Annotated in this window: 99 protein-coding genes and 1 tRNA gene (2 of these 100 only partly in view); 61 read left to right on the forward strand and 39 right to left on the reverse strand. The window is 45.1% G+C overall.

The window, feature by feature from the left end; translation table 11 throughout:
• From infC to ACO0KZ_RS08575, 7 genes are all read left to right on the forward strand, one after another.
• On the forward strand, positions 1-482 hold the 3' portion of the coding sequence (gene infC / locus ACO0KZ_RS08545; protein ID WP_314860632.1) for a translation initiation factor IF-3. The gene continues 55 nt to the left of window position 1, outside the view; 482 of the gene's 537 nt are visible here — the last part of the coding sequence; its start codon lies beyond the left edge, outside the window; the stop codon is at positions 480-482.
• 200 nt (positions 483-682) lie between these two features.
• Entirely contained in the window at positions 683-880 is a 198-nt protein-coding gene (gene rpmI / locus ACO0KZ_RS08550) for a 50S ribosomal protein L35 (RefSeq protein WP_038493025.1), read from the forward strand.
• A 28-nt stretch (positions 881-908) separates the two neighbouring features.
• Positions 909-1,268 carry a 50S ribosomal protein L20 gene (gene rplT / locus ACO0KZ_RS08555; RefSeq protein WP_422994705.1) on the forward strand — a complete coding sequence of 120 codons (360 nt, stop codon included), beginning with the start codon at positions 909-911 and terminating at the stop codon, positions 1,266-1,268.
• Between the two features lie 333 nt (positions 1,269-1,601).
• A complete protein-coding gene (gene pheS / locus ACO0KZ_RS08560; protein WP_422994707.1) occupies positions 1,602-2,618 on the forward strand; it encodes a phenylalanine--tRNA ligase subunit alpha in 1,017 nt (338 codons plus the stop codon).
• Between the two features lie 216 nt (positions 2,619-2,834).
• Positions 2,835-5,261: a phenylalanine--tRNA ligase subunit beta gene (gene pheT / locus ACO0KZ_RS08565; RefSeq protein ID WP_422994709.1), complete on the forward strand. Its 2,427-nt coding sequence runs from the start codon at positions 2,835-2,837 to the stop codon at positions 5,259-5,261.
• 208 nt (positions 5,262-5,469) lie between these two features.
• Positions 5,470-5,892 carry an integration host factor subunit alpha gene (locus tag ACO0KZ_RS08570; RefSeq protein ID WP_422994867.1) on the forward strand — a complete coding sequence of 141 codons (423 nt, stop codon included), beginning with the start codon at positions 5,470-5,472 and terminating at the stop codon, positions 5,890-5,892.
• Positions 5,893-5,912: 20 nt separating this feature from the next.
• Positions 5,913-6,293: a MerR family transcriptional regulator gene (locus ACO0KZ_RS08575; RefSeq protein WP_422994711.1), complete on the forward strand. Its 381-nt coding sequence runs from the start codon at positions 5,913-5,915 to the stop codon at positions 6,291-6,293.
• A 116-nt stretch (positions 6,294-6,409) separates the two neighbouring features.
• Here ACO0KZ_RS08575 and ACO0KZ_RS08580 read toward each other — a convergent pair whose 3' ends face one another.
• Positions 6,410-7,870 carry a hypothetical protein gene (locus ACO0KZ_RS08580; protein ID WP_422994713.1) on the reverse strand — a complete coding sequence of 487 codons (1,461 nt, stop codon included), beginning with the start codon at positions 7,868-7,870 and terminating at the stop codon, positions 6,410-6,412.
• A 41-nt stretch (positions 7,871-7,911) separates the two neighbouring features.
• Positions 7,912-9,282 carry an SPFH domain-containing protein gene (locus tag ACO0KZ_RS08585; protein WP_422994715.1) on the reverse strand — a complete coding sequence of 457 codons (1,371 nt, stop codon included), beginning with the start codon at positions 9,280-9,282 and terminating at the stop codon, positions 7,912-7,914.
• Between the two features lie 259 nt (positions 9,283-9,541).
• Between ACO0KZ_RS08585 and ACO0KZ_RS08590 the strand changes: the two genes are divergently transcribed.
• Positions 9,542-10,291, forward strand: a complete 750-nt coding sequence (locus tag ACO0KZ_RS08590; RefSeq protein ID WP_422994717.1) for a response regulator transcription factor — start codon at positions 9,542-9,544, stop codon at positions 10,289-10,291.
• A gap of 73 nt (positions 10,292-10,364) precedes the next feature.
• A complete protein-coding gene (locus ACO0KZ_RS08595) occupies positions 10,365-12,488 on the forward strand; it encodes a sensor histidine kinase (protein WP_422994719.1) in 2,124 nt (707 codons plus the stop codon).
• A gap of 6 nt (positions 12,489-12,494) precedes the next feature.
• Here ACO0KZ_RS08595 and ACO0KZ_RS08600 read toward each other — a convergent pair whose 3' ends face one another.
• The 14 genes from ACO0KZ_RS08600 to fliF all read right to left on the reverse strand — a co-directional run bounded on the left by ACO0KZ_RS08600 (position 12,495) and on the right by fliF (position 25,964).
• Complete coding sequence (locus tag ACO0KZ_RS08600; RefSeq protein WP_422994721.1) at positions 12,495-14,078, reverse strand: NAD(P)H-hydrate dehydratase; 1,584 nt, start codon at positions 14,076-14,078, stop codon at positions 12,495-12,497.
• Positions 14,079-14,216: 138 nt separating this feature from the next.
• Positions 14,217-14,987, reverse strand: coding sequence for a flagellar biosynthetic protein FliR (gene fliR, locus ACO0KZ_RS08605; RefSeq protein ID WP_422994723.1), 771 nt, complete (start codon positions 14,985-14,987; stop codon positions 14,217-14,219).
• Between the two features lie 11 nt (positions 14,988-14,998).
• Positions 14,999-15,268, reverse strand: a complete 270-nt coding sequence (gene fliQ / locus ACO0KZ_RS08610; RefSeq protein WP_422994725.1) for a flagellar biosynthesis protein FliQ — start codon at positions 15,266-15,268, stop codon at positions 14,999-15,001.
• Between the two features lie 10 nt (positions 15,269-15,278).
• A complete protein-coding gene (fliP, locus tag ACO0KZ_RS08615; protein ID WP_422994727.1) occupies positions 15,279-16,064 on the reverse strand; it encodes a flagellar type III secretion system pore protein FliP in 786 nt (261 codons plus the stop codon).
• Between the two features lie 6 nt (positions 16,065-16,070).
• Positions 16,071-16,520 (reverse strand): flagellar biosynthetic protein FliO, encoded by a 450-nt coding sequence (gene fliO, locus ACO0KZ_RS08620; protein ID WP_422994729.1) that lies wholly within the window; start codon positions 16,518-16,520, stop codon positions 16,071-16,073.
• Positions 16,521-16,531: 11 nt separating this feature from the next.
• On the reverse strand, positions 16,532-16,975 hold the full coding sequence (fliN, locus tag ACO0KZ_RS08625; RefSeq protein ID WP_422994731.1) for a flagellar motor switch protein FliN: 444 nt from the start codon (positions 16,973-16,975) through the stop codon (positions 16,532-16,534).
• Positions 16,968-17,981: a flagellar motor switch protein FliM gene (gene fliM, locus ACO0KZ_RS08630; RefSeq protein ID WP_422994733.1), complete on the reverse strand. Its 1,014-nt coding sequence runs from the start codon at positions 17,979-17,981 to the stop codon at positions 16,968-16,970. Before fliM ends, fliN begins: the two co-directional genes overlap by 8 nt.
• Positions 17,982-17,985: 4 nt before the next feature.
• Positions 17,986-18,480: a flagellar basal body-associated protein FliL gene (gene fliL, locus ACO0KZ_RS08635; RefSeq protein WP_422994735.1), complete on the reverse strand. Its 495-nt coding sequence runs from the start codon at positions 18,478-18,480 to the stop codon at positions 17,986-17,988.
• Positions 18,481-18,949: 469 nt separating this feature from the next.
• The gene (locus ACO0KZ_RS08640) at positions 18,950-20,653 is read right to left on the reverse strand and encodes a flagellar hook-length control protein FliK (RefSeq protein ID WP_422994737.1); all 1,704 of its coding nucleotides are present in this window, start codon (positions 20,651-20,653) and stop codon (positions 18,950-18,952) included.
• 69 nt (positions 20,654-20,722) lie between these two features.
• Positions 20,723-21,160 carry a flagellar export protein FliJ gene (fliJ, locus tag ACO0KZ_RS08645; protein ID WP_422994739.1) on the reverse strand — a complete coding sequence of 146 codons (438 nt, stop codon included), beginning with the start codon at positions 21,158-21,160 and terminating at the stop codon, positions 20,723-20,725.
• Between the two features lie 43 nt (positions 21,161-21,203).
• Entirely contained in the window at positions 21,204-22,595 is a 1,392-nt protein-coding gene (gene fliI, locus ACO0KZ_RS08650) for a flagellar protein export ATPase FliI (RefSeq protein ID WP_422994741.1), read from the reverse strand.
• A gap of 34 nt (positions 22,596-22,629) precedes the next feature.
• Positions 22,630-23,295, reverse strand: coding sequence for a flagellar assembly protein FliH (locus tag ACO0KZ_RS08655; RefSeq protein ID WP_422994743.1), 666 nt, complete (start codon positions 23,293-23,295; stop codon positions 22,630-22,632).
• Positions 23,288-24,283, reverse strand: a complete 996-nt coding sequence (gene fliG / locus ACO0KZ_RS08660; RefSeq protein ID WP_422994745.1) for a flagellar motor switch protein FliG — start codon at positions 24,281-24,283, stop codon at positions 23,288-23,290. The genes ACO0KZ_RS08655 and fliG overlap by 8 nt, the downstream gene beginning before the upstream one ends.
• Positions 24,276-25,964: a flagellar basal-body MS-ring/collar protein FliF gene (gene fliF / locus ACO0KZ_RS08665; protein WP_422994747.1), complete on the reverse strand. Its 1,689-nt coding sequence runs from the start codon at positions 25,962-25,964 to the stop codon at positions 24,276-24,278. Before fliF ends, fliG begins: the two co-directional genes overlap by 8 nt.
• Before the next feature lie 271 nt (positions 25,965-26,235).
• On the opposite strand from fliF, the gene fliE reads away from it, so the two are divergent.
• Positions 26,236-26,511, forward strand: a complete 276-nt coding sequence (fliE, locus tag ACO0KZ_RS08670; protein ID WP_422994868.1) for a flagellar hook-basal body complex protein FliE — start codon at positions 26,236-26,238, stop codon at positions 26,509-26,511.
• An 81-nt stretch (positions 26,512-26,592) separates the two neighbouring features.
• Here the strand turns inward: fliE and ACO0KZ_RS08675 are convergent, their stop codons facing one another.
• From ACO0KZ_RS08675 to ACO0KZ_RS08710, 8 genes are all read right to left on the reverse strand, one after another.
• Positions 26,593-27,354: a flagellar brake protein gene (locus tag ACO0KZ_RS08675; RefSeq protein ID WP_422994749.1), complete on the reverse strand. Its 762-nt coding sequence runs from the start codon at positions 27,352-27,354 to the stop codon at positions 26,593-26,595.
• Positions 27,355-27,401: 47 nt separating this feature from the next.
• A complete protein-coding gene (locus tag ACO0KZ_RS08680; protein WP_422994869.1) occupies positions 27,402-27,680 on the reverse strand; it encodes an EscU/YscU/HrcU family type III secretion system export apparatus switch protein in 279 nt (92 codons plus the stop codon).
• On the reverse strand, positions 27,667-29,055 hold the full coding sequence (locus tag ACO0KZ_RS08685) for a flagellar hook-length control protein FliK (RefSeq protein ID WP_422994751.1): 1,389 nt from the start codon (positions 29,053-29,055) through the stop codon (positions 27,667-27,669). The genes ACO0KZ_RS08680 and ACO0KZ_RS08685 overlap by 14 nt, the downstream gene beginning before the upstream one ends.
• A gap of 3 nt (positions 29,056-29,058) precedes the next feature.
• The gene (locus tag ACO0KZ_RS08690; RefSeq protein ID WP_422994753.1) at positions 29,059-29,394 is read right to left on the reverse strand and encodes a flagellar protein FliT; all 336 of its coding nucleotides are present in this window, start codon (positions 29,392-29,394) and stop codon (positions 29,059-29,061) included.
• 3 nt (positions 29,395-29,397) lie between these two features.
• Complete coding sequence (gene fliS / locus ACO0KZ_RS08695) at positions 29,398-29,871, reverse strand: flagellar export chaperone FliS (RefSeq protein WP_422994755.1); 474 nt, start codon at positions 29,869-29,871, stop codon at positions 29,398-29,400.
• A 14-nt stretch (positions 29,872-29,885) separates the two neighbouring features.
• Complete coding sequence (gene fliD, locus ACO0KZ_RS08700; RefSeq protein WP_422994757.1) at positions 29,886-31,901, reverse strand: flagellar filament capping protein FliD; 2,016 nt, start codon at positions 31,899-31,901, stop codon at positions 29,886-29,888.
• Between the two features lie 145 nt (positions 31,902-32,046).
• Positions 32,047-32,421 (reverse strand): flagellar protein FlaG, encoded by a 375-nt coding sequence (locus ACO0KZ_RS08705; RefSeq protein ID WP_422994759.1) that lies wholly within the window; start codon positions 32,419-32,421, stop codon positions 32,047-32,049.
• Between the two features lie 92 nt (positions 32,422-32,513).
• Positions 32,514-34,001: a flagellin gene (locus tag ACO0KZ_RS08710; protein WP_422994761.1), complete on the reverse strand. Its 1,488-nt coding sequence runs from the start codon at positions 33,999-34,001 to the stop codon at positions 32,514-32,516.
• Positions 34,002-34,327: 326 nt separating this feature from the next.
• Between ACO0KZ_RS08710 and ACO0KZ_RS08715 the strand changes: the two genes are divergently transcribed.
• The 8 genes from ACO0KZ_RS08715 to ACO0KZ_RS08750 are packed head-to-tail and all read left to right on the forward strand — an operon-like array spanning position 34,328 to position 42,697.
• Positions 34,328-36,535 (forward strand): tetratricopeptide repeat protein, encoded by a 2,208-nt coding sequence (locus ACO0KZ_RS08715; RefSeq protein WP_422994763.1) that lies wholly within the window; start codon positions 34,328-34,330, stop codon positions 36,533-36,535.
• The gene (gene rfbF, locus ACO0KZ_RS08720; protein ID WP_422994765.1) at positions 36,532-37,302 is read left to right on the forward strand and encodes a glucose-1-phosphate cytidylyltransferase; all 771 of its coding nucleotides are present in this window, start codon (positions 36,532-36,534) and stop codon (positions 37,300-37,302) included. The genes ACO0KZ_RS08715 and rfbF overlap by 4 nt, the downstream gene beginning before the upstream one ends.
• A gap of 55 nt (positions 37,303-37,357) precedes the next feature.
• The gene (rfbG, locus tag ACO0KZ_RS08725; RefSeq protein ID WP_422994767.1) at positions 37,358-38,425 is read left to right on the forward strand and encodes a CDP-glucose 4,6-dehydratase; all 1,068 of its coding nucleotides are present in this window, start codon (positions 37,358-37,360) and stop codon (positions 38,423-38,425) included.
• Complete coding sequence (locus tag ACO0KZ_RS08730) at positions 38,415-38,987, forward strand: dTDP-4-dehydrorhamnose 3,5-epimerase family protein (RefSeq protein ID WP_422994870.1); 573 nt, start codon at positions 38,415-38,417, stop codon at positions 38,985-38,987. The genes rfbG and ACO0KZ_RS08730 overlap by 11 nt, the downstream gene beginning before the upstream one ends.
• The gene (locus ACO0KZ_RS08735) at positions 38,977-40,233 is read left to right on the forward strand and encodes a methyltransferase domain-containing protein (RefSeq protein ID WP_422994769.1); all 1,257 of its coding nucleotides are present in this window, start codon (positions 38,977-38,979) and stop codon (positions 40,231-40,233) included. The genes ACO0KZ_RS08730 and ACO0KZ_RS08735 overlap by 11 nt, the downstream gene beginning before the upstream one ends.
• A gap of 37 nt (positions 40,234-40,270) precedes the next feature.
• Positions 40,271-41,401 carry a DegT/DnrJ/EryC1/StrS family aminotransferase gene (locus ACO0KZ_RS08740; protein ID WP_422994770.1) on the forward strand — a complete coding sequence of 377 codons (1,131 nt, stop codon included), beginning with the start codon at positions 40,271-40,273 and terminating at the stop codon, positions 41,399-41,401.
• Positions 41,398-42,045: a GNAT family N-acetyltransferase gene (locus ACO0KZ_RS08745; protein ID WP_422994771.1), complete on the forward strand. Its 648-nt coding sequence runs from the start codon at positions 41,398-41,400 to the stop codon at positions 42,043-42,045. Before ACO0KZ_RS08740 ends, ACO0KZ_RS08745 begins: the two co-directional genes overlap by 4 nt.
• 34 nt (positions 42,046-42,079) lie before the next feature.
• On the forward strand, positions 42,080-42,697 hold the full coding sequence (locus ACO0KZ_RS08750) for a hypothetical protein (RefSeq protein ID WP_422994871.1): 618 nt from the start codon (positions 42,080-42,082) through the stop codon (positions 42,695-42,697).
• Between the two features lie 175 nt (positions 42,698-42,872).
• Here the strand turns inward: ACO0KZ_RS08750 and ACO0KZ_RS08755 are convergent, their stop codons facing one another.
• Positions 42,873-43,781, reverse strand: a complete 909-nt coding sequence (locus ACO0KZ_RS08755; protein ID WP_422994772.1) for a LysR family transcriptional regulator — start codon at positions 43,779-43,781, stop codon at positions 42,873-42,875.
• 431 nt (positions 43,782-44,212) lie between these two features.
• Between ACO0KZ_RS08755 and aceB the strand changes: the two genes are divergently transcribed.
• Together aceB and ACO0KZ_RS08765 are read left to right on the forward strand one after the other, a co-directional pair.
• Positions 44,213-45,799, forward strand: coding sequence for a malate synthase A (gene aceB / locus ACO0KZ_RS08760; protein ID WP_422994773.1), 1,587 nt, complete (start codon positions 44,213-44,215; stop codon positions 45,797-45,799).
• A gap of 278 nt (positions 45,800-46,077) precedes the next feature.
• Positions 46,078-47,820, forward strand: a complete 1,743-nt coding sequence (locus ACO0KZ_RS08765) for a DUF4214 domain-containing protein (protein ID WP_422994774.1) — start codon at positions 46,078-46,080, stop codon at positions 47,818-47,820.
• A gap of 84 nt (positions 47,821-47,904) precedes the next feature.
• Here the strand turns inward: ACO0KZ_RS08765 and ACO0KZ_RS08770 are convergent, their stop codons facing one another.
• Together ACO0KZ_RS08770 and argA are read right to left on the reverse strand one after the other, a co-directional pair.
• Positions 47,905-48,177: an oxidative damage protection protein gene (locus ACO0KZ_RS08770; protein WP_314861109.1), complete on the reverse strand. Its 273-nt coding sequence runs from the start codon at positions 48,175-48,177 to the stop codon at positions 47,905-47,907.
• An 86-nt stretch (positions 48,178-48,263) separates the two neighbouring features.
• Positions 48,264-49,574, reverse strand: coding sequence for an amino-acid N-acetyltransferase (gene argA / locus ACO0KZ_RS08775; protein ID WP_422994775.1), 1,311 nt, complete (start codon positions 49,572-49,574; stop codon positions 48,264-48,266).
• A gap of 24 nt (positions 49,575-49,598) precedes the next feature.
• On the opposite strand from argA, the gene hrpA reads away from it, so the two are divergent.
• Both hrpA and ACO0KZ_RS08785 read left to right on the forward strand, forming a co-directional pair.
• Positions 49,599-53,753, forward strand: coding sequence for an ATP-dependent RNA helicase HrpA (gene hrpA / locus ACO0KZ_RS08780; protein WP_422994776.1), 4,155 nt, complete (start codon positions 49,599-49,601; stop codon positions 53,751-53,753).
• A gap of 2,500 nt (positions 53,754-56,253) precedes the next feature.
• Positions 56,254-57,939 carry an MFS transporter gene (locus ACO0KZ_RS08785; protein ID WP_422994777.1) on the forward strand — a complete coding sequence of 562 codons (1,686 nt, stop codon included), beginning with the start codon at positions 56,254-56,256 and terminating at the stop codon, positions 57,937-57,939.
• Positions 57,940-58,135: 196 nt separating this feature from the next.
• Here the strand turns inward: ACO0KZ_RS08785 and ACO0KZ_RS08790 are convergent, their stop codons facing one another.
• Positions 58,136-58,816, reverse strand: coding sequence for a response regulator (locus tag ACO0KZ_RS08790; protein ID WP_422994778.1), 681 nt, complete (start codon positions 58,814-58,816; stop codon positions 58,136-58,138).
• 397 nt (positions 58,817-59,213) lie between these two features.
• On the opposite strand from ACO0KZ_RS08790, the gene acs reads away from it, so the two are divergent.
• From acs to ACO0KZ_RS08820, 6 genes are all read left to right on the forward strand, one after another.
• The gene (gene acs, locus ACO0KZ_RS08795; protein WP_422994779.1) at positions 59,214-61,196 is read left to right on the forward strand and encodes an acetate--CoA ligase; all 1,983 of its coding nucleotides are present in this window, start codon (positions 59,214-59,216) and stop codon (positions 61,194-61,196) included.
• Positions 61,197-61,242: 46 nt separating this feature from the next.
• Positions 61,243-61,443, forward strand: coding sequence for a hypothetical protein (locus ACO0KZ_RS08800; protein WP_422994780.1), 201 nt, complete (start codon positions 61,243-61,245; stop codon positions 61,441-61,443).
• Position 61,444: 1 nt separating this feature from the next.
• Positions 61,445-64,240, forward strand: coding sequence for an ATP-binding protein (locus ACO0KZ_RS08805; RefSeq protein WP_422994781.1), 2,796 nt, complete (start codon positions 61,445-61,447; stop codon positions 64,238-64,240).
• Positions 64,237-64,614: a response regulator transcription factor gene (locus ACO0KZ_RS08810; RefSeq protein WP_422994782.1), complete on the forward strand. Its 378-nt coding sequence runs from the start codon at positions 64,237-64,239 to the stop codon at positions 64,612-64,614. The genes ACO0KZ_RS08805 and ACO0KZ_RS08810 overlap by 4 nt, the downstream gene beginning before the upstream one ends.
• 417 nt (positions 64,615-65,031) lie before the next feature.
• Positions 65,032-65,181: a hypothetical protein gene (locus ACO0KZ_RS08815; RefSeq protein ID WP_422994783.1), complete on the forward strand. Its 150-nt coding sequence runs from the start codon at positions 65,032-65,034 to the stop codon at positions 65,179-65,181.
• 128 nt (positions 65,182-65,309) lie between these two features.
• The gene (locus tag ACO0KZ_RS08820) at positions 65,310-66,260 is read left to right on the forward strand and encodes a hypothetical protein (RefSeq protein ID WP_422994784.1); all 951 of its coding nucleotides are present in this window, start codon (positions 65,310-65,312) and stop codon (positions 66,258-66,260) included.
• A gap of 43 nt (positions 66,261-66,303) precedes the next feature.
• Here the strand turns inward: ACO0KZ_RS08820 and ACO0KZ_RS08825 are convergent, their stop codons facing one another.
• The 3 genes from ACO0KZ_RS08825 to ACO0KZ_RS08835 form a co-directional block, all read right to left on the reverse strand.
• Complete coding sequence (locus ACO0KZ_RS08825; RefSeq protein WP_422994785.1) at positions 66,304-66,867, reverse strand: DUF6882 domain-containing protein; 564 nt, start codon at positions 66,865-66,867, stop codon at positions 66,304-66,306.
• A gap of 270 nt (positions 66,868-67,137) precedes the next feature.
• Entirely contained in the window at positions 67,138-68,352 is a 1,215-nt protein-coding gene (locus ACO0KZ_RS08830; RefSeq protein ID WP_422994786.1) for a DUF5009 domain-containing protein, read from the reverse strand.
• Positions 68,353-68,532: 180 nt separating this feature from the next.
• Positions 68,533-69,111, reverse strand: coding sequence for an SAM-dependent methyltransferase (locus ACO0KZ_RS08835; RefSeq protein ID WP_422994787.1), 579 nt, complete (start codon positions 69,109-69,111; stop codon positions 68,533-68,535).
• A gap of 191 nt (positions 69,112-69,302) precedes the next feature.
• On the opposite strand from ACO0KZ_RS08835, the gene ACO0KZ_RS08840 reads away from it, so the two are divergent.
• Entirely contained in the window at positions 69,303-69,947 is a 645-nt protein-coding gene (locus tag ACO0KZ_RS08840) for a glycoside hydrolase family 19 protein (protein WP_422994788.1), read from the forward strand.
• 30 nt (positions 69,948-69,977) lie between these two features.
• On the opposite strand, the gene hpnE is transcribed toward ACO0KZ_RS08840, so the two are convergent.
• Together hpnE and hpnD are read right to left on the reverse strand one after the other, a co-directional pair.
• Positions 69,978-71,339, reverse strand: coding sequence for a hydroxysqualene dehydroxylase HpnE (gene hpnE / locus ACO0KZ_RS08845; protein WP_422994789.1), 1,362 nt, complete (start codon positions 71,337-71,339; stop codon positions 69,978-69,980).
• Positions 71,332-72,165 carry a presqualene diphosphate synthase HpnD gene (hpnD, locus tag ACO0KZ_RS08850; protein WP_422994790.1) on the reverse strand — a complete coding sequence of 278 codons (834 nt, stop codon included), beginning with the start codon at positions 72,163-72,165 and terminating at the stop codon, positions 71,332-71,334. The genes hpnE and hpnD overlap by 8 nt, the downstream gene beginning before the upstream one ends.
• A 51-nt stretch (positions 72,166-72,216) precedes the next feature.
• Here hpnD and ACO0KZ_RS08855 point away from each other — a divergent pair, with 51 nt between their 5' ends.
• Entirely contained in the window at positions 72,217-73,263 is a 1,047-nt protein-coding gene (locus tag ACO0KZ_RS08855; RefSeq protein ID WP_422994791.1) for a hypothetical protein, read from the forward strand.
• Between the two features lie 123 nt (positions 73,264-73,386).
• Here the strand turns inward: ACO0KZ_RS08855 and ACO0KZ_RS08860 are convergent, their stop codons facing one another.
• Together ACO0KZ_RS08860 and hpnC are read right to left on the reverse strand one after the other, a co-directional pair.
• Complete coding sequence (locus ACO0KZ_RS08860; RefSeq protein ID WP_422994792.1) at positions 73,387-74,091, reverse strand: M24 family metallopeptidase; 705 nt, start codon at positions 74,089-74,091, stop codon at positions 73,387-73,389.
• A gap of 66 nt (positions 74,092-74,157) precedes the next feature.
• Positions 74,158-74,976, reverse strand: coding sequence for a squalene synthase HpnC (hpnC, locus tag ACO0KZ_RS08865; protein WP_422994793.1), 819 nt, complete (start codon positions 74,974-74,976; stop codon positions 74,158-74,160).
• 408 nt (positions 74,977-75,384) lie between these two features.
• Between hpnC and ACO0KZ_RS08870 the strand changes: the two genes are divergently transcribed.
• The 7 genes from ACO0KZ_RS08870 (at position 75,385) to lon (ending at position 86,226) form a co-directional block, all read left to right on the forward strand.
• Positions 75,385-76,572, forward strand: a complete 1,188-nt coding sequence (locus ACO0KZ_RS08870) for an efflux RND transporter periplasmic adaptor subunit (RefSeq protein WP_422994794.1) — start codon at positions 75,385-75,387, stop codon at positions 76,570-76,572.
• Positions 76,569-79,694: an efflux RND transporter permease subunit gene (locus ACO0KZ_RS08875; protein ID WP_422994795.1), complete on the forward strand. Its 3,126-nt coding sequence runs from the start codon at positions 76,569-76,571 to the stop codon at positions 79,692-79,694. The genes ACO0KZ_RS08870 and ACO0KZ_RS08875 overlap by 4 nt, the downstream gene beginning before the upstream one ends.
• 299 nt (positions 79,695-79,993) lie before the next feature.
• Positions 79,994-80,080, forward strand: a tRNA-Leu gene (locus ACO0KZ_RS08880).
• A gap of 27 nt (positions 80,081-80,107) precedes the next feature.
• On the forward strand, positions 80,108-81,451 hold the full coding sequence (gene tig / locus ACO0KZ_RS08885) for a trigger factor (protein ID WP_422994796.1): 1,344 nt from the start codon (positions 80,108-80,110) through the stop codon (positions 81,449-81,451).
• Positions 81,452-81,464: 13 nt separating this feature from the next.
• Positions 81,465-82,091 (forward strand): ATP-dependent Clp endopeptidase proteolytic subunit ClpP, encoded by a 627-nt coding sequence (gene clpP, locus ACO0KZ_RS08890; protein WP_422994797.1) that lies wholly within the window; start codon positions 81,465-81,467, stop codon positions 82,089-82,091.
• Positions 82,092-82,288: 197 nt separating this feature from the next.
• Positions 82,289-83,554, forward strand: a complete 1,266-nt coding sequence (clpX, locus tag ACO0KZ_RS08895; protein WP_422994798.1) for an ATP-dependent Clp protease ATP-binding subunit ClpX — start codon at positions 82,289-82,291, stop codon at positions 83,552-83,554.
• Between the two features lie 263 nt (positions 83,555-83,817).
• Entirely contained in the window at positions 83,818-86,226 is a 2,409-nt protein-coding gene (lon, locus tag ACO0KZ_RS08900) for an endopeptidase La (protein ID WP_422994799.1), read from the forward strand.
• A gap of 159 nt (positions 86,227-86,385) precedes the next feature.
• Here the strand turns inward: lon and lexA are convergent, their stop codons facing one another.
• Entirely contained in the window at positions 86,386-87,039 is a 654-nt protein-coding gene (gene lexA, locus ACO0KZ_RS08905; RefSeq protein WP_422994800.1) for a transcriptional repressor LexA, read from the reverse strand.
• A 312-nt stretch (positions 87,040-87,351) separates the two neighbouring features.
• Here lexA and rpsF point away from each other — a divergent pair, with 312 nt between their 5' ends.
• From rpsF to ACO0KZ_RS08940, 7 genes are all read left to right on the forward strand, one after another.
• The gene (gene rpsF / locus ACO0KZ_RS08910; protein WP_395011227.1) at positions 87,352-87,720 is read left to right on the forward strand and encodes a 30S ribosomal protein S6; all 369 of its coding nucleotides are present in this window, start codon (positions 87,352-87,354) and stop codon (positions 87,718-87,720) included.
• Positions 87,721-87,762: 42 nt separating this feature from the next.
• Entirely contained in the window at positions 87,763-88,077 is a 315-nt protein-coding gene (gene priB / locus ACO0KZ_RS08915; RefSeq protein ID WP_422994801.1) for a primosomal replication protein N, read from the forward strand.
• Between the two features lie 9 nt (positions 88,078-88,086).
• Positions 88,087-88,371 carry a 30S ribosomal protein S18 gene (gene rpsR, locus ACO0KZ_RS08920; protein ID WP_186889822.1) on the forward strand — a complete coding sequence of 95 codons (285 nt, stop codon included), beginning with the start codon at positions 88,087-88,089 and terminating at the stop codon, positions 88,369-88,371.
• Between the two features lie 26 nt (positions 88,372-88,397).
• Positions 88,398-88,850: a 50S ribosomal protein L9 gene (gene rplI, locus ACO0KZ_RS08925; protein ID WP_422994802.1), complete on the forward strand. Its 453-nt coding sequence runs from the start codon at positions 88,398-88,400 to the stop codon at positions 88,848-88,850.
• A 234-nt stretch (positions 88,851-89,084) separates the two neighbouring features.
• The gene (locus ACO0KZ_RS08930) at positions 89,085-90,473 is read left to right on the forward strand and encodes a replicative DNA helicase (RefSeq protein WP_422994803.1); all 1,389 of its coding nucleotides are present in this window, start codon (positions 89,085-89,087) and stop codon (positions 90,471-90,473) included.
• A gap of 131 nt (positions 90,474-90,604) precedes the next feature.
• On the forward strand, positions 90,605-91,231 hold the full coding sequence (locus tag ACO0KZ_RS08935) for a DUF47 domain-containing protein (protein ID WP_422994804.1): 627 nt from the start codon (positions 90,605-90,607) through the stop codon (positions 91,229-91,231).
• 71 nt (positions 91,232-91,302) lie between these two features.
• Positions 91,303-92,304, forward strand: coding sequence for an inorganic phosphate transporter (locus ACO0KZ_RS08940; RefSeq protein ID WP_422994805.1), 1,002 nt, complete (start codon positions 91,303-91,305; stop codon positions 92,302-92,304).
• Positions 92,305-92,495: 191 nt separating this feature from the next.
• Here the strand turns inward: ACO0KZ_RS08940 and ACO0KZ_RS08945 are convergent, their stop codons facing one another.
• From ACO0KZ_RS08945 to ACO0KZ_RS08955, 3 genes are all read right to left on the reverse strand, one after another.
• A complete protein-coding gene (locus ACO0KZ_RS08945; protein WP_422994806.1) occupies positions 92,496-93,254 on the reverse strand; it encodes a LytR/AlgR family response regulator transcription factor in 759 nt (252 codons plus the stop codon).
• 70 nt (positions 93,255-93,324) lie between these two features.
• On the reverse strand, positions 93,325-94,662 hold the full coding sequence (locus ACO0KZ_RS08950; RefSeq protein WP_422994807.1) for a sensor histidine kinase: 1,338 nt from the start codon (positions 94,660-94,662) through the stop codon (positions 93,325-93,327).
• A gap of 324 nt (positions 94,663-94,986) precedes the next feature.
• Positions 94,987-97,227 (reverse strand): bifunctional diguanylate cyclase/phosphodiesterase, encoded by a 2,241-nt coding sequence (locus ACO0KZ_RS08955; protein WP_422994808.1) that lies wholly within the window; start codon positions 97,225-97,227, stop codon positions 94,987-94,989.
• A gap of 250 nt (positions 97,228-97,477) precedes the next feature.
• Here ACO0KZ_RS08955 and aroC point away from each other — a divergent pair, with 250 nt between their 5' ends.
• From aroC to uvrC, 17 genes are all read left to right on the forward strand, one after another.
• Positions 97,478-98,569, forward strand: a complete 1,092-nt coding sequence (aroC, locus tag ACO0KZ_RS08960; RefSeq protein ID WP_422994809.1) for a chorismate synthase — start codon at positions 97,478-97,480, stop codon at positions 98,567-98,569.
• A 303-nt stretch (positions 98,570-98,872) separates the two neighbouring features.
• Positions 98,873-100,276 carry a 3-isopropylmalate dehydratase large subunit gene (gene leuC, locus ACO0KZ_RS08965; protein WP_422994810.1) on the forward strand — a complete coding sequence of 468 codons (1,404 nt, stop codon included), beginning with the start codon at positions 98,873-98,875 and terminating at the stop codon, positions 100,274-100,276.
• 21 nt (positions 100,277-100,297) lie between these two features.
• A complete protein-coding gene (locus ACO0KZ_RS08970) occupies positions 100,298-100,429 on the forward strand; it encodes an entericidin A/B family lipoprotein (protein WP_422994811.1) in 132 nt (43 codons plus the stop codon).
• Positions 100,430-100,431: 2 nt separating this feature from the next.
• Positions 100,432-101,079, forward strand: coding sequence for a 3-isopropylmalate dehydratase small subunit (gene leuD / locus ACO0KZ_RS08975; protein ID WP_422994812.1), 648 nt, complete (start codon positions 100,432-100,434; stop codon positions 101,077-101,079).
• 46 nt (positions 101,080-101,125) lie between these two features.
• The gene (gene leuB / locus ACO0KZ_RS08980) at positions 101,126-102,196 is read left to right on the forward strand and encodes a 3-isopropylmalate dehydrogenase (RefSeq protein WP_422994813.1); all 1,071 of its coding nucleotides are present in this window, start codon (positions 101,126-101,128) and stop codon (positions 102,194-102,196) included.
• 43 nt (positions 102,197-102,239) lie between these two features.
• Positions 102,240-103,367 (forward strand): aspartate-semialdehyde dehydrogenase, encoded by a 1,128-nt coding sequence (asd, locus tag ACO0KZ_RS08985; RefSeq protein ID WP_422994872.1) that lies wholly within the window; start codon positions 102,240-102,242, stop codon positions 103,365-103,367.
• Positions 103,368-103,648: 281 nt separating this feature from the next.
• On the forward strand, positions 103,649-106,483 hold the full coding sequence (locus ACO0KZ_RS08990; protein ID WP_422994814.1) for a FimV/HubP family polar landmark protein: 2,835 nt from the start codon (positions 103,649-103,651) through the stop codon (positions 106,481-106,483).
• Positions 106,484-106,560: 77 nt separating this feature from the next.
• Complete coding sequence (gene truA, locus ACO0KZ_RS08995) at positions 106,561-107,376, forward strand: tRNA pseudouridine(38-40) synthase TruA (RefSeq protein WP_422994815.1); 816 nt, start codon at positions 106,561-106,563, stop codon at positions 107,374-107,376.
• Between the two features lie 212 nt (positions 107,377-107,588).
• Positions 107,589-109,382, forward strand: a complete 1,794-nt coding sequence (gene lepA / locus ACO0KZ_RS09000; RefSeq protein WP_422994816.1) for a translation elongation factor 4 — start codon at positions 107,589-107,591, stop codon at positions 109,380-109,382.
• A complete protein-coding gene (lepB, locus tag ACO0KZ_RS09005; protein ID WP_422994817.1) occupies positions 109,379-110,275 on the forward strand; it encodes a signal peptidase I in 897 nt (298 codons plus the stop codon). Before lepA ends, lepB begins: the two co-directional genes overlap by 4 nt.
• Before the next feature lie 13 nt (positions 110,276-110,288).
• Positions 110,289-110,684, forward strand: a complete 396-nt coding sequence (locus tag ACO0KZ_RS09010) for a DUF4845 domain-containing protein (RefSeq protein WP_422994818.1) — start codon at positions 110,289-110,291, stop codon at positions 110,682-110,684.
• Positions 110,685-110,715: 31 nt separating this feature from the next.
• Positions 110,716-111,582, forward strand: a complete 867-nt coding sequence (gene rnc / locus ACO0KZ_RS09015) for a ribonuclease III (protein ID WP_422994819.1) — start codon at positions 110,716-110,718, stop codon at positions 111,580-111,582.
• A gap of 1 nt (position 111,583) precedes the next feature.
• On the forward strand, positions 111,584-112,486 hold the full coding sequence (gene era, locus ACO0KZ_RS09020; RefSeq protein WP_422994820.1) for a GTPase Era: 903 nt from the start codon (positions 111,584-111,586) through the stop codon (positions 112,484-112,486).
• Positions 112,487-112,620: 134 nt separating this feature from the next.
• Positions 112,621-113,376 (forward strand): DNA repair protein RecO, encoded by a 756-nt coding sequence (recO, locus tag ACO0KZ_RS09025; protein ID WP_422994873.1) that lies wholly within the window; start codon positions 112,621-112,623, stop codon positions 113,374-113,376.
• Positions 113,373-114,131, forward strand: a complete 759-nt coding sequence (gene pdxJ, locus ACO0KZ_RS09030) for a pyridoxine 5'-phosphate synthase (RefSeq protein ID WP_422994821.1) — start codon at positions 113,373-113,375, stop codon at positions 114,129-114,131. The genes recO and pdxJ overlap by 4 nt, the downstream gene beginning before the upstream one ends.
• Complete coding sequence (gene acpS / locus ACO0KZ_RS09035; RefSeq protein ID WP_422994822.1) at positions 114,128-114,553, forward strand: holo-ACP synthase; 426 nt, start codon at positions 114,128-114,130, stop codon at positions 114,551-114,553. The genes pdxJ and acpS overlap by 4 nt, the downstream gene beginning before the upstream one ends.
• Positions 114,546-115,343: the start of an excinuclease ABC subunit UvrC gene (gene uvrC / locus ACO0KZ_RS09040; protein ID WP_422994823.1), read on the forward strand. 1,083 nt of this gene lie beyond the right edge of the window; the window shows 798 of its 1,881 coding nt (coding positions 1-798); it begins with the start codon at positions 114,546-114,548; the stop codon falls past the right edge of the window. Before acpS ends, uvrC begins: the two co-directional genes overlap by 8 nt.

The raw sequence follows: 115,343 nt of genomic DNA on the forward strand, positions 1-115,343 counted from the left end.
CAGCGATAGAAGTACGTTTGTCCGGCGTTGAGAACGAGCCTTTAGGCATTGTTAAATTAAGTGAAGCATTTCGCTTAGCCGAAGAGGCCGAAGTAGATTTGGTGGAAATCGCGCCAACCGCGCAGCCGCCTGTTTGCCGATTGATGGATTACGGCAAATTTAAGTATCAAGAGCAGAAGAAGGCACATGAGGCCAAACTGAAGCAAAAAGTTGTTTTGGTCAAGGAAGTGAAATTCCGTCCAGGTACAGATGATGGCGATTACAACATTAAGTTACGTAATCTGACTAGATTCTTGGATGACGGTGATAAAACTAAAATTACTTTGCGTTTCCGTGGTCGTGAAATGGCTCACCAAGAAATTGGTATGCGTATGCTTGAAAAGCTGAAACTTGATCTTGAGCCTTACGGTCAGGTTGAACAGTTTCCTAAGATGGAAGGACGCCAAATGGTTATGATCCTTTCACCGAAGAAGAAAAAATAATTTGTAGGGTGGGTTACAACCCACCATTCAAACGAAAAGAATTTGTAGTGAAAGCGATTCGCAAGAATAGTGATTACAACAAAGGGTTTTGAACTCGATTTCAAGCCCAAGCTAAGTGAGAAGTAGGCATCCAAGAGTAACGTTATTGTTGCCACCTACCATCATATAAAAGGAGCTGTCGTAAAAGACAGAATGGTATTATGCCTAAAATGAAAACAAAGAGCTCTGCAAAGAAGCGCTTTCGTGTACGCCCAGGTGGAACTGTTAAGAGTGGTCACGCTTTCAAGCGTCACATCTTGACGAAGAAAACCACTAAAAACAAACGCCAATTGCGCGGCACCCGTAACATCAACGCGTCTGACGTAACATCAGTCATGCGCATGATGCCAACAGCTTAACCTCTACTCACTATTTTAAGGAGTTATCATGCCTAGAGTAAAACGTGGGGTTACCGCTCGTGCCCGTCATAAGAAAGTTCTCGATTTAGCCAAAGGCTATCGTGGTCGTCGTAGTAAGGTATTCCGTATTGCTAAGCAAGCAGTTATGCGCGCTGGTCAGTATGCATACCGTGACCGTCGTAACAAGAAACGTGTATTCCGCGCATTGTGGATTACTCGTATCAATGCGGCATCCCGTCAGCATGGTTTGACTTACAGCGTGTTCATGAACGGCTTGAAAAAAGCGAACATTGAACTCGACCGTAAAGTGTTGGCCGATATGGCTGTGATGGACAAGCCAGCATTTACTGCGATTGTTAATCAAGTAAAAACGACTTTGGCTGCTTAATTAGTCATAGTCTGTAGATTCGCCTAGTGCGAAGCTACAATATGAGCGGGGCAGAGGTTCAATCCTGTGCCCCGTTTGTTTTTCTGAAGGGCTTATACAAAATGATGTCGTGATGTAGACGGAATTATTTTGTGTGAGTCTTTGAATGCGGTATTCAAGCTGTACACATAAAAAAGCTTGAGCCGCAGAGGCGCAGAGTACGCAGAGAAAAACTTTCCTTTCTCTGCGTACTCTGCGCCTATGCGGTTAGTTCTTTTGTCTTGTGTGAAGATATTGTATTTAGTTGTAGAGACTCGTAATTTTCTATCATCCACACGAAGTGGGAAAAATCGCATGAATCCCTTAGATCAAATCGTAACCCAAGCCATCGCTGATTTTGCTGCAGCGCCTGATGCTGCCGCCTTAGAAAACGCGAAAGCTTTATATCTTGGTAAATCCGGCCAAATTACTGAGCAAATGAAAAGCCTAGGCAAGCTCGCGCCTGATGAACGTAAAGTTCAGGGTGCCGTGATTAATGTCGCCAAAGAAAAAATTGAAAATGCATTGACAGCACGTCGCGATGGCCTGGCTAATGCGCAAATGGAAGCACGTTTAAACGCTGAAGCGATCGATGTGACGTTGCCAGGACGTGGCCGTGGCATGGGTGGTATTCATCCTGTGATGCGTACGTGGCAGCGCGTAGAGGAAATATTCCGTTCGATTGGCTTTGACGTGGCTGATGGCCCGGAAATTGAAAACGACTGGACCAATTTTACCGCCTTGAATAGCCCAGAAAATCATCCTGCACGTTCTATGCAAGATACTTTTTATGTTGAAGGTAACGATACCTCCGGTAAGCCTTTGCTGCTACGTACGCATACCAGTCCTATGCAGGTGCGTTATGCTCGCATGAACAAACCACCGATTAAAGTGATCGCACCAGGTCGCACTTATCGTGTCGATAGCGATGCAACGCATTCACCGATGTTTCATCAAGTTGAAGGTTTGTGGATCGCAGAAGACATTAGCTTCGCGGATCTCAAAGGTGTGTATTTGAATTTCGTCAAAGCCTTCTTTGAGACCGATGATTTGCAAGTACGTTTCCGTCCGTCGTATTTCCCATTTACCGAACCATCAGCTGAAATCGACATCGCCTTTGGCAGCGGCCCTTTAAAAGGTCGCTGGTTAGAGATATCCGGCTCAGGTCAGGTACATCCATCCGTCATTAAGAACATGGGACTCGATCCTGAACAATATATTGGTTTTGCATTTGGCTCTGGTTTAGAACGTTTGACGATGCTGCGTTATGGCGTTAGCGATTTGCGTTTGTTCTACGAAGGCGATTTACGATTCTTGAAACAGTTTAATTAGACTGAGAATAAGCTGGATAATTGAATTAAAACCCCTCAATGCCGATACGCAGAGGCGCTGAGGTGCACAGAGAAATTCAAATGCGACGTAAAGATTTTCTCAAGTTTTTCTCTGCGTCTTAGCGCCTCAGCGTTGAGAGGTTTTCGGTTTCGATGTAGTCTCTTTTTTTGATTTATTCCGTACTGCGAAGTACACCATCAACATCACGGTTGAATTATGCAATTTTCTGAAAACTGGTTACGTACCATGGTTGATCCGAACATGACTTCGGATGAGTTGTCTCACTTATTGACGATGGCAGGTTTGGAAGTAGAAGAAGTGGAGCCGGTTGCTCCACCGTTCAGCAATGTGGTTGTCGCTGAGATTCGCGAGATCGCTAAGCACCCTGATGCAGATCGCCTGAATGTGTGTCAGGTTGATGTTGGTACTGGGACGTTGTTGAATATCGTCTGCGGCGCACCGAACGTCCGCGTTGGTATGAAAGTGCCATGTGCAACGGCTGGTGCAGTGTTGCCACCAGGTGCTGATGGCAAGCCATTCTTGATCAAGGTAGGTAAGTTACGTGGCGTTGAGTCGCAAGGCATGTTGTGCTCGGCACGCGAATTGAAATTATCCGAAGATCACGGTGGTCTGATGGATTTGCCAGCTGATGCACAAGTCGGTCAGAATTTCCGCGATTATTATCAGTTAAATGATTTGAAATTCACGATCAAGTTGACGCCAAACAAAGCTGATTGCTTGTCCGTTCTCGGTGTGGCACGAGAAGTGTCAGCATTGACAGGTACGTCTATGCATTTGCCAGAGGCGCATATTGTGCCGGTGGCTTTGACTGAAAAACTGCCAGTGAAAATCAGTGCGCCAGATTTGTGTGGCCGCTTTGTTGGTCGTGTAATACGTGGCGTGAATGCAAAAGCGCCGACACCGGATTGGATGAAACAACGTCTTGAGCGCAGTGGTCAGCGACCAATCTCTGCATTGGTTGATATTTCTAATTATGTGATGTTGGAATTAGGTCGTCCTAGCCATGTATTTGATCTCGATAAAATTCATGGCGGCCTCGATGTGCGTTGGGGTAAAGCTGGTGAGTCTTTAAAACTCTTAAATGGCAACACGGTTGCGGTTGATGAGTGGGTTGGTGTGATTGCAGATCATCAAGAAATTGAATCTTTGGCTGGTATCATGGGCGGCGATTCAACTGCCGTGACTTTAGATACAGAAAATATCTATTTAGAATCCGCTTTCTGGTGGCCGCAGGCAATTCAAGGTCGTGCCCGCAAATATAATTTCTCTACCGATGCAGCGCACCGCTATGAACGTGGTGTCGACTTCGAATCTATCGTTGAACACGTGGAGCGCATCACGGCATTGATTGTGGAAATTTGTGGCGGCACCGAGCACGTCAAAGTCGGCCCTGTTGATGATCACGTGGTGAACTTACCGAAACGCCTACCAGTAAAATTGCGTACTGCACGTGCCAATAAAGTGATTGGCGTAGATTTTACTGATGCGCAAATCGCTGATATCTTTACACGTCTTGGTTTACATTTCACGCAAGAACCAGGCTTGTTTTCAGTTACACCACCGTCCTATCGTTTCGATATCGAAATCGAAGAAGATTTGATCGAAGAAGTGGTGCGCGTGTATGGTTTTGAAAATATCCCGTCCTTGCCGCCAGTCGCACCAAACGCGATGTTAATTGCGCCGGAAAATACCCGCTCCGCATTTACTTTGCGTCGTCAAATTGCCGACTTAGATTATCAAGAAGTCGTTAATTACAGTTTCGTGGAAGAGGTTTGGGAAAAAGATTTCTGTGGTAACGAAAATCCTATCAAACTGCAAAATCCAATTGCCAGTCAAATGAGTGTTATGCGTACCAGTCTGATTGCAAGTTTGGTAGCAAACACACGTTACAACCTGAATCGCAAACTAAATCGTGTGCGAATTTTTGAATTGGCAGCGGTATATTTGCGCGACGAGGCTGTGACTGATGGGGCATTAACTGTTGCCGGATACGATCAGCCTAAACGTTTGGCTGCGTTAGCCTATGGACCAGTTGCTGCAGAGCAGTGGGGACAAGCGACACGTAATGTTGACTTCTTTGACTTGAAGTCAGACTTGGAGAATTTATTTGCACCAAAGGTGCTGCGTTTCAATAAAATTGACCATCCCGCTTTACATCCAGGACGTTCTGCGCAAGTCGAGTGCGATGGTAAAGTCATTGGTCTGATAGGTGAGTTGCATCCACGATTACAACAGAAATATGATTTGCCTTTAGCGCCTATCTTATTTGAAGTCGAGGCATCTGCATTGCAGGCCCTTAATTTGCCGACACATCGTGAAATTTCTAAGTTCCAAGCGGTTACACGTGATTTAGCTTTGGTTGTGAAACAAACCGTTTCCACTCAAGATTTGATCGACGTTTTCCATGCGGAAATAAACAAAGCAGAATCTTGTAAAATCGTGCAAGACCTTGTTTTATTTGATGAATATCGTGGCAAAGGTTTGGAAAATGATGAGAAAAGTCTTGCTTTCCGCTTTAGCTTGCAAGATACTCAGAATACCTTACAAGATGAAACAGTCGAGTTGGCGATGGCAGCTTTGGTTGCCGCTGCGACCGCCGGTGTTTCAGCGAGACTTCGTTAAATTCATTGCTTTTTTTGACGCCCTGAATGCCAATTCATCATGGCAAGTAGGGGCGTCAACGCATTTCAGTGAATCGAGAAGCTAGAGGTCTGATGCGCTATTCGTAGCGTCGAGCAAAATGAATAGAGACGGCGGCGCGCCTAGCGCACTCTACGAAAAGAAATAGACACCCTTCAAGAATAACTGGGTAAAGAATAGGTAAATAATGATGAACGACGTAAATTCTGCAGATCTTCAAACGCTGTTGGATGAAGATTTAAAACGCGCCATGAATGAAGCGCAGGCGCGTTCTAAGGCAGAAAAAGATTTGCCGACTTTAACCAAGGCAGAGCTCGCAGAACTGTTATTCGAACAAGTGGGTTTGAATAAGCGCGAAGCGAAAGATATGGTTGAAACCTTCTTTGGTGAGATTCGTGATGCTTTGGAGCGGGGGGCTGAAGTTAAACTTTCCGGCTTCGGTAATTTTCAGTTGCGCGACAAGCCACAACGCCCTGGACGTAATCCAAAAACCGGGGAAGAAATTCCGATCACCGCGCGTCGTGTAGTCACTTTCCATGCTAGCCAAAAGTTAAAAAGCATGGTTGATGATCTGCATTCTTTTAGCCAGTTTAACGGTATTAACGCTGCGTAATTTTCTCCTATGTTTGCCTTATGAGTGACGTCACAATGGAAAACCTCGTGTTGCCTCCTATTCCCGCCAAACGCTATTTCACGATAGGTGAAGTCAGCGATTTATGTGGTGTGAAACCGCATGTATTGCGCTATTGGGAGCAAGAATTTGCCCAGCTTAAACCAGTAAAAAGACGTGGGAATCGTCGTTATTATCAGCATCATGAAGTGCTGCTGATCCGCCGTATTCGCGAGTTGCTTTATGAGCAGGGTTTTACTATCAATGGTGCGCGGAATAAACTTAATAACCAAGTCGCGCATGACGAAGTGAAAGTTGAAGCTAGCGATAATAAAATTGAGACTGCGAATTTCGCGCAGATTCGTAGCGAACTACAGGCTTTGTTGGGTCTTTTGAAGTTATAGCGAATTCTAATGTACGTTGCGCTGAGCAAAGCGAAGCCCAACTTATATTCGAAGCTCTAACATCGCCAGGCTTGATTTCGGTCAGCACCAACTTACATATAATCAACCTCAAAGCATCACCGCAAACTCACCGTCTGATGTTTCCACATTGGATCCTGCCATTTGTAAAAGACATTCAACGAGGCAGGCTGGTCCGCACCGTTTTCAGTTTGTAGTGTCTCCATATTCACGACTTCAAAGCGGCGTTTAAATACGCCATCTACTTTAGCTTCTCGGGCTACTAACATTTTGTTGGTAGCAGGCACCCAACCGGCAAATTCTACATAACCTAAATTAGGATCAGTATTGGCGGGTGGTAAAACGTCGATTACCCAACCTGTATTTGTTTGATGGAATAGCCAAAGTTCACGCCAGGTGTCCATGGGTTGCACTGCCAGTGTTAGTGCCGTGTTGTGCGGGTTGGTACGCGCCGAGGCTTGCCACACCACACTATATGTACAGCGTGTAGCAAGCGGGGTTTTGATGTCGTGCTTATTTTCACGCTTAGTGTCAATCAAGTGCACGCAGGTTTCCCCAGCATCACCCGGGCTGGTGATGATTTGTAGATTGCTTATTGTATTGACTGCCAACTCCGCAGCCCAGCGCGCTGTACCTACGCGCACACCCGCATCGGCATAACTCTGCTTATCTTCGTCAGTTATTTCTTCTTTATTCACCGACGCAAGTTCTAATAAGGCGCGATTACCAGCGGCTTGCACGTCTTCTTTTTTGCGACTACGTTGGTAGGCAATACTGGACCACACGCTGGCTTTGCGCATCTTGATGCGGTTTTTGAGGAGCTCACTCAGATTGTTGGTGTCGACGCGATCTAGGACCTCGGCGCGCCAGTTATCGATGGCGAATTTCTCCAGTGGGCGTGTGGCGGGATCGATGCATTCTGCTCGGGTCAACGCTAAAGCTGCACGAGCTTTTTGTTCACTACTGGCATTCATGGCGAGTACGCGGCGAAAGGCCTCGCCGTCATAACATAATTGAATCCGGCCTTCGCGTTCGAAACTCTTAAACTGTACACCGTAATAGCTAGCAACTTCCAGATGTGCGGCGATCGTTGTTTCAATTTGCTTTGCAGGTTTCGTAGTGGATCCCAATTGGCTTTGCAAATTGGTCGAGCGTCGTGCCAAGCGTTCCGCCATGCTACCCAATGCGTCAAAGGCTTCAGCCCCGATCTGCTTAGCAGGTGCGGCTTTTAAATAGGCAGCGGTGTAACTGATGCCAAGTGCCTCGGCACCAGGTGTATCGCGTAGGAATCGGATCACCGCAAAGCTATCGGGCGCATCGTCGGGATCCAACGGTACTAGCCGTACTTGACTCGCTTTGATGAAACCTGCGCGTTCACGTCTATGGTCATACACTTGCAAGTAGTCCATGCGCTCGCCTCGAATTTCCAAACTATCGCCTTGCCATAAAACGACTTGTTGCTGCGCGCTGTCTTTGGGAGCTGCGCGCAGCGCCGCCTGATCTTGAGTGACGATAGCGATTAGGCTGGAGGCAGCTGCCGCGGTAATGCTTGATAACATGATTTTCCTCTATGGTACGAAATGCTGATTTTGAACGGAGCTTAGTTATTCTCGGTATTGTTTTCAGTTTGACTAGCTTCCTTGTTGGTCGCAGTATTTGTCAATCCATTGTTTTGCGTTTTGCCAGTTCCGAGCAAGGCTGATCCAATAAAACTACCATCAGCAGGAGGTGGGGCAATGATGACGGAGATCTTGTCTGAGAGTTTATCCGCCATGGTTTTTTGAATCAGCAAAGGGTGCTTGGACAATAAGGCACCATCGCGTTCCAATTGCGCGCTGGAGACCTTGCCGACTAACTCCTGACGATAGGCGTCAGCATCTGCTAACTTACGACGTGAATCGGCTTCACCTGCGGCTTCGATCACACGCGATTGTGCATTTCCTTCTGAAGTTTTGATCATAGATATTTTTGCTGCTTCAGCTTCTAATTGTCTTTGTTCGATTTGTTTTTGCTTAAACGGCAAAACGTGTTTCATTGCCTCTTCTTGCGCCTTAGCCGCAATCACCTGTTCATTGCCCGCTGCTTCCGCGGCTTTTTCGCGACGTATCTTCTCTGCATCAGATTCCAGTGCGGTTTGCTTCACTTGTTTTTCTTTGAGTTCTAAGGTGTAATGCATTTTTTCGCTTTCTAGTTCTTCCGCTAACAGTTTTTCCATGCCACGTTTGTAATCAGCTGGAAGATCAATTTTGCCTATCATCACTGCATGTAAAAGAATGCCGTCGTTGGCTAATTTAGGCTTCAATTCGGCTTCTATAATTTGTTGAATCTCTGCACGTTTAGTGGAAAAAATTTCTTTCACTGTGTACCGGGTGAAGGCTTTGTACATTACGCCTTGCACCATGGGCTCGACAATGTCTACATTGATATTGTCAGGTAAGCCTTTGCCTGTGCTGGTCAATTTGCTAGGGTCAATGGCATAACGTACAGTGAGATCAACGCCCAGCGATAAACCTTCGATGGACTGAAACGGTGCTTCGTTTTCTGCGCTGGTTTTGTTGGGGCGGTATAGCTGATCTTGTAACGAGTATTTGCGTAATTGATAGATGCCAGGGATGACGATGACACTGCCTTCGCGAAATTGCGCAACATTTCCCGTGAATAAATTAGAACGAACACCAACTTGACCGCGGCTAATAGTTTGAATTGGGGGATGGGTATACACCGCATAGACGAACGCACCTAAGGCGCCGAAAACAGCGACTTTTTTTACGCTAGCTTTACTTATCCATGGCGCTTTAACCTGAAATTCAGAGGGATAGTCACTTTGGTATTCCGTATCCGCATCGCTGTTGGGTGGAGAGACTGTTCCAATATCGGATTGAGATGATGTGCGCGCAGTAAAACCGGATGTAAACACAGAGGATAATGTGGAACGTATTGCGTTGACGATGGATTTAAGACGATTTGCCATGTTGCCTCCTGAAATTAAATGTTGGTTTAGGGTCAGAGTTCGCTCGCATATTTTTATGCGTTTCCCTAAGACGTATCTTGCTTTGTCAGGTGCGGAGGATTCAATGCTGTTTTGCGGGAGCTATCGTCACTGCTAAGTCGTATTTGCTAATAAAACGGAATATCCATGCTAGCTTGTGAAGAAAAACTCACGGGACAGCACTGACTTTTTGTGAGAAAACAGGGATACTGGATGCACATAAAGTAGGAGGGAGTGTTTTGTGTCGAATCTAGTCAAAGTTGCTGTCATTGAAGACGATCTGCCAACTAGTAATCAATTCAAAGCTTGGATAGAAGCTGCGAAGCCAGGAATACAAATCGATCAATGGTTTAATCGTGATGACGCTGAAGCGGCGATTGCACGTGAGTATTACGATCTGGTGGTTTTAGATATTGAACTGGGACGTGAGCGGCATGCGGGTGTCGCTATTATTAAGGCGATCAATAAGAATATAGGTAAGGATGGCGACGGTCAGGCAACACCAGTTTTAGTGGTCTCGGCTATGCCCGCGACCATTTATCGTAGCATCATGAAAGCATTAGATGCCTGGGATTATTTACAGAAAGCGACATTCGAAGAGGCCGATTTTATTGAGACTTTTCTTGATATGCTGCGCGCGGTAAAAGAGCGTCGCCAGCAAAGAATATCAAGTAGTCAGAAGAAAGAGGAGAAGCCACCGGTCATCGATTCTTTAAGTATGGATCCTTTACGGCAACGCACCCCGACTTGGCGTGGGCAACGCATTAACTTACCTTTAACGGCGCAGCGCATACTCGCCGTGATGTTTGAAAAACGTGGTCAGGTTGTGTCGTATGATGATTTATACGAAGTCGTCAAGAGCGGTCGTAATCGTGACAATATTCGTAAGCATGTGAGTACGATACGCGATGCTTTTCGTGAAATCGATCCAGCATTTGAAGGCATAGAAAATGTCCCTATGCGCGGCTTTCGTTGGGTGGCAAGTACCTAGCATGTCGTTCAATGAGTGTCGGAAAAATGCCCTTGAGACATTAGGTTTTTAGTAAAAATCCAGAATATTCCTCATGAAAAAAATCCTGCTTTCCTCGTATCGCTTACGTTTACTTTTTCGCGGTATATTTTTGTTGCTAGGCGTGGCAACAATTGGATTGGCGCTTTCGGTGTTGCAGCAGGAAAAACAACTCAGTTACAACAATTATCAAGCCAACTTTAATAAGACCCGCAATCAAATTACTGCAACTTTACGTCATCCTGCCGGACAGTTGGCTTTGCTCAATCCACGTAGCGCGGTTGAAGATAAGGGATCAGTAAAGGATGTAAATGCTTTGCATCCTTTGCTCTTGCCATTTTCTGCACTTGATTTTGATGATCAAAGTAAGGTTCAGCAAGCGATTACGATGTCGGGCTGTCTGGTGCAGTACGGTGAGCATGGATCCTTGTGTGTCGGCATTGGAAATAATCCTTGGGCGGGTGGTTTTATTTATGTGGCCGGCAGTTTTAATAGCGCAGCTTTAGTCTCGCGTCCCCGTGGACAAATGGTGCGGGATGAAGCTCATCGAATACGCGTCAGTGTCTCTTTGCGTGGTGAACACTATCAATGGATAGCACCGTTTGAAGAAGAATCTAGCAGCAAAGCGAATGTTGGTATGCGTGGTCGTTGGGTAGGATTTGTCGAAAGCGACATCACAAAGCCTAATCAGCGTCCGGTGCGTGATTTTCGTGGTTGGGCCTGGCAGAAAGCGATTTGTAATGATGCCGATAAGGACACCGCTCATTTAGTTGGTTCAGAAAACTTAAATCTAGACAAGAATCCAAAATGCCTGCGCAACACGTTTTTTTCCTTGCGCCTTCCCATCGCCATATTGCAGGAAGCATTGTTTGAAAAAAAACGTCCAGTGTGGCCGCCACAAGATTTGGATCAAATCCAGGTTGCACTAAGTGTGTTGGCGCCAGGGGGTGAAATAGCGCTATTGGATAGCAGAAGCGTGCCGACCGCCACACCATTTTCTTTGCGTGATTTAAATACCATCTTGTTGCCAGGCGAGAGCTTAACGATACGCAAAGCCTCCGATAAAAAGGATGTTATTCAGTTACTAGGTGAAGTTGAACAAGAAGAAGGCTCATGGAACCTATTGACCCGTTTAATCAGGCGCTTGCCGGTTGATGAGTACGATACACCTTTAGTTGGTAATGATTTGATTAGCACGGCTTTGGATAATTATGAAATTAATTTGAAAGGTGACGTGCGTAGCATTAGTAAAAGCTTGAGTGTGGTTGCGACGCGTGTATCCTGGTTCGTGGGCGGTATGTTACTTGCCTTGTTATTGGCATGGTTATTGATAGAAATTAATATCATTCGGCGCATTACTTTATTGACTAAACGTGCAGCGACTTTGTCACGCACTATGAAAGACGCTGGTGAGCTTGATCAATTGGACGTGAGTGACTTACGCAGCCCTGATGAATTAGGTGTGTTGGCGAGTGCGCTGCATGATCTGTTAAGACGTGTTAAGGAAGACGTCGAGCGCGAAACTATACGGACTGAGCAAGAAAAGCAGATGTGGCATGCGGTAGGTCATGAGATTATGTCGCCCCTGCAGTCTCTAATGGTTTTGCATCAGTCACCGGATGATCAAAGTCATCGTTATATCAGTCGTATGCAACAAGCGATCAAAGTTTTATACGGCAGCGCAACACCTAGCGAGGCTTTTCAGACTACGGTATTGCAGCTGGAAGAAATCGATATTGTCGAGTTCTTAGTACATGTAGCACGTAATGCGACGTGTATTGGTGTCGACCAAGTTGAGTTCGTAGCGCCCATCGGACGTCATAAGAATATAAAAGTAAAAGCCGATGAATATTCTTTGGAGGACGTCGTTACGCATATTTTGAAAAATGCCGATCGTTATCGCCCCATTGGAAGCGTGATCAGTATCCGGATGGCGGTTGATGAACTTAGTGTCAGTATCAGCATCCATAATCGTGGCTCGCACATTCCGGACACCATGTTAGAGAAAATATTTGAGTACGGTGTGTCAGATCAATTGGAATCCGGGGCAAACGGCAATCGTGGTCAGGGCTTGTTTGTGGCGCAAACGTATATGGCAAAAATGGGCGGCACCATTAAAGCGCAAAACGTGGAAGGGGGGGTGGATTTTGTACTAACTTTAATGTTAGGTATGAGTTAAACCAAACTAGTTGTGGTTTGGATAGACAAGTTGGTTTAATGCCGTTCGTATCGCAGGAATTATCTCGCTTGCACTCAAACCAATTGGACCCAAGCCATTTTTTACGCAATCGTCAGCGGCTAGGCCATGGATAAAAGTAGCGAGACGTGCAACGTCAAGCGCATTTAATCCTTGTGCCAATAAGGTACCGCAGACACCAGCTAAGACGTCGCCAGTACCAGCTGTCGCCAAGGCAGGATTGCCGCTGCTATTGATGGTGATATGTTCTTGGTCGGCGATGACACTACCTGCACCTTTTAGAACGACAGTCGCTTGAAATTTTTTCGCCAAGGTTTGTGCAGCCTGGCAACGATCATTTTGAACATCGGTCGCGCTGCAATTCAACAAACGTGCCGCTTCTAAAGGGTGGGGCGTGATGATGGTATGCCATGATTGAAGTGATCTGTCACGACACAATTGCGCCAGATCTGCATGCTTTGAAAGCAAGTTTAATGCGTCTGCATCGATGACTATGGTGGGTGTTTGTACCAAGCCTAGTCGTAAAATTGCTATAGCTTTTTGTGAGTCACCCAGACCCGGACCAATGACTAGGTTCTTAGCTGAAAAATCACTAGACTCTGCGAGCCTGCACATGAGTTCAGGGTGGGAAAAATCTATCCCACTAAAGGCCTCAACAAATTCTACGTGTACACGTCCAGCGCCAGTATATAAAGCGGCGCGTCCTGCTAGCAACGGTGCTCCTTGCATGCCGGCGCCGCCGCCAACGACGATGACGTCGCCATAGCTACCTTTGTTACTGTCCTGTTTGCGCGGTTTAACTAAGGTTGAAAGTTCAGCGCGGGTCGACAAGCGCGCGTAGGGCGCGGGATAGAGATGCTTTTCGACGCCTAGATCGTCGACGCGGACGACGCCTGCATAGTCTTTTCCTTGAGCCGTATGTAGTCCAGGCTTGTTGCCAATGAACGTAATTGTGTGGCTGGCGATGAGTGCGATACCCACAGCGCCTGAACCTATGATTTGCCCTGTGTTCGCATTCAAACCGCTAGGCACATCTAAGGCCAATACAGGGCACTGGCTGATTTGATGAACTTGTTTGTTAATGGCTTCAATGAGAGATGCAATTTCTCCTGTGATTGGGCGGTTTAAGCCTATGCCGAACAATCCGTCGACAATTAGAATGTATTGCTTAGGATCGAATTTTTGGATTTCGTCGAGCTGTAACCAACGACAATTCCTTGACTTTGCTCGGTGCAAGCTCAATTTAGCATCGTCGGAATAATCCTCAATGGAGCCGCAAACAAGAACGTGAATTTGAAGTTGATTGGCCTGATCTAAGCGTGCTAATTGATATGCGACTTCGAAAGCATCACCACCATTATCTCCTGGTCCCGCCAGAATGCAGATCGCTCTGTGGCTGTCTATGTTACTTAATCTTGGACTTTTAGCGTGTGCTTCATCTATGAGTTGAGCGGCTAATTTTGCAGCTGCTGCACCAGCCGCCTGCATCAAATTTCCTGGCGCTAATGCGGTTTTTGCGCTTTGTTCAAGCTGACGTATTTGCGAAATTTGATACAGCAAGTGAGCTTGCATGGTGTGAGGTTCGAGAGTAAGTTAAAGTGATTTTAGCTTGATATTGCTTAATTCTATTGTGCAAGTTGACGAAACGCCTAAATTCGAACAATTACTTAGCTATTGCTTGATAGTCCGCAAGTAACGATGAAAGTCATGTCACCCAAGAGAAGACAGCGTATCAATTAAGTGTTGAAACATGTTTTCTATAGGCTGTAACAGGTGTGGCAGAATCAAACTCAACATCAAGAAGCCAACGCCGATTGTCACTGGAAAACCAATACCAAAGATGTTTAACTGAGGCGCCGCACGCGTTAGGATTCCCAACGCAATATTCGTGATCAGTAAAGCGGCGACGATTGGCAGAGAGATTAAGAGACCAATTTTGAAGATTTCTTCGCCCCAAATCGCTAGCTTTTGAAAACTAAATCCCATCGTCAAAGAGGTGGAAATAGGAATACTCTTAAAACTAGTGATGATCGTCTCGAAAAGAACCAAATGCACATTCAATGAAAGAAATACTAAAGTTGTGATGATAACTAGAAATTGGCTAATAGCAGATGAGCGCCCTCTGGTTTGTGGATCAAAAAAGGTCGCAAATCCCAGACCCATAGTAAGGCCCGCTACCTCGCCCGCCATCTCTATACCTGCGAATACAATGCGTACCATGAAACCCATTGCCATGCCAATAATGAACTGTTGCAAGACAACCATAATGCCGGTAATCGACAGCATGTCTACACCTTGGATCGGATCTATCGTTGGTGCGACGATCATCGCTAAGAATACACCGAGCGCGATTTTTACTTGGACTGGGACACCATTATTTCCGAAAGGTGGTGCGATAGCGATGAAGCCTAGAATGCGTGTGAGTGGCCACAGGAATGCTGCAATCAGACTGATTAACTCATTACTGTTGATGGAAATCATAAGGACTTTTTTCAGCCAGCCATCGTAGCAATACCGGTGAATACTTCACGCATATAATCACCTAATACCGACAACATCCAAGGACCAGCAATGATTAGTGTCACGAAGATACCCACCAACTTAGGAATGAAAGATAGGGTTGTTTCATTAATTTGTGTTGCCGCTTGAAAAATACTAACGATCAAACCAACCCCTAGCGCAACTAAGAGTAGTGGCGCTGAAATCATCAAGGTGATTTCCATGGCGTGCCTGCCCATGGTCATTACGCTATCGGGTGTCATTTTTTGTCCTTTAATAGAAACTGCGTGCCAGCGAGCCAATCAACAACTGCCAACCATCAACTAAGACAAATAGCATAAGCTTAAATGGTAGCGACACGATAGAAGGTGAAACCATCATCATACCCATCGCCATTAAGACGCTCGCGACTACCATATCGATAATCAAAAATGGTATGAAGATCGCAAAACTAATTTGAAATGCGGTCTTCAATTCACTGGTTATAAAAGCCGGAATCAAGACCCTTAATGGTATATCTTCAGGACCTTGTAAAGCTGGCGTATTCGATAAACGCACGTACAACGCAATATCCGATTCACGTGTTTGCTTTAGCATGAAAGTTTTGAGCGGCTCTACACCTTTCTCCATCGCTTTTTGCATAGTGATTTCATTTTTTGAGAAGGGTAGGTAGGCATCTTCATAAATCTTATCAAATGCGGGCCCCATCACAAACAAGGTCAGAAATAGGGATAGCCCAACCAGAACTTGGTTAGGCGGTGCCGATTGCGTACCTAAAGCTTGGCGCAATAAGGAGAGGACGATGATGATGCGGGTGAAGCTGGTCATCATCAGCAAGGCCGCTGGAATAAATGCCAACGATGTTAGAAAAATTAAAGTCTGAATACTCAGTGAATAATTTTGGCCGCCACCCGAAGCTGGCGACGTTGTTATAGCGGGTAAGCCACCGCTTTGCGCCAGAGCGACATCGGGAACGCACAGGATAAAAATAAGGATAGGCAATGCGATCGGTACGAGCGCATTGGCGAAATGAGAGGTGAGGGAGCGCAAGGTTTTCATGATGCTTTAGGTTTCAGGTGTATTGCGCTTGTCTAAGGTCTTTTTGAGCCAGTGAGAAAATTGATTTTCTGGATTGGGATTTGCGTGTGCCGGGTCTGCTGTAGCAATCTCTTGTTTTGGCATACTGCTAAGGGTATTGATTTGTTGTGCGGTGACGCCTAACACTAACCACTGATCACCAACTTCTACCACCATAATTCGTTCACGATTACCTATGCTCAGTCCACCAACAACTTTCATAGGCACTTTATTCATACTGTTGATCGGACCTATGCGTTTAAATAGCCAAGCGATCAACAACATTAAACCAATCACTGCTACCAGAGCTAAAAATATTTGCAGCAAACCTGTGGTTGGCGACACGCTTGTCTGTCCCTTCGTTTGCGCCAATGCCGAGCTACTTAAGAGCCCAAATAGTGAACCGAGTAACAGGCAAGATCTGGCGTGTAATTGCATAGGATACTGCTTCACTTGTTCAGCTTACGAATACGTTCGGCTGGCGTCACAATATCTGTTAAACGTATACCAAATTTGTCATTCACCACGACCACCTCGCCTTGGGCAATTAAGCAACCGTTGACGAGTACGTCCATAGGCTCACCCGCTAAACCATCGAGTTCAACCACAGAGCCCTGCGCTAATTGCAAGAGGTTTTTAATGGCGATTTTAGTACGTCCCAGTTCAACAGTTAATTGAACTGGGATATCGAGAATGAAATCGATATCGTTAGACGTTTGTGCTTGAGGACCTTTACCAAATTCTTGAAAAGCCCCTGTAGAAAGTGCGGTAGGAGGGGGTGGGGCTGCAGCGGCAGCTGCGGCGCGTGCGGCTGCCTCCGCATCGGCTTTCTCTTGCTCAGCAATGGCGGCGCCCCAATCATCCTCGTTGATGGTGTCGTTATTGTCATCCATTGGTCTCTCCATTTAGTGATTCGTGTGCTATATCGTTGACGCTAGAGCCTAGCATTTTGTCAACTCTAAGTGCGTACTGCCCATTAAAGACGCCATATTTACATTCCATAACGGGTGTTCCGTCTACTTTCGCTGAAACGATTTCAGGTACAGCAATGGGTATGATGTCGCCTACTTTCATATTTAAGATATCGCCAAGATTGATCCTTGCTGTGCCAAGATCAGCGACTATCTCTACTTCTGCAATTTGAATCTGTTGGGTCATTAGGCGTACCCAGCGCTTGTCGATTTCTAGAGTTTCACCTTGCAGACTACTGGTTAGCAAATCGCGTATTGGCTCTATCATGGAGTAAGGCATGCACATGTGCATCTCACCACTTACCGGCCCAAGTTCTATCGTAAACGTGGTGGAAACCACCACTTCATTTGGTGTCGCGATATTGGCGAACTGGGTGTTCATTTCGGAACGAATATACTCAAATTGAACGGGATAGACGGGTTCCCAAGATTTAGCGTAGGTTTCGTAAATTATCTCGAGTATTTTTTGAATAATCCTTTGTTCCGTCTGTGTAAAGTCTCGACCTTCAACACGGGTGTGAAAACGCCCATCGCCACCGAATAAGTTGTCGACCAGGAGAAAAACTAATCCCGGATCTAAAACAATTAACGATGTGCCACGCAGTGGCTTCATGTGAGTTAAATTGAGATTGGTGGGAACAACCAGATTTCGGATAAATTCACTGTACTTCGATACCTTCACGGTACCAACCGACACCTCAGCGCTGCGGCGTAAAAAATTAAATAAGCCTATGCGCAAAAGGCGGGCAAATCGTTCGTTGATAATTTCCAACGTCGGCATACGACCACGAACAATACGTTCTTGGGTTGCCAAATTATAGGGGCGGACACCCGAGGTGTCTTCAAGTGACTCTGCGTCATCTTGATCACCCGTCACGCCCTTTAGTAGGGCATCGACTTCTTCCTGTGAAAGAAAATTATCGGACACGATTTTATTGGATTACAAATGAAGTAAAAAACACACCGCTGACTTTTTGTGGATCGCCTTTTGGTGTGAAGGGTAAGTTAACCTGTTCGGTAATTTCCTTAATCAACTTGTCTTTTCCTTCAGGCGTTAAAAGCTCGCCAGCATCTTTGCTCGATAGGAGCATGATTAAACGACTTTTCACCTGGGGTGTATTCGATTTGATTAAATTGGACTGAGCCTCATCTGGGATTTGTAGTGTCATTTGTACTTGCAAATACTTTTCACCAGTGTCCGATTGCAAATTGACGACGAAAGGCTCTAGAGGAAGAAAAACAGGTGCTTTTGCAACTTCTTCTTTATGCTCTTTTTCTTTGGTGTTTTTTTTGCCTGACAACATAAATACTGCGCCACCGCCGATTGCGCCAAGCAACAGCACTGCCACACCTATTATGATAAATAGCTTCTTTTTTGATTTTCCTGCTGGCGCATCTGCTGCTGGTTTTTCGGGGGCTTTTGACATAGTTGGCTTTCACCACTTCATAAATATTGTTACGTTTGAAAAAATTATCCACTAAGTCAGTGAATCGCTATCTGAAAAAAAGAGTGGCATTTCGGGCTTTACTCTCGATTTTTGCTTCTTATAGAGATAAACATCTAGCTTTTTGATGTGCAACAAGAGGGCGCATGACGGTACTGAAAACGACAAATTTTAAGGTGGCCCCATGTTTCACAAAAGAATGGTTTCTCTGGGATTGATTATAGTATTGTTTTCAACTATCGGGTTTGTCTTGAAGGGGGCTACGTTGCAAACGATGTTGTCTGTACTTAAGATTTTGAATCGATAAGTGGCCAGTTGGCTCGAATTTGCAAAAGACGAAGCAAGTTGGATTAAAAAAATGCAACTTGCTTCGAGATTTAGCAACTCTAATACTACTCAAGCCCAGGTTTCAATTCAATGATTGATCTCTAAGCTTTGGCATAGGCTATCACTATACAAACGTGTCTACTAATCCTTTTGGATGGGATTGACTATTGTTCATCGCAGCAATCGGTGTTGAATCCTGTGCATTGGTAGAGAACCCTTGTTTTTGATTGTTACCGTTGCTTCTGTTGTTGCTATCAGGTGTGAATGCATTGCCCGAAGGAGTTGATTGTGCAGCGACTGAAAACCCGGAAAGTGACATACCTGCATTGTCCATCATTTCGCGCAATTTGGGAGCTGCCGCTTCGATTGCTTCACGCACGTCTAGGTGGGATGAAACGAAACTAGCGTCGACTTGGCTGTCGCTGATACTTAAAACGATTTGCACCGGACCAAGATCGGGAGGATTGAGCGTGAGTTGAGCACTTTGTTCTCCACCAGCAACCATCCAGACGATTTTTTGACCGATTGCCTGATCCCACGCTTTGGTACCAACTTTAGGCCCGATGAAATTCGACGCCGATGAAATACTATTTGCTTCTACCGCGGCTTGAATGGGCGGCGATGCTGGCATTGACTCAGCTCTAGGCGGTTCGATGATTTGAAGGTTTTGTGTACTTTCTCTATTTGGCTCAAGCTTATTTTTCCGCGTTTCTTGAACCTGAGCTTTTAGATCAACCGAAAATTGATCAGAGGCACTGCGTTCATTTGAATTTAGACTTATTCGGCTTTCTTCAGGCAACTGATTCGAAAGCTGTTCAGCGCCCTTGGTTTTGATTGTTGTATTGTTCAATGAACTGTTAATGACCACTGATGGAGGCGCACTATTTGCCTTTGGCTCCACCGCTTTTAAATTCATCGATAGTTGTTCTGAGTTTACTACCGGTATGGTGTTGACGACATCTTTGACATCCTGTTGAACTTTGTTGTCGTTGCTTTGCTGTTTATTGATATCGCCGCTAATTTTATCGAATCTTGGGTTCGAGTTTGCTAGCACCGAGTCGGCATCTGTACCGTCCGTGAGCTCATGTCCAGATGTCAAATTTGTAGATTCGTTGAGGTCAACTTTTTGTTTTTGTTCCGATGCGATTGGCTTGACCGCTAAATCTGAATCGGCGTTCAAGACCGAGCGGGTATCGGTTGTCGGTTTCAATGATTTTGCCAGACTCTCCGTAGGTTTTTTGTCCAACATCGTTACTTTAGTATTGCTGTTTGTTGGTGTTGAGCTAACTGCTATTGATGTATCTTTTGGCGCGGAAGGTGGCAATGCTGCGCCGTCCTTGAGATTGTCTATCGAAGTGTTAAGATAGTCTGACGGAACTTCGAGCATGTCCAATGAAAGCTTGTCTGACGAAACGTCGAACTTGTCTGGCGAGGCACTGGCGCTGTTATCCACGTTCTTAGCGATGTCGGGAAGCGTAAAAGCACTGATATCGCCAACAAAATTGATTAAGTTATTTGTTTCATCTGAAATCGCTAGACTTGCATTGTCGACTTCGTCGGATTCGCTATTAGCCGTGGAAGTTTTGTTCTCGTTTGATGGAACATCCTTATTGGCAACCATGCTTCTTTGGCTGGCTGCTGATTCAGTCGCTGGATTATTGGTCGACTGTTTAGTCGTATTTGTAGGGGCTTTTTTTACTTTGTTGGCGACTTCGTTTTTGAGTATTTGATTGAAGTTGCTATTCGATTTTAATTCAGCCGAAGTTTGTCCGCCTTTAGTCGCTGTATAGCTCGGCAAAACTTGTGAAACTGTTGATGTGTTTGGCATTTTTGACACCTATAAAATCGGAAGTATGTTCAGTTTTTCGTTGATCGTCATTGGTATCTTTTTTTTAAATCACTTCTTGTAAAAAAGGGTACGGGTTGCACGTTCATCGGTTTGTTTCTGATCGCGTTTATTTTCTTTCTTGAGCTCTGTAGCGATGTTTCTATTTATCAAGGTTTTGTAGGAAAGGCGTTTTTTCTCACATTCTTGCCAGAATTTTTTCGCAATCTCGACTCTGTATTCGGCATCTATAATTAATTTCTTTTGGCCTTCAATCGCTTGGTCTAATTTGCCGATAAAACCTTGGAAATTGGCATACTGTGAAACCGTTAATCCGCGCTGTGCATTGTTTTGTAGCCTGGCTTCATAATCTGCACGGTATTGCGTCAGTAGACCTAATTGCTGGGTTGCTTCATCTTTCGCCTTTATGCTTCGTCCTAGATTTTTGGCAGCATTTTCCACGTCATTTTCTGCTAATTCAATCAAGGTGCTTAGCGCCGATCCAGCCATAATGCTCTCATCACTTTCTCATTTTACGTATCGGGCCAATATTTTAAGCGTCGAAAAGCGAGGAAAGTCCCTCTAAGCTTTGCGATATGGATGACTTTTCCGTGATTTCTTGTTGCAAAAATGCTTGAATTCGACCGTACTTCCGTATCGCTTCATCCAATACCGGGTCTGCGCCGGCCGAGTAGGCTCCTACGTTGATTAAGTCTCGGCTACGTTCATAGCGTGAATATAGCTGTTTTAGCTTTCTGGATAAGGCTTGGTGTTCTGGCGAGGTAATGCCATGCATCGCGCGGCTGATCGATTGTTCAATATCAATTGCTGGATAATGTCCACTTTCTGCCAGAGTTCGATTGAGAACGATATGGCCATCCAAAATCGCTCTTGCAGCATCCGCAATCGGATCTTGCTGATCATCACCTTCAGTCAAAACAGTATAAAAAGCAGTAATAGAGCCACCACCAAGTCGACCATTCCCAGCGCGCTCAACCAAAATTGGCAGCTTGGCAAAAACTGATGGTGGATAGCCTTTGGTTGCTGGGGGTTCGCCAATGGCCAGTGCAATTTCACGCTGTGCCATCGCATACCGTGTTAAGGAGTCCATGATCAGCAAAACATTTTTATCCTGGTCACGGAAGTATTCCGCAATAGTCGTTGCATAAGCTGCACCTTGCAGTCGCATCAATGGCGGGGCATCAGCAGGTGCCGCGACCACAACCGAGCGTGCTAAGCCTTCTTCGCCCAAAATTTCTTCGATAAATTCTTTGACCTCACGTCCCCGTTCACCGATCAAACCGACAACGATGACATCAGCCGTGGTGTATCTCGCCATCATGCCCAACAATACGCTTTTACCAACGCCAGAGCCCGCGAATAAACCGAGGCGTTGGCCACGCCCTACGGTCAGCATACTATTTATTGCACGTATGCCCACGTCAAGTTTTTCTTTGATTGGAGCTCGTGCTAGCGGGTTGTAAATACGCGCGCCCAAGGCAGCAGTCGCTGTGTTACCTAACGGACCCAAAGTATCCAGTGGACGCCCATTTGCGTCTAACACGCGACCAAGCAGTTCATAACCGACTGGAAGTCGCTTGGTTCTATCATTATTGCGTCGCTGTGGATGATTTGGATCATGATCTGCAGGTGGCGTCACGGGCACAACTGCGGCGCCAGGTACTACACCGTCGAGATCACTTTGCGGCATCAAAAATAAGCGGTCACCATCAAACCCCACGACTTCGGCTTCAATTTTTATGTCATTCGGAAGATGAATGATGCAGGCACTGCCAACAGGCAATTTGATACCAACCGCCTCCATTATCAAACCAGTAACTTTGACAATGCGACCAGAAATGCTTTCAGCCTGCATGTGGGAAATCAGTTTTACACTGTTCGCCAATTGGTCTTTCCAGTGTTGTGGTGATAGAGGGGCGTTCATTTCAGTCTGCCTTTGATTGCGCTAATTGAGCTGCTTACCGACTTGGATGCAAGTCAAGCAACGCCTGAGTCAGGCGCGACCAGCGTGTTTCGAAACTGGCATCGAGCAGATTTTGCGCCGTTTCAATTCTGCAGCCGCCACGTGTCATAAGATGGTCAGGTAACAGACGCCATGCATCACGTTCTAGGCTATCACCCATTTGATCTTTTACCATCTGTAAATCTTCTGGATTAAGGAAGATCTGTGCTGGTTGCTGTATAGAGGGCAGGGTTGCGATAGCCTCTTTGACTATATCTGCAATAGCTTCGGGGAATTGTTCGAAACGATATTTAGTCATGGCACTAGCCAGTTCAAGTGCCAACTTGATCAGATCATGGCCTATCGTGTTTTGCGCATTCAAAAGCTGTTCTTCAAAAGCATTTTTTAAGTCGCCCAACTGGCTAGTTACCAGTATCGTTTGTTTTTGCATCTCTATTTTGCCAGCCTCTTGACCTTCTTGATAACCGATAGCGTAGGCTTCTTTATAGGCATCTGCATAGGCTTCATTTTTTGCTTGTTCTTTGATAGCAGAGATATCGGCAAGGGTAATTTGTTCTTGCTCCGCCATTTTCTCTAAATGCGTAGGACGAACATCACCAAAAGACGGCATTTCCCAGCGTTGAAATGCTGTCTGCAATTCTTTTGGAAGCGCATTAGACATAGGCGTCTTCCCCTTTTGCGCCCAACATAATCTGTCCATCGTCGGCTAAGCGTCGAACAATTAAAAGTATCTGTTTTTGTTGTGCTTCTACTTCTGACAACCGTACTGGTCCCTTCGACTCTAGGTCCTCCCGCATCATTTCCGCTGCACGTTGCGACATATTTTTGAATATCTTTTCACGCATGTCTGCATTGGCACCTTTTAGCGCAATAATCAATGAGTCCGATTGTACTTCGCGCAGTAATAATTGAATTCCACGATCGTCAATTTCGAGAATGTTGTCGAATACGAACATTTCATCCATGATTTTCTCGGCCATATCGCCATCATATTTGCGTAGATTCTCCATGATGGAGGCTTCGTTTTCACCACTCATAAAATTGAGGATTTCTGCTGCTGCACGAACGCCACCGATGGATTTTTTCTTCAGGCTTTCATTTCCTGTCAGTAGTTTGGTTAACACATCATTGAGTTCACGCAAGGCGGTTGGTTGAATACCATCTAGTGTCGCGATTCTCAGGACGGCATCATTACGCAAACGCTCGCTAAAATTATTGAGCACTTCACTCGCTTGGTCACTTTCCAGATGAACCAGGATAGTGGCAATAATTTGCGGGTGTTCGTTCTTAATAAGTTCGGCAACCGATGCGGAGTCCATCCATTTCAGACTCTCGATACCACTCGCATCTTTGCCACCTAAAATGCGGTTGAGTAGCGAGGATGCCTTGTCGTCGCCCAGTGCCTTGGTTAATACATTACGAATGTATTCGTCAGAATCAAGTCCCACTGAGGAACTCAAATCTGCCTGAGATTTAAATTCCTCAAGTACCTTGGCAATTGATTCATGCGGAATAGCACCTATGGTCGCCATGGCAGCGCCAATCTTTTGTACTTCTCTAGGGCCGAGGTGCTTCATCACTTCGGCCGCAGCATCTTCACCTAATGCAAGCATTAAGGTGGCTGCTTTTTGTATCCCGTCGTCACTCATTGCTTACCCATGTTTTAATCACGTTTGCGACAATTTTAGGATCGCTGGCGGCTAATTGCTTTGCCATGTCCATGTTTATTTCGTAACTGGACAATTGTTGTCTGCCGTTTGCGTCTATAGCTTTATTATTCAATTCAACAATCGCAGCTTCCTCTTCTTCTGCTCTGGCTGCGGCTTCTTGCTCTTCTTGTTCTTTCTCTTTACGCAGGGATTTCGGATCTTTACCAGTAAGTTTGTTGAGTGTCGGCTTCAAATATCCGAAAAATAAGTAGAGTAACAGTAAAGCACCCACAAGGTATTTTCCCACTTCTTTTGCCGTTTGTATTACGTCAGGCTGTTTCCAGAGTGGAATATCTTCAGCTTTAATTTTTTCTGGCGTTGCAAACGGGCTATTTACTACGTTTAAAGTATCGCCACGTTCTTTGTTGTAACCCATTGCTTCGCGAACCAAGTCGGTAATCTGACTTTTTTCTATTTCAGTTAGGGCACGTGTAACAGTTTTTCCTGATTTATCTGTTTCTGTTTTGTAGTTGACCACAACTGCAACTGACAAACGTTTTAGTCCACCCATGGCTTGTTGAGTGTAGCGTATCGTTTTATCGACTTCAAAATTGAGTGTCGACTCTTTTTGCGTCAAGCCTGTGTTTGCTGCAGCTGCCGTTTGGGCATTCTGATCGGCTGCGGCTGTGATCGGTGCCGTTGCAGGCACTGGAGGTTGGTTGCTCAATGCACCAGGGATACCAGAAGCGTTGGCTGGTTTTCCATAGCTTTCGCTGGTTTGTTGACTGCGAATGGTGCTCGCTTCCGGTGGTGCGTTAGGTCGATAGGTCTCGGCTGCTTGTTCACTGCGCGAAAAATCGATGTCGGCTGTCGCTTCGGCGCGGACATTTTGTGGCCCTACGATAGGCGAAATAATTGATTCAATTTTCTTGACGATGTTTGATTGAAATTCCTGTACATATTTTAATTGGGATGGGTCCAGATTATTGTTACTTGTCTGTTTACTTGTATCCGATAATAAGTTGCCATTTTGATCGACGATAGTGACATTCTTCGCTGGTAGTTCTGGAATGCTGCTAGCAACCAAGTGGATGATGGCACTCACTTGCTGTTGATCTAACATTCGACCTGGATAGAGGTTTAGTAGCACTGACGCAGTAGGCTTTTGTTGTTCGCGCACAAAAACTGAGGCTTTGGGAATTGCTAAATGTACCCGCGCAGTCTGAACTGCAGAGACAGCTTGAATCGAGCGTGCCAGTTCGCCTTCGAGCGCACGTTGGAAGTTCACTTGTTCTAAGAATTGAGAGATGCCAAGTTTTTGGTTTTCCATCAATTCGAATCCCACGTTGCCGCCTTTTGGTAAACCTTGGGAAGCGAGCTTCAGACGAGCATCATGCACTTGATTCGCGGGAACCAAGATTGCGCCGCCGCCATCTGAATATTTGTAAGGAATATTGAGTTGCTGGAGCGATGCGACAATGGCGCCTCCGTCTTTATCATTGAAGTTAGAAAAAAGCACGCGATAGTCTGGTGCCTGACTCCATAACCAGACGCCCACCATTATTGCAATGGTAATCGCGGCACCGACCGACAAGAGAATTGTTCTAACGGCCGGGGTTTGCGGGATTCCGAATACGACTGGTACCGGCGCTTCTAAAGTCGCGTCATTTGCGGTTGCCATTTTCGCCCCCGTTATCGTCTTGTTCTAAATCATGTTGCAGCATTTTGTTTCCCTGTGAAGGTTTTTTCCTTACTAGCAATTGTGCGACTTTTCGAAATTTTCAATTGCAAGAGAAACGGCCGTTTCACCCGCCTTCTTGAGCTTACGCTTACCGTCATCGATGCTACTCTAAGCATATCTGAAAAAACGGAGAGCTCAAGTGAATGTCGGTGGAATAGATAAAAGTAGAATCGACGCGATGGTTGCGCAACTGAAAGCGGCTGCAGCAAAAATGGAAGGTGGCACTGGCAATACAGTATCACCAATTAGTCCAGGTGCGCCAAAATTAGATTTTGCTGACGCTTTGAAGTCATCACTTGATCAAGTGAGTGCTGCGCAAAGCGCCTCTCAAGAGATGGGCAAAAAATTTGCTCTTGGTGATGATAGCGTGAACATGTCAGATATGATGATTTCTATGCAAAAAGCCAGTATCTCATTTCAAACTACGATTCAAGTACGAAATAAACTGGTGTCTGCATACCACGATATTATGAATATGCAAATTTAGCTTTATGCTGCGAGGTGCTTTCGAGTGATTTAACTCGAAATTCATTAGATATTTAATGCCTTACTGTTCTTGGTAAATTAACTAGCTAATACCGGTTAACTTTGCATTCCGTTCGCGTTCTAATTTCATAATGTAGCGTTGAACAGAAGCCAGTGTCTTGCTAGATAAATTCAAAAATGCGCAACCTATACGACGTGTAGTTTTGCCATTTAATAGCGTCAACTCTTGCGAGTTGCGTATCTGTAGTTCCATTTGAATTAAGCCAATGCCCGGAATGTCCATCTCACAATCGGGATAGCTGGTTCCAGCCGCGATATCGATCAATCGGCCATCATCCAAGATGGCGATGCCGCCGCAACTGATATCGACCAAAGAAAATTTATGTTTTTGTATGCCCGAATCAACTTCAACTGCGATAACACATTTGATGGGGGTTGAAACTGGGGTATTGATTCTATAGTTTTCGCGGCGCTGCAAGCGTATCACACTTGTTGGTACGGGCATTTGTAAGGCAGGTTTTCCTTCAAACGAGATAACTTTGACGTTGGAAGACGCAAATTGAATGCTGATGCGATCAAGTAAACCATCAAAAAAAACAGCTGGTGCTGCAATAATTCGTTGATTTGCTTCGGCGCTTGGTGTGCTATCAACAATGATGTTGTTGTTTTTGTCGTCAATTTCCAGCACCGAAGTAATAAATGCTTCGTTACCACTGTTGATCATCATGCTAATCAATTGTGATTTATCCCTGAAACCTTTCAGTATTGAGAGAATCTCTCTTTTTGATTCAACTTGATATGGACTTTGATTCTCAGTTCCCAAGGACGGATGCGTTGCTTGCATAGTGCTTTATTCTGTAATAATTATAAGTAGGGAGGGGCAGAGATCGCTTATTTTGTTTTTATCTCTGTTTCTATATAGTATAGCCAAGCGAGCAGTTCTGCAACAACTGCGTAGAGTGCCGGTGGAATGTTGTCGTCTAAGTCCACTTTCATCAATAGACTGACTAATTCTTTTGACTGGTGAATAAACACACCATGTTCATTGGCTCTAGCGATGATCTCTTCAGCGATCAAGCCTTTACCTTTGGCCACCACTTTCGGAGCCCCATCTTCTGGGCTGTAAGTTAACGCAACAGCAGTTGAAATAAGGTGCTCAGAGTTGTTCATCATGTTGCACCGTGAATGACTGGATATGAGTTCCGTTATTTTCTATCGATTGCTGCAAAGTGCTGTATTGAGTTTTCAAGATTGACATTGTGCTCTTGTCGCTACTCTTGATGTTAAGCTGAAGTTGATTTGAATGTAAATTGATGGTCATCGCCACGACACCTAAATTGGGTAGCTCGACGCGTAAATAGCTTTGCCAGTCAGATTTTTCTTGTTGTTTTTCGTGTCCGTGCTCAGTCGATTTTTGTGTCGACTTTTCTATCGTAAGTTGTACAGGCATTTGCGGCGCGAGCATACCTGTCCAGAGTAATTTTTGTTGCTCAAGCACATCGAGTTGTTGATGAATCAATTGTGCGAGAGCGGCATGATTGCCGTCTTCCTTGTTGGTTAATACTGAGCTGTCTACATTCGCAGCGATCTGAGACTGTGGTTCTGTCTGCAACTCCAACTTACTGCGTTGGCCGATTGACCACTCTGCCACATGCGATTCGTAAAAGAGACCGCTATTTTGTACGCTTTGATGTAGATTGCTTTCGATTTGCTTAGCCAATTGTGGCATAGGAAGCTTTTCCGCTATGTCGTTGACCAGGGGAGTGCTCCCTTTGATGCTTAATTTTTCGCCGGGTTTGCTTGTTTCCAGAATCAACTTATTGATTAATTGGCCAGTGTTACTGAGTTCCGTTTTTGAACTGGTTTCGCCAGTTGTTGGGGACGTGTAATCTGCGGCGAAGTGGTTTTCGGGGCCGATTGTTGTTTCTGATAATTTGACTGAATTGCTGGTGCGGTTAGGCGATAGAGTGTTGGTGAAATTAGCCTGTGTTTGTTCTAGATGTACTGGATTGCTGGTTTGGGTAGGCGGTAAATTGTTGGTGAAACTAGCTTGTGTTAATACTGGCTTACTCTGATCTGAAGGGGAGTTTGTTGCTTGGCGGTTTGTGCTTGTTGTCTGGGTGCGTACCTCGGAACTTGAGAGAAACTCAGTTTCAAAGGGCTGATTTTCTGGAACCAAATTACGCGATACAGGATCATTCGCTCTGAATTTTTGGGGTGTGTCGAGCAGAGTGACTTGGCTTTGTCCATTCAATAAAAACACGGGACGAGGCGTAAGGTGTAACAATGTTAATGACAGTTTTTCGCCAACTTGCGTATTGCTTGGCAAGCTCAAGCGCATTGGGGTTCCATCTACTTTCGCCACAAAACTTCCATCGCTTAGTTTTGCAAGCACTTCCCCTTGAATATGTTTGCCTATCCCATCTTGGCTCAATCTTTGTATGACGTCCTGTTTGATCGCCTCTATTGATCTTAAAGCAGTCGGTCCTTCTACAGCTGTGGTGATCAATAGATTGGGATCTAAGCGGGGGAAAATTGTTGACATGCATTATCCCATTTGATTGGCACCATAGCTTTGTGAAAGTTTACGGGTCGTGCTAGAGCTTTTCATTAAGTTAGCTAAATTTTGCATCCATGGTTCGGTAATATCTCGAATCGCACGATCATCAGCCAGAATTCGTTTAATGATAGATACCTTCTTCGCTTTCAAATCAGCAGGTAATTCACTTGGCCCCTCAAATTCTCTTAGTGTACTCACATGCGTACTGCAGTCACCTTCCAATTGAGCTAATAATTCCCAATCATTCGATTGCGCAGCGACCAGCATTTCTGCAGTGATGTGAGCAACTTTTTCATACACGTTTAACAATTCTAAACTATTCATGGTTCAAGCCTCAAAGAGATTCGCGCGACGTGGGGCGAGTGGGTCAAGCTGGGGTAGTGGCGCTTCAATGTTGGGTCTGTTGCTATCTGGGGCAATGGCTTCCCATGACGCTTTGAGATCGCGTAACAAGCCCTGAACTTCAGTGAGTCCTTCCACTTGATTATTGATATTTGCTTGAAGTAGACGGTTAGTCATGTATTCATACAAAGCATCTAAACTCGCTGCAATCTCACCACCAGCTTTTTTGTCGAGGCTGGCGCGCAAGCCATTTTCAATGATAGCGATCGCCTTCGAAATGGAATGGCCTTTGGCGGGGATGTCGCTATTTTTCATGTGCTGAATCGCATTGTTTAATGCAACGATAGCACCGTCATAAAGCATAACGATCAGCTTATGCGGGCTGGCAGAGATAACGCCGGTTTCAATACCAACTTTTGCGTAGGCATTAGCGCCATGTGAGTTAGAAGAGCCAAACATATATGAATCCTTAATTATTTGGTGTTACTACCAGTTAAAGCTGAAAGTTGCTGTGTCAGGAATGAACTTGTGTTATTCAAGCCACTTACGATTCTATCTAATGCGGTAAATTGAGCTCGGTAGCGTGCTTCAGTATCGATCAATCGACTGTTGAGTATGTCTCTTTGTTTGCCAATGTCTTTTATAGAGCGGTTGACACCATCAGTGGTACTGGCAATACTGCCGCCACTCCCAGTGATCGTACCGAATAGGGTATTCAATTGACTCGCATAACCTTTAGAAAAATGAACGGTGCCTCGATCTCCAGTTGCGCCGCCCGCAACGAGAACTTTCAAGCCATCCGCCGCAGAACCCGCATTGCCAGTTAAAAACTGTCCCGCACCTGTCGTAGCAATGCCATTAAAAGTTCCGGTAACATTTGTTCCAGGAGTGCCGCTAAAAATCGTTCCCGCGAGCGTTGATATGCTGGTTCCAGTACCGTTAGCCAGAGTAATATTGGATGTGCTGCCAAAGCTATTTGAAGTTAACTTTAGAAAGCCGCCACCCGTCGTAGTGGCAGTAATTTTAATGCCTGCATTAGTGAATGCCGTGTTGCCATTAATTGAAGTTTGCAATAAAGTTGTTAGTTGGCTAGCTGTATACGTGCCAGCCGCAAGTGATACCGCAGCGCTAGTACCGTCCACTGTGACATTGATGCTGGTGCTCGGATTGATTGTGGTGCTGCCCGCTGTTAGATCTAGATCACCTGTCAGGTTGCCCTGGGTGGCTAATGCCGTCACATTTAGCGCATAACTGCCTTGTGCTGTTGTCGTGCTCGATGTGCTGTAACTAACCAGGCTATCGGTGGCCTTACCTATCGTCGTGAACAGGCCACTGATCTCTTTGAAATTGGTATTGACCGCAGCTTGTAATTTAGTCGAATCAACACTTAATGTGCCATCTTTCTGGAAAGTAATTCCTATCGATGACAGAGTCGTAATACTTCCGCCCAAGCCGTTAACAGCAGAAGACAAGGCATTTCGCACTTGAGTCTGCGCACCACGAGCGGCAGCGTCACCAATTAATACTCCACCTTTTTTGGTTGACGCATCAAAGCCGGTAAGGGACTTTAAGGTCGCTTGAAGGTCGTTGTAGCCTTTGACAAAAGTATTTATGGAATTTACAACGCCAGATGTATTATTGTTTAGGGCGAGCGTCGTGCTTCCGATTTTTGCCACTGTAATTGGAACTCCTTGCACCGCATCATTGACTGTATTGGAAGCGCTAGTAATATTGATGCCGTTGATCGACAAGTTGGCATTCTGCCCAGTTGTCGTTTCGCTTAGATTTTGTGTGCCTGCCGGGTTGTAGCTAAGTAATGACTGCAACGTGGCATCGCCGCTCACATCAATTTTTAGGCTGGAGGTTAAACCGGTTTTATTCGAACTCAGAACCAAGTGATAGGGCGTGGCAGAGCCATCGCCAACAATAGATGCAGTAACGCCCTTGCCAGCAGCATTGATAGCATCACGAATACCTTGCAAAGAATTATTTGAACTATCAATAGTGACCGTGCCGATCGCCTGATTCGCATCTTGGGCAAAGCTAGCGCCAGTATAAACGCCATTGCTTAAAGTGCCACCACTGATGGTGCCAAATTGAAATGAAACAGTCGTCGCAGCACCAGTACCTATGGTGTTCGTTGTGCTGACTTGACCAGCGCTAGAAATGGTCTGAGCCTTGGCAAGTTGCGTCACATTGATGTTGTAATTGCCTGCAGTAGCAACGCTGGTAGTGCTGGCCGACAAGATACTAGCGTCGCCAACGTTCGCGGTTAAATTTTGAAAGGCCGCAGTACTATTTAATCCGACGAAGCTGCTTTGAAATGAGCTCAAGGCCCCGTTTAACGATCCATACGCCGTCAGTTTTGCAAGATAACTAGCTTCTTTTTTTGCGAGGGTCGTTAGCGGCTGGCTTTCGATTTGCATCAACTTAGTGATGAGACTATTCACATCTAAGTTAGAGCCAACTCCGGTTGATTGTATGCCCACCACGTTCCCCTTTTGTAAGTATTCGTACTATACAAGTTAACGGCAAAAGCAAATCAGACTTTAGAGGGGCATTTACCTATCTATTTTAATCTTGCAAGATTTGTCGCATCGTTCGTGCTTTGAAATATGTAGATGATCAGTGAAATCAGGCCTGTTGCTTGATCAGCAAACCTTGCAGCTTGTCTAGAGACTTTGCAATCTCTAAAGCTTCCACGGTAGGGATTTGGCGTAGCACTTCTTTTGTTTGTTGATCCACTACCTTAACAACGATTTCGTTGGCGTCGGTATCGACCGTAAATTCCAAATTTTGTGAAATCGCTTGCACCGTCTTGTTGATATCACTAACAGCTTTGTTAACTTCACTAGCAGTGGGCGCTTTTGCCGTTTGAGTAACGGCGGATAACGTCTGTGCATTTGTCGCATTTTGCGTATTCGCCACAGCAGCTGACGGAGGGGCTGGAAGTTTTTCTGCGACCGATGGTCCAGAAGGCAAATTCCTGCCTATCGATTGAATGTCCATGATCTTTTCCTTTAAGCAAAATTCCCCTGACCAAAAAACTTGGGCAGGGGACAGTCTACATCAATGAATAATGTGGTGGACTACATTATCGCTTAACCTCTTAACAGAGCCAATACGCCTTGTGGTAACGCGTTTGCCTGTGCCAAGATCGCTGTACCTGCTTGTTGCAATACCTGACCGCGAGTCAGTGTTGCAGTTTCTGAAGCGAAGTCTGCGTCACGGATACGGCTACGTGAAGCTGTCAAGTTTTCAGATGTTGTTTGCAAGCTCGAAACCGCAGATGAGAAACGGTTTTGATAAGCACCTAAAGAAGCTCGAGAAGTATTGATTGATTGCAATGCGGAATCAATGGTGGTTAATGCCGCTGTCGCTCCCGCCGCCGTACTCAAGTTAAGTGATGAGACGCCCGCGCCGACTGTCACAGTAGCTGAGGTGTAACCGCTTGTAAGGTTGGCCGCTGCCAAGCCGCCGCCAACGCCGTTTGCGACCGTAATACCTGCGGAACTTGTTGAGCTCAAAGTCAAGGTTGACGTTGCGATCGTTGTTACGCCCGATGTTTGAGTCAAGCCAGTATTGGCTGTCACTGCCGCCGCATTGGTACTTGTGACAACGTCAATGTTGCGACCGTCGGCAGCAGTTAGCGCAATGGCGCCTGTCGAAGTGTTGAAAGTAGCTGTCACACCTGTTTGACTGCTAACGGCGTTGATCGCGCCAGAAAGTTGCGCACCACGTCCAGCACCTGTTGTCGATGCAGACAACGCACCGATGTTCACACCGTTGATAGTGATATCACCAGAAGCGATTGCTGTTGCCGAACTGTTAGAGGCGCCAGCAACAGTTGTCGAGCCGACAGTTGCTGTAACACCAGTCTGTCCGCTGACCGCGTTAATTGCTGCCGCTTTTGCGATGCCACTTGCACTGGCATTGACGTTAGACACACCATCAGTTGCACTGGCGCCTACTTGATAGCCGTTAATAGACAGATCGCCAGCTGCAAAGGTGTTAGTCGTTACTGCACCTGCGCCAGTTACTGTCGTCGAGCTAGATGATCCGGCACCAACACCGAGCGCATTGGATTTCGCACTTGCGATTGAGGCTATCGAGATTTGATCATTGCTTGTGCCGTTTGCGCCGACTTGGAAAGTTTGGGAAGAAAACGAGCCATCTAACAGATTAACACCGTTGAAGTTAGTATTACTAGCGACGCGGTTAATTTCAGATATCAACTGCGTTGCTTCGTTGTTCAAGGCCGCACGGTCAGTGACACTGTTAGACGCATTGGCAGACTGTACAGCCAAGTCACGAATACGTTGTAAGTTAGTGCCGATTTGAGATAAAGCACCCTCAGCCGTTTGAGCGAGAGAGATACCGTCATTTGCATTACGAGCGGCTTGGTTCAGACCACCAATTTGTGAAGACAGACGCTCGGAAATCGCTAAACCTGCAGCATCGTCTTTCGCACTATTAATACGCAAACCTGAAGACAGACGTTGTAATGAAGTATTTAATGAACTTTGGGAAGTCGATAAATTGCGTTGTGCATTTAAAGACGCGATATTGGTATTAATAAATGAAGACATGATGGTTCTCCTAACTGGTTAATTCGATTCGACGCTTAGCTTGAACTTCGGTCTGTCTTGTTGACCATTGCACCGCCGTTGCAAACTTTATCGGGCGCTCACCGAAAACATTTAGCGTATTTCCCAAAATAAACTAATATTTTTTTCCTAAAGTAACTCGAGTTTGGTCGCCTATCGGCAGTTTTATTGAAAACTTTAAGGGTGAAACTAAGATATTTTCTTGTGTCTATTTTTGAAATTAAGTCTGATTATCTAGGATAAAATGGTTCACAGTACAGATGACTTTAATTTGTTAATGAGGTTTTTTTGATCGCAAAGGGATACAAATGAGTAAATCGAAAACTTCTAGTACGGCATTGGAACGTCAAATGCGTGAAGTTCGAGATCTCTATGATCAGGGGAAACGTGATTTGGCATATGCGCGAAATCGAGAAATTTTAAATAGTTTCCCAAACTCGGCTGAGGTAAATTATTTTTTTGCTAAGCTCCAATTTGAGATGGGTCTGTATAAAGAGACATTGACCTCGCTCAAGAAAGGATTTTCTTGTCTGGGTATTGCCCCTGAATTCAAAGCCTACTATGAATTGTTAACCAGACTTCAGACCGACCGTGCGATTGACTTGTGGGAAGAGGGGGCTTTATGGTTAATTCAACATTATCCGAAAAATGGCGTGGGCTGGGATTACTATGGTTTGGCTTTATTAGAGAGGGAGAAGTTTGTTGATGCAGAAATTGCTTTCCGTCAAGCACTCGCTTTGCTACCAAATAATCCTCATGTATTGAATAATTTGGCATGTAGTCTTAATTCTCAAGATAGAGGCGCTGAAGCAGAGCGGTTCTTAAGTCGTGTTGTTCAAATCGATCCCAAAATGGCGGTTGCTTATAATAATTTGGGTAATGCACAGAGGATGGTCGGACGTGCTAAGGAGGCGATTACCAATTTTTTAAAGTCATTGGAGCTTGTACCAAATCAAGCCTTTACCTACAACAATTTAGGACTGGCCTACCGTGTAGACGCAAATTATCAAGAGGCGATTACCTGTTATAAAAAAGCGTTGGAGTTGCAACCAGGTTTGTTTCAGGTCTATCCCAACCTAATCGACGCGATGCGGCAAAATGGACAGTTGCAAGAGGCGATAGATCTTGCCGAAGAGGCTCTATCAAAAACACCCGATCTTCCTGAATTATGGGCATGTTTTGCAGATGTCCTACGTGATGCAAATCATCTCGATGCGGCAGTTGAAGCATACATACGAGCATTGTCGTACCGCGCAGATGCCCATAGTAATTTCAACCTGCGCGTGTATACCAATTTATTGTTTTGCTTGAATTATCATCCTGACTTAAGTGCAGAGGTGATCTTTGATGCTTACAAAGAATTTGACAAACGTTTTGCACAACCTTATTTCAAAAAACGCACCTATGCAAATGATAAGAATCCTACCCGTAAACTAAAGATTGCCTACGCAACACAGTCTTTTTATAACCATGTTTGTGCGTACTTCTTGATTCCTTTGCTTGAGCACCAAGATCGCACTCAATTTGAGATCATTGCCTACTCTAATGTAGTCAAAGAAGATGAGAAAACGCAGCGTTACAAAGAAATTGTAGATCAATATATAGTGACGACGGGAATGACTGACGATGAGTTTGCGAGTCGAGTTATTGCAGATAAGATCGATATTTTTATCGATTTATCTGGACATACAAACGGTAATCGCTTAGCAGTATTCGCGCGAAAACCAGCGCCAGTATCGGTGCATTGGTTGGATTATGGCTATACAACCGGTTTAAGTGCGATTGACTATTACTTGACTGATAAACCGACGGTGGAAGGCGGCGCTCAGCGTTATTTTTCGGAGAAAATTTGGGCTTTGGATGGCCCTGCGTACGCATATAGGCCCAATAAACTTAATTTTGAACAAACCCCATTACCTTATTTTCGAAACGGATACATTACATTTGGTACGTTGTCTCGTTCGGTTCGGCTGAACCATAGAGTAGTCAGGGTGTGGGCTACAATCTTGGATGCAATACCGAATTCGCATTTAGTGATCGATAGTGGCGATTTCAAAGACCCTGCCGTGCAAGACGAAATGGCCTCTCGTTTTGTTAAATATGGCATTGAGCGTGAGCGCATAAAAGTAGGCTATTCAACGCCAGTGTCAGCAGCAATGCGGGAATTTGATATTGGACTCGATTGTTTTCCTCACAATTCTGGGACAACGTTGATTGAATGCATATACATGGGTATTCCGTACATTACCTTAGCGGGTCGACCTTCAATCGGACGAATTGGTTCTAGCATCTTGCATGCAGTTGGGCATCCAGAGTGGATCGCCAACAGCGAGGCAGAATATGCGGAAAAGGCAGTTATTTTGGCACATGATATTGAACGACTCGCTTATTTGCGCGAACATATGCGGGGTGAGACAGAAAACTCTCCACTAATGGATGAGCTAGGTTTTGCACGTTCTGTAGATAAAGCGTTTCGGCAAATGTGGCAGATCTATTGTGAAAGCGAGGCGTCATGAAGGCAGTTATTCTAGCGGGTGGATTGGGTACCCGTATCTCAGAAGAAACGCATTTAAAACCAAAACCGATGATTGAAGTGGGAGGGCATCCTTTACTTTGGCATATTATGAAAAGTTATTCACATCATGGTGTCAATGATTTTGTGATTTGTTGTGGCTATAAAGGTTATGTGATCAAGGAATATTTCGCTAACTACTTTTTGCATATGTCAGACGTAACGTTTGATATGAGTACAAACCAAGTTGAGGTGCATGAACGTCATGCGGAGCCCTGGCGCGTCACTTTGGTGGATACAGGCGAAGAGACGATGACTGGTGGACGCCTAAAACGTGTGGCGCAATATGTTAAGGATGAAGAAGCATTTTGTTTCACGTATGGTGATGGCGTTTCTGATATTGATATTGCGCGACAAATTGCCTTCCATCGTGAGCATGGGAAACTGGCGACGGTCACTGCTGTCTTACCGCCTGGCCGCTATGGCGCTTTGCAGCGCGATGGAAATACTGTGCAGGGATTTATTGAGAAGCCGCGAGGCGACGGTGGATGGATAAATGGTGGTTTCTTTGTGCTGTCACCTGAAGTTCTCAATACGATTTCTGGAGATGCAACAAGTTGGGAAGCAGAGCCGTTGTCCGAACTCGCTCGCAAAGGCGAATTGATGGCATACGAGCATGATGGTTTTTGGCAAGCGATGGATACTTTGCGCGAAAAGAATCTGTTGGAAGATTTGTGGCAAGCTGGCAAAGCGCCGTGGCGCAAATGGTAGAACTGAAGACACGGTCGCATGAAATTATGCACCATCGATGGAAAATGTGAATACGATGAATCAAACTATACCCAATGCGGATTTTTGGTCTGGACGGCGTGTGTTATTGACGGGGCATACTGGGTTTAAAGGTGCATGGTTGGCTTTAGTTTTGCGTTCCCTCGGTGCTGATGTCGTGGGATTAGCGTTGCCACCGACGACCGAGCCAAATTTATATGGTGCACTAGGATTGCAAGGCAAGATGCCCGAGTATTTGGGGGATCTGCGAAACGCGAAATGGGTCGCGAGTGTGATTGAATCAGTTTGCCCCGAGATCGTTCTACACCTTGCGGCTCAGGCATTGGTGCGGCCAAGTTATGAAGATCCTTTAACAACTTACGCCACAAATTTCATGGGAACAGCTCATGTGCTTGATGCGCTGCGAACGCCGAAAACACTTCGTGTTGCGTTAATGGTTACCACAGATAAAGTTTATCGCAACCTAGAGCGCATCGAACCCTATGCAGAGAGCGCAGAACTAGGTGGATATGATCCGTATAGCGCAAGTAAGGCAGCATCAGAAATTTTAATTGCAAGTTACCGACAAAGTTTTCTGCAAGCGCAGGGCGTTTGCGTGATGAGTGCACGTGCTGGCAATGTAATTGGTGGTGGAGATTGGTCGGCTGATCGTTTAATTCCGGATGCCGTGCGCGCTTGGAATCGTAGTGAAGTCGTAAAGATTCGAAGGCCAGATGCCGTCCGACCGTGGCAGCATGTTTTGGAACCAGTTTGCGCATACCTTATATTGGCGCAAAAAGCCTGTCAACACCCGGAAAAAATGGCTCGGTCGTGGAACATTGGTCCAGATGGGGTGGCAAGTGTCCGTGATGTAATGGTGTTGGCGCAAAACGCTTTTGGTTTCGGTGATGTTGAATTCGCGTCAAGCATAGATGGACCGCATGAAGCTGGATTTTTGTCCTTGGATACCAGTTTGGTGAGAGACGAGATAGGTATTGCGCCACGCTGGGATTTATCAACTGCCGTGAACAAAACAATGAACTGGTATCGGGACTTTCATGATGGCGCAGACGCATCATATTTGTGTTCGAGAGATTGGAAGGCGTACAGTGAAAATGACGCCTAAGCGATTTCAAAGTTCGCCGACCTTCATAAATGGTTTATCCATTGTTAAGCGGGTTGTGAATCAGGATCAAAGAGGATATTTTCAACGCCTTTTTTGTGCACAGGAACTGAGTGAATTGGGTTGGAGCAAACCTGTCATGCAGATAAATCAGACAAAGACTGTGATGAAAGGAAGTTTGCGCGGAATGCATATGCAAATCCCGCCATTCTCTGAACGAAAGCTTGTAAGCTGTTTACACGGCAGCGTTTTTGATGTTGTCGTAGATATGCGTAAAGGTTCGCCTACTTTCCTAGCTTGGCATGGCGAGATTCTCAGTGAACATGAATCTAACGCTCTCTTGATTCCTCCTGGGTGCGTACATGGGTTTCAAACGCTGACAGATGATGTCGAAATGTTGTATTGCCATGATCAAATATTTTCGCCTGAGCATGAGTTCGGGGTGCATCCATTGGATCCTAGAGTAAGTATTCAATGGGATTTGCCAATAAGCGTAATCTCGGACAAAGATGCATCGCGTGTCTTTCTAATAAATGAATTTGAAGGTTTTGATTATGCACGATAACCACTGCCGTCATTGCAATCATGTGTTGACGAAGACTTTTTTGGACTTAGGAAGTGCACCCCCTTCGAACGCTTATATCTTGCGCGAAAATCTCGATCAAGAGGAAATTTGGTTGCCATTGAAAGTCATGGTATGTGAACAGTGTTGGCTGGTGCAAACTCTTGATTTTGCTGGGCGAGAGAATTTGTTCAGCGAAGATTATGCCTATTTTAGTTCCTTCTCCAGTACTTGGTTGCAACATGCACAGAACTTCGTTGAAGTTATGCAAAAACGCTTCGATCTTACACAAGACAGTTTAATATTAGAAGTTGCGGCGAATGATGGCTATTTACTTCAATACGCTCAGGCAGCTTTAATACCTTGTTATGGCATCGAGCCAACTACCAGTACAGCGACTGCCGCGAGAGCTAAAGGCTTAACAATAATTGGAGATTTTTTTGGGCAGTCATTGGCTCAACGTTTGGCCTTAGAAGGAAAGCAAGTTGATCTGAGCGTCGCAAACAATGTATTGGCACACGTACCAGATATTAACGATTTTGTTGCTGGTTTCTCGACGATTTTGAAGCCGGATGGTGTTGCTAGCTTTGAGTTTCCACACCTTTTGAATCTCGTTCGTCTCAATCAGTTTGATACGGTATACCACGAACACTATTCCTATTTGTCACTCACCGCCATAAGCACTATTTTTGAAAAACAAGGATTAGGGATCTTCGATGTTGAGAAATTGACGACCCATGGCGGAAGTTTGCGGGTCTTGGCCCAACGCGTGGATACTGGTCGCCGTCCGATAGCGGCGGAAGTAACAATAATTTTGGACGAAGAGAAGCTTGCGGGTATTCGAGACATTCATTTCTATGAAGCTGCTCAAGCACGTGCGGAGCAAGCAAAATTTGATTTACTTGCGTTCTTATTAGATGCAAAAAAGGCTGGGAAACAGGTAGCAGCCTATGCTGCTGCTGCAAAGGGCAATACTTTGTTAAATTTTTCTGGTGTGCGCCCTGATTTAATTTCATATGTGGTCGATATAAACCCACATAAACAAGGTAAATATTTACCAGGAAGCCGGATACCAATACTTGGACTTGAGGCATTGCATCAATGTATCCCAGATTATTTGCTTATTCTGGCTTGGAACTTAAAAGACGAAGTTATCAAGACTCTTAAGCTGGAGTTGGGAGAATTAATCGCAAGTCGTATACAGTTTGTGACTGCAATTCCAGATTTAAATTTTGAAGTTGTCAAATAACCGCTAAGTTTTTTGCTTGGCTAATTAGGAGAACAAAATGATTCCTGTTTTTAAACCGTTAATCGAACAAGAAGAAATTGATGCGAGTCGTGAATCTTTGGAGCTAGGATGGTTGGGAATGGGAAGTTATGTTTCCAAGTTTGAGCAAAAAGTAAAAGAAATAATTGGTGTTGAAGATCGTTATGTGGCTGCCGTGAGTACCGGGACTGCTGGATTACACATCGCCCTGTTGGTTGCGGGTGTTCAACCTGGCGATGAGGTGATTGTTGCATCGTTCAATTGTTCTGCTGATTTTCAAGCAATTGGTTGGGTTGGTGCAGAAATGGTTTTTTGTGATTGTGATGATGATACTTTGGAGCTCGATCTAGAACGTGCAGCAGAGTTGGTAACACCCAAAACCAAAGCAATGATTGTGATGGATTATGATTGCATATTGAGTGATCATGATGCAATTGCGGCATTTGCCGAGAAATATAAAATTCGAATCATTCATGATGCGGCGCATGCCTTCGGATCGAGTTACAAAGGAAAAATGGTTGGAAGTTTTTCTGATATCTGCGTGTTTAGTCATGATCCCGTTAAGACCATTACTTGCCTGGACGGAGGGACAGTCGTTGTTAAGACAGAAGAAGAGTTGAAATATGTTCACGAACTTCGTCTCCTTGGAATGCAGCAACCCGCTACTGTGATGTATCAGAACCAACGTGCGTGGACCTTTGACGTTGAGCGTGTCGGGTTTCGTTATCACATGTTGAATATGCATGCGGCGATAGGCTTGGCGCAATTGGGAAAACTCGATGTGATTTCAGAAACGAGACGAGCAGCCTCTCGTTATTACAATGAACTTTTGCGAGATCTACCCCAGGTAAGAACCCCAAAAACCGATTTTGAGGGGGTGAATCCTTTCCTGTATTACATTCGGGTTCCAGCAGAACTTCGTGATGATTTGCGTGCTGAATTAAAGGCAAATGGCGTTGATACAGGAATTCACTGGCAACCAGGCCATTTATTTAGTCTTTGGAAAAATGCAAAAGCTGGCGATCTTTCGGTTACAGACCGAGTAGGGAAGGAAATCTTATCATTGCCGCTTTATTCAAAAATACCGCTTGAAACAGTGAAGGAGGTCGCCGATCAAGTAAAGGCCTTTTTTCAGAGGCACTCAAAATGAATCAAAAATTAACAGATGGGCGTGCACTTCTTCGGGTCATTAAGGCTAGTGCGGCCTGCAATCAATTGTCGCTTGTGTTGCCCGTAGATTCCCCAGTACGAGCTTATTTGCGGCCGATTGCGACTGCAGAGGGACAATTAGATGAGACAGATTTAGTTTTACTAAGTGATTGGCGCAATAAATATGTCAAATCCTTCTTAACCGAATTCCATGCAAATCCAGCTCGCACAGCTGAATGGTTGACTAAATTTGTTCATCAAAATGATGGGAAAATTTTGTTTATGTTGGAAGATCTGAAAGGAGGGCGACTTGGGCATATTGGATTAGCTTTTATCGATTGGGATAATTCTTATGGAGAAGCAGACGCTATAGTAAGTGGCGGTAATTCTCCACCGGGTTTGATGAAAATAGCTTTGCAAGCTTCTTTACGTTGGGCGCGCGAACAATTAGGCTTGAAAAAACTTGGTGTTCGGGTACGCTCAGACAATTCGGCGCTCGAGTTCTACAAGAAAGTAGGATTTTGTGAGATAAAACGGGTTCCTCTAGGATTTACGCAAGATGGTGACGATATAACCTGGTTTGAAGACGAAAGTTTAGGAAGCGATGTTCCAAGTTTGGTTTATATGATTTACGAGGGCAAATAAATTGGACTTGATGGAGTTTGATCGAGCAGGCTTGGTGAACTATTTGGATAATCAACTAGATCATTTTTTTCCAGATGGTAGGTCTTGTCGCCCTGAAATTGAGAAATATTTGGATCGAGCCCTTGTTCGATTGAATTTGTGCATCAATGCGGTAAAGATATGGAAGCCGGACCAATTTGATCACTTACATTCATCGCAGTATTGTACATTTTTGTATTTTTTATCAAATACTATGTATCGGGATGGTGCCGATAAGCGAGTATGTACTAAACTCTTTTTGTTAAACAAAGCTTTAAATGCGATTGATTTGTTTTACGAAATTGAGATGCCGGACATATTTTTTATTGGACATTCGGTCGGCATCGTTCTGGCAAAAGCCAACTATGCAAATTATCTGGTCTTGTACCAAAATTCCACCGTCGGAAAAAATCATGGCATTGCACCGAAGCTGGAGGAGGGGGTCATCATGTATCCCAACACTGCAATTATTGGCGACTGTCATGTAAAAGCGGGGAGCGTAATTGCTCAGGGCGTAAGCGTAATAAACAAGGACACTGTTCCAAATAACTATGTATTTCAATCAAGTTCTGGTGCGCTGGAATTTAAACCATGCTCGAAAAATATTCTCGGTGATTTCTTTCGACATTTCTAATTTGCACTTACTTCTGGATTATTTCTAGATTCACATTCGAAATTTTGTAAAACAGCTTTGAATTCGAACCCGTCTGACTCGAGGGTAGTTTCTCGCCCCGAGAGACCTTTATTTTGAAGCTCTCGGGGGATCAAAAAATCACTACTTTTCTTAAACAATTCGCTGTCTTGTGAATCTAATTTTTAGGCTGCCAGTAATTAGGTTTGCTATACGACGCCCTTAAAAAGTCGACGAAAGCACGAATCCGTAAAGGTAAGTGCCGGCGTTGCGCAAAGATTGCATAAATGTCGTTGCCTGGCGCATTGAATTCATCCAGCACGGTAACCAGTTTGCCTGCTTCAATTTCAGTCCCGACCTCCCACATCGAGCGCCAAGCTAGGCCTTTGCCCGACAAAGCCCAGTCATGCAAAACCGCACCATCGTTACACACCATATTGCCTTCGACTTTACGTAAAACGTTTTTACCGTTGTCGCGGAAGGTCCAGCCGCGCTGGCTACCATCGCTGCTAAAGGTCAGACAATTGTGATGGTGCAGATCATCCAAAGTGACTGGGCGACCATGACGCTTGATGTAATCGGGTGAGGCGACCACTACGCGTTTATTATCCGCCAGTTTGACACCAATTAGATTGGAGTCTGTCAGTGCCGCAATACGTATCGCGACATCGACACCTTCTCCAATTAGGTCAACGACTCGGTCATTCAAATTCAGAGTCAATTTGACTTCTTTGTGCTCAGCCAAAAAGTTAGGAATTAAAGGTGCCACGTGCTGACGACCAAAACCACCCGGCGCGGAAATAGTTAATTGGCCGCTGGCTTTGGCGCTACGTTCGGAGACGGAAGTTTCTGCTTCCTCTAATTCCGCCAATATGCGCTGGCAGTCTTCCAAAAATGCCGCACCTTCTATGGTTAAGGCAATTTTGCGTGTCGTGCGTTGTAAAAGTTTAACGTCGAGTCTTTCCTCTAAGGCATCGAGTCGCCGACCTATCATGGCTGGTGCAACGCCTTCAGCCCGCGCTGCAGCGGATAGGCTGCCGCGAGTGGCGACTTCTGCAAAGGTTGAAATTTGTTTAAATTGATCCATTTTTTATCTCCGCCAGAGTGAATTTTCGCGCTATTTTTACTTTATTGCGCTGTTTTATTGGTGTTTGAACGAGCTTTATGGTTTGTTGCAATTCCCAGTACTTACATCAAAAGAGTTTGAAGTGGCGTTCATCTTTTGATAAATAGTAACTATATATTTGCATAAAACCGATCACTTGCAACTAAAATGCAAGAATACTGTGATAAAACGAGGCATTATGTATACAAGAATGTTGAATATACTTTGATTCACCTATTCAATTTATTCTTTATTTGCCATGTTTTTTCGATTTTAATAAATAAATTTTGAATAAATGAATAAATCAGTCATTGCAGCTGCTAAAAATCAATAACAAGGAATAAATTGTGCAGTGCGGTGATTGAACCGGTTTTTTTACTTATTTTTTGATAATTTTTATGAGTGAGGCTGCAATGACACAAATTACATTACCTGAGGGTATGCAAATCACCGGCGCAATTAAACCGGGTTTCGAACAAATTTTAACGACAGAGGCTTTGAGTTTGGTGGCGAAATTGAGCCGTCATTTTGAAAACCAGCGCCAGCAATTATTGGCCCTACGAGTCCTCCGGGCTGCACGTATGGATGCGGGAGAGCGTCCTGATTTCTTGACTGAAACTGCACACATACGTAGTGGTGATTGGAAGATCGCACCTATTCCTAAAGCTTTAGAATGCCGACGCGTTGAAATCACCGGGCCTGTCGAACGTAAGATGATCATCAATGCGCTGAATTCTGGCGCAGATAGTTACATGACGGATTTTGAAGATTCCAATACACCAAACTGGGACAATCAAATCACAGGTCAGATCAACTTGCGTGATGCCGTACGCCGCTCTATTAGTCTTGAGCAAAACGGCAAACGCTATCAGCTCAATGACAAGATTGCGACTTTAGTGGTACGTCCGCGTGGCTGGCATTTGGATGAAAAACATGTACTGGTTGATGGCAAGCGTATCTCAGGCGGGATTTTCGATTTCGCTTTGTTTATGTTTCATAACGCAAAAGAGCAAATTGCTCGAGGCGCTGGACCTTTCTTTTATTTGCCAAAGATGGAATCGCACCTGGAAGCCCGTTTGTGGAATGACATCTTCGTTATGACACAAAATGAATTAGGCCTGCCTCAAGGCACCATTAAAGCGACGGTGTTGATAGAAACTATTCTCGCTGCATTTGAGATGGATGAAATTCTGTATGAATTGCGTGAACATAGCTCCGGTTTAAATGCGGGTCGTTGGGACTATATTTTTTCCTGCATCAAAAAATTCAAAAATGATCAGAATTTTTGCCTAGCAGACCGCGCCAAAGTTACCATGACGGCGCCATTCATGCGCTTATATGCCTTATTGTTGTTAAAGACTTGCCACCAACGGAATGCGCCAGCAATCGGTGGCATGGCGGCTCTAATTCCTATCAAGAACGATCCAGAGAAGAATGATATCGCTATGGGTGGCGTGCGCAATGACAAAGCACGCGACGCGACCGATGGCTACGATGGAGGTTGGGTTGCTCATCCTGGTCTGGTCGATCTGGCGATGGGCGAGTTTAAAAAAGTCTTGGGCGAAGCGCCGAATCAGATCAGCAAACAGCGACCAGATGTTGAAGTGACAGCGAAAGATTTGCTCAACTTCCAACCAGAAACGCCGATCACCGAAGCTGGCTTGCGTTATAACATTAACGTCGGCATTCACTACCTGGGCGCATGGTTAGCAGGCAACGGTTGTGTGCCGATTCATAATCTAATGGAAGATGCAGCGACAGCAGAAATCAGTCGTTCTCAAGTTTGGCAATGGATACGTTCTGCCAAAGGCAAACTGGAAGATGGTCGTAAGATTACGGCAGAAATGGTGCGCGGAATGATCGCGGAAGAATTGGAAAAAGTGAAGCAAGCTGTGGGCGATGGGGCGACTTACGATAGAGCTGCTCAGATTTTTGAACAGATGTCGACATCCAACGACTTTGCCGAATTCCTGACGTTGCCTTTGTATGAGGAAATCTAGACCGTAGAAAGAATTTGACCGGAGTGTAGGTCACGATCTTACTTTCGCGATGCTTTTGAAAGTCAATGTCGAGAATCTGTTGGGGGATTGTTATACGACAATCTCCTTTTCTTTATTAAGAATCGAAAGAGGAGCGAGAATTTGATTGATCACAGATCTGGTTGTTTTTTGCAGTTAATACTCAGCTTTCTTTGTTGACGAATTTAGTCTATAACGATATCTTGGCGCAATGCAAATATCGTTCACAAAAGCATTACTTACTTATTTAGGGAGGCTTTATGACAGTTCAAGAAAAGACCGTAATCGCAAGACCATTTTCTGGTGATTATCGTATCGATGTATTGATTGATAGCGTCACGTTTCGTTGGAATGCAGCTAGCGCATTAGCAACTCCTGTTCAAGTTCAGTATAGTTTTTTAAAAACACCTGCCAGTTATGCATCCGATAAAGACAAAGTAGGGTTTTCTACTTTTACTGCTGCGGAGATTGCGGCGACTAAACAAATTTTTGCCCAGTTATCTCAATTAATTAATATTAGTTTCGTTGAGGTTGCCGAAACCGAGATTAAATCAGGGATACGACTGGCGAATAATATTCAAGAAAAATCCGCTGGTTACGCTATTTTGCCGCAGCCGAATGCTGCAGGTACCGCATTCGTTGACGGTAGCGGCGATTTGTACATGGCAAGTAATCAAATCAAGAATGATGCTTTTTTGCCCGGTAGTTATGAATATTTGACCTTGGTCCACGAAATTGGCCATGCGATCGGTCTAAACCATCCAGGCAATTACAACGCGGGTGAGCCAGCAAGCCAAGATGCAGGTAATTATCTGGCAACCTCTGAAGACAATGCCTGGGTTTCTATCATGTCATATAACTCTGTGCCACAGGCTCAGAACAGGGATTTTTTTGGTACCTACGATATGCTGGCGCTGAAATATTTGTATGGATCCAAAGCGTATAACGCTGACGCAACGCTCTACACCATGACCGACCAAGATGGGCGAGTGCTAAAAATTATCAACGATACCGGTGGCATTGACACTTTGGATGTATCACAAACAAGTGTTGGCGCTAGTATTAATTTGAAACCCGGCGCGAATAGTTCGGTTGGAACTTTGGCTGATGGCACCACACCAGCAATCAATAATTTATCATTGGCATTCGATGCCTTGATCGAAAATGTTATCGGCACTCGATTTGATGATGTATTGATAGGTAATACCGCGAATAACTTAATGAATGGCGGGAAAGGTAGTAACAACATCGATGGAGATGCCGGATTTGACATTGCGGCGTTTTCAGGTAACAGATCCACTTTTAGTGTGAAAAAAGCTGCGGCTTCTTTCACAGTTGAAAAACCAAATGGCGAAGGCGTCGATACGCTGAAAAATATTGAGGCGCTAAAGTTTAACGATATGAGCATTAATCTCGGGGTCGGGGATAAATCCAAAACGATAGACGCGAGCGCATTAAAATCGATTGTGGAGCTATATATTGCGTACTTTAATCGCGTCCCAGATGCTGATGGTATCAGCTATTGGATAGACCAGAATAAGTCAGGTGTCAGTTTGGAGCAAATTGGTAAGTCCTTTTATGATGCTGCTGTCAGCCCCAGTTTTACGGCACTGACTGGTTATTCAAATAGTATGAGTAATGTTGATTTTGTGAAGATTATTTACAAGAATGTGTTGGGTAGAAATGAAGTGGATCAGGGTGGTTTGGATTATTGGTCTGGTGCTTTAGGTGGTGGTAGCCAAACGCGCGGTTCCTTAATTAAATCAATCTTAGATTCGGCTCACGGATATAAGGGAAAAGCCGACTATGGATATGTCGCTGACTTACTGGACAATAAATTTACAGTAGGTAAATTTTTTGCGATAGAACAAGGTATTAATTACAATACGCCAGAAGAGTCTTATTCTAAAGGTGTTGCAATTGCGGCCGCAGTGACTGCTACAGATATCCAAGCTGCGATTAAGCTAATCGGTGTTAGTGATGCCGGTTTTACTTTGGTTTAGGCCTATGTCTCTATCGGTTTAAGCATAAAAAAAGCGACCTTAGAGTCGCTTTTTTTATGAGAAATTTAGATTGAAATCTAAATATTAATCGGCAGGCGGAACATAACCTTGCGCAGCATCGGCGCCGTCGCCAAAGAAATGCTTCTCCATTTGCGTTGCCAGATATTTACGAGCACGGGTGTCTGCAAGATTTAAACGATTTTCATTGACCAACATCGTTTGATGTTTTAACCAAGCTGCCCAAGCTTCTTTGGATACGCTTTCGTATATTTTTTTGCCTAATTCACCTGGGTAAGTAGGAAAATCTAAACCTTCGGCTTCTTTGTCTAATTTAATGCAGTGGACCATGCGGGCCATAATCGGTACTCCTTTAATAATTCAAATTCTATGGTGGTAAGACTGAGATTATACGTTTGATTCTAAAATCAAGTCGGCTATTGGGCTTACAACTGTTTGATTAAGACTAAAGACTTACGCTGCCAGTTGTACATTTTTTGTCTGTCTTTCGGTAAATCATCAACTGTCGCTTGCACAAAACCACGCTTTAAGAACCAATGTGCCGTGCGCGTGGTGAGAACAAACAGTGAGTGAAATCCAGCGCGACGCGCACGTTTTTCCATGTGCTTCAAAATGCGCTCGCCGTCACCTTGGCTTTGTACTTCAGGATTAACTGTCAGACACGCCATTTCGCCGACCTTATCGAAAGGGAAAGGGTAAAGTGCAGCGCAACCAAAGATGACACCATCATGTTCAATCACCGAGAAGTAATTGATTTCACGTTCTATCAATTCGCGGCCACGTTTGACCAGAGTACCATCTGCTTCCAAAGGCTCTATTAGTTTAATAATGCCGCCTACGTCTTCGACGGTGGCTTCACGCAGGCTTTCCAGATTTTCCGTAGAAATCATGGTGCCGACGCCATCATGGGTAAATAGTTCCAGTAGGGCGGAACCATCAATTTTATATGGCACGATATGTATACGTGGCACGCCGCCACGAGATGCCTTGACTGCATGTTCAAGATAAAAAGAAGATTCTGGCGTCAAATAATTGGCAGCTAATTCCGCCTCTGCTTGTTTGTAGGATAGCTCGCGCATGTCATCGCCATCTTGATCCACCATCATCGGCGTTTCAGAAATGAAGATAAGTTTATCGGCACGTAGCGCATTCGCTGCTGAAACAGCGACATCTTCCATCGTCAGATTAAAAGCCTCACCTGTAGGAGAAAAACCTAAAGGGGATAGTAATACCAAGTTACCAGCATCGAGCACTCTGTCGATTGTGTCGTAAGCGACTTTGCGTGCAGTGCCCGTTAATTGGAAATCGACACCGTCGACAATACCAATTGGCTTGGCAGTCACAAAATTGCCTGAAATAATACGAATGGCCGAATGTGCCATGGGTGTATTCGGCAGACCTTGACTAAAGGCCGCCTCAATATCTAGGCGCAATTCACCAGCAGCCTCTTTGGAACATTCGAGCGCAGCGGTATCGGTAATGCGTATGCCATTGTGAAATCGGCCTTCAACATTGCGCAACGCAAGTTGCTCGGCAACCTGAGGACGTGAGCCATGCACGATAACAATCTTAATCCCGAGTGCATGCAATAGCGATAAATCCTGTGCCAAAACGGGCAGGGCGCCAGCCACTACGAGTTCTCCAGGAAAGGCGACCACAAAGGTCTTTCCACGGAATGCATGAATATAGGGTGCGACCGAGCGCAACCAGTGAACGAATTGAACAGAATTTTCCATGGACGAATTATAATCGCAGGTACTATGTCATCTAACAAAACAAATACAAATTCTCCGGAAAAAGTCGCTTCAGACCTACGTCAATTGCGCGATAACCTGCGTCAGGCAGCCCAACAACAAGCAAAAACCGCTAATTTCCCGAAAAAGGAAAAGGCTGGTACACCTGCGAAGCCACAAAATAGTACTGAAAATGCTATTCAGTCAGGAAATAAACCTGCGTCGGTGACCAAGACGACTGCGGGCAAGCAGTCACAAGCACGAGCTAAGCCGCCAAAAAAGCCAGAAACACGATTTGAACCAGCGCTACCTTTCCGCAATCCGCCGCCCGTCATTACATATCCCGAAGAACTACCCGTCTCAGGCAGGCGTGAAGAAATAGCTGAAGCGCTGCAAAAAAATCAGGTCATCATCGTCTGTGGTGAAACTGGTTCAGGTAAAACCACGCAGTTGCCCAAAATTTGTCTGGAACTAGGGCGTGGTCTAAAAGGCTTGATCGGTCATACGCAACCACGTCGTATTGCAGCGTCATCGACCGCCAAGCGTATCGCGCAAGAATTGAATTCTCCATTGGGCGAGCACGTCGGTTTTAAGGTTCGTTTTACGGATACCTTGACCAAAGGTGCATCGGTCAAACTAATGACCGACGGTATCTTATTGGCTGAAACACAGACCGATCCGCTCTTGCGTCAATACGACACCATCATCATCGACGAAGCGCATGAACGTAGTTTGAATATCGATTTCTTGCTTGGCTACTTGAAACAGATATTGCCTAAGCGTCGTGATTTGAAGGTGATCATCACCTCCGCGACGATTGACGCACAACGCTTTGCGAATCACTTTGGTGAGAACGGTAAAGCGGCGCCTGTGATTGAAGTATCGGGACGTTTGTATCCGGTCGAAGTGCGTTATCGCCCAATTCAAGCAGATGAAAAAGATAAAGAACGTGATCTGATGGTCGCGATCACGGATGCTGTGGATGAGTTATGTCGTCTAGGTTCAGGTGATGTGCTGGTGTTTTTGCCGGGTGAGCGTGAAATCCGAGATGCGGCGGAAGCTCTGCGTAAGCATCACCCACCGCATGTAGAAATCTTGCCTTTGTTTGCCCGTCTATCAGCCCAAGAGCAAGAGCGCGTCTTCAAGATTTCGAATGCGCGTCGCATCGTCTTAGCGACCAATGTTGCCGAAACTTCCTTGACCGTGCCAGGCATACGTTATGTGGTCGATGCAGGTTTGGCGCGCGTGAAGCGCTACAGCTATAAAAATAAAGTCGAGCAATTACAGATCGAAGCCATCGCCCAATCGGCAGCTAATCAACGCGCCGGTCGTTGTGGTCGTGTCGCGGCTGGTGTGTGTATTCGTCTGTATGACGAACAAGAATTCAAGCAACGCACAGCATTTACAGAACCGGAAATTCTGCGTTCGTCTTTAGCTGCCGTTATTTTGCGGATGAAATCATTGCGCCTTACGGATGTTGAGACTTTCCCGTTTATCGAGCCACCACCAGGTCGCGCAATTGCTGATGGCTATCAACTCTTGCAAGAGTTGGGTGCTATGGATGATAGCAATCATTTGACCGCGGTCGGTAAAGAGCTCGCAAAATTGCCTTTAGATCCGCGTGTAGGTCGTATGATTTTGGCCGCACGTGATAATCAGGCTTTGAGCGAAGTCCTAATTATTGCTGCTGCCTTATCGGTGCAAGATCCACGCGATAGACCGATGGATGCACAAACTGCTGCTGATCTAGCTCACAAAAAATTTTCGGATGAAAAGTCAGAATTCACCTCGTATCTCAAAATCTGGAAATGGTTTGAAGACGCGATTGAGCACAAAAAAACTAATCGTCAATTACAAGACAATTGCCGTAGTAACTTCTTAAGCCAAATGCGTCTACGTGAATGGCGTGAAGTGCATTCGCAATTACTGACCATCGTTAAAGAGCAGGGCTGGCGTATCAATGAAGCACCAGCGACGTATGAACAATTGCACCTCGCCTTATTGACGGGTTTGCTCGGTAATATCGGATTTAAATCGGAAGAGGACTCGCATTACTTAGGCGCACGCGCTATTAAGTTTTATATCTGGCCTGGTTCCTACTTGGCGAAAAAAGCTGGAAAATGGATTATGGCTGCGGAGTTGGTCGATACCACTCGCTTGTATGGACGTTGCCTCGCGCAGATACAACCCGAGTGGCTAGAAAAAGTCGGCGGTCATTTACTCAAAAAATCTTACGGTGAACCACGTTGGGAAAAACGTACGGGGCAAGTTTCAGGCTTTGAACGCGCGACTTTATACGGCTTAGTCGTGTATAGCCAAAGACGCATACAGTATGGCTTGACGCACCCGAAAGAAGCTCGCGAAATATTTATTCGCGATGCTCTGGTCGAAGGGGATTTTGATACTCGTGCACCGTTCTTGGCGTTCAACCAAAAACTCATACGCGAAATCGAAAATATCGAACACAAATCACGCCGCCAAGACGTGCTGGTCGATGACCACTTAATCGCTGCGTTCTACGACAAGCATTTGCCGGCCGACGTGTATAACGCGGTCTTGTTTGAGCAATGGCATAAAGAAGCGACCAAGGGCAATCCTAAATTACTCTATCTGAACAAAGACGAATTAATGCGCCACGAAGCGGCGGGTATTACCACCGATGTGTTTCCTAAGACGATGCAAGTCTCAGGCGTGGGTTTGCAACTCTCGTATCACTTTGAACCGGGCAGTCCGCGTGATGGCGTCACGCTGTGGATACCTTTATTCTCACTCAATCAAGTATCGAGTGATCGCTGCGAATGGTTAGTGCCGGGTATGATCAAAGAAAAAGTACAGTTGCTGATTAAATCATTGCCACAAAAAATTCGCCGCCATTGCGTACCACTGCCCGATTACGCTGCGGGATTCTGTGAACGGAATGAATTCGGAAAAGGTAATTTCTTAGAAACTTTGATCGCCGATATCCGCGAGCAAAAAGGGCTGCAATGTTTGAGCACCGATTTCAAATTTGAATTGCTCCCAGCGCATCTCACGATGAATTTTAAAATCATCGATGAACACGGACGCCAGCTAGAAATGGGCCGCAACCTCGCCACACTACGCGCCGAATTTGGCTCACAGGCACGTGAGAGTTTTCAGAAAATCGCCAGCGCCGATAAACTGGCTCTGCTAGATAACTCAAAACAATTAGCAACAACGAACAATATTGACCGTCATTCCCGCGAAGGGGTTGGCGAGGAATTCGGGCAGCATGCTGCCCGCTCGCAAACCGGATTGCGCTTGCAAGCGCAATCGCGCCCTGCAAGGGGGAATCCAGAGTCTCCAGCAATCCAACAAGAAAACTTAACCGCCTGGACCTTCGATGAACTCCCAGAATTACTAGAAGTCCAACAAGGCAAACAAACCTTAATCGGCTATCCAGCCTTAGTCGATAAACAAACCCACTGCCACATCGAAGTCTTCGACGACCCCGATGAAGCAGGGCGCGTTCATCATTCTGGCTTACGTCGTTTGTTTGCTTTGCAGATGAAAGAACAAGTCAAGTTCTTAGAAAAAAACATCCCCGGCTTACAGCAAATGGGTATGCAATTTATGTCGCTAGGCTCGCAAGAAGAGTTGCGCGAACAAATCGTCACAACCGCCTTAGACCGCGCTTTCATGCAATCGCCGTTGCCGAAAAATTCGGGCGAATTTAACAAACGCCGTGATGAGGGCAAGGCCAGACTCAATTTACTAGCCAATGAAATCGCCCGTTTGACAGGTTTAATTTTGGCCGAATACTACAGCCTGCCGAAAAAGCTACAAGGTCTCAAAGCGCACGCGCAAGCGGCAGCTGACATGCAACAACAATTGCAAAATTTGGTGACCAAACGCTTCATCGCTGAAGTCGATTTTGCCCAGTTAGCGCATTATCCTCGCTATCTCAAAGCAATCACGGTTCGCATGGACAAACTACGTGCGGATCCAACGCGAGATGCGAAATTACTCGCAGACTGGAACAGTGTCGCACAGCCTTGGCAACGCACGCCGCGCAAATCGGGCGTGGATGCTGATCCTAAGTTGATTGAGTTTCGTTGGTTGTTAGAGGAGTTGCGAGTGTCTTTATTTGCGCAGGAGTTGAAGACGCCTATGCCGGTGTCGGTTAAGCGTTTGCAGAAGGTTTGGGAGAGTTTACTGCGGTAGATAAGGGGTTTTTTAGTTGAATCGATGGTCTAAATTTAGCTATGTAGGGCGGGTGAAACCCGCGCCGCTTATACTTTGAAAATATTGTGACGGTAATTTGATGCGAGAAAACAATTCAGCTCAGCAGTGGGGGGAGTTTCTTTTGCTCGCGAAAAAAACGTCAATCTTATTCGCAAACAAATTACCTATTTGTATCCAAGCTTTCGCTTGCAAACAATCTCAATGTTCGCAGTTCGGTGGTTGACCGACGGCTACTCACTTTCTTTGCTTCGCCAAAGAAAGTAAGCAAAGAAAGGCGACCACGCTGCCACTGCCCTGCGGGTGCCCAGTTGTGCAGGACAAAAAATGGGAAAGCTTCGAAACTCGCTTCGCTCAGACAACGAAGCTTTCTTTATTCATTTTCTGTCCTGCACAATTGGCAGTGTCAGAAGTGGATGAAAGTCAAAAGCAGCACCAACATCAAAACAATCAGCATCGACGGTTAATCATTTTTCGTATAGTAGTTGTAGGTCGTTGCTTTTGACCTGCCCCCGTTTGAGACGATGTAATTTGTGCGTCACAGAAAATGGATAAGAAAGTGTTGTTGTCTGAGCCGCAGGCGAGTTTCAACACTTTCCCATTTTTTGTGACGCACAAATTATGCTGAAGCGTAGCGTAAGCACCCGAAGGGCGAGTCTACGGTCGCCTTTTTTGGAGGACCTTTTTTGGCGAAGCAAAAAAGGTGCTTGGCTGTCGGGCCACACCCGACCTGCAAACGCGGAGAATGAGCCGCAGTCAAGTAGGGTGGACAAGCTTTTTTCCCTACGCGGGAATAGCCAATTATTTGCAAACTTATCCAATTTTTCCCTTGCAAACAATCTCAATGTTCGCAGGTCGGTGGTAGACCGACGGCTACTCACTTTCTTTGCTTCGCCAAAGAGAGTAAGCCATGTAGGGCGGGTGAAACCCGCGCCGCTAAAACTTTGAAAATATCGTAATGGTGATTTGATGCGAGAAAAATTTTCAGCGCCATAGTGTGAGCAGCTTTTTTCACATGGAAATAATCAATTTCTGTCGTGATTAAGTCACCTATTTTTACTCAAATTTTCGTTTGCAGACAATCTCAACTTTCACAGGTCGGTGGTAGACCGCGGCTACTCACTTTCTTTGCTTCGCCAAAGAAAGTAAGCAAAGAAAGGCGACCACGCTGCCACTGCCCTTCGGGTTCCCAATTGTGCAAGACAAAAATGGGGAGAGTCAGAAACTCGCTGCGCTCAAACATCTGACTCTCTTTATCCCATTTCTGTCCCGCACAATTGGCAGTGTCAGAAGTGGATGAAAGTCAAAAAAATCAAAAGCAACGGCAACACCAAAACAATCAGTAACGACGGCATTAAGTTTTCCAATAGCGGTTGTAGGTCGTTGTTTTTGACTTTGCTTTTGACCTACCCCCGTTTGAGACGATGTAATTTGTGCTTGGCAGAAAATGGGATCAGGGTTGCTAATGTCTGAGGTTTAGCAGGGGTTTCGATGTGCATGCAGATCGCCTGAGTACGGTCTTCGCTTGCAAGCGAAGATGCGCCCTGCAAGGGAAGCGAGTTTTCACAACACCCTATTTTTTGCCACGCACAAATTATGCTGAAGCGAAGCGTAAGCACCCGAAGGGCGAGTCTACGGTCGCCTTTTTTGGAGCACTTTTTTTGGCGAAGCAAAAAAGGTGCTTGGCTGTCGGGCCACACCCGACCTGCACACTCAGAGAATGCGCGGTCGTCATTTCAACATCAAGAATTCAAGACCTAAGAATACAAATCCAAGCAAATTACTCTGACAGTCATCCAGGCGCCCTCATCCCCAACCCTTCTCCCGCTCGCGGGAGAAGGGAGCTCTCGAGACTCAACCAAAGTAGGGCGCAATACGCTGACTCTATTGACGAACATTTTTGTGTCTCTCAAAATATTCACAAATAAAAATGAAATCGCCAAATTCAATTCGAGGGCGTTTTTGGTTTTTAAAGCAGCACTAGCCAGCGATTAGCAGCAGCGCTATTTGCGTTCCAAACAGCAAAAACCAAACCGCCGCATTCAACATAAGATCCTCTCTTACGCCATTAAACAACAGCAATTATGTAAATCTAGCGTCATCGCTTTAAAGACTAACGACCAGATTTCCGCCGATTCTTTCCAAAAGTGTGGCGTCTCTGGTAATCATCCCATAACCAGTGACCTATCTGCGATCCAGTAAGTTTAGTGTAAGACTTGCCGTCTAGAGTTCAATGTCATAAGGAGACGCACATACAAAAAGTGCGCTCTTTACCGAGGAAATCTTGTTGTGCTGTGCTCTTTCTTAGAAAGTAAAAGACGCTAGTTCAACGACATGATTGGCGATAGATAAAACGCCAATTTTCCCCGAAATATCTAGGTTTTCCGACAGATTGATTCGACCGTTTTTTAGTAAATCGGTATGAAAATTTGTGAGATTAGGTGGACAAACCGAGTACTAAAAAACTAAAAGGAGACATAGCATGAGTAATTCAGGGGTTTTAAATCAGGGTGTGAGTAGCTCACATACCGCAAGTCCGGATATGACGAAAGAGGAGCGCAAGGTTATTTTTGGATCCTCATTGGGAACCGTTTTTGAGTGGTATGACTTTTATCTTTACGGCACACTTGCTGCCATCATCGGTAAGAAATTCTTTACTGCACTAGACCCAAATTCACAGATGATTTTTTCGCTGTTGGCATTTGCAGCAGGTTTTATTGTTCGTCCGTTTGGCGCGTTGGTCTTTGGGCGACTTGGTGACATGATAGGACGTAAATATACTTTCCTAGTCACCATCGTCCTCATGGGTGGAGCAACATTTGTCGTTGGTTTATTACCAGGCTTTGAGCAGATAGGTATCGCGGCACCGATCCTGCTGATCGCTTTGCGTATGCTGCAAGGCTTAGCACTTGGTGGTGAATACGGCGGGGCTGCGACTTATGTGGCAGAACATGCGCCGCGCAATAGACGCGGGTTCTATACCTCATTTATTCAGACCACGGCAACATTGGGTTTGTTTCTCTCATTGCTCGTGATCCTTGGATCGCGCACAATTGTAGGTGAAGAAGCTTTCGCGGATTGGGGATGGCGCATTCCGTTCTTGTTCTCAGCCTTTTTGCTCGGCATCTCAGTTTGGATTCGGATGACGATGAATGAATCTCCAGCTTTCGCAAAAATGAAGGCAGAAGGCAAGGTTTCTAAAGCACCGCTGACGGAGTCCTTCGGTAAATGGGGTAATCTTAAAATCGTGATTTTGGCTTTGGTTGGTTTAACGGCAGGACAGGCGGTTGTTTGGTATACCGGTCAGTTTTACGCTTTGTTCTTTTTGACGAATACCTTAAAAGTTGATAATGCGACGGCGAATTTGATGATCGCTGCGTCGCTTGTGCTTGGCACGCCATTTTTTGTCGTATTTGGTGCTTTGTCAGATAAGATAGGTCGCAAACCCATCATTTTGGGCGGATGTTTGATTGCTGCTTTGACTTATTTTCCTTTGTTTAAGGCATTGACAGAAGCGGCAAATCCAGCACTTGCTGCGGCACAAGTGGCGAACAAGATTGTGGTTACTGCGAATCCTGCTGAATGTTCATTTCAATTTAATCCGACAGGTGTCGCGAAGTTCACGACTTCATGCGATATCGCCAAACAGGTCTTAGCCGCCAATTCGGGAAGTTACGAAACTGTTGAAGGTACTGGCGTCGCCACAATCGCGATTGGCAATACGATTATCGAATCCTACACATCAAGTGGCCTCGCTGCACCAGAAGCCAAAATTAAGAAGGCAGCATTTGAGAAATCGGTGACGTCTGCGTTGGTTGCTGCCGGGTATCCTGCCAAAGCAGACCCGAAAAGAATTAATAAACCCTTGGTCATTTTGATACTGTCGATTTTGGTGATTTACGTCACCATGGTATATGGCCCAATCGCAGCGATGTTAGTCGAAATGTTCCCGACTCGCATTCGTTATACGTCAATGTCCTTGCCTTATCACATCGGCAATGGCTGGTTCGGTGGACTTTTACCTGCCACTGGCGTCGCGATTGTCGCCCAAACCGGCAATATGTATAACGGCTTGTGGTATCCGATCATCATTGCCAGTGTGACCTTCGTTATCGGTATGCTTTTCGTCAAAGAGACTAAGGATGTCGACATTTATGCAGGCGACTAATTTATATGGCGTAGATTAAGTCCTTAAAGTAGCCAAATGAAAAAATGCCCGTCATTCTGATTATTCTCAGAGCGGGCATTTTTTTAAGAACGCTTCGTTTTTCTTTACTGTTGATTCTTATTTCTTAGATCTGATCGACACATGTTTATGCTGCGAGAATAGGAGGCGAAAGGCATGAAAATCGCTTGAGAAGAAACTAGTGATTCGATCCTGATGGTGCCAGCTCAAGAGAATAGCCCAAACCACGCACGGTAGTAATTCTGATGTCGCCAATCTCCAACTTTTTGCGCAAGCGATGCACGTAAACTTCGATCGCATTGCTACTGACTTCTTCCCCCCAGCTACACAATTTATCGATTAGTTGTTCCTTGCCGACCATTTTTCCAGCGCGCAGAACCAATAGTTCTAGTAGTGCCAATTCGCGCGCAGAGAGTTTGAGAAGTTCGCCATTGACGTGCGCCTCGCGATCGGCTTGATTGTAGGATAAGGAGCCATAGACAATGTGGTTGGTGTTGCCACTTCCTCGACGTGTTAATGCGCGAACGCGCGCAAAAAGTTCTGCCAAGGCAAACGGTTTGGCTAGATAGTCATCAGCACCAGCGTCAAGGCCGCGCACACGATCGTCGACACCGTCGCGACCCGTCAATATCAACACCGCCGTAGTGTTTTTGCGGTGTCGCAAGCGTGTGAGTACGTCAATTCCGGATAGTCGCGGTAAGCTCAAATCAAGTATGAGCAAGTCATAGGCTTGTGACATTAAGGCGGCGTCCGCCATTGCGCCATCTTCGACGTGATCGACTGCATAAGATTCCTTGCGAAGGGCTGTCACCAATCCGAGTGCGATTGCTTGATCATCTTCGGCTAGTAAAATTCTCATGGGTAGATTTTGCAATGGGGCTGCGTTGAAAAAAACGATTTTGCCACACTAATAGGCTCGCTGCCAATGTGTTGTAAAAAGTGGATTTCAGCATTTCTCTAAAAAGCCACGTAAGTCTTACGTAAGGCAGGTTGGGTAAATTTATTACAAGGAAGTTTTGCTGCTTAGCTCTGCAGCGAGACTTTTGTAAATTTATGTTTAACCCAGATTTCCTATTAGGATTTGCGCTGATGACGGATGCACTTTTCGAGATAATTTTGATGCGAATGAGGCGCCAATAGCTAGCTATTGGCAACGAAGAGCAACAAAAGTAGCCGAAAATGCGCCGTCAACACGCAAATAGCACCGCAGGTGCGCCTAATGAAAATCTGGGTTCAATCCCAAAGAGGAGACCTTCATGTCAGTCATCAATTCAGTGGTAATCGAAAACCGTATTTTTCCACCTGCAGAGGCATTAGTAGAGCGCTCTACCATTTCTGGGAGAGCCGCTTACGATGCGCTCTGCAGAGAAGCGGACACCGACTATAAGGGCTATTGGGCGCGTCTTGCCCGAGAACATGTGACATGGAAACAGGAATTCACGACATCACTCGATGAAAGTAGAGCGCCATTTTACCAATGGTTTGCTGACGGCACGCTCAACGTCTCGCATAACTGTTTAGATCGTCATGTGGAGGCTGGGCTTGGCGATAAGCTTGCGATTATTTTTGAGGCAGATGACGGACAAGTTAGTCGTATCTCCTATAAGCAACTGTTGGTTCGAGTCTGCCAATTAGCAAATGCCCTTAGAGCAAGGGGTGTCAAACCAGGCGACCGCGTGTTGATCTATCTACCGATGTCGATCGAAGGTGTTGTCGCGATGCAGGCATGTGCGCGGATTGGGGCGATTCATTCTGTGGTGTTTGGTGGTTTCTCTGCCAAGTCGATTCACGAACGTATCGTTGATGCGGGCACGGTGGCTGTGATTACCGCGGATGGACAGTGCCGTGGTGGGAAACGCATCCCCCTAAAGCCTGCTGTGGATGATGCCATCGCCATGGGTGGTTGCGAGATGGTTCATTCAGTGATTGTATTTCAGCGTACCGGTGACGACTGCACTATGCAGGCAGGGCGCGATATATGGTGGCACGATGCAGTGCGAGAGCAAGCGCAGACCTGTGAACCAGAATGGGTTGGTGCTGAGCATCCTTTGTTTTTACTCTATACGTCTGGCTCTACAGGAAAGCCAAAAGGTGTCCAACATAGCTCAGGCGGCTATTTGCTGCACGCCGCACTGACCATGAAATGGACTTTTGATATTCAGACAGACGATGTGTTCTGGTGCACGGCGGACATCGGTTGGGTCACGGGCCATACCTATATTGCTTATGGTCCTCTCGCTTGCGGAACTACCCAGCTCATGTTTGAAGGTGTACCGACTTATCCAAATGCGGGTCGATTCTGGCAGATGATACAAAACCACAAGGTCAGCGTTTTTTATACTGCCCCAACCGCAATCCGCTCCTTGATCAAAGCAGGGGAAATCAGCCCAGAAACCCATCCGAAAAATTATGATCTTATAAGCTTGCGTATCCTCGGCTCGGTCGGTGAGCCGATCAATCCCGACGCTTGGATGTGGTACTACGAGCAGGTTGGCGGTTCGCGTTGTCCTATTGTCGATACCTTTTGGCAGACAGAAACCGGCGGGCATATGATCACCCCCTTGCCTGGCGTTACACCGCTGGTGCCAGGTTCTTGCACCTTGCCGTTTCCTGGCATTCAGGCCTCTGTCGTGGATGAAACTGGGCTGGAGTTGGAGTGGGGTAAAGGCGGCCTGTTAGTGGTCAAGAAGCCTTGGCCTTCTATGATAAGGACGATCTATGGCGATCCACAGCGATATGCGAATTCCTATTTCCCAGCGGATTTGGGTGGGAATTTGTATCTGGCTGGGGATGGCGCGATGCGCGATCCGAATACCGGTTATTTTACGATCATGGGCCGCATTGATGATGTACTCAATGTTGCAGGACATCGGATGGGAACGATGGAAATAGAATCTGCATTGGCATCGAATCCCTTGGTAGCGGAGGCAGCCGTCGTCGGCCGTCCAGACGATGTGACTGGTGAAGCGATTTGCGCCTTCGTGGTACTCAAACAAGCGCGTCCTAGTGGCGCCGAAGCTGCAGAAATTGCGAACCAATTGCGCAATTGGATTACGAAGGAAATTGGACCGATCGCCAAACCCAAGGACATCCGTTTTGGCGATAACTTGCCCAAAACCCGCTCCGGTAAAATCATGCGTCGCTTGCTGCGTTCACTTGCCAAAAACGAAGATATCACCCAAGATGTCTCAACCTTGGAAAACCCAGGGATACTCGATCAACTCAAGCAAAATGCCTGAGTCTATGTACCCATTCAGCCTTGAAAGCGATGAAAAGGAGGCACCCATGATACGTTCTCGTTTATCAAAGCAGAGACTGGCAGCTTTGTTTTTACTTGGCTGCATTTGGTTTAACTACCCAGTCTTGTCGATTTTCGACAGGTCAGCCAGCATTTTCGGCATTCCCGTGTTGTATGCGTGGCTAATGGGGGCGTGGTTGACCTTGATCGTCCTGATGGCATGGGTTACCGAAGGAGCGAAGGACTAGGATGCTGCAGGGATGGCTGATCATTCTCGTTTCTTTGCTTTATCTCGCCGTTCTATTTTTAATCGCGTGGGTGGCAGACCGGCGTGCAGACGCCGGGCGTTCATTGATCGCCAATCCTCAGATTTACGCATTGTCGCTTGGCGTGTATTGCACCACTTGGACGTTTTACGGCAGCGTTGGTCGGGCAGCATCGAACGGTGTGGATTTCTTGCCCATCTATCTTGGGCCGACACTGCTATTTGCGTTAGCAGGATTTGTGGTGCTGAAGATGATCAGGGTGTCCAAGGTCAATCGGATTACCTCAATCGCTGATCTGATTGCATCGCGTTATGGGAAGAGCCAATTATTAGGTGGCTTGGTCACGGTGATCGCGGTAGTTGGTGTGGTTCCCTACATTGCGCTGCAACTTAAGGCAGTGTCGAATAGTTTTGGGATCCTTGTGCGCTACCCGGAAATCGTGATGCCAACCAGTATTGCGGCTGTGCCCTTACTGCAAGATGGGGCGCTCTATACCGCAGCAATTTTGGCCTGCTTCACGATTTTTTTTGGTACCCGACATCTCGATGCAACTGAGCGCCACGAAGGTATGGTAGCTGCGATTGCCTTTGAATCGGTGATGAAATTAGTGGCTTTTCTTGCCGTCGGTATTTTTGTCGTGTGGGGAATGCACGATGGCGTCGGTGACATATTTTCTAAGTTTAAAACCTTCAGCGCGATGCCGGCACCCATCATCCCGCAAAGTAGTGCAACTGCTAATATGTCACCTCATACGCCCTTGGTCTATGGCAGCTGGGGTGCACTGGTGTTCTTATCCATGCTGGCCTCGCTGTTGTTACCTCGACAGTTCCAGATTGCGGTGGTTGAAAACGTCAATGAGTCCCATCTAAAACGCGCGGTTTGGCTGTTCCCGCTCTACCTATTTCTCATCAATTTATTCGTGTTGCCAGTGGCAATGGCAGGCTTGCTGTACTTTCCATCAGGCGTCGATGCCGATACCTTTGTTTTGACTTTGCCTATGGCACAGCACCAACAGGCATTAGCCTTGTTAGCCTATATCGGTGGGCTTTCTGCCGCGACCGGTATGGTGATCGTGGAAACCATCGCATTGGCGACCATGATTTGCAATGATTTGCTGATGCCGGTGCTGCTGCGTGTTGCACCCGTGCTGTTGGCAACGCACCGCAATTTGTCTCGCGTTTTACTCACTATTCGCCGTGCCGCGATCGTCTTGATACTGGCATTGAGTTATGGTTATTTTCGATTTGCGGGTGAGGCTTACGCCTTAGTATCAATTGGTTTGATTTCTTTTGCCGCCGTCGCGCAGTTTGCACCAGCGGTATTGGGCGGTTTGTATTGGAAGGGCGGCACCCGTAATGGCGCAGTGGCAGGCTTGTTGGCTGGATTTTCAGTCTGGATGTACACCTTGCTACTGCCTTCGTTTGCCAAGTCTGGCTGGCTTCCCGCCAAGTTCATGGAAAGTGGTTTTTTCGGAATTGAAATGCTGCATCCTTTGCATCTGTTTGGGCTTGATGGCTTAGATGTCATCACTCATTGCATCGTTTGGAGTTTGTTGGCAAATCTGAGTGCCTACATCGGTGTTTCACTCATGCGCGCGCCCAATGCCGGCGAGGCGCGGCAGGCAAATTTGTTTGTATCTCGCGGCACTCAGGCTATGCATCCTGGTACTTGGAGTGGAGGTGCAAAACTTTCTGAACTGATTCCACTTGTGAGCCGCTTTTTGGGCGCTGAACACACCCAGGAGGCTTTTGCGCGCTATGCACAAGAACGGGGCTTTTCGAGTGCCGCTCAGTTGCCCGCAGATGCACAGTTGGTCAATTTTGCCGAAGCCTTACTTGCCGGTGCAATCGGCTCAGCGTCAGCACGTGCCATGCTCGCATCGGTCGTCACGGAGGAGGCGTTGGATATGGAGGAAGTGATGAGTATCCTTGACGAAGCCTCACAGCTACGTAGCTATAGCCGCGAGATCGAGGAAAAATCACGTGAACTCACCCGCGCGACAGCCGAATTACGGGATGCCAATCAGCGCTTGCAGCAACTCGATCAGATGAAAGACTATTTCGTCGCCACGGTGACCCATGAACTGCGTACACCCTTGACTTCGATTCGTCTATTTTCTGAAATTCTGCACGATGATCCTAGCATGACGGTCAGCGAACGGACGCGTTTCCTTAGTATCATCGTCAGTGAAACCGAACGGCTTTCACGCCTGATTAATCAAATTCTCGATATGGCCAAATTGGAATCGGGGCGTGGAGAGTGGGTCATTAGCACGGTGGATGTCGCCGATCTTATTTTGTCGGCTAGCACAGCACTCACTGCAATCTCCGCTGATCGTCAGATTGCGCTCAATATGGATCAGATCGAATCTGGATTGATGGTGATGGCGGATAGAGATAGGCTAATCCAAGTGATGCAGAATTTGCTGTCCAACGCATTTAAATTTGTACCAGCGACAGGTGGAGTCGTCACTGTTTCTGCGTCCAGTATTGATAGCGATGTTCTTATCAGAGTGTGTGACAACGGGCCCGGCATTAAGGCTGAAGACCATGAACTGATTTTTGAAAAATTTCATCAAGGTGCAGGTAATCGTGACTCTCTCACCGACAAACCAAAAGGGACTGGTCTTGGATTACCGATCAGCCGACAGATTGTGGAACATTTTGGTGGGCGGCTGTGGGCTGAGGCTGCTCCGCAGGGTGCGAACGGCGCTTGTTTTTGTTTTACGCTACCACGCCAATTCGACAATAAACTTGATCAAGAAGGTGTGCGGTCATGAGTGAAACGAGATCCTTACGAGTCCTAATTGCCGACGATGAAGCTAACATTGTTATTTCACTTGAATACTTGATGCGAAAAGAAGGTTACCAAGTAGCGACAGTAGCTGATGGAGAAGCTGCTTTGAAAGTGGCAGCCCAATTTTCGCCCGATCTAGTTTTGCTAGACGTAATGATGCCGAGAAAATCGGGCTATGAGGTTTGTGAAGCCTTACGCGCAAATCCAGCGTATGCGCACTCGCGTATCATCCTTCTGACAGCCTGTGGCCGCGATAGCGACATTGAACGGGGAATGGCCTTGGGCGCTGATGCGTATGTCACAAAACCATTTTCACCCAGAGAGCTAATGCGAAAAATTAGAACGATCATGACTTGATGCGTAATTTTTGCGCCAAAAAATACGGCGTTTTACATCGATCAATGCTCGCTAGTGTGCCGGCCTCTCGGTGGCAAGAAGCAAGACCACGGTTTACCAATTTTGCCTGAATAGTCACTAACAAGCCTCACCAATAAAAATCAAAACCTCAATACTCAAGCAAGGTCGTTTTACCCCAGAAAATTCGATATACCATCACCGTGTATCCAATAATGACGGGCAAAACGATGCAAGCACACACAAAAATAATCATTAAAGATTCAGGCGCGCTTGCTGTTTGCCAGAGTGAGCGTTGGGGAAGTGAGATCAAGATGCTTTAACTCGTGAAATTAGAGAAGAAATGATGATCGGTTCTATTCGGGAGACTTGAAAGTCTATCTTGCGTCTGAAGTGCAAGTGTAAAGAAAGCCTCATGGTATGATGATGGCGATGCTTACTTGCCGTACTTCTGGATGTTTGGGTACATCCGATTCGGATTACAGCATCCACGAGATCAATTGGTTGGGTTATGCGGATATCGCTCAAAGTGCAGTGGTAGTTCGAACTTTATTTGAGCAATTACATTAAAAGAATCTGATTTCTTAAACTGTGCGTGTGGCAACTTAGGCTCAATGTGGTAATTGAAGTAGGCAAAGAAATAGGTGCCGAGCGCGCTACTAATTTGCACCGTACTTTAGGATTCACAACTTCATATCATGAACAAGAAACCTTCAAAAACATCAGCACCTAGCCCCAAAAGAATTTACTTTCTATTGCTATTGGTTTTCGCGCTCTTCGTACTGTGGCAGTTAAAGCCTGCGATCCATCAAAAGAACATCCAGAATGCGCAGCAAGAAGAGATGAAGGATGAGGTTTTTTACGACGATCAGGGTAAACAGATTCATCGTTCGGTGTTTGAACAGCAGCAGGGTTATAAACGGGCGAAGGAGCGCGGTTTTTCTTCGCATGCAGACTGTAAGCGCGAGTTTCAAGGTTTAGCAAAAACGGGCTGCGATGAATTTGTGTCTGCTCAGGTGGTTGCACCAGCGGAGATCAAACGTGGTGATTGGGCTAGTGGTAAAACGACTGCCGAGTGTGAAGCGGAGGTCGATGCGCATTGGGATCCTATCATTCAAGATACCAAGGACAAAGGCGATAAAGAATATGCTGATAACCTAGCGCGTACCAAGTTTTTGAGTTTCTCTGAATGTCGTAATTACGATAATGCAAGAATCACGCAAGTCATTCATGAGCCTAGAGTTCGGGTTGATGCATTGATTTCAAAGATCATGACGGGGCATGAAGTGACCGAAACAGAGATTGCACTTGTGAGAAAAGAAGTGGAAGTTGCTAAGCGTTTTCCTGATGACACGGCTCGCACGGGCTATTTATCGCAAGCTGAGCGTTTCTTTGGTATGGTGGAGGGACGGATTCCTAAACCAAAACTCAATTTAAAATTGTTTTGCGTAGAATTACTCGCCAAGAAGAAGAGTCTGAATCAGTTGTTGATGTCGGCTTCAGTAGAGCTAGCGAAGTACACTAAAGCGGACGGAAGTGTGATCGACAAAGCCTTGCACAAAGAAAAATCAGACAAATTAATGGACATTTTTTCTGAACTGGACTTAGTGAATCAAAGCGCGAGGGCGGCTTCGTGTGATGGTTTTTGAACAGAATTCAGCAAACTAGCTCAGCCCAGGGTTAACCAATTTTTTACCAACTAGCGCGGCGGCGGCCAGCAGACCAATGGGTACTGGGTACTTCTGTATCAAGATGAACTTCGTCTGTCGTCATAAAAATGAATTCACTACCAACGCGACCTCGATACACGCTTTTAGCGTTTGCGACTTTCCTGGTGACAGCCGCAAAATTCCACGCATCTTCCATAGTGCACTGTACGGTTTTGTTCAGGAATGAGGAGTGTCGATGTGTGGCGCCCCATTTTTTTGCGAGCTTGGCATGTTTGCGTAGTGCTGAAGGAAGTGAATCATTGGCCCACGCCCAAGTAAATGAAGCCGTTGTTTCGTTATAAGTACCTATCGTTTGAAAATGCGCCGTTCCTGTTCTATCTCCGTCAAATTTAAACATAATAACGCCAGCACTGAGATCGGCCGTCCAACCTCTTTCTTTACCGTGCGGCCAAGTGGCCGCATGCTCCCGATGTTGAGTGAGCATTTCATCATAAGCCATCGTGATAAATGCTAACGCTTCTGCGTTCGGCATTTGGTCTGGGGTGCGGCGCAAGATGCGGTGTAAAAATTGGCTGAAGTAATTCATGGGTGCTGATAAAAAAGCTAATTAAATCAAATTTTTATGTCTTGCCAATTGTATTGGCCAAAATAACTTGCATTATAGCAGCACAATTTTGTGGTGGAATTTGGGTTCGAGTTTGGGTTGTATGATCTGCCTTAAGAAGGGACTTTAGATATTTAAGAAACATGTTACTTGCCTACGAGTTATGCCAAGACTAACAGGCATGGTGCGCCGAGCGCACCATGACTATGGATGTAGATCAAATTGAGTGGACGCGAGCACCTTGGCGACTTCTTAAAATTTCAACCTAAAATTAACTTTATTCAATCCATGTACAGCAAGCATGATGAGACTGGCATAGATCAAGGCCGCTAATATGCCATAGCCACCCTCAAAGGAACGCAGTGGAGAGCGTATGCCAGTTAAACTTAATATCGATTCAATCACAAATGGAAGTAGGTAGCAGACCAGTGGATTAATTGCGGCAGGTTTGACGGCATGCATCCAGTTTTGCGCCTTCTTAAGATCGATTAACCAATATAGAAAAGCAAATACGCTGATGCAAATCGCAGCAGAATAAAAACACCAGGAAGGTGTGGCATAAATTTTGGAAATTTTAAATTCAGGTCTTAGTAAAGTCGCTGCGCTGATAAGCACGATCGTCAGACCAAATGCTCTTAAAAAACGAGCTGCTTGCGATAGACTTTGATCTTCTGCAAAAAAAATAAAACTGCAAAGAATGCCGCAAATTACGATAGAGCTGTGCGCAGCATGTGCGTCTAAACTTAATATAAATTGGAGTGCCTGATTAGTTTGTGCAAGCGCGATCGTGTATGCCTGGTGGGTAACTATATACAGCGTGGTGCAAAGGCAAACAGCGAGCAACAGCAATAGTTGCTTGCCTCTGACAACTTGATAAATGACACAAGAAATTAAATACGCCCAGCCGATCAAGCCTAGTATTCCCCACCATTGCGGTTTCATACTTTGAGTGCCATCTACGCCACCGCGATAACTAAGCGCAAGTAAGGTCAGTATCAAAACCCCTATGCAAACTAAGGTTCGATTGAGCAACGGCTGCTTGAATTGGTAGACGCCCCAGATCAACATAAAAGCGAGGTAAGACAATAGCGCCCAGAGTTGTATTGGCATTGACATTGAAGCTTGGTGATAACCGTCTTCGGCATTCACCATAAAAAAACCCATGACAATTAACGCCAGCGCGCGCAGCAGAATATGCAGATTTAGAGTGAACCGGGTTTCACCTTTTGCTATGCGATGATTTATCCCAAATGGGATCGACATACCAACAATAAATAGAAAGGCAGGAAATACAATATCGGGGAAGCTCATTGCATCGGCACTGGCTGGCATGTGCTTGAGCCAGGGAGAAATACCTGCGACGCCTGCGAGCTCATTGACGATAATCATAATCAAAAAAGTGATTCCACGAAAAGCGTCGATGGAAAGGATTCTCTGATTTTTGAGCGTATTGTTGGCTGTTGACATAAATAACAAACTTTCAGGAAGCTAAAGTAGGCTAAGACTGTTTCGTTGTGAATTCGCTTGGTGCTGAAATAGGTAGATCAGACTTGCTGTGCTCGCTAACTGCATGATCACCTAAATATCTGGCAGTCACTATGGGGGCGCGATGAATTGCAGCGCGGCAGCGCAATTTTTGAATTCAAATTAACGCAATGTTGATAAATCTGCCGGTGGTTCATCGCCTGCCAATACGCCAGCGCCACCAGAGAGCCCCTCACCTTTGCGAACCAGATAGTCGGTGTGTTCATATACATTCGGGCAGCCTGTTTCGGCGATCAAGGTTTTAACGATGGCGACTTTCCAAGCGTCAACGCCAGCTGCTTGAAATTGGCAACTTAGATAACCTGCATTGAGTGCGTGGTAATCGACGATTAAACCCGGTAGCTGGTCTTCTTCTGCATTTATGAGTCTTTGCGGTATACCGGCTATCGCCTTAAGTGGCAAATGCTTGGCAAGTGCGGCCTGAATTCGTCGTTTAAACATTGCGTGATCTACCGCTTCGGCTTCATCAAAACTCCAAACCCGGGCGCGGATTTGCGATTTGGGACTCCAACCAGCACGCGCCAAAAATTGCCCGGAGGATGAACGAACTAAGGCAGTGGCGCCAAATTTCATTCTTTCATGAAACTTACCATCGACGCGTTCTATGGCCGATAAGTAAATCCAAGGATCGCCTGCTAACAAGCTTTTTTCCTTACCTTGTTTGATAGTAATGATGAGCATGGTGGGCCTTGTCGAAAATAATGTTGATGCCTAATAATAGTAGTGCGCAAGTATACACGTTGCATTGTCTCTTACGGCTTAGTTCCTATTGGAAAAAATCTTATTTAAATGACGCAATTGAATATTTATCTTGTCATTTTAAATGCTTGGATTACTATGCTTGTTGGCTTATTTCTTTTTGGGATGGTGGTATGTCAATTCAATTAAGTTGGGCACAAATTGCTAGTCTTGCGCCTAAGGCACTGCCCGTGTATCAACAAGCATTCATGAACGCACAAGTGGCATTTGATCGCCATGGTATTACCACTAATCCTTTGCGGATTGCGCACTTCATGGCGCAAGTGCTGCATGAGAGTAGTGCCTTGACCATACAGTTTGAAAATTTAAATTACAGTGCAGCCCGATTAGTAGAAGTCTGGCCAAGCCGCTTTCAGCCGAAAGGTCCACTTGATCCCGCACAATACGCCAAAAATCCGCAGGCTTTGGGAAATCAAGTCTACGGTGGTCGTATGAATAATACGGCACCTGGTGATGGTTACAAATATCGTGGACGTGGTTTGTTACAACTGACTGGAAAAGATAGTTACACTGAAGCGACCAACATCGTTAGAAAGACTAATTTAACCTGTCCTGATTTTGTGGCGGATCCTGATCAAGTGGTGAGTAGCGCATGGTGCGTGGAAGTGGCTGCCGCTGAATGGGATGCAAAAGGCTGCAATGCCTTGGCAGACCAAGACAATATACAAGCTGTGACGCTGAAAATTAATGGAGGCACGATAGGTCTTAGCGATAGAGCGGCGTGGCTCGCACGTTGTAAAATAGTATGGCATGCATAGCAGGACGGCTTGATTTCTGGTGCTATAAAATTAAACCGCTTGCGCTGCCGATATCCCGCTGCGCACAGCTGCTTCTAGCGTCGCTGGGTAGTCACTTGCTGTGTAATCTCCGGCAATAACTAAGCCATGAAATACTGTGCGGTTCTCTGGCCGAGGTAAGCTTGGCGTGCAGGCAAAAGTCGCTCGTTTCTCAGTGATAACTTGTGTCCATTCTGGCTTAATTAGTTCAGGCATTCTTAGTTGTTCTGCAAGCTGTTGTGCGATCGCCTTACTTAGGGTCGAATGATCGTTCTGTATTGCATTGTTCGATGCACTCACCACGACCGCCAGTAAGCCTGCTTGTTCAGGGTTGAGTTGGCCGCGATCAAAGACGAATTGAGCCCATTGTGCAAGCTGCGGATTATCTGCTAGCGCAAAAAAAGCCCGCTCTAGTTTAATGCTAGGTGCATATTGTAAGTAGCAAGTGGTGATGGCTTCGTAGCTGAATTCAGGAGGGTTTGGCAATTCTGGATTGCTTGAAGAGCTACTGCTAACATCAGCAAGCATACGCTGGCACTGTGACGCACTGGTGGCAATGATAATGCGATCAAATTCGTTCTCTGTTCCGTTTTCAGTACGTGGTACTTCATCTAAGCACCAGGTGCCTTGATCGGTTGATCGTAAGGTTTTGATGTTGATACCAGTTAGCACACGGCTATTCTTTTGTTGTAAGTATCTGGCGGCAGCATCGGGCAGCAAACTGCTTAGATCGACACGAGGAATTAACATGTCAGAGGCTTTGCGCTTTGCTCCCAAGCTATCTCGTAACACATTCAAAAAGACTTGGGCTGACGCACGCTCTGGAGGCGTATTTAGGGCGGCAATGCAAAGCGGTGTCCACATCAATCGACATAGGCGTTCGGTTTGCTCATAACTTTCTAATAGTTCGCTGACGGTACAATCTTGATTCAGTTGCCAACCCATCCAGCGAGCTGTCGTTGAGAAACGGGCTAGGGCCATTTTGTCGGCGCGATCGAGACCTTTCGCATTGATAAGCGCGAAAAGTAGGTGTATGGGCGCAGGTAATTTAGGTGCAATAAAATGCATGCCTGTTTGGTGTGGGTACACCATTTGTAAAGGCAAGCGCAGCAATGTTTGTTCTAAATCGATTTTTAATCGTCGCATTAAATCGAGACAAGCGGTGTAGGCACCGAGCATAATGTGCTGACCATTATCCAACTGGTAGCCCTTGATCTCGACGACACGTGCTCGGCCGCCTAAGTGGCGCGCTGCTTCAATCAGCGTGACTTGGTGGCCTAACTCACAAAGCGTAACCGCCGCTGCACAGCCAGCCCAGCCTGCACCGATGACTGCTACACGCTTTGTGGTCGAATTCTTTTGACGCTTAACCACGAATATAGGTCTTCCACGCTAACCAAAGTTTACGGATAGGTGTCAATGAAATTCTCTGCTTCAGTACCTGGAATTGATCTTGCTGAATCTCCACTAATAAAGCACGATAAATGGCAGCCATGATTAAGCCCGTACGTTGTGCACGTCTATCTTCTTTAGGCAATAAGGCAAATGCATCGTCATACAATTGTTGAGTCCGCTCGTACTGAAATTGCATAAGTTTGGTGAATTGTTCGCTATGCTTGGCATTGAGAATGTCGCTGGCGGGAACATTAAATTGTTGCAGTTCATTGACTGGCAGATAAATTCTGCCTTTACGCGCATCTTCACCTACATCTCGAATGATATTTGTCATTTGAAATGCCAGGCCTAACTTTTCGGCAAACTGTTTGGTTTGCGGATTTTTGATACCAAAAATACTGGCAGATAAAATTCCCACCACACCTGCCGCATGCCAGCAATACTTTTGCAAGGCGATGAAGTCCAGATAGCGATTTTGGTTGAGATCCATCTCCATGCCATCAATGATTGCGAGTAAGTGTGCGCCATCTAATTGGTAAGTACTCATGTGTGGTAACAGTGCATTGGTCACCGGATGGCTAGGATTCTTGGCTAGCATGGCTTGAACTTCTTTGCGCCACCATGCGAGCTTGTTCCGTGCTACTGCCTCATCGCTGCAATTGTCGACGACATCATCGACTTCGCGACAAAACGCATACAGTGCGGTGATCGCACGGCGTTTTTCCTGCGGTAAAAAAAGGAAACTGTAATAAAAACTGGAACCGCTCTGGGCGGCTTTTTCTTGGCAATATTCGTCTGGAGACATGCGAAAGCTGAGCTGTTTAGATTCTTGGGCACCTATTTCAAACGAAATAAAGTGGAAATTAGGCGTAATCCTAACCGACTAGCGCAGATCGCACAAACCATTACGAAATTACCCGGTAGTCTTTTCTTACAATATATAGACAAAAAAATGCTACTGGCATGTTGTACAATGCGAGCTTATTTTCATCTGTTCGAGTCGGAGACGATCTCGGAATCTGGCTTAAGCCGCTTTAAAGGTAGAGTGATCTTGATTAAATTGAATAAAAAATTGGCGATTATTGGTTCAACATTGGTCGCAGCGCTTGTAGGGTGCGGTGGGTTTGTCTACACAACAGTAGGTGGTTCTGTGAAAGGATTAACGACTGATGGTAAAAGCACATTGGTGTTGGTGAATGATGCGAGTTACAGCCAGACCTTGTCGGCCGATGGTAATTTTTCTTTCAAGATAGCAAGTAATGCCGCATACAATATCTCTATACACACGCAGCCGAATCCGGTGAACTGCACAATTGCTAACGGTAGTGGCAAAATGACTAGCGAAACACCAGTTACCAACATTAGCGTCAATTGCGTTCCTAATGTTCCATTGAGCGGTGTGCTAACTGGCCTTAACGACACTAAAACTTTGCAGTTAGCTGTAAATGATATTCAGCAAACCGCGATAACTGCAAATGGCGCGTTCAATCTGCAAACCTACATCGTCAATCAGAAAGCCTATGCCGTAAAAGTTTCAATCCCACCCGCATCACAAGTTTGTACTGTCTTAAACGGTACTGGTACCGCAAATGTTAATGATGTATCAGCGGCGAAAAATATTGCAATTGATTGCGTTGCTGGCGTGCCAGTCGGCGGTACCTTGGCTGGCTTGAAAGTCGGTACTGTTTTAGGTCTTACTAGCAATGGAACCGATGTTCGTACTCTGCTGGCAGATGGCGTATTTACGTTTAATTTTAGCTTACTAGATGGCGCTGCTTATGATGTTCAGGTCTCTACGCAGCCGACTGGTCAAAAATGTACGGTAACGAACGGCGCCGGTAGAGTTAATGCAGCGGCACCCGATGCTTCGCAGAAGATTTCAGTGTCATGTGTGGCTGCCTAAAGGTCGAATGGTCGCTAGATTTATTTAGCTAGCCTAATAAAAAAGCCAGGACATTCCTGGCTTTTTTATTGTTCTCAGTGAGGGGGCATATCGTATGATCACTCTGATAAATTGAAAATGGATTTAGAGTATGGCTAATTGCCCAGCTTGATCAAAATAAAAAATGTCTTCGTGCTTAAATCCCCATTGACCACCTTTAAGTCGGACAAATGGTTCAAAGCTAAAAAAATCAACGGCTGAAAGTGGTAAGTGATTATTGGATTGAATGAATTGACGTAATTCCCTTTGACTTTCAAGGCTATGCCCCACATTGCTTCGAAAGTCTAAGTTGACAAATCCGCTCTCGCGAATCCGCACATTAGTCCATTGGAATAGCTGATGAAAGCTCACTTCCGGTCTTAACCATCGCATCATTTCTTCATGTAATTGAACAAGAAAGCGCAAGCCATTGCGGTATTCCAAGGTTTTGGGGTATTCGACAAATGAGCCAAATTCAAAAGCAAAGGTGCGTGAATAATCGCCCCAGACGCCTTTTTTTTCTGGACTGAGATCGATACTAATTAAATTTTTCCCACCAATTTTTTCGTCGCTGGCTTGATATTGCTTGCCTGAGATTGACAGGCAACTTCGACTTCCAGCCAGCACCAGAGCAGGGCAGTCGTAGTACCAAGTATCTGGATAGCCGGATTGGCACAATAAGTCATGCGCTTTTTGGGCAATACTACGTTCGCTATCATCAATACTCAATAATGACGGCAGACGTGCCATTGCTGACTTGGCCGCGTCCTGTACATTGCGATAAAGGTGTATCTGCTCGAGGCTAGGCATAGTTAATCTTGGTCTACTTAGTAAGATCTATTGAGCATTTTACACTCACACTTGTCTCGATGGCGTTTACATTTTCAATGAACGCCACATCAATAGTGATGCATCCGCTTTGCCGATTTTGGGGCGCTGATGAAATACGTCGCCATTGACTCGTTCTATCTTTTCCAGAATTCGTAAGCCACCTTGAACCACCAAACGTAATTCAAAACCGAAACGACCTGGTATTCGTCTGCAAAGAGGCGCTCCGTCCAGCATCATTTGGCGAGTACGTTGAATTTGGAATTGCATTAGTTGCTGCCACGCTTTTAGTTCGTCTCTTGGAACGCCCCGGTCAATGCTATCTGCGCTTATGCCAAAACGTACAAGGTCTTCTTGTGGAAGATAGACCCGCTGTTTTTGCCAATCGATCGCGATATCTTGCCAAAAATTGATCAACTGTAGTGCAGTGCAAATTTTATCGGAACATGCAATATTGATTGACGTGTCTTCACCAAACAGCGTCAACATAATGCGACCAACGGGATTGGCGGATCGCTGGCAATAATCTAGGAGGCTGAAAAAATCAACATAATGTTTCGTATGAATATCTTGTTTGAACGCTGATAACAAATCGAGAAAGGCGGAGATAGGGAGCTGGTGACGGCGAATTACTTCGGCCAAATCTTGAAAAAGAGCCTGTTCGCTATGACCGCCAGTCGCAATCAAATGCAATTGATTCTCGTAGTTTTGCAAATCGGCGAGGCGCTGTTCGTTGCTGGCGTCGCCTTCGTCAGCAATATCGTCCGCGCTACGCGCAAAGGCGTAAATAGTACGAACTGCAGGCCTTAGATGAGCAGGGATTAGCCAAGACGCAACTGGGAAATTTTCGTAATGATTGATTGTCATAATGACATTTGAAAATAAATGACTCGAAAGTCATTGGCTTTTAAAAGATTCATCATTATAATTACTTACCCATGAGTCAGTAATTTAATTGTGCTTACTTTTTTGAATTCAAAGTACTCTTTTATAGTTCAGGAACGTGATATTCGAAGTCTGATGTCAATCCCTGTGTTTTTAGTGCCTTCATGTTGTAGCGATTTTTTGCTTGATTATTGATTTAAATATGTGATGTCAGGCCGTAATGTTTAATTGCAGTCACTACTGAGTTTGCGTAGCTAGTTTTGTTTAGAAAAAGTCGCTTAGAAGCGCTTTGTAAATCAGCTTTTAGAATGAGTTGCTTAAAAATTTCCCAAGGACAGCGCTTAAGCGTTGTACCGTATGCGTTGTGACGGAATAGTAAAGGAAAATCCCGTGTCAAATTCTCCATTGATCTCCAATCCTGTCTTGAAAACATCAAGTCAATCACGTTTGTTAATTACATTGCTTTCAATGCTCGGCCTGGTAACGGTTTTGAGTCTGGGTGCTTGCAGTAAAAAAGTTGAGAAAACAGAAGACGTTCGCCCTGTTCGAGCATTGCAAGCCGTGATGGAAGGTAGCGACATTGCGACCGAATTTTCTGGCGAGGTGCGCCCACGTATCGAGTCACGTTTGGGTTTTCGTGTACCTGGCAAAATCATAGCGCGCAAAGTGGATGTCGGCACTGTTGTAAAGCGCGGACAGGTCTTGATGCAGCTAGATCCGCAAGATTTGTTATTGGGGCAAGCACAAGCTAAGGCAGGTTTAAGTGCTGCGGAGAGTAATCGTGATCTAGCAAAGGCGGAATTAAAGCGATATCAGGAATTGCGTGAAAAAAATTTCGTGGCTCAGGCCGTGTTGGATGCGAAAGAAACCGCTTTCAGAGCGGCACAAGCGAGTTTCGATCAGGCCAAGGCGGGATTGTCGAATCAATCGAATCAAGCTTCCTACGCCAGCTTAGTGGCTGACGTCGATGGAGTAGTGACAGGCATCGATGCCGAGGTAGGACAAGTGGTTGGCGCCGGCTCCCCAGTTGTACGCCTTGCTAAAACAGGGGAGCTTGATGTAGTAGTGGGTATTCCTGAAGATAAAATTAATAGCATACGTCAACTGTCGGATGTCAAAGTGCGTATGTGGGCAAATCAAGCTGAAGTGATTGCGGCAAAATTGCGCGAGTTGTCACCGATAGCAGATCCAGTCACTCGTACATTTACTGCGAAAGTTGCTTTATCTCCCGACGTCAAGAGTGTGCGTTTAGGTATGACGGCAATGGTGTCATTTGGAATGAAAAATCCGCAAGCGATGGTACGTTTGCCTTTGACTGCTTTGCTTCAGGATAAAAATGTTAATTCAGTGTGGATCGTTGAATCTGGTGCGGTGAGATTAGTGCCTGTGCAATTGGGCGGTACAGTCGGTGAAGATGTGTTGATCGCTACTGGTGTTAGTGCTGGTCAGATGGTGGTAACTGCTGGCGTGAATTTGCTTAAAAACGGTCAGAAAGTCAAAATTCTCGGTGTTGAGACGGCATCAGGTACTGGTAATGCAGCGGCACCAGCGACGAATGCAAGTGGAGTTGCTAAATGAGTCAAGTAAATCATCAGTCGCCGGGCGATAAGCCTGAGCACAAATCCGGGGGATTTAATTTGTCCCGCTGGGCGCTAGAACATATACCTTTAACACGCTATTTGATGGTGGCGTTACTGTTGGGGGGGATCTTTAGTTTTGGGCGTTTGGGGCAAGATGAAGATCCACCATTCACGTTTAGAGCGATGGTGGTCCGTGCGGTTTGGCCTGGTGCCACTGCATTGCAAATGGCGGATCAGGTGACTGATAAGCTAGAGAAGAAGTTACAGGAAGCGCCGTACGTCGATAAAATTCGTAGTTACTCCAAGCCAGGCGAAACGCTGATCATTTTGCAGTTGCGTGAATCAACGCCACCCAAAGAGACTGCGCAAACCTGGTATCAGGTTCGTAAGAAAATCGGAGACATAAAAGGCACTCTGCCAGCGGGTGTTAATGGTCCCTTCTTTAACGATGAATTTGGTGATACCTATGGCTCTATCTTTGCGATTTCTGCTGATGGCTTTACATACGAAGAAATGCGTGAATATGCAGACTTCGTGCGTCAACAATTTTTGCGTATTCCAAAAGTCGCTAAAGTAGAAATGTTTGGCGTTCAGGAAGAGAAAATTAATATCGAATTTTCGCAGAAAAAGTTTTCGCAACTAGGTGTGCCATTTGAAACTGTAGTCGCGCAAATTAGTTCTCAAAACTCTGTCGAGGGTACGGGGGTGTTAACAACATCGGCCAGCAATTTGCAAGTGCGTATTTCAGGTGCTTTGTTGACGGTCAAAGATCTTGAGAATTTGCAACTGCGTGCCAATGGAACGACCTTTCGATTGGGGGATTTTGCAGTCATCAAGCGAGAGTACAAAAATCCACCCGTCGATAAAATGCGATTCAATGGCAAGGAAGTCATTGGCCTAGGCATTTCGATGGAGAAGGGGGGCAACATTATTGAACTCGGCAAGCATTTGCAAACCGAGGTTGCCACGATTAAGTCGCAGTTACCTGTTGGTATACAACTGGAACGTGTTTCTGATCAGCCCAAAATTGTTGCTTCATCCGTAGGTGAGTTCGTTAATACTTTGATAGAGGCGGTGGTGATCGTCCTTGCTGTCAGCTTCTTATCTTTAGGTTTGCATACTAAGCCTTGGCGCCTGGATGTATGGCCTGGTTTGGTCGTTGGTTTGACGATACCATTGGTGTTGGCAGTGACCTTCTTGTTTATGCGTATGTTGAACATCGACCTACATAAGATATCGCTGGGAGCGCTGATTATTGCATTAGGCTTGTTAGTCGATGATGCCATTATCGCTGTCGAAATGATGGTGCGAAAAATGGAAGAAGGTTTTTCTCGATTTGATGCGGCAACTTTTGCCTACACATCAACGGCTATGCCTATGTTGACTGGTACGTTGATCACTGCCGCGGGCTTTTTGCCTATTGGTTTGGCGGAGTCTGCTGCTGGCGAGTATACGTTTTCTATGTTCTCAGTAAATGCTTTAGCTTTGTTGATTTCGTGGTTAGCCGCCGTATTATTTACGCCTTATCTCGGTTATCTCTTATTGAAAGTGAAGCCGCATGCTGGTGCAGATGGTCATCATGAATTATTTGATACGCCGTTCTACACGCGTTTCCGCGCCTTGGTTAACTGGTGTGTGACTTGGCGTAAGACGACAATAGCAATCACTTTGACGGTTTTTGGGCTAGGTGTGTTTGGCTTTAAATTTATTGAGCAACAATTCTTCCCAGACTCTAGCCGACCAGAATTAATGGTGGAGTTGTGGTTGCCGGAGGGATCTTCTTTTGCGGCGACCGAAGCGCAAGCGAAGAAGTTTGAAGCCTTTATACAAAAACAGCAGGGTGTTGAAAGTGTGACTAGCTATGTCGGTACCGGCAGCCCACGATTCTACTTGCCTTTGGATCAAATTTTCCCACAAACGAATGTGACGCAAATTGTGGTGCTGCCAAAAGATTTGAAAGCGCGCGAATCTTTGCGTTTGAAAATTACGCAGGCCTTTAAAGAGGATTTTCCCGAGGTTCGTGGCCGCGTCAAACTTTTGCCGAATGGCCCACCTGTGCCGTATCCAGTTCAATTCCGTGTTACAGGATTAGAAGTGGCCAAGGTGCGTGAAGTTGCTGATCGCGTCAAGGAAGTGATGCGCGCCAACCCCAACGCGATTGGTGTCAACGATAACTGGAACGAGTCGGTAAAAGTTGTGCGTATTGATATGGATCAAGACAAACTGCGCGCGCTTGGCATTACGTCTCAAACAGTGATGCGTGCCGCAAATACTATTCTGACTGGCACATCCGTGGGGCAATTTAGGGAATCGAATAGATTGATCGACATTGTGGTTCGCCAGCCAGTCGACGAGCGCTCTACCGTGCAGGCTCTAAGTAACGCAAATATTCCGACACCGAGCGGTAAAACTGTGCCTTTGTCTCAAGTGGCTCGTATCGGCTTGGCTTGGGAGCCAGGAGTGGTTTGGCGTGAAGGGCGTGAGTGGGCAGTGACGGTGCAGTCGGATGTTGCAGACGGCATACAGGGCCCTACTGTATCTTCGCAGATTAATCCAAAGTTGGATGCAATCAGAGCGAGCTTGCTGCCTGGTTACAAAATTGAGCTGGCAGGTGCAGCTGCAGATAGCGGTAAAGCACAGGAGTCAATTGCGGCAAACGTACCTTTGGTTATTTTCATCATTTTTACTTTACTGATGTTGCAGTTGCATAGCTTCTCCCGTGCGGTATTGGTGTTCTTGACCGGTCCGTTGGGTGTTGCTGGTGCGGCGATGGCCTTGTTACTTTTGCAAAGACCATTTGGTTTTGTTGCACAATTAGGTGTGATTGCCTTGTTTGGTATGATTATTCGTAACTCTGTCATTTTGATCGATCAGATTGAGCAGGACAGGGAAGCGGGTGTTCCAGCGTGGGATGCAATTGTGGAGGCCGCTGTGCGTCGTTTCCGTCCCATCATTCTGACGGCCGCCGCCGCAGTACTAGCGATGATACCTCTGTCACGTTCAGTGTTCTGGGGGCCTATGGCGGTAGCGATTATGGGCGGTTTGATTATTGCAACGGCTTTGACTTTGTTATTCCTACCAGCACTGTATGCCGCTTGGTTCAGAGTTAAGAGAGTTTAAAAGTAGGCTTTGGTCTTTAAAGTTGTCTCGTAATTTTTGATGTTGGAGTAAGAGAAGTGCTGTAGTTGATCCTGTGGTTTCTACCCATTGATGAAAAACATCGATGAGAAATTCAGGGCTAAAAGTCGTGAAAACAGGTTTTATAGCAGTTCTTTCTAATTCGATTACAAAAAATACGAGACAAGCAGCACAGAAATCCAGTAGAATAGTCGGCTGAAGTTGAAATGCCACAATGGAAGTTATGGGCGACAATGCAATTGAAGTCGCCCTTTGCTTTTGTTGGAAGGTATGCTCATCCCGCGAGGATGGCGAAATTGGTAGACGCACCAGGTTTAGGTCCTGACGCCAGCAATGGTGTGGGGGTTCGAGTCCCCCTCCTCGCACCACAGACTCTTTATATTTGGACGATTTTCATGGCAACTGCAGTCGAAACTTTAGAAAAATTAGAACGCCGTATTACGCTCACATTCCCAATTTCAGAAATGCAACCGGAAATTGAGAAGCGTTTGAAAGTACGTGCTCGTTCAGCAAAAGCGCCTGGCTTCCGTCCAGGTAAAGTGCCGATGAAAATGGTCGCGGCTCAGTATGGCTATCAAGTTGAAAACGAAGTTCTCAACGAGAAAGTTGGTATCGCTTTCAGTGAAGCAGTTAAAGAAAATAACTTGCGCGTTGCCGGCTATCCACGTATTGAACCTAAGAAAAGCTATTCTGAAAACTACTTCACTTTTGATGCCACTTTTGAAGTGTATCCAGAAGTTGTCGTGGGCGATTTGTCCGGTGTTGACGTAACGCAGGTTAAGACTGAAGTTACAGATGCTGAAATCGACAAAACGATCGATATTTTGCGCAAGCAACGTGTGCATTTTCACGTTAAAGGTGAGCAAAGCGCACATGGCGATGGTGGTGCAGATCAGTCTGCACAAAATGGTGACCGTGCTACAGTTGATTTCGTTGGTACGATTGACGGCGTTGAATTTGCTGGTGGTAAAGCAGAAGCGTTTGCTTTTGTTTTGGGTGAAGGCCGTATGTTGCCCGAATTTGAAGCCGCGACTTTGGGCTTGAAAGTAGGCGATTCCAAAGTTTTCCCACTTGCTTTCCCTGAGGATTATCATAGCAAAGACGTGGCTGGTAAAACAGCTGAGTTCACCGTTACTTTGACTAAATTAGAGTGGGCACATCTGCCTGAAGTCGACGCAGAGTTCGCGAAAATGTTAGGCGTAGAAGACGGCGACCTGACAAAAATGCGTAACGATATCAAGGATAACCTTGATCGCGAAGTTAAAGGACGTGTTAAAGCAAAGACCAAAGACAGCGTCATGGATGCATTGGTCAAAGCAGTTGAATTTGATGCACCAGCTGTATTGATTGAGCAAGATGCAGAGCGTTTAGCTGAAATGACCCGTCAAGATATGGCGCAACGCGGTATGAATGTACAAGGCGTTCCATTTCCAACTGAGTTGTTTACTGCGCAAGCAGAACGTCGCGTACGTTTAGGTTTGATTTTGGCTGAATTGGTAAAAGCAAATCAGTTGCAAGCAACAGCCGACCAAATCAAGGCACAGGTCGAAGACTTCGCTCAAAGTTACGAAGATCCGCAGCAAGTAGTGAAGTACTACTACAGCGATCGTAATCGTTTGGCTGAAGTTGAAGCCCTTGTTTTAGAAGAAAACGTCGTTAACTATGTGCTAGGTAAGGCAAAAGTGAGTGATTCAGTTTTGCCGTTTGACGAATTGATGGGTAATAACCCAGCACAATAAGATAGGATAATTCATGACAGGCATCATTCATAACTCTGGTTTGGAAACAAATATGCTTGGCATGGTGCCAATGGTTGTTGAGCAAAGTGGGCGTGGAGAACGTGCTTACGATATCTATTCCCGCTTGCTTAAAGAACGTGTGATTTTTCTGGTTGGTCCTGTGAATGACCAGGCTGCTAATTTGATCGTAGCGCAGTTGTTGTTTTTGGAAAGTGAAAATCCAGATAAGGACATTTCACTTTATATTAATTCTCCTGGCGGCTCAGTATCTGCGGGCATGGCGATTTTTGATACGATGCAGTTTATCAAGCCCGATGTCTCGACATTGTGTACTGGTTTAGCGGCCTCTATGGGCGCATTCTTGTTGGCTGCTGGTGCAAAAGGTAAACGTTTTTCTTTGCCTAATTCACGCATTATGATTCATCAGCCTCTAGGCGGCGCCCAAGGTCAGGCAACTGATATTGAAATTCAGGCACGCGAAATTTTGTATTTGCGTGAACGTTTGAACGGTATCTTGGCTGAAAAAACCGGTCAAAGTGTCGAACAAATTGCGAAAGATACTGATCGCGATAATTTTATGTCTGCAGAAACTGCGGCTGAATACGGTCTAATCGATAAAGTATTGACTCACCGCAGCTAAATGTTGTGTGGATTCAGTATGTAAATAAGTAACGCCCGCAACCAACAGCTGCGGGCGTTTTTATTTGTCATTATCTAGTTGCTTTACTTCATAATTGAAGTTTGTCTCTGTAAAATCATTTGCTTTGTCCGGTTTGTGTGAGTTTTGCAGTAATATAACGGGCATCGCCTACTTCGTTAAAATTAATAAAAAGCATTATGTCAGATAAAAAAAGCACTGCTGGTGAAAAATTACTTTACTGCTCATTCTGCGGTAAGAGTCAACATGAAGTGAAGAAATTGATCGCTGGGCCATCGGTCTTCATTTGCGATGAATGTATTGATTTGTGTAACGATATTATTCGTGATGAAATCAATGCGCTGGAACCGATTAGCTCCGCAAAAAGCGATTTGCCAACCCCGGTTGAAATCACTGAGTTGCTGGATCAATATGTGATAGGTCAGGAAAAAGCAAAACGTATCTTGGCGGTTGCTGTTTACAATCACTATAAACGCCTTAAACATCTGGGTAAGAAAGACGATGTTGAGCTGGCTAAAAGTAACATTTTGCTAGTTGGCCCGACTGGTTCCGGTAAGACCTTGTTGGCGCAAACGCTCGCGCGCATGTTGAATGTGCCGTTCGTGATTGCAGATGCAACTACTCTGACCGAAGCTGGTTACGTTGGCGAAGACGTAGAAAACATCATTCAAAAGTTGCTGCAAAATTGTAATTATGAAGTTGAGCGCGCGCAAAAAGGCATCGTCTATATCGATGAAATTGACAAAATTTCTCGTAAAGCGGAAAACCCTTCCATTACCCGCGATGTATCGGGCGAAGGCGTGCAGCAAGCCTTGTTGAAATTGATTGAAGGTACGATGGCATCTGTGCCGCCACAAGGCGGTCGTAAGCATCCTAATCAAGATTTTATTCAAATCGATACCACCAATATAATGTTTATTTGCGGTGGCGCATTCGATGGCTTGGCGAAGATTATTTCTGATCGCTCTGAGAAGAGTGGCATTGGTTTTGCGGCTAGTGTGAAGAGCGAAAGTCAAAAAAGTGCAAGCCAAGTTATTCTTGATGCTGAGCCACAGGACTTGATTAAATTTGGGATTATTCCTGAATTGGTTGGTCGTCTGCCAGTAATTGCGACCCTGATGGAATTGGATGAGACTGCTTTGATTCAAATTTTGGTTGAACCAAAAAATGCTTTAATCAAACAGTATGCAAAATTGCTAGAGATGGAAGGTTGTGAGCTGGAGATTCGACCTTCGGCGTTGCAGGCAATTGCGAAAAAAGCGATTGCCCGTAAGACTGGGGCGCGTGGTTTGCGTTCTATTCTTGAGCATGCATTGCTGGACATTATGTTTGAGCTGCCGAGCGAAAAAAATGTCGCTAAGGTTGTTATTGATGAAAACACCATTAATAATGCTGCAAAACCATTGTTAATTTACAATGAGCAGCCTAAAGTTGCAGGTGCGTAGTATTTTTTGATATCTGGACTTGAGTTGTAATTGAGTCTTTTATTGGAAATTTCCGCAATCTTTTTGTGAATCATTGTTTTTTGTCTGTGGTTCGCAAAAATAAGCAGTACAATTTACTGAAACAATAAAATTAGTTAGCTTCAATCGAAAAGCTACCCGGAGACTTCTCTGTGTGGCTTTTTTTATTGTTTTTTTCGGATGACGGGCTTGAGTTTTAGCCTAGTGCGCCAATCTAGTTAATGTAATTTTTTAAAAGGTGCGCCATGACAACTCCCACAATTACTGAACGTACAGAATTACCCTTATTGCCCTTGCGCGATGTCGTGGTATTCCCTCACATGGTGATCCCATTGTTTGTTGGTCGTCCAAAATCGATCAAGGCTCTGGAAGCTGCGATGGAGCAGGGTAAGAGCATTATGTTGGCGGCACAAAAAGCCGCTGCAAAAGATGAGCCTTCGGCCGAAGATATTTATGAAATTGGCTGTATCGCGAATATTCTACAAATGTTGAAATTGCCAGATGGCACGGTCAAAGTGCTGGTTGAAGGTACACAACGTGCGCGCATTCACAATATTACTGATTCTGAATCCCATTTTATTGCTGATCTGACGCCAGTTGCATTAGATGAGGGAGATGATTCCGAAGTCGAAGCAATGCGCCGCGCGATTGTTCAGCAATTTGATCAATATGTAAAACTAAACAAAAAGATTCCACCAGAAATTTTGGCTTCCTTGTCCGGTATTGATGATGCTGGTCGCCTGGCCGATACCATTGCCGCACATCTGCCTTTGAAGTTGGAGCAGAAGCAAGTTATTTTGGAAATATTTAGCGTGGCTAAGCGGTTGGAGCATTTGCTTGGTCAGCTAGAGGGTGAATTGGATATCCTCCAGGTCGAGAAACGTATCCGCGGACGTGTAAAGCGTCAGATGGAAAAATCTCAACGCGAATACTATTTGAATGAGCAGGTCAAAGCGATTCAGAAAGAACTCGGCGAGGGAGAAGAGGGCGCAGACATTGATGAGCTAGAGAAAAAAATAACTGCGGCAAAGATGCCAAAAGAAGCGCGCGATAAGGCCATGAATGAGTTGAAGAAACTTAAAATGATGTCGCCTATGTCCGCCGAGGCAACCGTGGTGCGTAATTACATTGATACCATCGTTAATTTGCCTTGGAAGAAAAAATCCAAAGTAAATAATGATTTGAGCAATGCTGAAAAAGTATTGAGCGATGATCATTACGGTTTGGATAAAGTTAAAGAGCGTATTTTGGAGTATCTCGCTGTTCAACAGCGTGTAGATAAATTGAAGGCTCCAATTTTGTGTTTGGTTGGGCCTCCTGGTGTCGGTAAGACTTCACTTGGACAATCCATTGCACGTGCGACGAACCGTAAGTTTGTTCGTATGGCCTTGGGTGGTGTGCGTGATGAGGCTGAGATTCGTGGTCATCGCCGTACCTATATTGGTTCTATGCCGGGTAAGATTTTGCAGAGTCTTTCAAAAGCGGGTGTACGTAATCCTTTATTCTTGCTTGATGAAGTCGATAAGATGGGGGCGGATTTCCGTGGAGACCCATCATCAGCTTTATTGGAAGTTTTGGATCCCGAACAAAATCATACTTTCTCAGATCATTACATTGAGGTGGATTTTGATTTGTCCGATGTGATGTTTGTAGCGACATCGAACTCTTATAACATTCCAGCAGCATTGCTGGATCGGATGGAAGTGATTCGTTTGTCGGGTTATACCGAAGATGAAAAAGCTAGTATCGCAATACGTTATTTGTTGCCCAAGCAAGTCAAGAATAACGGTTTGAAGGAAGAGGAAATTTCAGTTTCTGAATCAGCTATTCGCGACATCATTCGTTACTACACGCGTGAAGCCGGTGTGCGTTCATTGGAGCGTGAAATCTCTAAGATTTGCCGTAAGGTGGTAAAAATGTTGTTGCTCAAGAAGACAGAGAAGAAAGCCACTATCACTTCAAAAAATTTGGATAAATTCTTAGGTGTGCGCCGCTACGATTTTGGCGTAGCGACCAAAGAGAATCAAGTGGGGCAAGTCGTTGGTTTAGCATGGACCGAGGTTGGTGGTGATCTATTGACCATCGAGGCGGTCTCTATGCCTGGTAAAGGCGCGACGATTCGTACCGGTACGCTTGGTGATGTCATGAAAGAATCGATCGAAGCTGCGCGTACGGTTGTTCGTAGTCGTGCTGCTAGATTAGGTATCAAGGCTGACGTTTTTGAGAAGACCGATGTGCATATTCATGTACCAGAAGGCGCGACGCCGAAAGATGGTCCATCCGCAGGTATCGCGATGACCACGGCAATGGTCTCGATTTTTACAGGTATTCCGGTGCGTGCTGATGTGGCGATGACAGGTGAGATTACTCTTCGTGGCGAAGTTCTGCCAATTGGCGGTTTGAAAGAGAAATTATTGGCAGCACATCGTGGTGGCATTAAGACAGTGTTGATTCCTGAAGAAAATGCGAAAGATCTGACGGAGATTCCTGATAATGTAAAAAACAAGTTGGAAATCATTCCAGTGCGCTGGATTGATAAAGTCTTGGAAATTGCTTTGGAGCGCCAGCCAGTGCCCCTAACGGAAGAGGAAATGGCAGTCCCCGCAGTCGCAAAAACTGATGCAAGCGCAGATACTTCTACGATTAAGCACTAATCTGTACTCAGAACTTTTCTTTGTCGTTAAATAGAAAAATGCCCGATGATTTTGTCGGGCATTTTTTTATAATCTAACTAGTTATAGTTGATATATTTGTCGCGAGAATTTTTAATCGCTTTGGCTGTTTGATTCGAGCATGTGACTCTCCCTATCTACTTACCAGCTACGCATCAAGCCAACTGCGAGACCTTCTAGCGCAAAGTCGGGTACATTCTCATCAATAATAATGGGTGAGAAATCCGAATTCTCCGGTAGTAGCTCAACGCCATTTGATGTTTTCATATACCGTTTCACAGTAACTTCTTCGCCTATTCGCGCCACGACAATTTGTCCATTACGAGCACTGTCTGTTTTTTTGACTGCGAGTAAATCACCATCCATGATTCCTATGTCGCGCATTGATAAACCACGTACTCTGAGTAAGAAGTCTGGCTTTGCAGAAAATAACGATGAATCAACTTGGTAAGTTGCTTCAACATGTTCGGTCGCCAAAATAGGTGATCCTGCCGCGACACGTCCGACTAAAGGCAAGCTCAATTGCATCAGTGCTGGATGTGGTAATGCCATTTGCATATTTGGCATTGAGTTCGATAGTGCAGACTCCAGCAATCGAATGCCGCGGGAAGTGCCTGCTGCAATTTCAATAACACCTTTGCGAGCCAAGGCTTGTAAGTGCTCTTCTGCAGCGTTGGTGGAGCGAAAGCCTAATTCGTTAGCGATTTCGGCTCGTGTTGGAGGAAATCCCGTATTTTGAATAGCATCTTTTATAAGGTTAAGAATTTGTTCTTGGCGAGCGGTGAGCTTGAGCATAGTAGTCCCGTTAGGATCTTAATTGAATCTTTTATTGAATTTGTAGAGGCTGTATATATAAGCAGACTGTATTTTTATACAGTAAATGACTGAATGCAAGTTATTTTGTGTTTTTTTTGCACTTAACAGGTTAATCGCCATCAAATAAACGTTTTTCGCTTCGCGAAGTATGAGTGTAATTTCTAATTAACCATTACATGTAATCTAACCGCTTGATTGTGATGGGAAAATAAGTTATCATCGCGGGCTGTCCTCTTCCTGCACTCGTCTTGACGCCGAGGCAGGCTTTATTTTTGTCCACAAGGAGAAATTATGCGTCATTATGAAATCGTATTTATCGTACATCCCGATCAGAGCGAGCAAGTTCCTGCAATGATCGAACGTTACAAAGCTAGTGTAACTACACGTGGCGGCCAAGTGCACCGTGTTGAAGATTGGGGCCGCCGTCAATTGGCTTACATGATTCAAAAATTGGCTAAAGCTCACTATGTTTGCATGAACATTGAGTGCGACGCTGAAACTTTGCTTGAGTTGGAAACAGCATTCAAATTTAATGATGCCGTATTGCGCCACCTCACAGTTAAATTGAAAAAAGCAGAAACAGCTCCTTCTCCAATGATGAAGTCTGTGCAGAAAGAAGACTCTGCTAAGGCTCAACGTGTTGAAGCTCCAGCAGCTTAATTATTTTGACTAAGTGCGCGTAAGAAATCATAAATCATACTTGTGAATCAACTTAAAGTCGTAGCCACAGTTGTAGAGAAATCGGTGTTGCGTTATACCCCAGCGGGAATACCCATCGGCACAGCTACATTGAAGCACGATTCTAAGCAAGAGCAAGCAAGTGCTCCGCGCCAGGTTGAGTTCGAAATTCCAGCAATTGCTGCTGGTGAAATTTCTAAACAATTCCTGGAGATTGAATTGGGGGCTTTGATGATTTTTACTGGTTTCTTGGCGCGCAAAAACCGCAACAGCAAAAGTCTCGTTTTTCACGTTACTGAATTTCAGAAATCGGAAAACGAAACAAATTTACTAGATTAGGAGCCTAAAATGGCATTCGGTAAAAAATTTGATAAGAGCAAATTAAAACAAAAGCGTCAGCAACAAAATCCTTTGTTCAAACGTAAAAAATTCTGCCGCTTCTCAGCGGGTCATGTAGCAGCAGTTGACTACAAAGACATTGATACTTTAAAAGATTTCATCCAAGAAAACGGCAAAATTATGCCTGCACGTTTGACAGGTACTAAAGCTTTGTATCAACGTCAAGTTGACACAGCAGTTAAGCGCGCACGCTATCTCGCGTTGTTGCCTTACACTGATTTGCACACAGCGTAATTGACGACGGAAATTAGGAGAAAAACATGCAAGTTATTTTGATGGATAAAGTCGTTAATCTCGGCAATCTGGGTGATGTAGTTCGTGTTAAAGATGGTTACGCTCGTAACTTCTTGATTCCACAACGTATCGCTCGTCGTGCAACTGCAGCTGCGATCGCTGAATTTGAAGCGAAACGCGCTGAGTTGGAAAAAGCAGCAGCCGCTAAATTAGCTGAAGCTCAAGCTCAAGGCGAAAAATTGAACGGATTGACAGTTCAAATTTCTCAAAAAGCAGGTGTAGATGGTCGTTTGTTTGGTTCAGTAACCAACTTCGATATCGCTGAAGCATTGGCTAAACAAGGTTTCGCAGTTGAAAAGGCGCAAGTTCGCTTGCCATCCGGTCCTTTGAAAACAACTGGCGATCATTCCGTTTCTGTGGCATTGCACACAGACGTTGTGGTTGACGTAATCGTTGCTGTTCTGGGCGAGCACGCTTAAGCTTTAGTTCTTTCTAGAGTACAGAAAAGCCGGGTTTTCCCGGCTTTTTTTATGCCTTTTTTAGTGAACGTTAAATACTAAGGTGTCCCAATTATTTGGCATAAAAATAGAGATATTGAAATTGTAAAATAATTTGTGTATCTACTATTTGCTCGACCTATTTTTGATTTTAAGCTTGTTATTTGAGATGTTTCTTCTGTTTTTGAGTAGTAATAAAAAGGTATAATGCGCACCATGAAACCGCCTTCAGATCCTCAGTTAGACTCAATCCGTGTACCTCCACACTCCATCGAAGCTGAACAGTCAGTTTTGGGTGGTTTGCTGCTCGATAATGCTGCATGGGATAGGATTGCTGATTTTATTCGTGAAGATGATTTTTACCGCTACGATCATCGCATTATTTTTCAATTCATCGTTAAGCTGGTTAACTCTTCCCGTCCAGCCGATGTCATTACAGTTTTTGATGCCTTAAGTGCAGCCGGTAAAGCGGATGACGTTGGCGGTCTGACTTATTTGAATGCACTGGCGCAAAATACGCCCTCAGCAGCGAATATTCGCCGTTACGCTGAAATTGTCCGTGACCGCGGTGTCCTGCGTAAGTTGATAACTGTGGCAGATGAAATTTCCGGTCAAGCATTTAATCCGCAAGGCAAAGAAGTTAAGCAAATGTTGGATGAAGCTGAATCCAAAATCTTTGCGATCGCTGAAGAGGGAGCACGTGGTGCTCAGGGTTTTCATGCAATTCAGCCTTTGTTAACCCAGGTGGTTGAACGTATTGATGAACTGTATAACCGAGACCATACCAGCGACATTACGGGTGTCCCAACTGGCTTTGTCGATCTAGACCGTATGACCTCGGGCCTGCAGCCTGGCGATTTGATTATTGTCGCGGGTCGACCATCCATGGGCAAGACGGCCTTCTCAATTAATATTGGCGAGAACGTCGCGATTGATAGCGGACTTCCTGTTGCTGTGTTCTCGATGGAGATGGGCGGGACACAGTTAGCAATGCGTATGTTAGGTTCGGTAGGTAAGTTGGATCAGCATCGTTTGCGAACTGGGCGTTTGATCGATGAGGATTGGCCACGCTTGACACATGCGATTCAAAAAATGAATGAAGCGCAATTTTACATTGATGAAACGCCTGCTTTAAGTTCCATCGAGTTGCGTGCCCGTTCTCGTCGCTTGTCGCGTCAGTGCGGCAAACTTGGCTTAATCATTATCGATTACTTGCAGCTGATGTCAGGTAATTCTGGTGGCGAGAATCGTGCAACTGAGATTTCTGAGATCTCTCGTAGTTTGAAAGGCTTGGCGAAAGAATTGCAATGCCCGGTTATTGCGTTGTCGCAGTTAAACCGCTCATTGGAGCAGCGCCCGAACAAACGGCCTGTTATGTCAGATTTGCGCGAATCAGGTGCGATTGAGCAAGATGCAGACGTAATTTTGTTCATTTATCGTGATCAAGTTTATAACCCGGACTCTCCAGATAAAGGGACAGCGGAAATTATTATTGGTAAGCAGCGTAACGGCCCGATCGGTAGCGTTCGTTTGACCTTTCTTGGGGAATATACCAAGTTTGATAATTACACCGGCTCCTTGTCGATCTATGGCGATAGCGAGTAGTTTTTTTGTGGTTTGAATTTGTTTTAGCTTCATTTTTAGTTTTTGTAGTACCACTAAGTCAGATGATCCTTGCAATAGAAGTTTAGATAGCAGGGACTTAATATAAAAATTTTCTATTCTAGGGAATAAAGATGTTTGGACGATTGATGCCCACTGAGGGTAAATTTTTTGAGTTTTTTAATCAGCACGCTGAATTGTGTGTGAAAGGCTCTAAAGAAATGGTCGCGTTGATGACTAATTTCGACGACTTGGAGATTCGTGTACACGCGATAGAAGGTATTGAAAAGCAGGCTGATGCTGTGACCTACGCGGCGATTGAACTACTGCATAAAACTTTCATTACGCCAATTGATCGCGATGATATCCATAAACTGATTACTAAAATGGATGACATCCTTGACTTGCTCGAAGATGCCGCCCAAACAATTTCTTTGTACGATATTCGTGAAATTACACCAGAAGCAAAACGCTTAGCTGAGTTGTGCTTAGCATGCGCTTTAAAGGTGAAAGAAGCTGTTGCGCTTCTGCATAATATGGACAATTCCCGTCAGATTTTGACTATTTGTGAAGAGATTGATCGTTTGGAATCAGATGCAGATCACGTCATGCGTGCTGCAATGTCAAAATTATTCCGTGATGAGCCGGATGTCCGCAATTTAATTAAGCTCAAAGCGATTTATGAAATTCTTGAAACCGTGACTGATCGTTGCGAGGACGTGGCAAACATCATTGAAGGCATTATTGTTGAGAATGCTTAGTTTCAACAAAATGCTTTTTCGGGAGTGTTTATGCACTCCGTTGATAACGTGAGCTCACGAGAGAATTTACTATGCATATAAGTTTATACGTCATCATTCTATTGGTGGTTCTAGCACTATTGTTTGATTTTATGAACGGTTTTCACGATGCCGCAAATGCTATTGCGACCGTGGTTTCCACTGGCGTGTTAAAACCAGGGCAGGCGGTTGCGATGGCTGCTTTATTTAACGTACTGGCGTTTTTTGTATTCAATCTTTCCGTCGCCAAAACCATAGGGAAGGGAACAATTGACCCAACGATTATTGATCAATACGTCATTTTTGGTGCACTGGTTGGTGCTATTTTCTGGAACCTAGTTACCTGGTACTTCGGCATTCCATCATCATCGTCTCATGCGCTGATCGGTGGTCTGATCGGTGCAGCGGTTGCAAAAGATGGAACTGGCGCATTAATTGGCACGGGTCTGTATAAAATTCTTTTGTTTATTGTACTGTCACCTCTACTTGGGTTTTTCTTGGGCGCATTAATGATGTTGCTGGTTTCTTGGTTATTTGTAAAATCAACACCAATTAAGATTGATAAATGGTTCCGCCGTTTGCAATTAGTGTCCGCCTCTGCATTTAGTCTAGGTCATGGTGGTAACGATGCTCAAAAGACGATGGCGATTATTTGGATGTTATTGATTGCCGCAAAATACTCAGATCCTGCTGATCCATTGCCGCCAATGTGGGTGGTTTACTCATGCTATGCAGCAATTGGCTTGGGAACTCTATTTGGTGGGTGGCGCATCGTTAAAACCATGGGCCAGAAAATCACAAAATTGAAACCTGTTGGCGGATTTTGTGCTGAGAGTGCCGGCGCATTAACACTTTTGTTCGCTAATATTTCTGGAATTCCTGTGTCAACCACACACACGATCACAGGTGCCATTGTTGGTGTTGGTTCTTCTCAAAAAATGTCTGCAGTGCGTTGGGGTGTTGCTGGAAACATTGTCTGGGCATGGATTTTGACAATTCCTGCATCTGCATTTGTGGCTGCGATAGCGTGGTGGATTGGGACAAAAATAATTTAATTGTTCATCCTCGGTGACATAGCAAAAAAGCTGGAGTTTTCCAGCTTTTTTTTGAGACCTATAGTTTTGCCACTGTCCGCAAACGTGGATGAGACGGGTGAGCTAAGAGAGTTCACGCTGCAGATCAATATGGCTTGATATCAAGGATTTACATTCACATTTTGAGATGGTTCAGTTGGTGCTTTGGCTCGTCACATTTGTTTAAACAGATGTACGAAACTGCGACTCACCTCAAGTTTTTCTGTTAATCCTTTGATTTGCACTAAATGACGTCCACGCATGTCTCGTACCACACCAGAGATGGCTTTGGAATTGACTAAGGTGGAACGATGAATTTGCCAAAAGAGTTGCGGATCGAGTTCTTCTGCCAGATCGCGTACTGGTTTCCGGATTAATGCCTCGTAGGTCGCCGTTTGCACGCGAGTATATTTCTCATCCGATTGAAAAAACAAAATGTCCTCGACTGGAATCAGACGTAACTCTTGGCCGATAGACGCTTGTATCCATTGCAGGTAATTTGCTTTTGGTGCTATGCCTAACTGCTTAGCCAACTGGGCAAGCATATTGCTCATGTCATTAGGTTCTGTGGCAGTAGTCAAACGAGCTTTCAAGCGTTCTACCGTCTTGCTGAGACGTTCTGTATCGGCCGGCTTTAAGACATAGTCAACAGCGCCCTGGTCGAATGCTTCAACCGCGTATTGATCGTATGCGGTGATGAAAACGATATGTGCTTTCGTGCCAATTTCTTTGGCGGCTTCTAATCCAGTTTTAGCAGGCATGCGGATGTCGAGGAAGGCCAAATCTGGTTTATGCAAATCAACCAATTGAATGGCTTCCTCACCATTTTTTGCTTCCGCCAAAATTTCAAGTTCTGGCCATACCTGTTCCAGACGCGAGCGTAGTTGGTCGCGCATAAGTCTTTCATCATCGGCGATAATTGCTGTTGGCATTATTCTCTTCTCGTCTTATGAAGTGGGGTTAAGGGTACTTAGCGAATTGTATTGGCAATCGACTTCACTATCATTTCGCAATCTCGTAAGGGATCTCTATGGTAACGCAGACGCCACTTGGTTGGTTAGGCGAAATTATAATTTGTGCTTTATCTTTGTAAATTAGTTTCAAACGTTCACGAATATTTTGTAAGCCAAGTCCAGTTCCATTGCTGGCTACCGCGCCAAAACCTAGGCCATCGTCGCGTACTGTGACCGCTAACCGGTTCTGTAAAACTTCAGCACGGAATTGCAGCGTGCCACCTTCAGTTTTAACTTCCAGTCCATGTTTGATCGCATTTTCAACCAAAGATTGCAGCATCATTGGTGGGAACGATGCATTGCGCAAGCTGTCAGGCATGATGAAATCGATAGTTAATCGCTCTTCCATGCGCATCTTTAACAATTCCAAATATGCTTTGACCATATCCGCTTCTCGACCTAGATTGGTCTTGGCAGCATTTTCGCGCATTTGTGGTAACACTGCGCGCAAATATGCTATCAGGCTTCTTTGCATTTTTGCTGCGCGTGGTGGATCCGTTTCAATTAAATACTCGACTGATGCCAAGGTATTAAAAAGAAAGTGTGGTTCAACTTGTGCTTGCATCATTTGCATTTGGGCTTCGCTAACTTGCCGTAATAAAGCTTCGCGTTCGGCACTGGCGTTGGCTTCTTTCGCTTTTTCTTCAGCGCGTACTTTTCCGCCTAGTAGTGCCTTCATCCCAAATAGGCCAAAGACTAACAATAGGACAAAGTTCTGGAACCAACGTGAGGATTTCGTTTTTTCGACGTCACTTGCCTCCGCTGCAGCGTTAGCCTTGGCTCGATCCATTTCAGCACGGATCTCTCTGGCTAATTCTTTGGGTAGCTTGATGTGAACATCATCTTTACCAAAAGTGATTCCAGGTATGTCGCTTTGCTTATTGTTACTAGGTAAACTTGCTACAGTTGATTCGATCTTGTCGCTTAATTTTTCTTGATTTTCATCGACTGTTTTCCAACCGCTACCATCGATATCGATACGCTTATTGCTGGCCATTTTTTCTGGCGCTTTGATGCGAATGCCAGTGTTATCAATCTCGATCTTGGGGTCATCGTTTGCGTTACTGCTGTCAGGTGTAATAACGGTTTTCTTAGGAACATTCCTAACTTTTTTCGCTTGTTTAGTTTCCTCTGTTGAAAAGAAGGTATTTTGAATTATGTCAGCCGATGCCAGCAATAAAATGGCGAATAAGAAAAATTTCCACCACGATAGTTTGCTAACCCAAGTGGCGGTTTTGTCGAAAGCTCTACTGAGCCAAATTAAAGTATTCGTCAGAATAACTTTACCGGTTTCAATAGTTTGTGGGTCAATAGTAAATTTGCTCATAAAAATTCTTTTGCTTGGTTGTGCCATCGAGAAATAAATCGTCGAATAACCTGGGAGGGCGATTTCGTAACGCCGATTATCTGATGTTGTGACTGTATCTTAATAGGGGCATTGATATGAGGGAAATGCGACGATCCGCGAAAACTCGGGCATAGGCTGATATTTGGCGATACTTTTTTGTGTTAGTTGTGTAACACATGAGCCAGATAGTTTTTTGCAAGTTGAAACTAATCTCTTTTACGAATGTGATCAGAGGTTTCTTTTAGCTAAATCGGTTGGCTGCAGTTTAACCGCCAACCGACTTATGCAAGATGAAAGCAAAGGTTAATTTACGCTCTTTGCCAGCCAGCTACGTAAATCATCTTTGGTGAGTGGACGTGCATATAAATAGCCCTGCGCGAGATGGCAGCCGAAAGACATTAGTGTTTGTGCTTGGCGCTCAGTTTCTACTCCTTCAGCGATTACCTTAATATTCAGGCTTTTACTTAACTGAACGATCATTTTTGCAATGCTACCCTCATCGGAGGTCTCATTGATTTCGTTCACAAAGGCACGATCAATTTTTAGTTTGTCTACATTAAGTTTTTGTAGGTGGCTTAGAGAAGAGAACCCAGTGCCGAAGTCATCGATTGAAACTTGTACTCCCAATTGCTTGATGTGAAGTAGCGTTTTAATTAACAACTCAGGATCAGTCATTGCCATTGATTCAGTAATTTCCAGTTCGACGCAATTCGCAGGTGCTCGGCTCTCACTTAGTGCACGCTCCAAACTTTGTAAAAACAATGGATGTGAAAATTGCGCTTGCGAGACGTTAACTGCCATTTTTAATTCAATATAGCCGAGATCATGTAGTTGCTTGAGTTCGAAACAGGCGCTACGCATCACCCATTCGCCAATATCAACGATCAAGCCAGAGTATTCAGCAATTGGAATGAACTGATCAGGGGGGACAAATGTGCCATCTTCGGTTTTCCATCGTAGCAGCGCTTCTGCACCAACTGCAGATTTCGTACGCATATCGATCTGGGGTTGGTATACGACGAACAGGCGCTCATTCTCAAAAGCAGCGCGCAATGCGTGCATCATTCGTACGCGCTCTCGGATTTCTACTCCCATATCAACCGTAAAATAGCTATATGAGGCACGCTGGTGAGCCTTTGCACGCTTCAATGCAATATTGGTGTCTTTCAGTGCGTCAGCGCTTCCACCTGCATAATTTTCTAGACGTACCAAGCCTATTGTTGCGGATAATTGTACGTCTTGATTATCAACGTCGAATGGTAAGTGGAAAACTTTGGAGATATTCTCTGGCGATACCAAACTTTCACTACCAAGTAAGGCAAAGGTATCGCCGCCAACCCGAGCTAAATGACACGAAGTGCCAAAATGACTTAAGAGCCTTTTCGCAACGGCGCAAAGCAACATATCGCCGAATTGATGGCCGAGAGCATCATTAGTTTCGGCAAAGTGATCGATATCGACTAAGGATAAAACTATGCCTTTTTCGTTGCCTGATTGTAGTGCCTCGCTTAAGGTCTGTAACAATTTAAGGCGATTTGCTAAGCCGGTCAAGGGGTCGAAGTAAGCGTATTTATGTAGGCGGGACGTCAACATAACATTGTTGAGGCCAACCGATATATTGCTACAAAACACATCGATAAGACGTTTATCCATTTCGCTAACGCCTGTTTGTAGAAAGACATAAATATCTTTTTGGGCTACATTTTCGAAGCGTAATACGCTGTCTGAATCGCCAAATATGCTCTGGCGTGAAGTGACCGATTTTTCCAGCTGTTGTTGGATATGATTATTCTCTAATTTATCTAGCATTAGCCCATTAAGATTGCTAAATGAGTTGCTTGTAGCGATCGCTAATAAAGTTGCGCTAGATTCGGCGTTTTGAGCGTCGTCGAGTGGACTACAGACAAAACCCTCGATGTTCTTACCAAGTAGTTTGGAAATTTGATGTAAGACGCCAGTGGAAAAATTTTGCAATCCTTTCAGTGACATTAACTCGGTACTAGCATTAACTATAAGTTCTAATCCACGTTGGCTAGCTATTATCGAACAAATTTGTTCATAGGATCGGATAGCTGACGTGACTGTGGTGTAAAGCTTGGTTCGAGTTAATTCTGACTTGGTTTTGTAATCATTGATGTCATAGTCTCGAATGGCATCTATTTCTGGTGCGTAGCCTGGTTGTCCAGTCCGGAGAATAATCCGAACATCATTCAAACCCAAGTTTTTTCTTACGTAGTTAACGAGATTTAGACCGGCATCTTCTTCCTCCATGACGACATCAAGTAAGATTACCGCGATGTCTGATTCGCTTGACAGAATGTCTCGCGCCTCACTGGCAGAATACGCATGCAAGAAGCTTAACGATCGATTTTGTATTTCTAAATTACCTAAGGCGAACATAGTCGCTGAATGGACATCGGGATCATCGTCAATGATCATAATGCGCCAACTTGGTTTTTTTAGATCGATGTTAGGCAAATGTTCTGGATTTAATTCATCCAAAAAAACTAGCGCATCGTCGTTATGATGATTCAATTCACTCATCTAGGTTCATGCTCCAGTGGAGGCCTTATTATTTATCGTAAGCGAGCGCAACAATTTTGTCAGGATTTTATGATGCGTCTTACGGCAGTATAAAACAAGATGGTATAAATAAACTGTTGGTTTGGTGCAAATAATTGGTTTTAAATCGTTTTTTGTTTGAGTGCCAGACTTTCGACGATTTCGATTTTATGAACAATCACGGCAAGACTGATAAAATGCTTTTGCTTTTTCCACTTTGAAAACTAAAAATATGTCAGGCAATACTTTAGGAACTTTGTTTACAGTGACGACATTTGGCGAGTCGCATGGCCCAGCAATTGGATGTGTGATAGATGGATGTCCACCCGGAATGGAATTAACGGTGGAGGATATCCAGCCAGAATTGGATCGTCGTAAGCCTGGCACATCCCGTCACGTGACGCAACGGAAAGAGGCGGATACAGTCGAGATATTATCCGGTGTGTATGAGGGGAAGACAACTGGCACGCCGATTGCACTTTTGATACGTAACGAGGATCAGCGTAGTAAGGACTATGGCAATATTGTTGAGACATTTAGGCCAGGTCATGCCGATTATACTTATTGGAATAAATATGGAATACGAGATCCACGCGGTGGTGGTCGATCTTCAGCGCGTTTAACAGCGCCTGTCGTAGGTGCTGGCGCGATTGCAAAAAAATGGTTACTGCAGCAATATGGTACGAAATTTTATGGCGGGATGACACAATTGGGTGATATCTCAATTCCTTTTTCCTCTTGGGACTACACGACTCAAAATCCATTTTTTGCGCCCACGAATGATCCGCAATTGATCGCGGACCTTGAAACTTACATGGATGGTTTGCGTAAAGATGGCGATTCTATTGGCGCTCGTATTGATGTGGGCGCAAGCAACGTGCCTGTAGGTCTGGGCGAGCCGATCTACGATAAGCTGGATGCAGAAATTGCCTATGCCATGATGGGTATCAATGCGGTCAAGGGGGTTGAAATTGGTGCCGGCTTTGGCTGCATTGCACAACGAGGATCTGAGCACGGTGATGAATTGACCGAAGCTGGTTTTATGAGTAATAACGCCGGCGGTATTTTAGGCGGAATCTCTACCGGACAGGATATTCGCGTATCGATGGCGATTAAACCAACGTCCTCTATTCGCACACCGAAGCGTTCAATTGATAAGCAGGGAAATCCAGTCTTGGTAGAAACTTTTGGACGCCACGATCCCTGCGTAGGTATTCGCGCGACACCGATTGCGGAGGCCATGTTGGCATTGGTGCTTATGGATCATGCCCTGCGCCATAGAGCGCAATGTGGTGATGTTGTTTTGTCGCCAACTACAGTCTGATGTTTTACTAAACGCTGAAGTTGTATAGGGCGGCAGGCGTTCAAATCTAAGTGAGAGAAATTTTTCAAAGTCATTTATGATAAAGATGAGTTTCTTTCAATTTGCCTCAAAATAAAAGTTGGTTGTTTGTTTGCTTAACGCGATTTTTCAAGTAAAAATTTCGATTTTCGTAAAATATTGGAATATTGTTTGGTTGATTTGAGCTTAAAAAAACCGAATTGTGCAGTTTTGCAATGCACAATTGTGGCATAATCAAAAGCTGATTTTTAGCTTTATGAATTCTTTTAATTTCAGGCAACAATTATGGCCAAAACGCTTTACGACAAACTTTGGGAATCTCACGTAGTTCATACAGAAGACGATGGTACTGCGATTTTGTATATAGATCGCCATCTTTTACATGAAGTCACCAGCCCTCAGGCATTTGACGGGCTTAAACTAGCTGGTCGCCAACCGTGGCGCATTTCTGCCAATCTGGTCGTTGCCGATCACAATGTCCCTACTACAAACCGACAGGATGGTATCGCCGATCCTGTTTCTCGTTTGCAAGTTGAAACACTTGATGCCAATGCTAAACAATATGGTTTAACTTATTTTGCGATGAACGATCTGCGTCAGGGGATTGTTCACGTGATTGGGCCAGAGCAAGGTGCAACTTTGCCAGGAATGACGGTCGTTTGCGGCGATTCACATACTTCAACACATGGCGCTTTCGCTTGTTTAGCGCACGGTATAGGCACTTCGGAAGTAGAGCACGTGCTCGCTACGCAGACCTTGCTGGCGAAAAAATCAAAATCAATGCTGATCAGAGTTGATGGCGATACACCGCACGGCATTACTGCGAAAGATATCGTTTTGGCGATTATTGGAAAGATAGGTACAGCCGGTGGCACAGGTTATGCGATTGAGTTTGCCGGTGCAGCCATCGAACGCCTGTCTATGGAAGGTCGGATGACGGTCTGTAATATGGCGATTGAGGCAGGTGCCAGAGCTGGCATGATTGCAGTTGATCAAACGACGATAGACTATGTGAAAGGGCGTCCTTTTAGCCCCGTCGCTAACGATTGGGAAAATGCCGTCACATATTGGAAAACTTTGCGGTCGGACGAAGGCGCGCAGTTTGATACTGTTGTTACCTTGAATGCCGCAGATATTCAGCCACAGGTCACTTGGGGAACCTCACCAGAAATGGTGGTCGCAATCGATGGACAAACGCCAGATCCTAAGAATGAAGTCGATGCCGTCAAGCGCGACGCGATTGAAAAAGCCCTTGTGTACATGGGCTTGCAACCGAATATGGCTATCAGTTCGATTCAAATTGATAAAGTTTTTATTGGCTCTTGTACCAATTCACGAATTGAAGATTTGCGGGCCGCAGCCAAGGTCGTTGCTGGAAAATCCCGTGCTGCAAATGTTAAGTTAGCAATGGTCGTGCCGGGTTCTGGTCTGGTGAAAAGACAAGCGGAACAAGAAGGTTTGGATAAAATTTTTACGGCCGCCGGATTCGAATGGCGTGAGCCAGGTTGCTCTATGTGTTTAGCGATGAACGCGGACCGCTTGGACCCGGGTGAGCGCTGTGCCTCAACCTCAAATCGTAATTTTGAAGGACGCCAAGGGCAGGGGGGGCGTACCCATTTGGTCTCCCCAGAAATGGCCGCAGCTGCTGGTATAGCAGGGCACTTTGTTGATGTGCGCAATTTTGCTTAACTCACAAAAAAGGACGAAACAATGAAAAAAATAACTGCTCTGGTTGCGCTGGCGATGATTTCATTGGGTTTAGTAGGCTGCAACACGATCCAGGGTATAGGGAAAGATGTGAAAAAAGCGGGCGAAGTTGTGGAAAACGCTGGAAAGAAATAATCATGGAAAAGTTTACTTTGTTGGATGGTTTGGTTGCACCTCTGGATCGCGCCAATGTTGATACGGATGCCATCATCCCTAAACAATTTTTAAAGTCGATTCAACGTACAGGTTTTGGGCCGAATTTATTTGATGAATGGCGCTATCTTGATCATGGCGAACCAGGGATGGATAATAGTTTGAGGTCATTGAATCCTGACTTTGTATTAAATCAAGCACGTTATCAAGGGGCGTCAATTTTGTTGACGCGCAAAAATTTTGGCTGTGGCTCTTCACGCGAACATGCACCTTGGGCATTAGATCAGTTCGGTTTTCGTGTAGTTATCGCGCCTAGTTTTGCTGACATCTTTTTCAATAATTGCTTTAAGAATGGCTTGCTGCCTATCGTATTGAGCGAGGATAAAGTCGACTATCTGTTTACTCAAGTTCGTGATAGTGAAGGCTTGCATTTGCAAGTCGATTTGGAGTCGCAAACTGTTGGATTGAAAACTACTGGTGACAGATTTCCGTTTGAAGTCGATGCATTTCGAAAATACTGTTTGCTTAATGGCTTGGATGATATAGGTTTGACTTTGGTTCACGCAGATAAAATTCTAGCATTTGAAAAGAGGCATATCGAGGCTCGTCCTTGGTTGGCTGCCGTTATCTAATTAAACCTATCGTTCTCATTTACATCTTTCTCATTTATATATCAGCATGAAAATTGCCATTTTGCCGGGTGACGGTATTGGTCCTGAAATCGTTGATCAGGCCGTTAAAGTTTTAAAAGTTTTGGGTGAGTCCTTTGAATTGGAATTCGCACCTGTAGGCGGTGCTGGATATGAAGCGGCGGGACATCCGCTGCCAGAAACGACGCTTAAATTAGCACAAGATGCAGATGCTGTTTTGTTTGGTGCCGTTGGTGATTGGAAGTACGATAGCCTTGATCGACCGCTGCGTCCTGAGCAAGCAATTTTGGGACTGCGCAAAAATCTGAATTTATTTGCCAATTTGCGTCCTGCGATTCTGTATCCAGAGTTGGCAGGCGCTTCGACTTTGAAACCTGAAGTGGTTTCTGGTTTGGATATTTTGATTATTCGTGAATTAACTGGCGACATTTATTTTGGTCAGCCACGTGGTGTACGTGAATGTCCTGATGGACCATTCAAAGGTCAACGCGAAGGTTTTGATACGATGCGCTATGCGGAAGGCGAGATCCGCCGCATTGCTCACGTTGCATTTCAAGCAGCACGCAAACGCGACAAACGTCTGACTAGTGTTGATAAGGCGAATGTATTAGAGACTTTCCAATTTTGGAAAGACATCATGATTGATGTTCATAAAGAATATCCTGACGTCGCTTTGGATCACATGTATGTTGATAATGCGGCGATGCAATTAGTTCGCGCACCAAAGAAATTTGACGTGATGGTCACTGGGAATATGTTTGGTGATATTTTGTCGGATGCTGCGGCGATGTTGACAGGTTCTATTGGTATGTTGCCTTCCGCCTCACTCGATGCGAACAATAAAGGCCTTTATGAGCCATCGCATGGTTCTGCACCCGATATCGCTGGAAAAGGTATCGCAAATCCTTTGGCAACGATATTGTCTGCGGCTATGATGCTGCGTTATTCATTCGGTAAAGTGGAGCAAGCGGATCGTATTGAAGCTGCTGTAAAGGCAGTGTTGACGGAAGGTCTGCGCACGCCAGATATTTTTGAGGTTGGCTGTGTCAAAATTGGTACCTCGGAAATGGGTGATGCCGTGGTGAAGGCTTTGGTTTAATTTTTATGTAAACAGGGAGACCTGTAATTTTTAGGGAAAGATGATGAAACTAGTTGGTTTGGTCGGTTGGCGTGGAATGGTTGGCTCAGTCCTCATGCAGCGTATGCAAGAAGAGGGGGATTTTGCTCAAATAGAACCTGTGTTTTTTTCAACTTCGAATACCGGTGGCGCGGCGCCAACGATGGCAAAGAATGAAAAAACATTGAAAGACGCAAATGATATTGATGCATTGAAAAAGTGCGACATTATTATTACCTGCCAAGGCGGTGACTACACCTCTGAAGTTTTCCCGAAATTACGTGCCGCTGGCTGGAACGGTTTCTGGATTGATGCGGCATCGACATTGCGCATGGAAAACGATGCCATCATCGTCCTTGATCCTGTCAATTTAGACGTGATAAAAACTGCGCTGAACCGTGGCGTGAAGAACTACGTTGGCGGTAACTGCACTGTATCTTGTATGTTGATGGGTTTGGGTGGATTATTTCAGCATGGTTTGGTAGAGTGGATGTCATCCATGACTTACCAGGCAGCATCTGGTGGTGGTGCTCAACACATGCGTGAGCTGTTGACGCAATTCGGCTCAATCAATGCCGAGGTCAAAGCTTTGCTTGATGATCCTGCTGCGGCGATTTTAGAAATAGATCGTAAAGTGTTGGCGAAACAGCATAACTTCAGCGCAGATGAGACTAAGCAATTTGGCGTACCTTTGGCTGGCAATTTGATTCCGTGGATCGATAAAGATTTGCATAATGGCGTTTCCAAAGAAGAGTGGAAAGCGGGAGCTGAAACCAATAAGATTCTTGGTTTGGGCGAGGCCTTTGGTTCTAAAGCGATCCCAGTGGATGGTTTGTGCGTACGTGTCGGCGCGATGCGCTGTCACTCACAAGCCTTAACCATCAAGTTGACCAAAGATGTGCCGCTTGATGAAATTGCCGATATGCTTGCGCAAAACAATCCTTGGGCAAAAGTAATACCTAATACGCGTGAAGATTCGATGCGCGATCTGACACCTGCTGCCGTGACTGGTGGTTTAACGATCCCTGTTGGTCGTTTGCGCAAGATGCAAATGGGTGGTGATTATTTGTCCGCGTTCACGGTTGGTGATCAGCTATTGTGGGGAGCTGCGGAACCTTTGCGTAGAATGTTACGAATTTTAATTGAAGATTGAATTAATTAAATTCGATAATTAGTCAAAAAAGGGATGAAATATCATCCCTTTTTCTTTATCATTTCGTATTTTTTTCATCTAATTGTCTAGCAGTAACAACGAATTGGGGCGGAAATTATCATTTCTCCTCTTAATGTATTTACCATATCTAGAATTCACGTTAAGCTTGCGCGACAAGTTAGGTAATGTTATCTTGGATCAACATGTCTTTCGGTAGTGCAAGTTTGTTAAATCAGTTAACAAAATTGTATTCAATAAATTTCCCAGGAAATGTTCTAAAAATGCATAATTACAAACGCTTACCGATGAGCTTTTTAAGCTCTAAAGTGCTTAAAGCAGCGGCTTTTTCTTCATTGCTTGTCTTCTCAAATGCATATGCAACCGGTCTAGGGAAGTTAACAGTTTTATCTTCACTCGGGCAGCCACTGCGTGCAGAGATTGAATTGACCTCTCCGAATAAAGAAGAAATAGCTTCTTTGGTTCCTAAGGTGGCATCGATTGAGGCGTTTCGCCAGGCCAATATTGAATTCAATCCGGCTTTACTTTCGTTACGTTTTGCCGTCGAGCAACGTGGTAGTAATTACATTATCCGTGTTACTTCTACACAGGCAATGAATGAGCCATGGATAGACTTCTTGCTTGAAATGAATGCGAGTAATGGTAAGTTGTTGCGTGAGTATACGTTTTTGTTAGACCCTGCTGAATTAACAAGTGGGCAAGCAGTGCAAGTAGTTAATCCAGGTTCTACAATAGCCAGCAGTAAGCCAGTGAGTAATTTGCAACCGGCAAAGGCTGAGCTATTGCAGAAAGATCCTGTTGCGGGTGTAAGACTAGGAACAAAAAAAAACGCTCAGACAGTGGTCGCGTCGACTAATTTGTCAAACGCTAGTGCTCGCCAGTATCAAGTGAAACCTGGTGACACTTTGATGAAGATTGCGGCTAATAATTTGAATGGTGTCTCTTTAGATGAGATGCTGGTGAGTATTTATCGAACGAATCCTGAAGCATTTGTTGGCGACAACATGAATCGCTTGAAAGCAGGGCAGATTCTGAATATTCCCGATGCTGATACGGTGCGTTCTAATGCTGTGCCAAATGCTCGTTCGGTTGTTCAGGCGCATTCTGCCGATTTCAATGCCTATCGAAATAAGATCGCCGGACAGGTGCTGTCCGTTCCTGCTGAGCGAGCTGTTCAGAAAAAACAGGCTGCGAGCGGTTCAATTACTACCAAAGTTAAAGAAACACCGACTGCAACGAACGAATCATTAGATAAGTTGAAATTGTCTAAAGTTCAGGCGGGCGGAAAAAATACTGCTGCTCCAGCCAAAGGAATGACAGAGGAAGATAAAATTGCAAAAGATAAGGCCTTATCTGAAGCAAATGCCAGAGTTAAAGAGCTAGAGAAAAATGTTAGTGAGCTGAATAAGCTATTAGCAGTACCAAGTAAAAATGTGGTGAAACAACCGGCGTCCGAGTCTAAAGCAGTTGAAGCAAAACCTGCTGCGCCTGAAACTAAAGCCCCTGCGCCAGTAGTTGCTCCGGCATCAGTTGCGTCTGCTGCTGCAAGTGCTGCATCCTTAGATAAACCGAAAACAGCTGCGGTAGAGCCAAGTGCCAGTGCTTCGGCGTCTTCAGTGACCGCATCTGCAAAAGTAGAATCTGCTAGCGCTTCTGCTGTTGCTTCTAAACCGAAACGGCCTATGCCACCTCCGCCGCCTCCTGTAGTTGAGGAGACGAGTTGGTTTGATACTAAATACTTGATTGCAGCAGGGCTCTTGGCTGCTTTAGGTGGTGCAATTGGTTTGTATGCATCGAAAAAGAAGAAAGTATCCCATCAATTTGAAGACAGTATTTTGACTGGCTCAAGTTTGAAGGCAAATTCGATGTTTGGATCGACAGGTGGGCAGAGTGTAGATACCAACAACAGTGTCTTTAATTCCAATTTTGCGCCTTCGGCTAGCCAACTGGATGCAAATGAAGTTGATCCAGTTGCAGAAGCAGACGTATATATTGCTTACGGCAGGGATTCACAAGCAGAAGATATCTTGAAGGAGGCATTGCGAACTCAGCCGGATCGTCACGCAGTGCGCTTGAAGTTGTTGGAGATTTATTTTGGACGCAAAGATATTCGTTCATTTGAACTTTATTCTGGTGAACTTTATGGCATGACGCGAGGCGAGGGGGAAGATTGGGCGCAAGCTGCTTCTATGGGTATTTCCTTAGATCCAAATAATCCTTTGTATGCTGGTGCCACTGCGCAAGTCGAGGCTTATGCTGCTAGTAGTTTAGGTTTACCAACGCAGCCATTGGAAGATATTGAATCAGATGCATTACTAGATAATTCCTTGTCGGAAGATATGCTTGACTCAATTAGTATCATTGATACGGCGCACGCATTGTCGGATGATGGGTTTGGCGCGGCAGATAAGAGTAAATCTGATCTGGATTTATCGTCGTCCTTTGCTGATGATGGGGGCTTGGATTTTGATTTAGGTATTTCTACCGACAGTGCACCAGAAGTGCCATCGATTGAAGACGCATTTCCATTGACTCTGCCAGAAAGTCCAGTTTCTGAAATAAAAGTGCATGAAGAAGAGCAAATCCCGACTATCGATTTCGGATCTATTGATTTTGATTTGGGGGGGGATGAGGTTGCTGCAAAACCATTGGAATCCGAAAGTGATAAAGGCATAGCTTCTGATTCGTTTGGTTTGGAACTGGATATGCCAAAGTCGGTCGAGTTGGATCAAGCGCAGGAAAATGTACTGGGCAAGGCTGAGGAGTCGTTTGACCTTGGATCACTAGACTTTGATATGGGTGATGAGTCAGTTTCGGCGAGTGCTGTAACTGATTCGGCCTCGGTTGGTAATAACCAAGACTTGCTCAGCTTAGATCAAGAATTAGGTAATAACACTGCTGAGGATTCAGGTGATGCCGCTGCTCTTGAAGATTCTTCACCTTATAATGCGGAGATGGCAACTAAACTCGATTTAGCAGTGGCTTATCAAGAAATTGGTGATAAGGAAGGTGCGCGTGAATTGCTTGAAGAGGTCATTAAAGGCGGATCCAACGAGCAGGTTGAACGTGCTAAGCAGATGTTAGACGCATTGGCCTGAGCGTTTTTGCAGATGCAGATGGGCGCTAACTTGACGTTAGCGCCCATTTTTATTTAAAAAATAGTAAATTGATGACGATGAAGCGAATAGTTCTTGGGATTGAATACGATGGTAGTCCCTATCAAGGATGGCAAACTCAGCCAAATGGTCGGACTGTTCAAGACGTATTGGAGATTGCCTTAGGTAAATTTGCCAAGCAAAACATTCAAACTGTTTGTGCGGGAAGGACTGATGCGGGTGTCCACGCAGTTGAGCAGATCGTTCATTTCGATACTGAACTTGATCGTGAGATGTATTCATGGGTAAATGGTGTCAACACCTTTTTACCTTCAAATATCGCCGTGCGCTGGGCTAAAGAGTTAAATCTTGATCCAAATGATGCGCATTTTTTCCATTCTCGGTTTAGTGCGTTTTCGCGCACGTATCATTATCTTCTTTATAATCATCCTGTGCGTTCGCCGCTTTGGGCTGGGCGTGCTGGCTGGTTCTTCCGTCCTTTGCAGCTCGATTTGATGCAGGTTGCGGCGCAGTACTTGATTGGAGAGCACGACTTTACGGTATTTCGGGCAGCTGCCTGCCAGGCTAAATCTCCAATTAAGCACATGTATGATGTGAAAATTCGACAGCAAGGTGACTTAATTGTATTTAGCTTGCGTGCCAATGCATTCTTGCATCATATGGTCAGAAATATTGTAGGTTCTTTAATTTTTGTCGGATCTGGGCGTCGTGAACCAGAATGGATTAGAACACTAATTGAAACTAAAGATAGAAGTTTATCTGCTCCCACTTTTATGCCTGATGGTTTGTACTTGGCAAGGGTGGAGTATGATCCTATCTGGGAATTGCCGCATGAGTTAAATGAGAATCTCCCTTATGGCTTACAGTTTTCGTGATTTTTAGTGAATGCTGTTTAGAAAAACTTGTCTGGTTCATATCTGTTGTTCGCTGTCGGTGCGCTTTTACATTTTGTGCCACAGTAAAATAGGGCAATCTAGTTGGAAATCCGGTAAAATGTTGTTTTTGCATAACCCAATTATTAGGCGCTCGCCTGGGGAAATTGCCCAGATCGTAGCGCCTTTTTTGTACTTAGTGTCTCGAATATCTAATGAAAAATATCCGTAATTTCTCTATCATCGCTCACATTGATCATGGTAAATCTACTTTAGCAGACAGAATTATCCAGCTGTGTGGTGGCTTATCTGATCGCGAAATGGAGTCGCAAGTACTTGATTCTATGGACATTGAGCGTGAACGTGGGATTACGATTAAAGCCCAGACTGCAGCGCTGAGTTACAAAGCTTTAGATGGACAAATTTATAATTTGAATTTGATTGATACCCCAGGGCATGTGGATTTTAGCTACGAAGTAAGTCGTTCTTTATCTGCGTGTGAAGGCGCATTGTTGGTGGTGGATGCTTCACAGGGGGTTGAAGCGCAAACCGTAGCAAATTGCTATACCGCGATCGAACTTGGCGTAGAAGTGGTCCCAGTCTTGAACAAAATTGATTTGCCATCGGCAGATCCAGATAACGCTTCGCAAGAAATTGAAGAAGTGATTGGTATTGACGCTAGTGACGCTGTGCATTGTTCTGCCAAAACTGGTCTGGGTGTACGTGATATCTTGGAATCTCTGATTGTTAAGGTGCCGCCGCCAAAAGGTGATCCAGATGCGCCGTTGCAAGCTTTAATCATCGACTCTTGGTTTGATAATTATGTTGGTGTTGTGATGTTGGTACGTATCGTCAATGGCACCCTTCGACCAAAAGATAAGATTCTGTTTATGGCAACCGAAGCGCAACATTTGGTTGAAAGCGTTGGTGTCTTTACACCGAAATCCTTGTCTCGCTCAGAATTAACTGCAGGGCAAGTAGGCTTTATTATCGCCGGCATTAAGGAATTGAAATCAGCAAAGGTCGGTGACACGATTACGATTGTTGGAAAACCAGCTGCACAGCCACTACCGGGTTTTAAAGAAGTGCAACCGCAAGTGTTTGCTGGCTTGTTTCCTGTTGAAGCGAATCAATATGATTCCTTGCGCGACTCTCTAGAAAAATTAAAGCTGAACGATGCTGCCTTGATGTATGAGCCTGAGGTTTCACAGGCGCTTGGTTTTGGATTCAGGTGTGGTTTCTTAGGTCTATTGCACATGGAGATCGTGCAAGAGCGCCTGGAACGTGAGTTTGATATGGATCTCATTACGACTGCACCGACGGTGGTGTACGAGGTCGTTATGGGGGACGGTACTATTTTGATGGTAGATAATCCTTCTAAGATGCCTGATCCATCAAAAATTGAAGAAATCCGCGAACCTATTGTCACAGTCAATCTATATATGCCACAAGAGTACGTGGGGTCTGTGATTACGCTTTGTACTTCAAAGCGCGGTGTTCAACTGGATATGAATTACCACGGCCGTCAGGTTAAGTTAACTTATGAAATGCCAATGGCGGAAATCGTCTTGGATTTTTTTGATCGTTTGAAGTCAACTTCACGTGGCTATGCGTCAATGGACTATGAGTTCAAAGAATATCGTGCTGCTGACGTGGTCAAAGTCGATATGTTGATTAATAGTGAGAAAGTCGATGCCTTGGCGATTATCGTGCATCGCGCGAATGCGCATTATCGCGGTCGTGCAGTTGCTGCGAAAATGCGTGAATTAATTCCGCGTCAAATGTTTGATGTCGCGATTCAAGCAGCGATCGGTGCCAATATCATTTCTCGTGAGAACGTCAAAGCTTTGCGAAAAAATGTTTTGGCGAAGTGCTATGGCGGTGATATTTCTCGTAAGCGCAAACTATTGGAAAAACAAAAAGCCGGTAAAAAACGCATGAAACAGGTCGGTTCTGTAGAAATTCCTCAAGATGCATTCTTGGCGATCTTGCAAGTGGAGGAGAAATGAGCTTCCAGTCTTTAGTAGGGAATTTTGCTCTAATCCTGTTCATTTTATTGGTTATTACAGGGATTATTTGGGCATTTGATTTGTTTGTGTTGTCTCGTCAACGTAGGCAAAGAGCTGATGTCGCACTCAAGGAATTCGACTTAAAGGCAAATCCAGATCCAGCAGCTAGAGCTCTGTTACAAGCGCAATTACTGAAGCAGCCAGTCTGGATTGAGTATTCTGGAAGTTTCTTTCCAGTTATTGCCCTGGTATTTGTTTTAAGGTCTTTCTTATTTGAACCATTTAAAATTCCCTCCGGATCGATGTTGCCTACTTTATTTGTAGGAGACTTTATTCTGGTCAATAAATTTACCTACGGAATTCGTTTACCAATTATTGATAAAAAAATCATTTCGATAAATGAGCCTGAGCGTGGCGATGTGATGGTGTTTAAGTATCCAAAAGATACAACACAAAATTATATTAAGCGTATCGTTGGTACCCCAGGTGATGTAGTAAAGTACAGCAATAAAAAATTGACGGTCAATGGTGTAGAAGCAAAATATACGGGGCAGACTGACTTTCTTCACGCCGGCGCTGATTTGAGCTATTCGAAGCAATTTGAAGAGCAATTCCCAGGGATACAGCATAGAATTTTGAACGATGAAGATAAATCATCAGCGGTGTACTTATTTGAGCCTGCAGATTTTCCTTTTGCAAATCAATGTAGTTATGATGATGCAGGTTTTACCTGTCGTGTTCCGCAGGGACATTATTTCATGATGGGAGATAATCGTGATAATAGTCAGGATAGCCGTTACTGGGGTTTTGTCCCCGACCAAAATATAGTTGGCAAAGCCTTCTTTATTTGGATGAATACGAGTGATTTAAAGCGTGTGGGTAGTTTTAAATAAATTGGAGAATACGATGCGTAAAGTGAATGTACATAGCTTGAAGAACAGTGCTGGGATGTCTTTGATTGGCTTAATTTTTATGCTCGCGATACTTGGTGTGCTGGCGATCTTGGCTGCTAAAATTACACCCACAGCGATCGAATATTTTTCTGTAAAAAAAGCGATTCAAGCTGCCAAGGCGGCGGGTACCTCAGTGAAAGACATCCAAGTCGCGTTCGACAAGCAAGCTGATGTTGGCTACATAGATTCCGTCAAAGGTCGTGATTTAATTATTGAAAAGAGTGAAACTGGTTTTGAAGTCGGCTTTTACTATACCAAAACGATTCCTTTGGTCGGTCCAGCTAGCTTGCTTCTTGAGTATCAAGGTACCACAGCAAAAAGTGGCGGCGTTCATAAAAAACAAGAATAAAACAGGAAAAAACAGGAGTAGTTAGGCGTTTATGAATGAACAATTGTTGCAGAAGCGTTTGGGACACCAATTCAATAATGTTGCTCTTTTGCAGCAAGCATTGACTCATCGTAGTCATAGTGTTTCGCATAATGAACGCTTGGAGTTTCTCGGTGACTCAATTCTTAATTGCGTTGTTGCGTCAATATTATTTGATACTTTCGAGAATATTGATGAGGGCGATTTATCCCGAGTTCGTGCCAATTTGGTCAAACAACAATCATTGTTTGAAATCGCGCAGAAAATGGAGTTGTCTCAATTTTTGCGTCTTGGTGAAGGTGAGCTGAAATCAGGTGGTTTTAGACGTCCATCAATTTTAGCTGACACGCTTGAAGCATTATTTGGTGCGATTTTCTTAGATGCTGGATTTGAAGCTGCGCGTAAAGTGATACGTTCTTTGTATGAACCGATATTAGTTTCCGTTGATCCGACTACTTTGGGTAAAGACGCTAAGACACTTTTACAAGAATTTTTGCAGAGTAAAAAAATTGCCCTGCCTTTGTATAATGTGGTTGCCACTCATGGCGCAGCGCACAACCAAGAATTCGAAATTGAATGCTTGGTCCCCAAGTTAGAGATTCAGGTATTCGGCACAGGCGGTAGTCGTCGTGCAGGTGAGCAGGCTGCCGCTAAATTAGCGCTTGAAACCGCATTAAACTTACTCGCCAAAACGCCTAGTGGGAAAAAAACTAAGCCCCGTACTTCGCAAATGAAGTTGGCGGGAATTGCCACCATTCAGTCAAGCAATAAACTTGCTGACGATACTTCGGGCAACACTGCCATTCTTGCTCAGCTTGCTAAAGAAGAGCAGCTTTCTCTCGATGTGTCGATGCCTGAAGTAAAACGTAAAGTAAACTAAGATGAATGTTATTTCAGAAAATGCTGAATTTCGCTGCGGTTACATCGCGATAGTTGGCCGCCCGAATGTGGGCAAGTCGACGCTTATGAATGCGTTAATCGGCGCAAAAGTCAGTATTACTTCTCGTAAGGCGCAGACGACACGTCACCGCATTACCGGCATTCAAACCAAAGAGCAAACACAGTATATTTATGTTGATACGCCGGGTTTTCAAACACGTCATTCAAATCCATTAAATCGCACATTAAATCGCACTGTCACTAATACTTTGATGGCGTCCGATGTGATTTTGTTTATTATCGAGGCGGGCACCTTTGGTCCTGCAGATCAACAAGTCATCGATTTGCTGCCGAAAAATGTGCCATGCATTTTGGTGATTAATAAATCTGACCGCGTTAAAGACAAAGCGATTTTGATGCCGTTTGCACAGAAGGTGATGAGTCTATTTCCATTCGCTGCTGTCGTGCCTGTTTCAGCCACGCTTAAATTTCAGCTCGATAGCTTGGAACAAGAAACTAAAAAATATTTACCCTTCAGTCCGCCGGTGTTTGGGGATGATGATATTACTGATCGCAGTGAAAAATTTCTTGCTACAGAGATTGTTCGAGAAAAATTATTTCGCTTCGTCGGTGATGAGTTGCCATACACCAGTACCGTGTTGATCGAAAAGTTCGAACAAGAAGGCAATTTGCGTCGCGTATTCGTTGCGATTTTGGTTGATCGAGATGGTCATAAATCCATGGTAATCGGTAATAAAGGTGCGCGTTTGAAAGACATTTCTACGCAGTCGAGACAAGACATGGAGAAGCTTTTTGGTGGCCCAGTTTATCTCGAAATCTGGATCAAAGTGAAATCCGGTTGGGCCGACAATGAAGCTGGCTTGAGAGCCTATGGCTACGAGTAGTTGTCGCTTGCAATATTGGCTGAAAGTAGTGATTGGACAAAGAGCAAATTCTTGTGCTTGATATTCCGAAACGACGTGCGCGTAAAACTTACAGTGCCACTGACCGCGCCAATGACAATAACAACGCGAATAGCATATCTGTCGCTCCGTCGTTGTCGGCGCCCAAAAAAAACGTTAAAGAAATACGTATCCTGCATCAGCCAGGTTTTGTTCTTCACTCCTATCCTTACAAAGAAACCAGTTTAATTGTCGACATTTTCAGTCGAGAATACGGACGCGTTTCACTTGTCGCCAAAGGCGCTAAGCGACCTACCTCCGCCTTACGTAGTGTATTGCAGACTTTTCAACCTTTGAGCATTTCTTGGACAGGCAAAACCGAAGTCAGAACTTTGACTACCGCTGAATGGGTTGGCGGTATGTTGCCGCTTGAAAAATCGGCTCTGCTATGCGGTTTTTATTTGAATGAATTGTTGGTAAAGTTTTTGCTGCGTGAGGAGGTTAATACGGTCTTATTTGATCTTTATGTCTCTACGCTCAATCAATTGGCGCACAATGAAAATGCAGCCATTGTTTTGCGTAAATTTGAGCTTATACTTTTGCAGCAGGCAGGTTTTATCGGGGATTTAGGCTACTGCGTGCAGTCGAGAGAGCGTATCCTTATTGATCACTACTATGTCATTGATCCAACTCGTGGCGTGCGCCCCTTTGTCTCTGGTGAAGGTCTGCCCCAAGTTTTAGGGAAAACTTTATTCGATATGTCGGTCGGCGATTACAATGACCCGGTGACACAACTGCAAAGTAAGCAGCTGATGCGCTATCTACTTAGTTTTCATTTGCATGGTATACCCTTAAATACCCGTCAAATTTTAATTGATCTACAAAAGCTATGAACATACACGGACAAACCCAAAGCATTGACTTGGGCATTAACATTGATCACGTAGCAACCCTGCGCAATGCACGCGGCACGATCTATCCTGATCCTTTGCAAGCAGCCCTAATGGCTGAAGAGGCGGGCGCTGATTGTATTACTTTGCATTTGCGTGAGGATCGCCGCCATATTAAAGACAAAGATGTCGAAGTGATTCGACCACGTTTAATGACGCGCATGAATTTAGAAGCGGCAGTCACACAAGAAATGATCGATTTTGCTTGTCGAATTAAGCCGCATGACGTTTGCTTAGTGCCGGAGCGACGTGAAGAGGTAACTACCGAAGGCGGCTTGGATGTGGTGCGCTTCTATAAGCAAGTAGATGCCGCGATCAAGCAACTACAAGGCGAAGGTATTCGCGTCAGTTTGTTCATTGATGCCGATCAGCAGCAAATACAAGCGGCGCAAAATCTTGGTGCTCCAGTTATTGAATTGCATACGGGACGCTATGCCGATGCGGCGAATGCTGTTGAACTAGCGCAAGAGCTAGAACGAATCAAAGCCGGCGTCGATTTTGCGCAAAGCGTGGGTTTGAAAGTGAACGCGGGTCATGGCTTGCATTATACGAATACACAAGCGATCGCTGCTATTCATGGTATTTCTGAGTTAAACATCGGACATGCGATCGTCGCCCAGTCGATTTTTGTTGGCTGGCACAAAGCCATCTCCGATATGAAAGCCTTGATGGTAAAGGCAAGACTGGACGCGAAATGATTTTTGGAATCGGTACCGATATTGTGAAAATGTCGCGTATTCAGTCCGCGTTGGAGAGTAATCCTCAACGTTTTCCTGAGAAGATTTTAGGTACAGAGGAATTGCTCGCGTATCAGGAGCGCTTAAATCAATCGCCGCGTCGCGCGATACGCTTTATCGCCACTCGATTCGCGGCAAAAGAAGCCTTTGCTAAAGCCATAGGGCTGGGCGTGCGACATCCTATGAATTGGCATTCACTGCAAATTTTAAGTGGTGAATTTGGACGGCCGGAATTGCATTGGCAAGGTGAGCTGGCGACGTGGATGCAAACCCGAGGATTGTCTGCGCACGTGTCTTTGTCCGATGAAGAGGATTTTGCTTTGGCCTATGTGATCGTTGAGAAAAGTGTCGAAGCAACAGCCTTAAGTGCTCATTATGGCTAAGTTGAGAGAAGCCTCAGAAACACCCGCGGCTGTCTTAGAATTAGTCGCTGCACTTCCTAATTTGCCTGGTGTCTATCGCTACTTTGACGAAGGCGATCAAGTGCTCTATGTGGGCAAAGCGCGTGACTTAAAAAAACGAGTATCGAGCTATTTTCAAAAAAATTTGAGCAGTCCACGCATCGCAATGATGGTGGCAAAAATCGCTCGTTTAGAGACCACGGTGACGCGTAGCGAAGCGGAAGCTTTGATCTTAGAGAATAATTTAATCAAGGCTTTAAAACCGCGTTATAACATTCTATTTCGCGACGATAAGTCTTATCCCTACCTAAAAATCACCAACGAAAAAACACCGCGCATGACCTATTTTCGCGGCAGCATTGATAAGAAACACCAGTATTTCGGACCGTTTCCATCTGCCTGGGCGGTGAAGGAATCGATGCAGTTATTGCAGAAGATATTCTTGTTGCGTAGCTGCGAAGATAGCGTTTTTGCGAATCGCACCCGACCCTGCTTATTGCATCAGATTCAACGTTGCAGTGCGCCCTGTGTTGATTTTATTTCTGATCAAGATTATCAATCTGACGTAGAAAACGCCTCCAATTTTTTGCGCGGACGGCAAACCGAAGTGCAGAATAAACTTGAACAAAAGATGTTGGGCTTCGCACAGAATTTGGAATTCGAAAAAGCGGCTATCGTACGTAATCAGATGAGTGCTTTATCCAAAGTCTTGCACCAACAAAGTATGGAGTTGGCGGGCGATGCGGACATCGACATCATTGCTGTGGTAGTG

It is taken from the genome of Undibacterium sp. Di24W (assembly GCF_049340325.1).
Lineage (GTDB): Bacteria > Pseudomonadota > Gammaproteobacteria > Burkholderiales > Burkholderiaceae_D > Undibacterium.

Coding starts and splice junctions, on each gene's coding strand:
- hpnC (WP_422994793.1), bottom strand. CDS start 74,976: ATGACAATCAATCATTACGAAAATTTCCCAGTTGCGTCTTGGCTAATC.
- fliR (WP_422994723.1), bottom strand. CDS start 14,987: ATGATTTCCATCAACAGTAATGAGTTAATCAGTCTGATTGCAGCATTC.
- hpnD (WP_422994790.1), bottom strand. CDS start 72,165: ATGTCTCCAGACGAATATTGCCAAGAAAAAGCCGCCCAGAGCGGTTCC.
- ACO0KZ_RS08600 (WP_422994721.1), bottom strand. CDS start 14,078: ATGCAAGCTCACTTGCTGTATCAAATTTCGCAAATACGTCAGCTTGAA.
- ACO0KZ_RS08790 (WP_422994778.1), bottom strand. CDS start 58,816: ATGAGAATTTTACTAGCCGAAGATGATCAAGCAATCGCACTCGGATTG.
- ACO0KZ_RS08835 (WP_422994787.1), bottom strand. CDS start 69,111: ATGCTCATCATTACTATCAAACAAGGTAAGGAAAAAAGCTTGTTAGCA.
- leuB (WP_422994813.1), top strand. CDS start 101,126: ATGAAAATTGCCATTTTGCCGGGTGACGGTATTGGTCCTGAAATCGTT.
- lepA (WP_422994816.1), top strand. CDS start 107,589: ATGAAAAATATCCGTAATTTCTCTATCATCGCTCACATTGATCATGGT.
- clpX (WP_422994798.1), top strand. CDS start 82,289: ATGTCAGATAAAAAAAGCACTGCTGGTGAAAAATTACTTTACTGCTCA.
- fliI (WP_422994741.1), bottom strand. CDS start 22,595: ATGAACGCCCCTCTATCACCACAACACTGGAAAGACCAATTGGCGAAC.
- rplT (WP_422994705.1), top strand. CDS start 909: ATGCCTAGAGTAAAACGTGGGGTTACCGCTCGTGCCCGTCATAAGAAA.
- tig (WP_422994796.1), top strand. CDS start 80,108: ATGGCAACTGCAGTCGAAACTTTAGAAAAATTAGAACGCCGTATTACG.
- fliQ (WP_422994725.1), bottom strand. CDS start 15,268: ATGACACCCGATAGCGTAATGACCATGGGCAGGCACGCCATGGAAATC.
- rfbF (WP_422994765.1), top strand. CDS start 36,532: ATGAAGGCAGTTATTCTAGCGGGTGGATTGGGTACCCGTATCTCAGAA.
- fliO (WP_422994729.1), bottom strand. CDS start 16,520: ATGCAATTACACGCCAGATCTTGCCTGTTACTCGGTTCACTATTTGGG.
- ACO0KZ_RS08690 (WP_422994753.1), bottom strand. CDS start 29,394: ATGAATAGTTTAGAATTGTTAAACGTGTATGAAAAAGTTGCTCACATC.
- fliE (WP_422994868.1), top strand. CDS start 26,236: ATGGAAGGTGGCACTGGCAATACAGTATCACCAATTAGTCCAGGTGCG.
- ACO0KZ_RS08655 (WP_422994743.1), bottom strand. CDS start 23,295: ATGTCTAATGCGCTTCCAAAAGAATTGCAGACAGCATTTCAACGCTGG.
- ACO0KZ_RS08805 (WP_422994781.1), top strand. CDS start 61,445: ATGCTGCAGGGATGGCTGATCATTCTCGTTTCTTTGCTTTATCTCGCC.
- rfbG (WP_422994767.1), top strand. CDS start 37,358: ATGAATCAAACTATACCCAATGCGGATTTTTGGTCTGGACGGCGTGTG.
- ACO0KZ_RS08755 (WP_422994772.1), bottom strand. CDS start 43,781: ATGGATCAATTTAAACAAATTTCAACCTTTGCAGAAGTCGCCACTCGC.
- fliS (WP_422994755.1), bottom strand. CDS start 29,871: ATGTTTGGCTCTTCTAACTCACATGGCGCTAATGCCTACGCAAAAGTT.
- ACO0KZ_RS08770 (WP_314861109.1), bottom strand. CDS start 48,177: ATGGCCCGCATGGTCCACTGCATTAAATTAGACAAAGAAGCCGAAGGT.
- pheT (WP_422994709.1), top strand. CDS start 2,835: ATGCAATTTTCTGAAAACTGGTTACGTACCATGGTTGATCCGAACATG.
- fliL (WP_422994735.1), bottom strand. CDS start 18,480: ATGTCAAAAGCCCCCGAAAAACCAGCAGCAGATGCGCCAGCAGGAAAA.
- rpsR (WP_186889822.1), top strand. CDS start 88,087: ATGGCATTCGGTAAAAAATTTGATAAGAGCAAATTAAAACAAAAGCGT.
- ACO0KZ_RS08765 (WP_422994774.1), top strand. CDS start 46,078: ATGACAGTTCAAGAAAAGACCGTAATCGCAAGACCATTTTCTGGTGAT.
- pdxJ (WP_422994821.1), top strand. CDS start 113,373: ATGAACATACACGGACAAACCCAAAGCATTGACTTGGGCATTAACATT.
- asd (WP_422994872.1), top strand. CDS start 102,240: ATGAAACTAGTTGGTTTGGTCGGTTGGCGTGGAATGGTTGGCTCAGTC.
- ACO0KZ_RS08685 (WP_422994751.1), bottom strand. CDS start 29,055: ATGTCAACAATTTTCCCCCGCTTAGATCCCAATCTATTGATCACCACA.
- acpS (WP_422994822.1), top strand. CDS start 114,128: ATGATTTTTGGAATCGGTACCGATATTGTGAAAATGTCGCGTATTCAG.
- ACO0KZ_RS08940 (WP_422994805.1), top strand. CDS start 91,303: ATGCATATAAGTTTATACGTCATCATTCTATTGGTGGTTCTAGCACTA.
- hrpA (WP_422994776.1), top strand. CDS start 49,599: ATGTCATCTAACAAAACAAATACAAATTCTCCGGAAAAAGTCGCTTCA.
- ACO0KZ_RS08640 (WP_422994737.1), bottom strand. CDS start 20,653: ATGCCAAACACATCAACAGTTTCACAAGTTTTGCCGAGCTATACAGCG.
- ACO0KZ_RS08825 (WP_422994785.1), bottom strand. CDS start 66,867: ATGAATTACTTCAGCCAATTTTTACACCGCATCTTGCGCCGCACCCCA.
- ACO0KZ_RS08570 (WP_422994867.1), top strand. CDS start 5,470: ATGAACGACGTAAATTCTGCAGATCTTCAAACGCTGTTGGATGAAGAT.
- ACO0KZ_RS08950 (WP_422994807.1), bottom strand. CDS start 94,662: ATGAGCAAATTTACTATTGACCCACAAACTATTGAAACCGGTAAAGTT.
- acs (WP_422994779.1), top strand. CDS start 59,214: ATGTCAGTCATCAATTCAGTGGTAATCGAAAACCGTATTTTTCCACCT.
- fliP (WP_422994727.1), bottom strand. CDS start 16,064: ATGAAAACCTTGCGCTCCCTCACCTCTCATTTCGCCAATGCGCTCGTA.
- rnc (WP_422994819.1), top strand. CDS start 110,716: ATGAATGAACAATTGTTGCAGAAGCGTTTGGGACACCAATTCAATAAT.
- era (WP_422994820.1), top strand. CDS start 111,584: ATGAATGTTATTTCAGAAAATGCTGAATTTCGCTGCGGTTACATCGCG.
- ACO0KZ_RS08740 (WP_422994770.1), top strand. CDS start 40,271: ATGATTCCTGTTTTTAAACCGTTAATCGAACAAGAAGAAATTGATGCG.
- ACO0KZ_RS08585 (WP_422994715.1), bottom strand. CDS start 9,282: ATGGCAAATCGTCTTAAATCCATCGTCAACGCAATACGTTCCACATTA.
- rpsF (WP_395011227.1), top strand. CDS start 87,352: ATGCGTCATTATGAAATCGTATTTATCGTACATCCCGATCAGAGCGAG.
- ACO0KZ_RS08860 (WP_422994792.1), bottom strand. CDS start 74,091: ATGCCTAGCCTCGAGCAGATACACCTTTATCGCAATGTACAGGACGCG.
- fliJ (WP_422994739.1), bottom strand. CDS start 21,160: ATGGCTGGATCGGCGCTAAGCACCTTGATTGAATTAGCAGAAAATGAC.
- ACO0KZ_RS08580 (WP_422994713.1), bottom strand. CDS start 7,870: ATGTTATCAAGCATTACCGCGGCAGCTGCCTCCAGCCTAATCGCTATC.
- leuC (WP_422994810.1), top strand. CDS start 98,873: ATGGCCAAAACGCTTTACGACAAACTTTGGGAATCTCACGTAGTTCAT.
- ACO0KZ_RS08840 (WP_422994788.1), top strand. CDS start 69,303: ATGTCAATTCAATTAAGTTGGGCACAAATTGCTAGTCTTGCGCCTAAG.
- ACO0KZ_RS08945 (WP_422994806.1), bottom strand. CDS start 93,254: ATGCCAACAGCAATTATCGCCGATGATGAAAGACTTATGCGCGACCAA.
- ACO0KZ_RS08875 (WP_422994795.1), top strand. CDS start 76,569: ATGAGTCAAGTAAATCATCAGTCGCCGGGCGATAAGCCTGAGCACAAA.
- ACO0KZ_RS08815 (WP_422994783.1), top strand. CDS start 65,032: ATGATGATGGCGATGCTTACTTGCCGTACTTCTGGATGTTTGGGTACA.
- ACO0KZ_RS09010 (WP_422994818.1), top strand. CDS start 110,289: ATGCGTAAAGTGAATGTACATAGCTTGAAGAACAGTGCTGGGATGTCT.
- ACO0KZ_RS08955 (WP_422994808.1), bottom strand. CDS start 97,227: ATGAGTGAATTGAATCATCATAACGACGATGCGCTAGTTTTTTTGGAT.
- ACO0KZ_RS08745 (WP_422994771.1), top strand. CDS start 41,398: ATGAATCAAAAATTAACAGATGGGCGTGCACTTCTTCGGGTCATTAAG.
- rplI (WP_422994802.1), top strand. CDS start 88,398: ATGCAAGTTATTTTGATGGATAAAGTCGTTAATCTCGGCAATCTGGGT.
- pheS (WP_422994707.1), top strand. CDS start 1,602: ATGAATCCCTTAGATCAAATCGTAACCCAAGCCATCGCTGATTTTGCT.
- ACO0KZ_RS08675 (WP_422994749.1), bottom strand. CDS start 27,354: ATGCAAGCAACGCATCCGTCCTTGGGAACTGAGAATCAAAGTCCATAT.
- ACO0KZ_RS08810 (WP_422994782.1), top strand. CDS start 64,237: ATGAGTGAAACGAGATCCTTACGAGTCCTAATTGCCGACGATGAAGCT.
- fliN (WP_422994731.1), bottom strand. CDS start 16,975: ATGGATGACAATAACGACACCATCAACGAGGATGATTGGGGCGCCGCC.
- rpmI (WP_038493025.1), top strand. CDS start 683: ATGCCTAAAATGAAAACAAAGAGCTCTGCAAAGAAGCGCTTTCGTGTA.
- ACO0KZ_RS08970 (WP_422994811.1), top strand. CDS start 100,298: ATGAAAAAAATAACTGCTCTGGTTGCGCTGGCGATGATTTCATTGGGT.
- ACO0KZ_RS08715 (WP_422994763.1), top strand. CDS start 34,328: ATGAGTAAATCGAAAACTTCTAGTACGGCATTGGAACGTCAAATGCGT.
- aceB (WP_422994773.1), top strand. CDS start 44,213: ATGACACAAATTACATTACCTGAGGGTATGCAAATCACCGGCGCAATT.
- ACO0KZ_RS08735 (WP_422994769.1), top strand. CDS start 38,977: ATGCACGATAACCACTGCCGTCATTGCAATCATGTGTTGACGAAGACT.
- ACO0KZ_RS08785 (WP_422994777.1), top strand. CDS start 56,254: ATGAGTAATTCAGGGGTTTTAAATCAGGGTGTGAGTAGCTCACATACC.
- argA (WP_422994775.1), bottom strand. CDS start 49,574: ATGGAAAATTCTGTTCAATTCGTTCACTGGTTGCGCTCGGTCGCACCC.
- ACO0KZ_RS08830 (WP_422994786.1), bottom strand. CDS start 68,352: ATGTCAACAGCCAACAATACGCTCAAAAATCAGAGAATCCTTTCCATC.
- ACO0KZ_RS08730 (WP_422994870.1), top strand. CDS start 38,415: ATGACGCCTAAGCGATTTCAAAGTTCGCCGACCTTCATAAATGGTTTA.
- ACO0KZ_RS08680 (WP_422994869.1), bottom strand. CDS start 27,680: ATGAACAACTCTGAGCACCTTATTTCAACTGCTGTTGCGTTAACTTAC.
- fliF (WP_422994747.1), bottom strand. CDS start 25,964: ATGGCAACCGCAAATGACGCGACTTTAGAAGCGCCGGTACCAGTCGTA.
- ACO0KZ_RS08800 (WP_422994780.1), top strand. CDS start 61,243: ATGATACGTTCTCGTTTATCAAAGCAGAGACTGGCAGCTTTGTTTTTA.
- leuD (WP_422994812.1), top strand. CDS start 100,432: ATGGAAAAGTTTACTTTGTTGGATGGTTTGGTTGCACCTCTGGATCGC.
- ACO0KZ_RS08595 (WP_422994719.1), top strand. CDS start 10,365: ATGAAAAAAATCCTGCTTTCCTCGTATCGCTTACGTTTACTTTTTCGC.
- aroC (WP_422994809.1), top strand. CDS start 97,478: ATGTCAGGCAATACTTTAGGAACTTTGTTTACAGTGACGACATTTGGC.
- lepB (WP_422994817.1), top strand. CDS start 109,379: ATGAGCTTCCAGTCTTTAGTAGGGAATTTTGCTCTAATCCTGTTCATT.
- ACO0KZ_RS08820 (WP_422994784.1), top strand. CDS start 65,310: ATGAACAAGAAACCTTCAAAAACATCAGCACCTAGCCCCAAAAGAATT.
- lexA (WP_422994800.1), bottom strand. CDS start 87,039: ATGCTCAAGCTCACCGCTCGCCAAGAACAAATTCTTAACCTTATAAAA.
- ACO0KZ_RS08930 (WP_422994803.1), top strand. CDS start 89,085: ATGAAACCGCCTTCAGATCCTCAGTTAGACTCAATCCGTGTACCTCCA.
- ACO0KZ_RS08705 (WP_422994759.1), bottom strand. CDS start 32,421: ATGGACATTCAATCGATAGGCAGGAATTTGCCTTCTGGACCATCGGTC.
- clpP (WP_422994797.1), top strand. CDS start 81,465: ATGACAGGCATCATTCATAACTCTGGTTTGGAAACAAATATGCTTGGC.
- ACO0KZ_RS08935 (WP_422994804.1), top strand. CDS start 90,605: ATGTTTGGACGATTGATGCCCACTGAGGGTAAATTTTTTGAGTTTTTT.
- truA (WP_422994815.1), top strand. CDS start 106,561: ATGAAGCGAATAGTTCTTGGGATTGAATACGATGGTAGTCCCTATCAA.
- ACO0KZ_RS08710 (WP_422994761.1), bottom strand. CDS start 34,001: ATGTCTTCATTTATTAATACCAATATCGCGTCTTTAAATGCACAACGC.
- ACO0KZ_RS08575 (WP_422994711.1), top strand. CDS start 5,913: ATGAGTGACGTCACAATGGAAAACCTCGTGTTGCCTCCTATTCCCGCC.
- ACO0KZ_RS08990 (WP_422994814.1), top strand. CDS start 103,649: ATGCATAATTACAAACGCTTACCGATGAGCTTTTTAAGCTCTAAAGTG.
- fliG (WP_422994745.1), bottom strand. CDS start 24,283: ATGAGTGACGACGGGATACAAAAAGCAGCCACCTTAATGCTTGCATTA.
- lon (WP_422994799.1), top strand. CDS start 83,818: ATGACAACTCCCACAATTACTGAACGTACAGAATTACCCTTATTGCCC.